Raw genomic sequence first — 115,343 nt, forward strand, 5'->3', positions numbered from 1 at the left:
CGCCCGGCTGGTTGGCCTGCAGATAGGCGACCGCCAGATTGAACGGGCCGCCCGCCCATTGCGCACCAAGGCTATAGGCGTTGTTGTCGCTGAAGCCGCCCGCCGCGTTACTGAACGCGTAGGCGCCGCCCAACGTAACGCCGTCATAGGTTGCGCTGCGCAACTTCACCGAATTGTTCATGCGCAGATCGTTGTTGAGGTTATCGTTATCGAATGGGTGATCTGCAATGTTGCCGCCGAAACCCGAACCAGTCGCGGACAGCGGTGCGACGAAATCCACCAGAAAGTCGTATTGCCGGCCCATTGTCACGCTACCCCACTGCGTACTCGCGATACCGACCCACGCCTGCCGGCCGAATTCATCCCCGCCGTTGGAGAACTTGCCACTGTCGATATTGAAACCGTTCTCGAGATCGAAGATTGCGCTCAGTCCGCCGCCCAGATCCTCGTTACCGCGCAGCCCCCAACGATCGGTACTTACGTTGCCGCTTTCCATCATCCAGTTGCTTTTTCCGCCGGTGCCCGCCTTCTGGTTGCTGATGTAGTCGAGCCCCGTATCGAGCGTGCCGTAGAGTGTCACGCTGCTTTGCGCGTGCGCTGCCGCGCAGAAGGTGCCGGCCAGCGCGACGAGAGTGGTTGCCAGTGCTTTGTTCATGTCTGATTCCGGGTAAGAGAAGGCGCCGGTCCGCGCATCGCCAGACCGACCCCGCACACCGTGCGGGTAGCCGCAATGTAGATAGCCGCAATGACACACCCGTGATCAAAACCGGTCGCTCAATGAAACGTTTTTTATCTTCATGACATGCGTACTGCGGGCAACCCATTCATCGGCTAACAGACGCTTCAACGGATAAATATCTTTTCATGCACACACCGCCGATCCGCTAAACCCGGTTGTCTATCCTTCTCATCAACCGATTCGTGAGCGCATCCAGGTTCGCGCATCGGTCTCACCCAATCTGATTTGTGAGGATTACGACATGAAAACCCTGACACTCGCCATCGCTTTCATCGGTGCCACCGCAACGGCTTCAGCCTTCGCTCAATCGACTACTGCGGCAAACCAGCAGTCCGCCGCGCCCTCTATGCAAGTGGCCGCGAATAGCACCGCGGCGGTCAACGCCGCCGGCTCGTGGGTTCCACCTTATGGCCAGCCCACCGGTGAAAAGACGCGTGCTCAGGTCTACCGGGAACTGGTGCACGCGGAGAAGGACGGACAACTCGCGTATCTGAATTCGACGATTTACGCGCACTGAGATACCTGTAGTGCACGATCAAATTTCTCGCCAACGATATCGATGAATTTTCGCACCGCGATTAAACGATCCGCCCGTTTCGCCGCCGCCGCAGTTGCCGCCGGACTGCTGTTATCCGGTTGCGCGACGGCACCTTCTAGCACTGCCGACAACTGCGTCGGGCCACCCAGTTTTTGCAACATCTATTTCGGTTCCTGAAAAAAGAGCGCGCTAACCTTACGGCTAGCGCGCTCTTTCTGCCAACAGCTTCAGCCCTAGAACGAGTGCCGCACGCCAACCCGGCCGACCACCTGCTTGCCGTCAGACGACGGATCGAAGCCTGCAATTTGCGCCACTGCGCCGCCGCTCGCCTTTTGCAGGGCGGCCAATGCATACACGGCGGTGCGTTTGGACAACTCGTATTCCGCGCTCAGATTGAGCTGCTGATACTTCGGCTCCTGACCGGTCGCGTGATTCCTGCCATCCGTGTAGGTATAGCCCGCTGCGAGATTGAGCTGACTGGTCGCCGCGAAAGTGCCGGCGAATTCGTAGTTCTGGAATTTGACATCCTGGCCCGCGTCACCCTGCTGAAAATCGACGTTGGTGAAGTTACCCATTACCTTGAACTTGCCGAGTTGATACGAAGCACCCGCGGCAAAGATGCCCTGACTGCGCGCATTGGCCAGATAGTTGCCGTACACCGCATTGGTAAATCCCGAGCCGTTCTGATAACTCTGGATCGACTCCTCGGGATCGTTCACGCGCAGATAGCCCGCGCCAATGGAGAACGGCCCGTTCGTGTACGAGGCCGCCGCGCTATAAGCCGCATTATTCGAGAACTGCCCCGCCTGACCGCCGAACGAATAGAGCGCTTCGCCGGTGAAGCCGCCGATAGTGGGACTCGTGTACTTCACGGCGTTGCTGATCGCGAAGCCGTTATCGAGGTTATCCATGTCGTTGGGGTGGGAGAAATACCAGCCGCCATAGCTATCGTTGAGCGAGAACGGTTCGATCAGGTCGACGATCGGATCCCACTGCCGCCCGAGGGTGATAGTGCCGGCCGTCTGACTGGCGATTCCCACGTAGGCATTGCGCGAGAAAGCGAGTCCGCTGCCGAGGCTGCCATTGGTCGAATTGAAACCACTTTCAAGATCGAAAATGGCGGACAGGCCACCCCCGAGATCTTCCTTGCCTCTGAGCCCCCAACGGCTGCCGGCGCTGACACCACTGGCCATTTGGTAGAGACGGTTGCCATTGACGTTGCTGGCAAAGTCGATACCCGTATCGAGAATTCCGTAGAGAGAAACGCTGCTCTGCGCATGCGCGGAGGATGCGATGCCGACGCAAAACAGTGCCCCGACCAGACGCACCAGCTTCATCTTCTGATTCATGAATCACCTTTCATTTAATTGAGGATGCCTGACAAAAGCGATCACACTACGATGTATGCGACCACGCCACGAATATATCGGGATCAGAAAGCACCACGCCTGCAAGACAGACTTTCAATTAATGCGTTGGATTTTCATGAACAGATCATTGACTCAGGCCGTAATGGCGGATCGGAGAAAACGGAAGGAATGAGTGAAAAAGAGAACAACCTGTCACCGGCATCAAACCGAAACCTGATACCCAAACCGACTGACCGTCTCAATCCTGACCTCGGGCAAATCACCCAAAAGTTTTCTCCTCAACCGGGAAACGACAAGATTGACACTCGAAGGATCGACATCCTCCTTCTCCGGCCAGGCATACCGAATAAGCTGATCCCGTGCCACGGGCGCATTCACCTGCCTGATCAGGCACTCGAGCAGCAGAAACTCCCTACGAGTAACAGCGACCCTCCGCCCCCCAAAAACGAGCTCCCGCGTAGCCGCGTCGAGAGAAGGTTCATCGGCAGCATTCAGAACCGGAGAAAACGAAGTGGGACCAGAACCGCCAAACGCCACCCGTGCCACGCCAATACGCTGCAAAGCCTGCAACCGCTCATGCATTTCAATGAATGAATAAGGTTGACAGAAACAGGCATCCGCGCCGGCGCGCAAGACCTTGGTGCGATCCTGGGCGGTAGCCGCTCCCAGCACGGCGACGATCGCCGCGCCACTGCGCGCCGCGGCAAACTCCCCAATGAACTGCAGCAAGGTGGGGTAAAAACCAACTTCCAGCACCATCAAAACGATCGTGTCGAAGGGTTCCTGAGTCGCGAGAAAGACCCCATCGCGCAGATCATCGGCACGCTGCAAACTGTGCGCGCTCTCCTGAAGCGCCTTGAAAAGCCACGCAGCTTCTGGATGAGCAGGACCCACGAAGAGAACACGCATTCACTACCCTTCAGGAACGAGAAGAAGAAACAGGACTCACGCCAACGTGCTCGACCAGCATTCGATGGATATCCGGGTGCCTGGTTGCGCATTGCCGATCTTCATGGTGAAGTCGTGCACCCGCATCACCGCGGAGACGATGCTCAGCCCCAGTCCGGAGCCGGCCAGATGCCGCGTGCTCTCGCCGCGATAGAAACGCTGCAGCACCGCATCGCGCTCGCCGGCGGCAATGCCTGGACCGTTGTCGACGATATCCACCCGCGGCCCGGCTGCCGTCTGCCGCAGTTCCATACGCACGAGGCCGCCCTCGGGCGTGAACTTGATGGCGTTGTCCACCAGATTGCTCAATGCTTCAAAGAGCAACGCGCGGTCGCCGAAAATCGAATCCACCGGCTGGACATGGACAGAAAGCCGGATCGAACGACTCTCGGCAAGCGGCTCGTAAAGTTCGCCGACCTCGGTGATCAGCGTCTCGAGTTGCGTCTCGCCAAACCCGCCGCGCCGCTGCAATGTGCCGATCTCGGAGATGCGCAGCATGGCGCGAAACCGGTCGAGCAGCGCGTCCGTTTCAGTGCGCGCGCGATCCACCAGTTTCGCGAGCGCGGCATCGTCGAGCGTTTCCGTGCGCTCCGCCGCGTGCGCAAGGAGGGTTCGCACATGCGCGAGCGGCGTGCGCAGATCATGCGCGATGCCGTCGCACGCACCCTTCACTTCGTTCATCAGACGCTCGACTTCGGCAAGCATATGATTCACCAGATGCGCAAGCATATCCACTTCGTCACGTCCGCCGATCGGCAGACGCTGCGCGAGATCACCCTGCGCGATGCGCTGCGTGACGCGCCGGATCGCTTTCAGCCGGCGCATCTGCCGCACGCTCATCGCGAGACCGCCGGCCACGCCGGCAAGCAGACAGAATACGCCGCCGCCCACCAGCGCATTGATGATGGTCTCTCGAATCCGCAGAATGTGCGTGAGGTCGCGCGCTATCACGAGCGTCGAGCCGTCCTTACGCCGCTCGGCCATGGCGCGCACCACCGGCGCCTGATCGTTGCGCCCCAGCGCAAGCGTCAGATCGAGCGTTTTGCCGCTCCGGTTAGTGGGCAACGCGGCCGGATACGCGAGCACGTCGCCGGCCAGCAGACGGCCGTCAGCGGCAAACAGACCGTAGTAATTGGTGTGCATGCGCTCATGTTCGATGCGCCGGTGAATCGCATCCGCAAGGTCCGAATCAGGCAGCGAATCGAAGTAGATCAGTTGCCAATCCATCACCACATCGGTCTCGCGCTCCATGTCGCCGGTCACGGCCCAGCCGATGAAGCCCAGCAACAGCATCACGGAAAACGAAAAGATGACTGCGTAGACGGAAAGCAGGCGAAAGGTGGTGGAGTGCCAGCGCCGCCCGAGCGCGGACTGAGCCGGGAAGGAAGTGTCCATCAAAGTGTGCTCATGCGAGGATATAGCCCGAGCCCCGCACGGTCTGGATCATCGGCGTTACGCCGGGCGGGTCGATTTTCTTGCGCAGGCGCCCCATGTGCACGTCGATCAGATTGGTGCCCGGATCGAAGTGATAGCCCCACACCGCTTCGAACAACATGGTGCGCGTGATGGTCTGCCCCGCATGGCGCATCATGAATTCGAGCACGCGGTATTCGGTGGGCAACAGGGCGATTTCCTCGCCGTCGCGCTGCACCTTGCGCGAAATCAGGTCGAGTTCGAGCGGCCCGACTCTCAATTGAGTTTCGAGTTGAGCAGTCGAAGTCTGACTGCGGCGCAGCAACACTTCGAGCCGCGCGGTCATCTCTTCGGGGTCGAAAGGCTTGGTCAGATAATCGTCGCCGCCGGCGCGCAACCCGCGCACCCGCTCGTCCACGTCGCCGAGCGCGCTCAACATCAGCACCGGCGTCTGGATGCCGATGCTGCGCATGGTGGTCAGTATCGTCAGACCATCCACGCCGGGCAGCATGCGATCGAGCGTGATCACGTCGTAGTCTTCGCTAATCGCGCGGGCCATGCCGTCCCGGCCGTTGGCCACCCAGTCCACGGTGAAGCCACGGCTTTTCAGTTCACCGACAATTTCATTCGCGGTAATTTCATCGTCTTCGATCGTCAATACTCGCGACATGATCATTGCATGCGCCGCAGCCAGCTCAAACGATGCAAGCGGCCGGCGCGACAGGTTATCAGGAGAAGGACATGATGCCATATTCGGCTTGCGCGTTCTGAGCACGGGAGAGCGGTCGACGGATGCCGGCGCATCGCCCAAATGCCTGCATGCAGGCTACGCGAGCGGGGTTAGCGGATGGATATCCGCTTCATGAAGAAAAATTTAAGTTCACCGCGAGGCCGTGAAAGTCCGGAAAACCACGCGACGATAAAACAAGTTTCATTTTCCCGACGCTTTGCCGGTAGGCCGCTTCCACTAGCCTGATGTCAGCCCGCAACTCCTCCTCGCGGGACAAATGAAACCTTCTCGTGGATAAATCGGAAATGAAACTCGCAACGAAAACCCTGCTCAGCGCCCTTCTTCTGATCGGCAGCGCATCGGCCATGGCGGCGCCGCATCTCACACCGCAGCAATGCAACGACTACCCGTTCAAACAATTGAAAGGCGAAGTGACGCACAAGCAATTGATGCGCGAGCTCGGCGAACTCGAAGCGGTCGGCTACCAACCCAGCGACGATGACGACAACTACCCGAGCGACCTGGAACAAGCTGAACACAGGCTGCAAACCGAGTATCGTGCGGACTGCATGCCTGCCGCACCGCACGTGTCGGCGAGCAATACGCAGGCGCCGGCCGGCGCTGCCCCCGCTCCGGCGGCGCATCAGCCGGCCGGTTGAGCGCGGCGCCGCAGGTGGGCCATGCACGTGGACCATGCAGGTGGACCAATCATAGGTGGACAACGCGCAGGCGGCACGCCCTCAGGCGGTCGGCGATTCGTCGAGTGGCGCGCGTTCGAGCGAAGCACGGCGTGCCCGCCGCGCCTCGCGCTTGCGATGCAGCTCCGCAAGCCGGCGCCGGCCATGCGTGAGCGACGCGACCGCATGAAACGCGACCGGCGCGAACACCAGCCCGAACACTGTGGCAGCCAGCACCCCGCCGAATACGCCCGTGCCGATTGAGCGGCGGCTTTCCGCGCCCGCGCCGCTCGACACCACCAACGGTACGACGCCGAGCAGAAACGCCGCCGAGGTCATCACGATCGGCCGGAAGCGCGCACCGGCCGCCTCGGTCACCGCGCGCGTCAACGGCAGGCCGCGTTGATACAGATCGCGGGCGAACTGCACGATCAGAATCGCGTTCTTCGCCGCGAGGCCGATCACCGTGATCATGCCGACCTTGAAGTACACGTCGTTGGGCAGGCCGCGCAACAGCACCGCGGCAACCGCGCCGATCACGCCGAGCGGCACCACCATCAGCACGGCCAACGGGATCGTCCAGCTTTCATAGAGCGCGGCGAGCGCCATGAATACCGCTAACAACGAGAGGCCGACCAACAGCGGCGTGAGTTTCGCGGCCGAGGTTTCCTCGCGTGCCGCATCGACCCAGTCGTACTGGACGCCGACCGGCAGCGCGGCGGCGAGCCGTTCCATCTCCGCCATGGCTGCGCCGGAGCTGTAACCGGTCGCCGCGTGACCGCTCACGTCGAGCGACGGATAGCCGTTGTAACGCGTCAGCATTACGGGGCCGATCGTCCACTGACGCGTCGCGATAGCCGATAGCGGCACCATGCCGCCCGTCGAGTTGGGCACCGCGAGCGCCAGCAGGTCGTCTTCGGTCATGCGCGCGGCGGCGTCGGCGGCGATCATCACGCGGCGCATGCGGCCACCCGCCGGGAAATCGTCGATGTAGGTCGAGCCAAAGGTGCTGCCGAGCACGTCCGCGATGCGATCGAACGACACGCCGAGCGCATACGCTTTTGCGCGGTCGACGATGAGTTCGACGCGCGGCGCGTCAGGCAGATCCTGAAAGTGCACCGAGGCCAGCACCGGACTCGCCTTGGTCTGCGTGAACAGTTGCTCGCGCGCGGCCTTCAGCGCGTTGAGCCCCACCCCGCCGCGATCTTCCAGTCGAAACACGAAACCGTCCGAATGCCCGACGCCCGGCACCGACGGCGGCAACTGCGCCTCGACATTGCCATCCAGAATCTGGTCGAACTTTGCGTTGAGCCGGTCGCGCAAGGCTAGCGCGTCGACATTGCGCTTGCCCCAGTCCTTCAGTTCGACAAAGCCCATCGCAACGTTCTGACCGCTGCCCGAAAAGCTCCAGCCGATCACACTCGTCACGTTGGCGATGGCGGGCTCGGCGTGCAGAATATTTTCCACGCGCTCGACCACGGCCAGCGTGCGAGCCTGCGTGGCGCCCGCGGGCAACTGCACCATCACCTGCAACTGGCCTTCGTCCTCGCTCGGCAAAAAACCGCCTGGCATTTGCCAGTAGAGCAAGCCGCACACACCCACCAGCACCGCGTAGACCGCGAGCATCGGGCCGATGCGGCGCAGCGTGCGCGCGGTCAGCCCGCGATAACCATGCGCGGCGCGATCGAAGCCGGCCGTAAAGCGGCTCGCCGCGCGCGCCGCGAAACCCAGCACACCGCGACGCGCATCGCGTTGACGCACCGATTGCGTATGCGCCTTCAGCAGGTTCGCGCAGAGTGCGGGCGTCAACGACAAGGCCATGAACGACGACACCAGCATCGACGCGATCATCGCCACCGCAAACTGCCGGTAAATGCCGCCGACGCCGCCGGGAAAAAACGCCATCGGCACGAACACCGCTGTCAATACCGCCGTCACGCCTATGATCGCGCCGCCGATCTGCGACATGGCCTTGCGCGTGGCTTCCCTTGGCGGCAAGCCCTCTTCTTCCATCACGCGATGTACGCTCTCCACCACCACGATCGCGTCGTCGACGAGAATCCCGATGGCGAGCACGAGGCCGAACAGGGTGAACACGTTGATCGACAGACCGCAGGCGTACATGGCGAGAAACGCGCCCATTAGCGTGACCGGAATCACCACGGTGGGCACCAGCGTATAGCGTAGATCGCGCAGGAACAGCCACATCACGAAGAACACCAGCACCACCGCTTCCGCGAGCGTGACCAACACCTCATGAATCGCGATCTGCACGAAATGCGCGTTGTCGAACGGGATTTCGATGGAGACGCCCGAAGGCAATCCCTTCGATAACTCGGCAAGCCGCGCGCGAATCGCGTTCGACGTTTCGAGTGCGTTGCCGCGCGGCCCGAGCTGAATCCCGACCGTCGCCGCGGCCTTTCCGTTCAGGCGCGAATAGAACGAGTAATTGTCGCGCCCGACTTCCACCCGCGCCACGTCGCGCAGGCGCACGGCCGAACCGTCCGGCCGCGCCTTCAGCACGATCTGGCCGAATTCCGCGGGCGAGATCAATTGCCCCTTCACGTTCACCGAGGCTGTGAGTTGCTGGCCCGGCACGAACGGCGCGTCGCCGAGCGTACCGGCCGTGACGGTCGCATTTTGCGCGGCAATGGCGGCGTTCACTTCGGCGGCGCCGAGCCCGTATTCACGCAGCTTCATTGGATCGAGCCAGATACGCAGCGCTTCGTCGGCATCCCACAGTTGAGCCGAGCCCACTCCGGGCGCGCGCTTCAGTTCGCGCAACACGTAGCGGCTCAGATAGTCGCTCAATTGCACGGAGTCGCGCGTGCCGTCGGTCGAGGTGAGCGCCACCAGCATCAGGAACGTGTTGGCCGCCTTGAACACGGTAATGCCCTGCTGCACGACCTGTTGCGGCAAGCGCGGTTCGACCTGCTTGAGCCGGTTCTGAATGTCGACCAGCGCGAGATCGGGATTCGTGCCGGGCGCGAAAGTCGCATCGATTTCGAGCTCGCCCAGGTTGTCACTGGTCGTTTCGTAATACAGCATATTGTCGGCGCCATCGAGACTCTCCTCGATAATGCTGCCGACGTTCGCGTCCACGACCTCAGCCGAAGCGCCCGGATAGGTGGCGGAAATCACGATGCGCGGTGGCGCAAGACGCGGATACTGCGCCACCGGCAGTTGCGGAATAGCCAGCGCGCCCGCCACGACAATGGCGAGCGCGACGATCCATGCGAATACCGGGCGGTCGATGAAGAAGAATGGCACTCAATGAACCCGTTCAGATGGTCTGGAGGCTCGGTGCGTCGACAAGGCGGGCCATGTGCAGCACGTCCGCGAGTACGCCGTCGCGTATCGCAAAAGCGCGCGAGAAGCCCTCCTCGACAAAGCCGAATTTGCGGTACAGCGCAATGGCTGGCGCGTTATCGGAAAATACCGTGAGGTCGATACGGCGCAAACCGAGCGAGCCATCCGCGCAGTCGATCAAGGCTTGCAGAAGCGACGAGCCGACACCGCGCCGATGATACGCGTCGTGCACGGCGAGCCCCATATGGGCGCAGTGCGCGCGGCTCGGCCGGTGAATCTCCAGCCCGGCATGGCCAACCACGCAGCCGTCGAGAACAGCGCACACGTTCACGCCGCTTTTGAGGCGCCGCTCGTACCACGCCGCGAGTTGTTCAGGACTGCGATAGCCGACTGACAGGGTGCCACGCCGCACACGAGGCAAGCTCATGATCTCCGCGAACGCATCCATGTCGGACGATTCGAGCGCGCGCACCATAATACATTTGTCATGCGCTCCGCCGTCCGGCAACCTTTCTTCTTTCATGGTCTTATTCCGCTGCGAAATGGGCGGCCGGTGCCGGCGACATCCACGGCGCCGGCTCACGCAACCGTGCCATGAAATAGCAATCGATCAACGCGCCGCGACGCAATACCGCACCGCGCTGATGTGCTTCGATTTCGAAGCCGAACTTGCGATACAGCGCGAGCGCCGGGTGGTTATCGGTGAAGACGTGCAGTTCGAGGCGGCGCAGACCGAGCCAGTTGTCAGCCAGGTCGATCAGTTCGGCCATCAGTACTTGACCGATGCCGCGCCGTTGCCATGCGTCGTGCACACCGATGCCGAGCGAAGCGGCATGCGCGCGGCGCCCCTTTAAAGGTGTGAGTTCCGCTTCACCGACCAGCGTGTCGCCGATTACTGCCGCGATCGCGATTTCCGGGGCCGCGAGTTTTTCGAGGTACTCGCGCGTACTGGCCACTGTCCGATATGGCATATGCGGATTGCCGTTCATCACGCCCGGCAACTGCTGCATGGCGTGAAATTGCTCCGTGTCGGCCACGCGCAAGGCACGCAGCGTCAGCCCCTCGGGCAAGCTCTCAGGTTTCGATTTTGTTATTTCTTGTTGATCCATAGGCGGCTCATAACGTCAATTCGAATGACTTCACCAGGATGCCGGGCAATTGCATGCCACCCGTGGCGCGCTCGCCCCATGTCGAGTCGCTCAATAGCAGTTCGGCCTGCGCGCCGAGTTGTTCGAGTTCGCTGCCGAGCAAACGGTACAGGCTGTCGTCGAAACGCATGGCCTCGAGTGGCGCGACGATTTCGCCGTTCTCGACCCAGAAGGTCGCAAAGCGCGTCATGCCGGTGAGGCGGCAATTCATGCGGTCCGAGAAGTTCACATACCAGAGGTTGCCGATATAGAGCCCGGTACCGAGTTTCGCCAGCACGTCTTCTTCGAGCAGATCGCCCGCTTGCATAGAGAGTGCGGCCGGTGACTCGCCGGCGAGCGCCCCATTGGGCGTCAAACCGTATTCGCGCGCGCTGCGTGCGTTGGTCAGCCGTTCGGCACTGCGGCCCGCCTGAATCAACGGGACGCTGTCGCGCAGATAGCCGTCGTCGTTGAAGCCGGGCGTGATACCGAGACTCAGATCTTCGCTGATCGTCACTCGCGGGTCGACTACGACTTCTCCCACATGCAGCTTGTACAACTCGCTGCGTGAACTGGCCTGGGCGCGTGCGGAAAAGCCGCTCCATGCGGCAACACCGAGCAGTTCGGACAACGCGGCGGGCGCCAGATAGGAACGGTAGCGTCCCGGCGCCAACGCGCGCGGCGTGCGAGCGAGCACGGCAAGGCGGCTCGCGGCCTGCTCGACTTTGCGCGAGAACACGGCGTCGCTCCAGTCGTCGCCGGCGTAGGTCGTTTTGATCGCGCGGCCGCTCGGGTCGTACAACGACCAGCTGAAATTGAAGTTGTCCACCTCATACCAGCCGCGACTGCCGCTCGTGGACGCGAAGCCGCGCACGATCGTGCCGCCCGCGTAAAAGCCCACGAAATCGAGCCCTTGCGCGGATTCGGCGACGACCCGCGCCAAACCGTCAGGGTCCGGCAGCTTGCCGGAACGCTGAGTGGTGCGCTCCCATTTCGACGTGTCGAACAGCAGATGCGGATCGTCCGCCGCGTCGCGCAGCCCTGCTCGCAAGGTGGCGAGCGCCGCGCTCACTTCGTCGAGATCCTGTTGCAGATCGCCGCATACGGTCAGCGTGGAATAAGCCTGACGCGCGCCGTCGATCAGGCGCAAGGTCAGCTTGCCTTGCGACACGCTGCCGGTTTGCCGTACCTTGCCCGAATTGAATCGAATAAAGTCGGACTGCTCACCCGCAAACGAACTGAACGTGGTTTCGCCACCTTGTTGCAGGCGCTCGATCGCATCGGCAAGCGCGGTGAAATGCCGCTGCCAATCCACCGACGTAGCGGCGCGCGAGGAGATGAACTGGCTCATCATGCGCCTCCGAAAACGTCGATATTGCTGAATACGCAGGCCGGCGACGCATGGCCCACGCGAATGATCTGCGCCGGTTCGCCCTTGCCGCACATAGGCGTGCCATACACTTCACGCGTCGCCGCGTTGCCCACCGCACTCAGGCTGCGCCAGAAATTCGCGGATATACCGCGATAATTCGGCTGTTTCACGACCTGCGTGAGTTTGCCGTTTTCGATCAGTTGGCCGAACTCGCAGCCGAACTGGAATTTGTTGCGATGATCGTCGATCGACCATGACGTGTTGGTGCGCATCAGAATGCCGTGTTCGATGTTGCCGATCATCTCTTCCAGCGAACTCTCGCCGGGCTCGATATTCAGATTCGCCATGCGGTCGATCGGCGGCCGGTTCCAGTTCGACGCGCGCGAGTTCGCCACGCCCGGCATACGTGCGCGCTGCTGCGACAACGCGCCGCCGAGCGGACGCTCCAGCACGCCGTTGCGAATCAGGTACTGTTTGCGTGCTTCGGTGCCGTCGTCGTCGAATGCGTAGGCTGCCGCTTCTTCACGCAGTTCCGGGTCGAAGGTGACGTTCAGCAACTCGGAACCGTAGCGGTACGAACCGAACATGTCCTGCTTCACGAAACTCCAACCCGCGAAATTGCGCTCGTCGCCGAGAATGCGGTCGAGTTCGAGCGGATGGCCGATCGACTCATGAATCTGCAGCATCATCTGGTCAGGCATCAGCAACAGGTCGCGCTTGCCCGCCGGGCAATTCGGCGCGGCCAGCAGTTGCAACGCCTCGTTGGCGACACGTGCGCCCGAGCCTTCGAAGTTAAAGCGCGCCAGCACTTCCATGCCGCCCTGCCCGAGCGTGCCATAGTTGCCGCCGAGCGTGCGCACCTGCGTGTCGCCGTTTGCGTGCGCGGCGACGCTCAATTGCGGCATCACGAAGCGGAACTGCTGGTCGATGCGAACGCCGTCGCCGGTCATGTAGAGCTGATCCGTGTGGATGATCTGTACCGCTGCCACGCGCTCCACGATTCTTCCGTCGAGATTGGCCGCGGCGCATTCAGCGCCCAAACGGTCGAGCCACTCGGCGCGGCTCGGCAACGCATGCTGCGCATTCGGCGACACATACTCGCCACTCGCCACCGGACGCGCGACTTCGCGATGGTCGATCAAGGACAAGGCCGCGCTCGCCTCCGCGCGAGCGGTCGCCATATCGAGCGCCGCCTGCAAACCCGCCGCCGACAGGTTCGCGGTCGCGGCATAACCCGCGCCTGCGCCCACCCAGGCAATCAGCATCGCCCCGCGATCCCGCACCGTGCGCAGCGGCTGCGCGATGTCGTTGCGAATCTCGTGATCGTCGATCTGTTCGTCGACAATGCGCAGCGACCAGAAGGCCGCGTGGCTTTTCAGCGTACGGGCGGCCTGCGCCCAACGTTCGTCAATCATGGAGTTTTCCCGTGTGCGTCTGTGCGGCGCGCGGCTCCGGCACATTGAGCGACGACGCCAGCAGCGACTGCGTATAAGGATGCGACGGTGCGTGCAACACGTCGAGCGTGTCGCCGGCTTCGACGATGCGTCCCGACTTCATCACGATCACGCGATGCGCCATGGCTCGCATCACCGCCAGATCGTGCGTAATGAACAAGTAGCTTAGCTTGTACTTTTTCTGCAGATTTGTCAGCAGATTCAGCACCTGCTTCTGAATCGAAACGTCAAGCGCGCTAGTCGGCTCGTCGAGCACCAGCAATTCCGGTTCGACCGCCAGCGCTCGCGCAATCGCAATGCGTTGCCGCTGGCCGCCGGAGAACTCGTGCGGGTAGCGCAGCATCGCATCGGCGGGCATGCCGACTTCTTCCAGCAGGCTGCCGACGCGTGCGCGCCGCGCCTTCGCGTCCACTTCCGGCCGATGCACGGCGAGGCCCTCGCCGATGATCTGCTCGACTGTCATGCGTGGCGACAGCGAGCCGAACGGGTCCTGAAACACGACTTGCATGCGCGAATACAACGCACGGCGCGAGCTTGCGGTTTTGAGCGTGGATAGCGGCATGCCGTCGATATGGATATGGCCGGCAGCCGGCTGTTGCAGGCCGAGCACGGTTGCGGCCAAGGTGGATTTACCCGAACCCGATTCACCGACAATGCCGAGCGTTTCGCCGCGCCGCACGCTCAGATCGACATCCTGCACCGCGCGGAATGTCGAGCGTCCGAACAGGGAACGCCAGCCTTTCGCCGCCGTGCGATAGTCCACGGCCAGCCCCTGCACTTCCAGCAACCGGCGCGCGCCCTGCTCGACCGGCGCCACCGCACGCTGCGGCTCGCTGTCGAGCAGGCGCCGCGTGTACGGATGCTGCGGACTCGCGAACAGCGCCTCGGTCGTATTGGTCTCCACCAGTACGCCCTTTTCCATCACCGCGACGCGTTGCGCGAAACGCTTCACCAGATTCAGGTCGTGCGTGATTAGCAGCACGGCCATGCCGCGCTCCGCCGCTTCCTGTTCCTGCAACGAAATCAACAGATCGACGATCTGCTGGCGAACGGTGACGTCGAGCGCGGTAGTGGGCTCGTCGGCGAGCAGCAAACGCGGGCGGCACGCGAGCGCCATCGCGATCATCGCGCGCTGCCGCTGGCCGCCGGACAGTTGGTGCGGAAAGCTGTCGATGCGCCGTTCCGGTTCGGGAATACCGGTGCGCCTGAGCAACTCGATGCCGCGCTCACGCGCCGCATTCGGCCGCAGGCCTTCGTGCAGGCGCAAACTCTCGGCAATCTGTTTGCCGATTGTAAAGAGCGGATTGAGCGCGGTCATCGGCTCCTGAAACACCATCGCGACGTCCGCGCCGCGCAAGCCGCGCATCTGCTGCTCGGTTTTCTGCAGCAGATCTTCACCATCGAGCAGCATGCGGCCACTCAACTCCGCGTGCTCGACGAGCCGCAAAATGGACAACGCGGTCACGCTCTTGCCCGAACCCGATTCGCCCACCAAGGCCACGCGCTCTCCGCGTGCAATGGACAGGCTGAGTTCATGCACCGCGACCTTGTCGCCGAAACGCACGGAGAAACGGTCGATTTCCAGCAATGGCCGGTTGGTCGGCGCTTGAGTGTTGGTCATCGCGGACCTCCGCCGAAAGCCGAGCCGCGCGAGCGCGTATCCAGCGCATTGCGCAATGCGTCGCCCATGAAAGTCAGCAACAGCAGCGTGATCACCAGCGCGGCAAATGCCGACATGGAGATCCACCACGCGTCGAGGTTGTTCTTGCCTTCCTGCAGCAGTTCACCGAGGCTTGGCGTTGGCGGCGGCACGCCGAGACCGAGAAAGTCGAGGCTGGTCAGCGAGAGAATCGCCGCGCTCATGCGAAACGGCAGAAAGGTGATCACCGGCGTCAGGCTGTTCGGCAATACATGGCGCCACATGATCTGCCAGTTGCTCAGGCCCATGGTGCGCGCCGCTTTCACGTAATCGAGCGAACGATTGCGCAGGAATTCCGCGCGCACGTAGTCCGATAGAACGAGCCAGCCGAACATCGACAACAGAATGAAGAGCAGCCACAACGTGGGCTCGAAGATCGACGCGAAAATGATCAGCAGGTACAGGTCCGGCATCGAACTCCAGATTTCGATCAGGCGCTGGCCGATCAGATCGGTGCGTCCGCCGTAAAAGCCCTGAATCGCGCCAGTCAACACGCCAACGACGACACCGGACACCGTGAGCGCCAGCGCCATCAGCACCGACAGACGGAAGCCGTAGAGCAGCCGCGCCAGCACGTCACGCCCGAACTGATCCGTGCCGAGCCAGTTGCTCGCGGTGGGCGGCGCCGGATACGGATGCGCGGCGAAATAGTCGATCGTGTCGTAGTGGAAATGATTCGGCGGATAGACCGCGAAGTTGCCGCTCGATTCGAGCCGCGATCGGATATACGGATCGAGATAGTTGGCACGCGCCGGAAAGTCGCCGCCGAACAACGTCTCCGGATAGTCCTTCACGATGGGAAAGTAATAGTGCCCGTCGTAACGCACGATCAACGGACGGTCGTTGGACAACACCTCGCCGAGCAGGCTGATGACGAACAACGACACGAAGATCACGAGGCTCCAGTAGCCCAGACGCTGCTGCCTGAAGCGCAGCCACGTACGCCGCCACGGAGACGGCGACGCCGCGTGCGCCGCGCCGGCCGCGTCAGCGGTCCAGGCGGTTGAATTGGATGCGGGGGTCGACGAGGACATAGCAGACGTCAGCAATAAGTTTGGTTACGAGGGCAATCAGCGTGAACAGAAAGAGCGAGCCAAGCACAACCGGATAATCACGGCGAATCACCGAGTCGTACGACAGTTGGCCCATGCCGTCGAGCGAGAACAGCGTTTCGATCAGCAGGTTGCCGTTGAGAAACGCGCCTACGAATGCCGCCGGCAAACCGGTGAGCAACGGAATTGCGGCGTTGCGCAGCACGTGTTTCCACAGCACGTCGCGCTCCGGCGCACCCTTGGCGCGTGCCGTCAATACATACTGACGGCCGATTTCCTCCAGAAAGGTGTTCTTGGTCAGAATCGTGACGATCGCGAAGTTGCCCACCACCGAGGCCGTGACCGGCAGCACGATGTGCCACAAATAGTCGAGTACTTTGCCAAATGCACTGAGATCGTTGAAGTTATCCGACGTGAGGCCACGCATCGGAAACACCTGCCAGAACGTGCCGCCACCGAAGAGCATGAGCAGCAACACGCCGAGCACGAAACCAGGAATCGCATAACCGGCGAGCACCAGCACGCTCGTGACGGTATCGAAGCGCGAGCCGTTGCGCACCGCCTTCGCGATCCCCAATGGCACGGATATCAGATACGTCAGCAGCACCGTCCATAAGCCGAGCGTGATCGAAACGGGCAACTTCGATTTGATGACGTCCCACACGCTGTCATGTTGATAGTAGGACTGGCCGAGATCGAACGTCGCGTAGCGCTTGAGCATCAACAGATAGCGTTCGAGCGGTGGCTTGTCGAAGCCGAACTGCTTCTTGATCTGCTCGATCTGCTGCGGATCGACACCCTGGCTGCCGTGATAACCGCCGCCACCCGCCCCCGCCTCTCCGCCACGGCCAGCGCCGTGGCGGAGTTGCGTCATCACCTGTTCGACCGGCCCACCCGGCACGAACTGCGTGACGACAAAAGTCAGCGTGACCACGCCGAGCAGGGTCGGCACCATCAACAGCAATCGTCTGAGAATGTAGGCAAGCATGCTGTTCCTCAGTGGGCCGCAGCCGTGGATGACCCGGCGGACTGCGCAGCCTGGGTGGTTTGAGTGACGCGTGCGCCTGGTTTTTTCGCGTACCAGTAGTCGATCACCCAGTCTTCGTATTGGTACGTTTTGGGAACGATCTTCGGAAAGCCGATCGTGGTCTTGTAGCCGATACGCGCGCCTGGCGCGTAGTACTCCGGCACGAGGTAGAACGAATAGATCAGTACGCGATCCAGCGCACGGGTCGCCGCTTGCAGGTCGTCGAGATTGGTCGCGGAAAGCGCCGAGTGAATCAGCGAGTCGACCGCTTTCGAACGAATCCCCGGATAGTTTTCCGAGCCGACCTCGGACGCGGCCGCGCTACCGAAACGGCGCGTCAGTTCAGCGCCCGGAATCGTGACCGGCGGATAGATGAAGGTGGTCATGTCGTACTCGAAATTGTCCAGCCGCTTCTGGTACAACGCGCTATCGATTTCGCGCATATGCGCCTGAATGCCGAGCATGCCGAGCGCCTGCATATACGGCAGGATAAGACGATCCATGCCGGGCTGATCGTCCATGATTTCGATCGTCATCGGCGTGCCGTTGGCGTCGCGCAATGCACCGTCGCGATAGTGCCAGCCGGCTTGCGCCAGCAGATCACGCGCCACGCGCAAATTGCCGCGCAAGGAGTTCGGCGCGATCGTGTCGGGCTGCTTGAGCATCGGACCGAACACTTCCGGCGGCACGCTGGCTCTCAATGGTTCGAGCAACGCCAGTTCCTTCGGACCGGGCATGCCGGTCGCGCCGAACGGACTTGCCGCGAAATAGCTGCTGGTGCGCCGGTATTGCCCATAGAACATCATCCGGTTCATCCAGTCGTAGTCGAATGCCATCGTCAGCGCGTGGCGCACGCGCTGATCCTGAAACATCGGCTTGCGTAGATTCATGAGCAGTCCCTGCATCTGCGCGGGACCATCGGCGAATTCGCCCTTCTTCAACAGGCCATTGTCGAAGTTCTTGCCGACGTATTTGCGGGCCCACTGCGTCGCGCTGTATTCGACGATAACGTCCGCGTCGCCCGCCTTGAAGGCTTCGAGTTGCGTGTAGTGGTCACGGTACAGATTGAACGTGATACTTGCGAAGCGATACATGCCGCGCCGCGACGGCAGATTCGCGGCCCAGTAGTCGGGGTTGCGCCGATAGGTGATCTGCTTGTCGTTCTTGCGCGACTCGATCAGATACGGACCGCTCGCGATCGGCGCCTCGTTCGCGATCTGATCGAAAGGCAAACGTGTGCCGTCCGCACGCGCGCCCCACTTCGGCGAGAAGATCGGCAAGTCGCCGGCGATCAGCGGCGCGTCGCGCTCGGCATGCCTGAATTCGAAGCGCACGGTCGCCGGGTCGACAATCACGGCGCGCTTGATCACCGAGAACTGCGCGTTGAACAAGGGCGACGCCTTGGAACTCGTCAGCATATCGAACGAGTATTTGACGTCGGCCGCGGTAATCGGATCGCCGTTCGAAAAACGCGCGGCGGGATTAATGTGGAACGTGGCCGAGCCGAGGTCCGGCGCGACTTCTACGTCGTCGGCAATGAGCGGGTATTCGGAGGCGAGTTCGTCCCAGCTGCGCTGCATCAGCGTATCGAACATCAGATGCAGAATGTCCGGCGCGGGCGCGCCGCGCACGAGAAACGGATTCAGCGAATCGTAGCTCTGCAGTTCGTCGAAGTTCTGGAAGCTGAGCTTGCCGTCGCTCGGTGCCGTGGGATCCGCATAGTCGAAGTGCGTAAAGCCGGCGGGATATTTGGGCTCGTCGTATTGCGCAATCGAGGGCCGCGCCTGCGCGCAGATTGCGCTCAATGCCAGACACGCACCGGCGCACAACGCGATCCGCGCGGCGGTGCGAAGCCGCGGCACGGACGCGGATGCTGCCGTGGGCACGGCGCGCGGCCGGCGAAACTTCACAAGTCTCATCTTCGGAATGCGTAAGGACGCGCGCCGGCTTGACGCCGGCGCGCGGTAAGTCGAATCGGCGCGAGTGACGGCCCGACGCCGTCGCTCCCATAGCTCCCCGCTAGCGCTACGCTGCTGCTTACCGCCCACTGTCGCTCGTCGTGGTGCTGAGCGAGCATTGTGCACGGGGAACACCAATGTACGTCTTTAAACGTGGTTTGCCGCTCCGGAACGGGAGACCCGAAACCGGAGCGGCCGACCCACTAGACAGACTGCGGATGAATCACAACCATCAAAGACTTCAGAAGCGGTACGACGCACCGACCTGGAAGAAGCGGCCGATATTGGTGTACAACGACTGGTCGTAGCCCGTGATATCCGGCGTGGCCTGCCATTCGACGTCGAACGGCGGCTTACGATCGAAGATGTTGTTGATGCCGCCGTAGATCGTCCAGTTCTTGAAGCCGCGATACGTAGCCATCAGGTTGAACTGGCTATACGACGCCACCGACAGCGTGCCACCGTCGCCGAACTCGGACGCCACCGCGTTCGTGTACGGGCCGGTGTACTGCCACGTCAGCGTCGTGGTCAGCTTGCGGTAATCCCAGGACAAGCTGGTATTACCCTTCCAGCGCGGATTGGACGCACCGAACGGCTGCAGCAACGCGAGGTTGTTGCCGGCGAAGTCCTGCGTGGGCGCACCCGGGCTGTTCAGCTTGAAGTGCCACACGTAGGCCCAGTCGCCTGCCAGCGTGAACGTACCGTACTTCGTGCCGACCGACTTGCGGAAGTTCATGTCGAAGCCGTCGGTGTCGAGCGAGCCGAGGTTGACGAACTGTTCCTTGATGTAGGCCACCGTGCCGTCCGGATTGCGAATCACGTTCGACGGGTTGTTTGCGTCCATCACCGCATTCGGATCGTTCGTGCCGATCACACCGTCGATGTGAATCTTGTAGAACGCCGCACCGATATCCGTCGACGAATCCGGCGAGAGCTCGAAGCCGATGTTGTAGTTCTTCGTGTGCTCAGGCTGCAGCGCCGGATTGCCGTTGACCTGTTCCGTCGTGAAGTGTTTGGTCGGCGTGCCGCTCGGATCGTTCGGGTCCACCAGGTTCTGGTGGGCCAGATACGTAGCCTGCGAGTTTTCGACCAGAGTCGGCGCGCGGAAGCCACGGCTGTACGATGCATACGTCGTGAGCATCTTGACCGGCTGGAAGCGCAACGCGAAGCTCGGCGAGAATGCACCGCCGAAGTCGCTGTAGTGGTCGTAACGGCCCGCTTGCGTGAACGTCAGGTTGTGAATGATCGGAATATCGACCTGGTAGTACACGGCGGCCACGTTGCGCTCGCCGTCGACCGTCTGCACGTTTGCCGGCGCCGTGACCCCAAGCGCGCTATACGTGCGCGAGTTGATCAGGTTGCTTTCGTGACGGAATTCCGTACCGAAACCGACTCCGACCGGGCCACCAGGCAGATTGAACAGGTTACCCGTCGAGGTTTTCGCCGTAACACTGTCGAGCTTCGAGATTGCCTGTTCGTAGTCGTTCTGGAACACGCCGTTCAAGCCGTTCGGCGTGGCCGACGGGTTCGAGAAATTGAACACGCCGTTCTGCAGAATGTTCTCGACGCCAGCCACGTTCAGCGCATTGCCGTAGGTCGTGTCGACCGTGCTCTGCGAATGGCCGTAATCCGCGGACCAATCCCAGTCGCCGAACTTGGCGGTGGTAAACGACCCCTTCACGCCGGTCATTGCACGCCAGAACGTCGACACCGTATCCGCCGAAACAGTGTTCGGGAACGTGTAATTGATCTGCGTCGGCACGCCGAACGGGTTGTACGGGTTGGTGCCCGAGACCGTGCGCGACAGCGGCAACGCCGAACCGGTAGCCGGGTTGAACGCGTTCGTCTGGCTGCTCAGCACTGCCGGACCTTCGTTCTGTACGGTTTCGTTGCGGCTCACCCACAAATCGGCGTAAGCCTGCACGTCGTCGTTGATCTTGAAGGTGCCGCGCACTTTAGCATTCAGGCGTGTGATCGCCGGCATGAGCGAGGTGGCGCTCGCCGGGTTCGATTTACACGTGGTCGCGCCGTTCGCCGACACGCTGCCCGGAGGGCAAGGGCTGAGCGCCGATTTGGTGCCGTCGGCCGAGGTCCAGTACGACTGCTGGTTCGGACCGAGCGGGCCCGCGAGACCGCCCGGGAACTGGCTGAAGTCCTGATTTGCGGTCATGTCGCGATCGGCGAGCGACGAGCCGGTGTCGCGATAGTAGCTCGCGGCGGCCGTCACGTTGAAGCGGTCGCCATTCAGATCGCCAACGCCGCCGAGCACGCTGAAGTTACCCTGCGCGTCGCCCGGATGCTGCGCCTTGCCGAGCTGGCCGTCGATCTGCAAGCCCTGAAAGTCCTTCTTCGTGATGATGTTGACCACGCCTGCAATCGCATCCGAACCATACACCGAGACCGCACCGGTCTTCACGATGTCGATGTGATCGATCATGTTGAGCGGGATCGAATTCACGTCGAAGAACGTGTCGGTGAAGTTCACCGCCTTGCCGTAATTCGCCACCCGTTGGCCGTCCACCAGCACCAGCGTGTACTTCTCGCTCAAACCGCGCAATGCAATGCCGCCACCGCCTTGCGCGGAGCTGTTCATCGTCGTTTGGCCCCAGCTGCTCCCTGAGTTCGCGGACGTGCCGCGCAGGAAGTCGGCCACGGTCGTATAACCGCTTTGCTGGATTTCCTTGGGCGTGATGGTCTGGACTTCCGTATTGCCAACCTTGTCCGACGTGCGGATCAGCGAGCCGGTCACTTCAAATTTCTTGAGTTGCTGAACCCCTTTGCCCGCCGGCGTCGCGGTGCTGCTGTCCGCGGACGGTGTGGCAGCAGCGCCCGTCGCCGGCGCGCTTTCCGTCGTTGCGCCCGCCGCTGTGCCGGTGGTGGCCGGCTGGCTTTGTGCAAACGCCGGTACGGCGATTGCGGCCGACAATGCCAGTTCAGCCCAGACTATTCTTCTAATGGCCAGCGCCAATGCCCTTTGTTTCATTTTTCCCCTTCTCGCTCGTCAGTAAGGCCACAGCAATATGTGATGAGAGGTCTTGTGAACCTCTCCACTCGATATACGGCGATCTTGCGCCGCGCTCCGTTAAAGCAACATCAAATAACTCAGTGTTGGACTACTAATTTATTGCAATCGAAACGCGCAGCGCTTTTCAAATTGTTGTCATCTCTACCGCCACGCGAGTGGATCCCGCCACTCGCCGGCCCTCAATTCCCAAATCTCGGGTACAAACTTAAGTAATGCTTACAAATACACATTGAGTGCTATTTGCAAAAGCATGACCTGCGGCACTAAAACAATCGTGGCGTCCCTACCCAAACGATCACCGCTTCTTCACGTGCGGTATTGGACCAGGAGTGCGGCACGGTAGATTCGTAATGCGCAGTGTCGCCTGCCTGCAATACGAACGTTGTGCCTTCCAACGTGAGCGAGATCTGGCCGCTCATCACATACAGAAACTCTTCCCCTGCGTGCGTCGTAACTTCCGAGGGATTTTGTCCCACCGGCATCCTGACGAGAATGACTTCCAGCTTGCTGCCAACCGACAGATTCGTGAGCCGCCCAAACAGATTGGCACTGCCGTCAAATCCGAAGTACTTCAGGTCACTGCCTCTACGCACCGACTTGTCTTCGGTCGGCGTATCGACGAAGTACTGCACCGTGACACCTAACGCTCGAGCAATACCTACTAACGATGTAATAGAAGGTGTTGCGTGACCCCGTTCCACTTGCGACAGAAAGGGCTTGGAAATGCCCGCAGTCTTTGCCACTTCATCCAGCGTGCGCTTGAGCCGTTGGCGAAGCGCGCGGATTTTGCTTCCTATAGAGATTGCAACGTGTGCCTTGTTATTGAGTGGCAAAACCATAGCAAGACAGAATCCCGTAGTCAAAAATAGTTTGATATATACAAATTATGTTTCATAGAACGCAACATCCTCCCTCGACCATTCCCGATATGCCTGCCGGGATGCCGCTATGGATAACTCGATCTCTGTGTTTTCCAGAAGACTTCCGCCTCCTCCGAATGCCTGGCGGTAGTTGCGAGTGCAACCACGCTCAGACATCGGAGACGGTCCACATTCCTTACGACGAGCGCGCTAACTCGCGCCCGCCATGAGGACACCTCGAGCGCGCCTCGTCAGATGAAACATAACGGGAACAGAGTGCTCTTATTTCGACGCCACCAGCACCCACAAACGGGCGAGGTCGGCTGAACCATCGGTGCCCTTCACGGCACGGAAGGTTTGTACCGCACGCGCTTTATCGCCGGCCACGTAGTACGCCTCACCCAGATGCAGTTGCGCCTGGTCCGGGTGGTCGATCCCACCCTTCGCGATTGCCGCGTCCATGGCAGCGAGCCCCTGTTTTGCCTGCCCGGCGAACACCTGGTTGAATGCCATGTCGACAGGCGCAATGGGATTCGCCGGATCTGCAGGTGCCTGCGCCCGTTTTGCCGCCAATGCCTGAAGGCGTTTCTCGCGATCCGCTTGTGCGTCGCGCCCCAGAACGCCCGACGCAAAGCCCTGATCGATGACCTGCTTGCCTTCAGCCGTCGTACCCGCCACGATCGCGAGCTGGGTCATTTCCATGTAATCGTCGGCGCTCGAGAGCGAGCCGGTCGCGCGGCGCAACCGGTACGTGTCGATATCGAGCTTCGACGAATAGCCCGGCTTGCTGCGAATCGCCGAGAACAGATCGTCCCAGTAGGACTGTTTCGGATGATAGGCAACCAGCTTTTCGAGCGTGCTGCGATACGTGGCATCGTCCTTCACGCGTTGCGCACACGTGCCGAGCAATTGCAGTTGTGACTCGTCAGGCACGTGACCGGCACGCACCTGCGCATCGATGCCCGGCTTGAGCAGGCTCACCACGCTCGCGCAATCGTTCGACAGGTAGTACGACTGAACCAGCAGCGTACGCATGTCGGGATCGCTGCCACCGGACTTCAGATAGCGCTGCGCGACCTTCGCCGCCTGTGCATAGTTCTTCTGCTGGAAGTAGATGCCGGCCAAAGCCGCGGACGTACGCTGCTCGTCCGCGCCGCTCAACTTCCCGGAACTCAACAACGTTTCGTAAGCCTGAGCGGCGACACCGGACTCGCCGGCCGCCGCCGCTGCCGCACCGCGCATCTGTTCGATCATGGTGCTTTCATACGGCGTCTTGCCCGGCACGGCCGCCGCCTGATCGATCTTCGCCAGCGCGTCCTTGTACTTGTGCGCGCGATACAGATCCTGCGCGGCATTCAGCGGTTTCGCCACGTCCGGCCGCAGCGTGTCGGCGGCATGAGCGGCGAGCGGCAGTACGAGAGCCGCCGCCATGACGACACGCCTGAAGCGTTGTTGAATCGTTTGCATTGCCCTTCCCTATTGCATGTACTGCTCATTACCGATCAGGCCGATTTTCGTCGCGCCCAGTCGTTGCGCGGACGCCATCACCTCCGCGACATCCTTGTACGGCACCAGCTTGTTCGGCCGCAGATGAATTTCGGCCTGAACCGGTTCAGCCGCCACTTGAGCAAGCCTGGATTCGAGCGCGGCACGATTCGGCACCGGCTGACCGTTCCACGTGGTCGTGCCGTCGAAGTCGATATCGATCTGCACCACTTCAGGTTGCGTGATCGGTGGCGGTGGATTGCCGACCGGCAGGTTCATCTTGATAGCATGCGTCTGAATCGGAATCGTGATAATCAGCATGATCAGCAACACCAGCATCACGTCGATCAGCGGTGTGGTGTTGATATCGACCATCACGTCCGGTTCACTGCCGCCGCCCGACGATACATTCATTCCCATTCTCGGCTCCTGTCGATCGGACTTAGTGCTTTAGCACTTAGTCCGATCCCATGCAAAGTTAACCACCGCGCGCTGGCGGCTCCGTGATAAACGAAACCTTCGCGATACCGGCACGCTCGCACTCGGTAATGACCCGGCCGATGAATTCATAACGCGCGCTCTGGTCGCCCCGAACATGCACTTCCGGTTGCGGCGTCATGACAGACACGGTCTTCAGGCGTGCCAGCAGCGTAGGCGCATCCACCTGCTTCTCGTTCCAGAAGAAATCGCCGTCACGGTTGACCGCAATGACGATACTCTTGGGGGTGGTCTGCAGCGGCTGGATCGTCTCCTTCGGCAATTGCACCGGCACCGTATGCGTCACGACCGGAATCGTGATCAGAAAGATGATCAGCAGAACCAGCATCACGTCGACGAGCGGCGTGGTGTTGATACTGGAGATGACCTCGTCGTTGTCGTCCTGCCCAACGCTCATTGCCATGACGGACTCCGCTTATTGAACCAGCGACGCTTCGCGAGCCGCGGCGCGCGCCGGGCGGCGGCTGCCAGCCAGCAAGACGGTATGCAGCTGCGCGCCGAATGCACGCACACGCTCCATCACCGACTTGTTGCGGCGAACCAGGAAGTTGTAGCCGAGCACGGCGGGCACGGCCACCGCGAGACCGATGGCGGTCATGATCAGCGCCTCACCCACCGGCCCCGCGACCTTGTCGATCGAAGCCTGCCCGGCAATGCCGATCGCCGTCAGCGCGTGATAAATGCCCCACACGGTGCCGAACAGGCCGACGAACGGCGCTGTCGAACCCACCGTACCGAGGAAAGCCAGACCGTCTTGCAGACGATTCGACACGTTGGTGATCGCACGCTCGACCGAGGTATCGATCCAGGTATTGCGGTCCACGGCTTCGAGCAGCGCTTCGTCGTGGTGCTCGCCAGCCTCGATAGCCGTTTCGGCGATGAAGCGGAACGGCGACGCTTCGTCGAGACGCTGCGCGCCTTCAACCAGTGACGGCGCGGTCCACAATTGCTCATCGGCGCTTTTGGCCCGGCGGTTGGCGCGGAACTGCTCGACGAACTTGGTGATCATGATGTACCAGCTACCCATTGACATGAGCACCAGCAGAATCAGCACGAAGCGAGCGACGAAGTCGCCGTTCTTCCAGAGTGCGCCGAGGCCGTATGGGTTATTGACGGTTTCGGACGTGGCCGGCGCCGGCGGCGGGACCGCTTCGTCGGCGGCCGAACTCGCGGTTTGCGGCGCGGCCGTGGCCGGCGCGGCAGCTGACGCCGAGGCGTCGCTGGCCTGTGCGTGGGCCATTTGCGGTGCAACAAAGGTATCCACCGTAGTTACGGCGATCAACATGCTTGCCGCCAGTGCGGCGAGAGTACGCTTCTTCATGCCTGCTCCAAGTTCATTAGTACAACTTCCAAACTAAGACTGATAAATCGCTACCGGTACCGAACAGCCTGTGAATTCAGTTCAGGTTAAACGAGAACGGAACTTGCACACGGACAGCCTGGCCTTGGGAAACGCACGTGAACTGCTTGACCGCGTTGAATGCAGCACGATCCAGCGAGGAGTCGTCTGCGGATTTGGCAACACGTTCATTCGTAATATGGCCCTGCGGGTCGACGACGAATTCAATGAGAACATCACCCGTTACGTTGTTTTCCTGCGCTTCCTTCGGGTAGCGAATCGACGAACGGATCTGATCCGAGTTCGGGCACACGACTCCGACTTCTGTACTCACAGGCTTGCTCGGCGCGGGCGGTGCCGGCGGTGCGGGCGGCGCCACGGCAGGTGCCGAGACAACCGGTGCGGCCTGATGCGCAATGGTCGGCTGCGGCGGCGTTTGCACCTGCACTTCGGGCGGCGGCACGAACGGCGGCGGCGGCGGCGCGAATTTCGGCGGCGGCAGTTGCACCGTAGGCAGCGGCGGCGGCGGTGGCGGCTTCACCGGCTCGATGATCTTCGTTTCGATAGGATGTTGAATGACCTGCACGACCTTGGTGGCAAGGCCATTGATCAGTGCGTAGATCAGCACGATATGCAGGAGCAGAACGACTGCGATGCCGCCAAAGCGGCGTACTGGGTTTTGCTGCTTGCGCCCAAACTCTCGCGGGCGCCCTGGCCTCTCCATATGGGCCGTTGCTGCCGGAAATTGCCCTTCGACTTTCGTACCCACCTTTACTCCTCCGGCGTGAACCGTTCATTTCTGTAACTGCAGTGCGCTTACATACCGCAAATAACATTCACTTCAATCATCCGGCGAACGACTATCCTTGGTTCGCAGTCCAAAATGGACGCAGCACTCCCCGGCCTCGATCCGACGAATCGGACGTGACTCAAGGAGGCTGCGGCCGCATGTCATGCGAGCCTGAAAGCCGATCTAAGTAGAACTACTAATAGATTAAATTTGAACCGCCAACTTCTGCCTTGCATGAACGCTGGAGACAACCTGATCGATGTGTGTCGTAACGCCTGGAACTTTTTGCGCGAACGTCACATGCGTTTCATGGGAGGCAAAGATAGCAGGACAAAAAATGTCCGGTCAAACTTTTTTTGATGGCGGCATACTTAGTTTAGAGAGATAACTCTAACTCGCCGCGAATTGGCGCCGCTTTAAAAGAATAAGTGTATGTCGAGCAGATAAGCATTCGACGTTTTATGCCCGAGAATTGGGATTTCTCTGCACTTACAACGTGCACCGATGCACTTGAATCTGCCGGCGGCATGCTCGTCGACAACGCCAGGAAGTCCACCGGGCAAGCCTTTCCGCGCGGGCGCACAGTAATTCGAGCGGATCGCGATCAGTTTGTTTGTCTGGATGGTGAGTCGCCGGGGCGAGACCGCCGCCGATGGCGAGACGATAGCAGAAGGAAAGCAGCGTTTAAAAATACTTTTAGCGCTATTTACGACACTCTAAATACGCATTCCAATTACGCCTTAACCTTAATTACAAATTAATTCCAATAAATTACATTATGCCAACAAACCGGACAATGATTGCGGGTAGGTTGAATTCGCATGGCGCGTTTCGGCACCTGGCGCCGAACGAGTTGCGCATATCAGCAACGTCTGGGGCGAGCTTGCATGAACTGCCGGAGTTCAACGAACGGAAAAAGAGAGCGGCGCAAAGTTGATTGCGCCGCTCTCTGTTGCATCAACCGTTCGTACCTTCGCCCGTTACCATGAGGTCGTCGTTCCGCGATCGCGCCAGAACGGGCCGCAACGCAGCGCCTGTATGACTCGCGGCAACGCGAGATAGTCCTTCGGGGTCCGTAGCAGCGACAATCGACCCACCGCCGACCCCACCTTCCGGACCGAGATCGATGATCCAGTCCGCCTCGGCGATCACATCGAGATCGTGCTCGATGACAACGACACTATGGCCGCCGTCCGCGAGACGATGCAGAACGCGAATCAGTTTGGCCACATCCGCCATATGCAGGCCCACGGTTGGTTCGTCCAACACATATAGGGTGTGTGGCGGCTTCTGTCCGCGCCGGGTAATGTCGTCGCGCACTTTGCTCAGTTCGGTGACGAGTTTGATGCGCTGCGCTTCGCCGCCCGACAACGTGGGCGAAGGCTGACCCAGTGTGAGATAACCGAGCCCAACGTCTTTCATCAACTGCAATGGATGTGCGATGTTCGAGATGGGCGCGAAGAACTCGACGGCTTCGTCGATTTCCATGGTCAGCACGTCACCGATATTCTTGCCGCGCCATGTGACCGCGAGCGTTTCCGGATTGAAGCGCTGCCCGTGACATACGTCGCAAGGCACCTTCACGTCGGGCAGAAAGCTCATGCCGATGGTGCGCACGCCCTGCCCCTCACAGGCCGGACAACGGCCTTCGCCGGTGTTGAACGAGAAGCGCGAGGCCGTATAGCCGCGTGCACGGGCTTCGAGCGTGCCAGCGAACAGCTTGCGGATCGCGTCCCACACGCCGATGTACGTGGCGGGACATGAACGCGGTGTCTTGCCGATCGGCGTTTGATCGACTTCCAGCACGCGGTCGATGCTCTCCCAGCCAGTGATCGCATCGCAGCCTTGCCAAGCATGCGTCACATTCAAGGGTGCGCGCGGCGCCGTGCGTGCCAGCACGCTGGAGCGCCGGTTCGCAGCGGGTTTCTCCTCGGCCGCCGCGCGCGCGCGGCGCGTGGCCGGCGACGACAGCACCGAACGTCCGACGGCATCCAGCAAATTTGTCATCAACACGTCGCGAGCAAGCGTCGACTTGCCGGAACCGCTGACGCCGGTAATCGCCACCAACCGCGAGAGCGGAATGCCGACCGTAACGTTGCGCAGGTTGTGCAGTTTGCCGCCGTGCACCGTCAGCCAGTTTTCCGGCACAGCGGCCGTGCGCTTGCCCGGCGCGACCACTTCGCGGCGCGGCTGCAACGGATGCACGATGGGGTGGGCGAGAAACTGTCCGGTCAGCGAATCAGGTTGCGCCGACAGGTCCGCCACGCTGCCCTGTGCCACCAGCGTACCGCCGCGCTTGCCCGCGCCCGGCCCGATGTCGATGATGTGATCGGCACGCCGGATGGTGTCCTCGTCATGTTCGACGACCACCAGCGTATTGCCCTTTTCACCCAGCTTGCGCAAAGCGTTCAGCAGAATCTGATTGTCACGCGGATGCAGACCGATGGTGGGTTCGTCGAGTACGTAGCACACGCCTTGCAGATTGCTGCCGAGTTGCGCGGCAAGCCGGATGCGCTGCGCCTCGCCGCCCGAGAGGCTTGGCGCGGCGCGATCGAGACTCAGATAACCGAGCCCCACTTCTTCGAGGAACTGCAGGCGGCTGCCGATTTCACTGATCACGTCGCGCGCGATTTCCGCGTCGCGGCCGGTCATTTCCAGCGTGTCGATCCACGCGCGCGTGTCGGACACGGTCCATTGCGCGACATCGACAATGGCCTGCGCGTCGAACGTGACCGCGCGCGCGGTGGGATTCAGACGCGTACCCGCGCAATCCGGACACGGTTCATCCACGAGACCTTCGGGTTCCTGCTCTTCCGAAGGCAGACTCTGTTCGCGGCCGCGATTGTCGTCGACCACGATCGTGTCGTCGTATGCCGCGCGCTGCTCACGCGTGAGCGCGAGGCCCGTGCCGACACAGGTGGTGCACCAGCCATGCTTGCTGTTGTACGAGAACATGCGCGGGTCGAGTTCCGGGTAGCTCGTACCGCACACCGGACACGCGCGCTTGGTGGACAGCACCTTCACGGCGCCAAGGCTGGCCGTGGGACGGCCGCCGCTGATCGCGTCGTGTAAACCGTCGAGCGGCGCCAGCAGATGCATCACGCCCTTGCCGACTTCCAGCGTCTGGTCGAGCGCCTGACTCAATTCGGTTTCATGGTCCGGCGAAACGACGAGGTCGGCCACCGGCAATTCGATCGTATGCTCGCGAAAACGGTCGAGCTTCGGCCACGGGTCCACCGGCACGAACTCGCCATCCACTCGCAGATGCGTATTGCCGCGCGCTTTCGCCCACTTGGCAAGATCCGTGTAGACGCCCTTGCGATTCACGACCAGCGGCGCGAGAAAGCCGACATGCTGTCCCTTGTGATCGCGCAGCAACTGCGCCGCGATCGACTCGACGCTTTGCGACGTGACCGGCGTGCCGTCGTGAATGCAATGCTGCAAACCGAGCTTCACATACAGGAGACGCAGGAAGTGCCACACCTCGGACGTGGTCGCCACGGTACTCTTGCGGCCGCCGCGCGAAAGCCGCTGCTCGATCGCGACAGTCGGTGGAATACCGTACACCGCGTCGACCTCGGGCCGCCCCGCCGGCTGCACGATGGAACGCGCGTAGGCGTTCAGCGATTCGAGGTAACGGCGCTGCCCTTCGTGGAACAGGATGTCGAACGCGAGCGTGGACTTGCCCGAACCGGATACGCCGGTAATGACGTTGAATTTGCCGTGCGGGATGTCCACGTCCAGCGCTTTCAGGTTGTGCTCGCGTGCATTGACGATGCGCACCACGTCCTCGCCTTCGATCGCCCGGCGCGCACGCGCGGCGCTCAGCGCCTTTTGCAGCGGAATGCCTTGCGACGCCGGCTCTTCCGCCGCGCTCATGGCGCGGTCGTATTGCAGCAGCGCTTCGCCCGTATGCGATTCCGCACACGCCTTGACGTCTTCCGGCGTGCCGGCGCACAGCACTCGCCCGCCGCCGTCGCCACCTTCGGGACCGAGGTCGATCAGCCAGTCGGCGGCGCGAATCACGTCGAGGTTGTGCTCGATCACGATCAGCGAATGACCGCTTGCGAGCAGTTTGCCGAACGCCTGCATGAGCTTGGCGATGTCGTCGAAATGCAGGCCGGTGGTCGGTTCGTCGAACATGAAGAGGCGTTTTGCGACCGGCTGCTTCGCGCTGCGCGCGGTTCGCGCCTGAGCCGATTCCGCGAGGAACCCGGCGAGCTTGAGCCGTTGCGCCTCACCGCCTGACAGCGTGGGCACCGGCTGGCCGAGCTTCACGTATTCGAGGCCCACGTCGACGATCGGCTGCAGCACGCGCAACACTTCGGCGTCTTTGGCAAAGAAGGTGATCGCTTCGCTCACCGTCAATTCCAGCACGTCGGCAATGCTCAGCGTGCGCGCCGGTTCGCCGCGCTCGATTTTCACTTCGAGCAGTTCCGCGCGATAACGGCGACCGTCGCAATCGGGGCAACGCAGATACACATCGCTCAGGAACTGCATTTCGATATGTTCGAAACCGGAGCCGCCGCAGGTCGGGCAGCGGCCGTCACCCGAGTTGAAGCTGAACATGCCCGGGCCGTAACCGCGTTGTTGCGCGAGCGGCGCCTTGGCGAACAGTTTGCGGATTTCGTCGAACGCGCCGACATAACTGGCCGGGTTCGAACGCGCCGTCTTGCCGATCGGCGATTGGTCGACGAACACCACGTCGGTGACCTGATCGGCACCGCTGAGGCTTCTGAATGCGCCCGGCGATTCGGTGGCGAGTCCGAAGTGCCGCGCCATGGCGGGATACAACACGTCTTGCAATAGCGTGGATTTGCCGGAACCCGACACGCCCGTCACGCAGACGAGCCGCTCCAGCGGAATCTCCACCGTGACATCGCGCAGATTGTGTTCGGTCGCGCCTTCGAGCACGATGCGCGGCGTGGCGGCATCCACCGGCCGCTGCGACCAGTGCGCCGCGTCGGCCACATGCCGGCGGCCCCCGAGGTACTCGCCGGTAAGCGTGCCGGACGAACGGATAGCCTCGGGCACGCCGTCGTAAATGATCGAACCGCCGCGCTCGCCCGGCCCAGGCCCCATGTCGATCAGACGATCCGCCGCGAGCATCACGGAGGGATCGTGTTCCACCACCACCAGCGTATTGCCCGCGTCGCGCAGGCGATGCATGGCTTCGACGATGCGGTTCAGATCGCGCGGATGCAGACCGATACTCGGCTCGTCGAGCACGAAAAGCGTCTTGGTAAGCGACGTGCCGAGCGCCGTGGTCAGGTTGATCCGCTGCACCTCGCCGCCGGACAGCGTGCGGCTTTGCCGGTCGAGCGTCAGATAACCGAGGCCCACGTCGCACAGATATTTGAGGCGCGTGCGTACCTCGGCGAGCAGCAGTTTGAGTGCGTCGTCGAGCAACGCGCTCGGCAAGCTGATTTCGTCGAAGAAGCGCCGGATGCGCTCGATCGGCATCAGCATCAGGTCATGCACGGTCAGACCCGGCAACGCTTCGAGTTGCGCGCGCGTCCAGTCGACGCCGCGCGGCAGGAAGCGCTGCGCGGCCGGCAGCACGTCGTCCGCATTCGCCTTGCTGCCGAGGCGCCACAACAGCGACTCCGTTTTCAGCCGCGCGCCGCCGCAGGTTTCGCAAGGCGTGTAGCTGCGGTACTTGGACAGCAGCACACGAATATGCATCTTGTACGCCTTCGATTCGAGATACTCGAAGAAGCGTTTGACACCGTACCAGTGGCTTTGCCACTTGCCGTTCCAGTCCGGCGACCCGTTGATGACCCAGTCGCGCTCTGCGTCCGTCAGTTCGCCCCACGGCGTGCCGCGGCGGATGTCGGCTTTCGCCGCGTAGCGCATCAGATCGTCCTGGCATTCCTTCCACGCCGGCGTTTGCATGGGCTTGATCGCGCCATCGCGCAGCGTCTTGCGCGCATCGGGAATCACGAGGCCGAGGTCGACGCCGATTACGCGGCCAAACCCACGGCAGACTTCACACGCGCCGTACGCCGAATTGAAAGAGAACAGCGCGGGCTGCGGGTCCGCATAGCGCAGATCGCTTTCGGGACTATGCAACCCGGTGGAGAAGCGCCAGATTTCCGGTTCGCTTTCCTGAGCTTCCGGTCCTTCGGACGACGCCGGCAGCACGTAAATATTGACGCGCCCGCCGCCACGTTTGAGCGAGGCCTCGATCGCCTCGACCGCGCGTTGCTTGTCCACCGAACTCAGCCGGAAACGGTCGGCCACCACGTCGAGCAGCTTGCGCTTGCCGGTCGGCGAATCGACTTCGCGCTGCGCCTGAACGCGCGTATAGCCGCTCGCCGACAGCCACTGCTCGACTTCCTGCTCGGACGCGGACTCCGGCAGTTCGACCGGGAACGTGACGACGAGCCGCGGCTCGTTCTGCGCGGTGCGCTCGAGCAACTCGGCGTAGATCGTTTCGGGCGTGTCGTGCCGCACCTGGCGGGCCGTCTGGCGGTCGAACAGTTCGGCCGCGCGCGCGTACAGCAGCTTCAGGTGATCGTTGAGCTCCGTCATGGTGCCGACGGTGGAGCGCGAACTGCGCACCGGGTTGGTCTGGTCGATCGCGATGGCGGGCGGCACGCCGTCGACACGGTCGACTTGCGGCCGGTCCATGCGGTCCAGAAACTGCCGGGCGTAGGCGCTGAATGTTTCGACGTAGCGCCGCTGCCCTTCCGCGTAAAGCGTGTCGAACACGAGGCTCGACTTGCCGGAGCCGGACGGGCCGGTCACGACCGTCATTTCGCCGGTTCGTACGTCGAGGTCGACGTTCTTGAGGTTGTGCTGGCGCGCGCCGCGAATCTTGATAATGCCGTTAGATGCCAATTTTTCGACCGCCTGAATGAGTGGGCTACCTCTCACGGACGCCTCGCGACCGCGCAAGTTCAGTGCAGCGGGGCCGGCGGAGACGCACGCGGAGGCCCAGCTTGCAACGGGATACTATACTGTATATTTATACAGTTTTCCATGACACGGTGCGGCTGCGCTCCCGAAGCGCGAGAGGCCGTAATCGACGACAAAAACCCACACCGCTCAGCCCGGCAGCAAGCGTCATGCCGATTGCATGGGAAAGATCCTGCGCCGAGTGAAGCGGCGTTGGGGCCTTACTGCAGGCGCAGGAAGATGAAGGCGTCAAGACGCTCAGTCCGCAATCGCGGCAAGCGTCAAAACGCCGAAAATCATTGACCGGAGCACCCGCGCCTAACCGAACGCGCGCTCCACACTGACCTGTGGTGTTGTCGCTAACGGTCCCACCGGAACCCCCTCCAGCGCCGCGCTTTCCCCCAGCGCATACACCACGCAGCACCTCGCCAGCACCTCGGTCGGATCGACAAGCCGCACTACCCGCCCGCCCGCGCAGGCCAGCACGGCATCGCGCAATAGCAGCGGCAACTCGGTACAGCCCAGCACGATCACCTGCACGCCTTGCGCGACCAGATCGTCCACGGCCACGGCGAGGTCGTCGCAGCATTCGCCCGAGGTAAAGCCGGCTTTCGCGCCCTTCGGCCCGTAGACGGCGTGCATCAGTCGCGCCTGAGCCTGCTCGCCGGGCGCGATCTGCACGAACCCACGTGCTTCGAGCGAGCGTTCGTAAACGCGGCTCGCGAGCGTGCCGGTGGTCGCCAGCACGCCGACTTCGCGCAGACCCGGAAAGGTCTCGTGCAGATAATCCGCGGTACAGGTCAGCATATTCACGATCGGAATGCCGAGCGAAGGCTGGATCCGCTCGACGAACGCATGCGCCGTATTGCACGGAATCGCAATCAGGTCCGCGCCCCCCTCTTCGAGCGTCTTGCAGGCGGCGTAAAGCGCGAGCGTCGGATCCTCGCCGTTGCAGAGCAACGCGGCGGTGCGATCCGGAATCTGCGGATTCTGCTCGACCATGATCTTGATGTGATCCTGATCGCATGCGGCCGGAGTGTTGCGTACCAGCTTGGCCATGAAATCGACCGTCGCCGCGGGCCCCACGCCGCCCAGCACGCCTACCTTGAAGCGCCGCTCCGGCTGCGAATATTGGGCCGCGGCGACGTAGCGCGCGTAGACCAGATTGACGTCGACGAACGGCACTTCGAGCAGCCCGAGCGCGGGCGCGACCAGCGCGATCTCAACCAGCCCGGGCAGGATGATCTCCGCGCCCTGCGCAATGAGATCCGCGCACGCCGCGCGCAACAATTCGACCGGGCGGCCAAAAAGGCGGCCATTCCTGATGCCTTCGTCGCTAAAGACTGCGCTCGTCACACAGTCGAAGCCCGCTTCGTTACGTGGATGCAGCACGTCGAACTGCGCAGCGTCGAAATAACGCTCGAAAAGGCCGTTATCGCGGATGGCGTCCGAAGTCAGCACGCCGATCCGTCGCACCGACGGAAACGCTTGCCGCACATGCGCCGTCAGCGCCGTCATGATGTTGGCGACAGGCACGGCGACATTCGCCGAGAGTTCGTCGATGAAGGTATGACTCAGGAAACACGGCAACACGATCGCTTCGACACCGCGCTTTTCAAACGCGCGTAGGGTATCGAACACATGAATCTTGAACTGGGCGCTCACTTCGCTCTGCGGGGCGGGCCCCTGCCAGGACTGCTGCTCGAGAACGAGATCGAATGGACGCGCCGCGCCGTGTCGCTGCCAGGCAGCGTTCATTCTGCACAGGACATCGGCGCTGGCGAGTTGCGCCGCACCGGTCACGACGCCCAGCGAACGATAGCGATTCATGATGACTTCCCCTGTTTTTCTTGCCATCCGCTTTGATGGTAGGCGGCTTTGGCGCCACTGAGGATGACATTATGTCGGGGGAGTATGACGTGGGGTTAACCACGAAGCGCACATTTCCTCGCGTTTCCAGGCGTCGACGGCACGGATATCCCGCTAGGCCGCTTCGACGACGCCGTGCGCCGCCACGCGCTTGTGGCGCTCCAGCGTACTGATGCACACCAGCGACACCCCGGCCAGCACGCTATAGAACACGGCCAGCGGCCACCAGGCGCCCGGATATCGATGCGCGAGCAACGTTCCGATCAGGGGCGTGAGGCCGCCGGCCAGTGCGGCGCACACCTGATACGACAGCGAAATCGCCGAATACCTGACACGCACGGCGAATGCGGTCGACATGAACCCGGCCATCACCGCATACGAGCTCGACATGCACATCACCGCCAGCGCGATGCCGATCACGATCGCCACCGGCCGCCCGGTCGAAACGAGCGCGAACATGGGATACGGCGAAAGCATCGCCAACGCCGCCGCCCCCTTCAGGAATCGTCCCGTACCGATGCGTTGGGCGAACCATCCCGAACCTAGTTGCGTGAACAACTGGATGAACGCCACGACGAACAGGCAATCGAGAATCAACGATCGATCGAGGCCGAGGGTCTGCGTCGTGTAATTGAGCATGAAGGTGTTGACGAACCACGCTCCGGCCACACCGATCACGTTCGCGCCGAGGCACAGCAAGAGCGTGCGCCACGCATCACGCACGACTTCGGCGACCGGTAGCGTGGCCACTCGCCGTTGCGCCTTCAGTGCCTTGAATTCCGGTGATTCGTCAACGCCCGCCCGGATCAGCAGGCCAACCACTAGAAGCACCGCGCTCGCGAGAAACGGCAGACGCCAGCCCCAGGTGAGGAACGCGTCCTTGTCCATGGAGGCCACCGCGCGAAACGCGAGCAGCGACAGAATCAGCCCCGCTGGGCTGCCGAGTTGCGCGAACGACGCAAAGAACGTGCGCCGTCCTTGCGGCGCGTGTTCGCTCGCCATCAGCACCGCGCCGCCCCACTCGCCGCCGATCGCGATCCCCTGCGCGACGCGCAGCAGCACGAGCAGCACGGGCGCCCACACACCGGCGCTCGCATAGGTCGGCAGGAAGCCGATGCCGACAGTACCCACGCCCATGATCGCCAGCGTCGCCACGAGCGCTTTCTTACGGCCGATGCGGTCGCCGAGGTGGCCGAACACCAGCCCGCCGAACGGTCGCGCGAAGAACCCGACCGCGAACGTGCCGAACGAAGCCAGCGTGGCGAAAAACGGATCGCTGCCGGGAAAGAACAGCTTGCCGAAGATCAGTGCGGACGCCGTGGCGTAGATATAAAAGTCGTACCACTCGATCGTGGTGCCGACAAAAGCCGCGGCTGCGGCGCGCGTGGGTTGCCGGCCTGCGGCGTGGACATCGGGCTCGCGATTCATGTCTCTGTCTCCTAGGTCTTTCTTCTGGATGGCGCGGCTTCTTCGTGCCGTCACCGCTCACTGCTGCGCTGATGCTGGGTGCCCGCCCGCTTTGAGCACGCCTGCTTCGAACAGACGCTGCTGGGTCGCGGAGTCGATACCCAATCTATCGAGCACGTCGCGCGTATCCGCACCGAGCGACGGCGGCGCACTTCGATACGTGGCCGGCGTGCGCGACAATTTGATCGGCGAAGCGGTGCCGCGATACTCGCCCATCTCGACCACCATGCCGCGATGCAAGGTATGCGGATGCCGTGCCACGACGTCGACGGTCTGCACCGGCCCGCACGGCACGCCCGCGTTGATCAGCGCCTGCGCGAGCGGCTCGCACTCGTGCGCGGCCAGCAGGCTTTCGAGCGCGGCCTTCAGCGGCTCGCGATGCGCGCAGCGGCTGCGGTTGTCGACGTAGTGCGGGTCGTCGGCGAGATCGGGTGCGCCGAGATGCGCGCACAGTTTCGCGAACTGCCGGTCGTTGCCCACCGCGAGGAAGATCGGCGCGGTCGCGGTCCGATAGCTGTCGTACGGCGTGATGTTGGGATGCGCATTGCCGCTGCGCTGCGGCGTGCGGCCCGAGCCGAAATAGTTCGGCAGATGCGGATGCAGCAGCGATACGCCGCAGTCGTATAACGCGATATCGATCGACTGGCCACGACCGCTCTGCGCGCGCTCGGCGAGTGCGAGCAGAATGCCTGCGAGCGCGTTCAGGCCGGTGACCATGTCGACCACCGGCAAGCCGACGCGTGTGGCCGGCCCGTCACGCTCGCCATTCACGCTCATCAGGCCGGTCATCGCCTGAATCGCGGCGTCGTAGCCGGGCAAACCACCGAGCGGACCGTCGGGACCGAACCCGGATACGGCGCAATGAATCAGCTTCGGGAAGCGCTCACGCAAATCGCGCTCGTAGTCCATGCCCCAGCGCGCGAGCGTGCCGGGCTTGAAATTTTCAACCAGCACGTCGGCGTCTTCGAGCAGCTTCCAGAGAATCGCGCGGCCTTCGTCGCGTGAAAGATCGACCGCGATGCCCTGCTTGTTGCGGTTCACGCCCGCGAAGTACCACGCGGTGTCGCCATAAAACGGCGGCCCCCAGCCGCGGGTTTCGTCACCGTCCGGTGGTTCGAGCTTGATCACCTGCGCGCCGTGATCGGCGAGCGCCTGCGTGCAATACGGGCCGCCGAGCACACGGCTCAGGTCGATGACTTTGATGCCCTGCAGCGCGCCTTGCTTGCCGTCGTTCACGTGTGTGGTCATTGCGCGCTCCCTGCCGGCAAGAGTTGCAGCGCCTCTTCAAGCGTCACGCTGCGGCCATTGACCAACGCATCGATCACAGCGCTTTCATCCGATGCCGAATGCAATGCCAGCGGATCCACGGGCAACAGCTTGTGCCGCACCACCAGATGAGCGAGCGCGAGACGCCGGTAATCGGGTGCGAAATGCACGCCTTCGCAAGCCATCAGCACGGCGGCGCTCGCGTGATACAACGCGGTGCCGGCCTGGCGAACCCATTCGTCGCAGCCGGAATCCGCCACCTTGGCCAGCACATCGCACGAACGCGCGAGCGTCGAGCGCAGCAACGCGAGGCTGGCCGGCGGCAAACCCGCCGTGCCGAGCAGATCCTGCAGATAGGTGCGCAACGGTTCGAGCGCGCCGTCGCGTTTCGCCGCGCGCGCGATGTCGAGTGCGACGATGTTGCTCGTGCCTTCCCAGATCGAGCCGAGATGCGCGTCGCGCACGAGCCGCGCGTCGCTCCATTCTTCGATATAGCCGGTGCCGCCGCGCACTTCCATCGCGTCGCCGGTCACGCGGCGCGCGTCGCGGCAAGCGCGGAACTTGATGAGCGGCGTAAGGATGCGTACGCATTTAGCCGCCTGCCGGTCGCCTGCGTCGGCCAGTTGCAGCAGTTGTGCAATGCGCATGAACATCGAACGCGCCTGTTCGGCGGGCAGCATCATCTTAAGCAACTGACGCTGCATCAACGGCATATCGATCAGCTTGCGGCCGAACGCTTCGCGATGGCGGGCAATGTGCAGCGCCTCCGTCAGCGCACGGCGCATCAAACCCGCGGCACGCACACCGTTAGACAAACGCGACATGTTGATCATGTCGGCCATCTGATGAAAACCGCGCCCCACTTCGCCAATCAGATAGGCCACCGCGCCGTCCAGCACGATCTCGCCGCTCGCCATCGAGCGGCTGCCGAGCTTGTCCTTCAGACGCACGATCCGGTAGCTGTTGCGCGATCCATCCGGCAGTGTCTTCGGCAAGAGGAACAGACCGAGTCCGTTGATGCCGGGCGGCGCCGTGTCCGGACGCGCGAGCACCATCGCGAGATCGGCGTCGGCGTTCGAGCAGAACCATTTGTCGCCGTAGAGGCGCCACGTTTCTTCGCCATTCGCATCGGTCCCCAGCGACGCGCGCGTGGCAATACGCGCGACGTCCGAGCCCGCCGCCTGTTCGGTCATGAACATCGCGCCCTGAAACAGCGTGTCGAAATCGCGCGAGGCGAGCATCGGCAGAAAGCGCGCGACCAGCTCTGGCGCGCCGAACTTGCGCAGCGTGCGCGTGAGCGAATCGGTCATGCTCACGGGGCAGCACAGGCCGAATTCCACCTGCACGAACAAAAAGGTCAGCGCGTACTTGACGAGCGGCGGCGGTGACATTGCGCCGTCGTGCGTCTCATGACTCATCGCGGCGAGTCCCAACTCCGCATATGCCACGCGTTCCAGCGCGACGTAATCGGGATGCTTGTCGATGCTTTGCAGCGCTTCGCCGCGCCGCGTGCGATGGTTCAATTGCGGAGGATGCTTGTCGGCGGACAGCGCCCAGGCGTCGAGTTCGTCGGAGGCGCGCTGGCCCAGCGAAACGAACTGACCCTCGAGTTCGTGAAACAGCGTGTCGCCGAGATGCAGCTTGAGCAGACGCTCGAAGTCGGGATCGCTGGTGAAGAAGTTGATGCCCCGGCTGTCGGGAATGTTGGACGAGCCGTGTGCCGGCTGCGCGTCGTCTTCGCTCATGCTTGTCTCCCATGCAGGATAGTGCTATTGAAAGGAGCATATGAGCGCCGACGATAATCGTCTAATACAACTTATGTCCGGTACGATAGACACAGCTTATCGATAAGAAACCGGGAGACAGCCATGGACCTGAAACAGTTGCGCTATTTCGTGGCGGTCGCCGAGGAGTTGCATTTCGGCCGCGCAGCCAAGCGGCTCTTCATTTCGCAGCCCGCCCTCAGCTTCGACATTCGCAAGTTCGAGGAGCAACTCGGCGTGCAGTTGCTCGCGCGCACCAACAAAACCGTGTCGCTGACCAACGCCGGGCAAGTGCTGCTCGGCGAAGCGCGCCGCCTGTTATTGCAGGCGAGCGAAGCGCAACGCATGACCGTTCGCTCGGCGCATGGCCTCGCCGGCCGCTTGCGAATCGGCTTCGTGAATTCGATGCTGTACCGCGGAATGCCGCAAGCAGTGAAACGCTTCGAGGCCGATTACCCCAGCGTCGAAATCGTATTGAAGGAGATGAACACCAGCGAGCAGGTGCACGCAATCCAGCGGATGCAGATCGACATGGGTTGCGCGCACTGGGGCAATTTCCCGTCAGATGTCACTTCCACGCCGATCTTCTCCGAGCCGTTCCTGTGCTGTCTGCCCGCCGCTCATCCGCTCGCGCGCAAACGCAAGGTCGATCTGCGCGCGCTGGCGCAGGAACCGTTCATTCTGTTTCCCCGTACCGTATCGCCGCACTATCACGACCTGATCATCGCGCAGTGCGTGGGAGCCGGATTCAGCCCGCTGATCCGCCATGAGGCGCGCTTGTGGCAAACCGTCGTGACGATGGTCGGCTTCGGCATGGGCGTTGCGCTGGTGCCGTACACGTTGCGCCAGGTGCAGGATCCGCGCGTGTGTTTTTTGCCGCTAACGGGCGAGACGCTGTCATCGCAAGTGCTTCTGTTGCGCAGAAGCGGCGACGCGGAGCCTGTCGCCGAGCGCTTTGTCGAGTATCTCAGCGATGCCGGCGGCGCGCCGGGAGCCACGCATCACTCGTCCGCTTCGCGGCGCCCTTCGTAGGCCGTTAGCAGCTTGTGGGCGACCATATCCACCGCCGGTTTGACGAGCCCGTTCTTGTCGGTCCAGACCTTGGGCGTCAAGGTGCCGCTCAGCGCGACGCTGTCCGCATCGCTCAACGCGAGCAGCGCGGTTTGCACGTCGTCGTCGAAGGCAATTACGTTGACGAAAATCGTGTCGCCGTCGTTGGTGGTCGCGCGCACCTTGCAGGTCACGAAACGCCTGCCGTTCTGCCCCGTGCGGATCTGCGCCTCGCCGTACAACCGCCCGCCCACCAGTCCATCGATCATTGCCCTGCTCCTTTTGTGCCGTACCGTGCAAAGGCAGAATCGCCCCGCACGGCGCGTATGATCCCACGAGAAGCCGCGCCGCCCGCATAAAAAGCCGCGCGATTGCGTGCGGCTCGGCGTACGGGCTGACGCCAGACGTTCAAGCCGCCGCGCGACGCGGGCTGAAGATGTCGCTCAACCACTGCGCAAACACCCGCACTCGCGACGACAACTGACGGTTCTGCGGATACAGCACGGACACCGGCATCGGCGGCGGCGGAAAGTCCGCAAGAATGATTTTCAACTGGCCCGCTTCCAGCTCCGCCGCGACCCGGTATTGCGGCACTTGCACGATACCGAGCCCGGCAAGCGCCGAGCCGGTATAGAGTTCGGTGCCGGTCACCGACACCGCCGACGGCAGCACCGTCGCCACGATTCGCCCCGCCACGTTGAATTCGAGCGGTACGGCCTTGCCCGTTGCACTCGACACATAATTGACCGCCCGATGCGCGGACAGCGCCGCCGGATCGGCCGGCTCGCCATAGGCTGCGAGATACGCCGGACTCGCGACGGTGACTTGCGCAAGTTGCGCAACGCGGCGCCCCACCAACGTCGAATCCTGCAGATTGCCTGCCCGCAGCACGCAATCCACACCCTCGCGCACCAGGTCGACGAACCGGTCATCTTCGCCGATCGTCAATTCGATCTCGGGAAAGCGCGCTAGAAACGCCGGCAGAGCGGGCACCACGAAGTGCCGCGCCAGCGTGCCCTGCAAATTCGCCCGCAGCAGTCCCTTGGGCGCGAGGTTCGAAAACGAGCCCTCCGCCTCTTCCATGTCGGCAATCAGCCGCACACAGCGGCGGTAGTGCGCCTCGCCGTCGTGCGTGAGGCGCACCGTACGCGTGGTGCGTTCGAGCAGCCGCGCGCCGAGCCGCTGCTCCATGCGCTTCATCAGGTTGGTCACGGTGGCGCGCGGAATCTGCAGATCGTCCGCGGCGCGCGTGAAGCTCTGCCGCTCGGCGATCCGCACGAAAACGCGCATTTCCTCAAAACGATCCATGTTCAGTGCCTGGTGGGCGGGCTGCGCGCCCATTGTTAAAGCAAATGGAATGATGATGGCCAGTCTAACCGGATTATCTATGGGCGAAAAGCGTCCATGATTCAGCTCATCTACTCACCGGACCAAGGGAACGCCTCATGAACAAGCCTGCCCATACTCAAGTCGCCATCGTGACCGGCGCATCGCGCGGCATCGGCGCGGCGGTCGCGCAACGTCTCGCCAAAGAAGGCTTCGCCGTCGCGGTCAATTACGCGTCCAGCTCGGCCGAAGCCGACGCACTCGTGGCGGAACTCGCGGCTGCCGGCGCGCAAGCCGTTGCGGTGAAGGCCGACGTATCGAACGCCGACGACGTGCGCCGCCTGTTCGAGATCACCGAACAGCAACTAGGCAAGGTGGACGTGCTGGTCAACAACGCCGGCGTGCTCAAGACCATGCCGCTCGCCGACACCAGCGACGCGCTCTACGACCAGACCTTCGACATCAACGTGCGCGGCACTTTCAACACGTTGCGGGAAGCCGCCGCCCGCATGAACGATGGCGGACGCATCGTCAATTTTTCGAGCACAGCACTCGCGTTGAACATGCCTGGCTACGCGATCTACAACGCGACCAAAGCGGCGGTCGAAGCCTTCACGCACGTATTCGCCAAGGAACTGCGCGGCCGCAACATCACCGTCAACGCGGTGGCGCCGGGGCCGATCGCGACGTCGCTGTTCCTCGACGGCAAGACTGAAGAGCAGATCCAGACATTCGCGAAGATGCCGCCGCTGCAACGCCTCGGTCAGCCGGACGATATTGCGTCGGTCGTGGCGTTCCTCGCCGGTCCGGATGCGGGCTGGGTGAACGGTCAGATTTTGCGAGCGAATGGCGGCATCGCCTGAAGCGTCCGGCCACTGTCACTACCGCGAACTTTTCACCGCTCCGGCCGAACTCGCGAGGCGATGTCGAACCGGAGCGCCCGCTATGCAGGCCATTTCCGAATGAGCTTGCTGACTTACACCGCCTTCGGATTACGTTCCGCGAATCCTTCCTGATGCCAGTACGGATAAGCAGGACGCACGGCGCTCGCCGCGTCGAGCCTGGCCACCTGCTCAGGCGTCAGATTCCAGCCCACCGCGCCCAGGTTCTGCCGCAATTGCTCCTCGTTGCGCGCACCGATCAGCACCGTCGACACGGTCGGCCGTTGCAGCAGCCAGTTCAACGCAATCTGCGGCACGGTCTTGCCGGTTTCGCCGGCTATCTCGTCGATCGCATCGAGCACGCGGAACAGGTACTCGTCCGGCACCGGCGGCCCCATGTCGGCGGTTTTATGCAAGCGGCTCGAATCGGGCAACGGCTGGCCGCGCTTGATCTTGCCAGTGAGACGCCCCCAGCCTAGCGGACTCCACACCACCGCGCCCACACCTTGATCGACGCCGAGCGGCATCAGTTCCCATTCATAATCACGGCCCACCAGCGAGTAGTAGGTCTGATTCGCGACGTAGCGCGGATAACCGTAGCGGTCCGCTACGTCCTGCGACTTCATCAGATGCCAGCCGGAGAAATTCGACACGCCGGTATAACGGATCTTGCCGGCACGCACCAGATCGTCGAGCGTCGAGAGCACTTCGGCGACCGGCGTTCTGGCGTCGAAGCCGTGCAACTGGAACAGGTCGATGTAATCGGTTTGCAAGCGCTTGAGCGCGGCGTCCACCGCCTGGATCAGATGGAAGCGCGAAGAGCCGACGCTGTTCGGTCCATCGTCGAAACGGAAGGTCGCCTTGGTCGAGATGATCGCTTTGTCGCGCTTGCCCTTGAGCGCTTCACCGAGCACCGATTCGGACGCGCCGCTCGAATAGATGTCCGCGGTGTCGAACATGGTGACGCCCGCATCGAAGCAGACGTCGAGCAGCCGACGCGCCTCGGCGACGTCGGTCGCGCCCCACGCCTGAAAGAATTCGCCCTTGCCGCCGAATGTGCCCGTGCCGAAACTCAGCACCGGCACCTTGAAACCGGATGCACCCAGATGTCTGTATTCCATTGATGAATCTCCGTGGCTTGACCGTCGATAAACGGACGATCAGTCTACGCGCGTCCGCGCAAACGCGCCGGGAGCCAGATCGGTGTCGCTATCGCGAGTGAGCGGCGCCCATAGCCGGTGCGCTCGACGCGGCCAGCGCGTCGCGCGCGGTCTGTATCACGCTGTCCCAATCGCCCAATGCGGGTTGCCTGAAAAGCCTCGCACCCGGATACCACGGCGTATCGGCGCGCACCAGCATCCAGCGCCAGCAGGTGTCGAAGCGGTTCAGAATCCAGACCGGCTTGCCGAGCGCGCCGGCCAGATGGGCCGTGGACGTGTCCACGGAAATCACCAGATCGAGGTTTGCGACCAATGCCGCCGTGTCGGCGAAATCGCTCAGTTCTTCCGTGTAATCGACGATGCGGCCACTCAACCCGGCGTTATCGAGTTGCTGTGCCGCCGGCCCTTTTTGCAGGCTGAAGAACCGCACGTCCGGCACATCGAGAATCGGCGCAAATCGCTCGAGCGCGATCGAGCGGCGCGCGTCGTTCTTGCGAAGCTCCGCGACATGCGGCCGGTTTCCACCTGCCCACACGAGTCCGACTTTCAGGCGGCCGTCGTCTGCCACGTGAATTCGATCGCGCCATTGGCGAGCCGCTTCGGCATCCGCGAAGAGATAAGGCGTGGCAGACGGAATGCTGTCGATATCGGTTTTGAACGCGAGCGGCAAGCTCAGCAGCGGACAGTGGCAATCGAATGCCGGCAGCGTTTGGCCGGCTTCGATCAACTGGTCCACGCCGTCGAGCGTGCACATGATGCGCATCAATTCCGGCGGCACTTCGAGCACGACCTTCGCGCCGAGCTTCGACACCAGCGCGGCATAACGGCAAAACTGCAGCGTATCGCCGAGGCCCTGCTCCGCGTGCAACAGAATCGTCTTGCCGTCGATCGAAAAGTCCCCGCGCCAAAGGGGCTGCGCAAAAGTGCGCCGGCTTGCCTTAATGCGGCTGCGCTCCCAACGCCACTCATATTTCTGCCAACCGGATTCGAATTGCCCCATTTGCAGCAGACATAACGACGCGTTCCAATGCGTCTCGACAGCCGCGGGATTCGCGGCCAGTGCGCGTTCGTAACTCGATAGCGCCTGCGCGTGCTGGTTGAGATCGATTTGTGTGAGACCCAGATTGTTCCAGGCATCGGCGAACGCCGGGGCCAATTCGAGCGCGCGACGGTAGCTTCGTTCGGCTTCCTCCGGCTGGTTCAGATCGCTGAACGCATTGCCGCGATTGCTCCACGCATCGGGATAATTCGGCTGCAATGCAAGCGCGTGATCGCAGCTCGCGAGCGCATCCGCGGGACGGCCCAGATCGCGCAGCACGCAGGCGCGGTTGTTCCAGGCCTGCGCGAAATCGGGCATCAGCGCGATCGCCCGATCAAAACTGCCGAGCGCGTCGAGCAGCCGGTTCAGGCCGGCTTGCGCGGTGCCGCGATTGTTCAGTGCGTCAGGGAATTTTGGCTGCAAGGCCAGTGCGCGATCGGCACTCAGCAGTGCTTCGTCGAAACGCTGCAAGACGTTCAACGCATAGGCGAGGTTCGAATGAATCGGCGCCTGCTTTGCGTTGACAGCAAGCGCTTTCCTGAGCAGCTCGACGCCCTCTTGCAGACGGCCCGCTTGCAGCGCCAGCGCACCCAGCAATTGCAGCGCGTCGAAATGACGGGGTTTGAGTTCGAGAATCTCGCGATAGAGTTCTTCGGCCTCGGCGAATGCGCCGTTCTGCTGGAGCCCGACGGCTTGCCGAAGCATATGGTCCAACTGTTGTGGCAGATTGGCAGGCTTGCCCATGCGGAGAGCTTTGATCGAATGCGCGTGAAAATCGGGGAAGCTTTCGGAGCGCGCGTCGCGCAAGGCCACGCGTGCAGCGAACTCCGAAAGAGCGAAGCCGATTATCGCCGAAAACAGCGCATTCGAACTGCCAAGCGTCGCGTTGCGTCACGTCACGCCGCGACGTGACGCGTTGCAAAACGCTTGCCGCTTATTGCGCGGTAGTCGACAGATGCTTGCGCTTGGCGAGATCCTGCGCCATTGCGTAGTGCTCCTGGATAGTCGGCAGCGCCTTCTTTGCCGCGTCCTTCAACTGTTCGTCGCGGCCCGAAGCGATTTCCGCCTGAAATGCGGACAGTGCTTTCTGCTCACCGGCGAGCGCGACCTGTTCGATATAGGCCTTGTCGAACTCGGCGCCACGCAGGTTATTGATGCTCGCGAGCACGGCCGCGTCGGGATCGTTCTTCGGCACATCGACCCCGCGCGGGCTGGCTGCGCGCAGCGCGTCGGAGATTTTCGCGTTGTCGGTGGAGACACGTTCGGCGAACGCCTTGACGTCGCGGTCGGTCGAGCGCGAGGTGGCGATGCGTGCGGCGTCGCGCTGCGTTGCGACGGCCTTGGTGCCGTCCGCGATGAACGTCTGATCGGCGGCATGCAGACGGCCGGCATCCGCTGCGGGCGCGCTTTGCGCATTGGCCGCAGTGGCGACGACGAGCAGACCAGCCATACAGGCGCTGCTGAGGGTGGCGAGAGGCAAGCGGATCATACGTTCTCCTTGAGGTGGAAGCGAAACAACGGCAATGCGTGTGCGCCTCGGAGGTCAAACCGGCTGCACGAACACCTTTCATCCAGCTTTCCAGCCACTGACAGCGCCACGCTTTAATCGCTGTGCATTCTAGGAGCCGCACTGCGCACCATGTGATACGACGCTGTCGCTTCTGTAACCGCAGGTAACCTTCATATGAATGACCTGGCGGGCGTGTATTGCGACCAGCGGGGTCGCGCCCCTTCGTGTTCAGGTGGTGGCTCGCCTATAGACTGCGTGTTAACCAGAGAATGCGAGGAAAACAGCGTGCAATCGCTGAATTTTCCGCGCGCCGCGCCGATAACAGAAAGGTAGGGCGCGCGCCAGGGATCGAACGTAACGGTTGTATGGCGCATCACACGCACCGCAACCCTGGAGAGATGCAATGGCAGTAGAACACCGATCGAGCGACGAACGCAGCAACCTGACGAGTTCCAACAAATTCGAGCTGCTGCTATACCGGCTGGGCTCCGTGCCCGGCAGCGACGCGCACGAGCTTTACGGCATCAACGTCTTCAAGGTGCGTGAAATCTCGACGATGCCGGCGGTCACGCCGATCGCCGGTTCGTCGCCGTTCGTAATGGGCGCGGTGGACATTCGCGGGCAGATCATCCCCGTGATCGACTTGCCACGGCTGATGGGCTGCGAGCCGACGCGCGGTCTGAACATCTTGCTGGTGACGGAATTCGCGCGCTCCACGCAGGCGTTCGCGGTCGAGGAAGTCGACGATATCGTGCGGCTGGAGTGGAACCAGGTGTTGTCCGCCGAGGGCGCGGCCGGCGGCAATCTTGTCACGAGTATTGCGCGGATCGACGGCAACACGGGTGATTCGCGGCTCGCTCAGGTAATCGATGTGGAGCAGGTATTGCGTGACGTGTTTCCGTCACAGCATCCGAGTGTCGATCCTGCTTCGGTGGGAGAGGCGTTGGGTATCCGGCGTGGGGCGAAGATTCTTGCTGCTGATGATTCCGGGTTTGCTCGCAAGCTCATCGAGCAGGCTTTGAGCGCGATTGGGGCTGACTTTGTCATGACCAAGACCGGGGAAGAAGCGTGGAATACCTTGCAGCAGGTTGCTCGGGAGTCCGCGTCTAATGGAACGCGGGTGAAGGATAGTATTGCACTGGTTTTGACCGATCTCGAGATGCCTGAGATGGACGGGTTCATGCTGACCCGGCAGATCAAGGCGGATGAACGGACTCGGGATATTCCGGTCATTATTCATTCTTCGCTTACCGGGGCCGCTAACGAGGCGCATGTGAAGAATGCCGGGGCTAACGGGTATGTGGCCAAGTTTGCCGCTGCTGAGCTGGCTAATGCGATTCGGAATGCGCTGGGGGTGGTGCCTTCGGCTGAAGGTGTTGTTTGAGTTTTCTTTTGGGTGAGGCGATGCCTGGTAAACCCTCGAACAGCCTGATCTGCAGGCCGCAAGCGCCTTGTATTACGGATGGCCTTCTGCTTCTTCGGTAACTCAGGAAAACGAGGCGTTTTTTGGGGTTCTGGTCCACTGCATTTCATAGCAGCGCAGGACGACGGGGAAGGTCGCCATCGGCATGTCCTGTTCGTGGACCGGCAGACTCAAACGATCATGCTAAAGCAAGAGCACTAGCGTTGTGATGAAATTTAACAGGACATTGGCTCACCGAAGCTGGCAATCCAACCAATGCCGGTAGATGGCTTGCGTGGCAATTGTTATTCTGCGCACTCTCACCATTTTGACATTTCCAGAAGATCCGTCAGAAATTTATTCTGCGCCTTGCGGACGTTGTAAACACATTCGCCATAGAGCGCTGGAAACATGGAACCATCTGAACTTCTCTCCCATCCCGCGCCTGCGTCGCGCTGCAATTCACAGAATTTCAGTGCATTGTCTTGTGCAGACATGTATGCGTCCAGTAGCTTCGCGTGAGAATTCGCCACTGGTATCTTCGCACGAACATTTTCATAAATCTTCTTGTTGTTCCTGGCTAAATCGGCGCTTAGATTGCCATAACATAAGGTGTCTCCGTATCCGCCGCCGAGATGTTTTAGACACTCTTGATCCGGGTTCGCCATGACCACGTTGCAAAGCCCCGCGAAGACAACGCAAAAAATAATCGCTTTGCTAATGAGAGGCATCGTAGACCCCCGACGCGAAAAGACGTGCCTCCGAATATCGCCTATGCGGCAAGCCGCGATTGTGTCCCACTCGGTAGGTACAAATGAAGTCAGACATTGCCCGGTAGTGCCCAGTGTTCACTTTCTGGATTATGCCTGTTGCGCCGTCGCCCGCGCCGCAGTTATAAACGATGCTAACGAGAGCATCATATTCAAATTGAAATAGCGGCACCATTACATCACTATTCAGTCTTCTTTCCATTCGTTCGACATCCCGCCTCTTAAAGCCCCGCGCCCGCTCCAGTGATATTGACTGTCCAACCTGGATATGGTCTGTGGGTAATATCCGGTGCCCGCACCCAACCGTTGGAATGCCGGCGTTATCCAGATACGCTTGCAAAACAAAACCCTCCGTGACGTAGTGCCCTTGAAAGTTCACGCCGTTCAGTAGCCCCGACTCCCATACAGAAATAAAGGAAAGGCCACCACTACTGACATTCCACGGCTTGGCAAATCGGTCCGTGTACACCGTAACAGAGGAATTCGGATCGGTGTTGGTTGTTGCGGTTGCCAGTGCATCAGGCATTAGTGCTCCTCCTTGTGGCCGAGGTGGATTCGTATGGATTGCGCGCTATCCGTATGATGGCGACTAGTTCGGCCCTGCGAATCCGTTACACCGTGGACGCGGTCGCCCGATGGCAAGAACACCGTGTAATACGTCTTCGGTAGCGCGCTACCAGCCGCGTCGAGTAACGAAAATTGCTCATCGTAGCGATCGGGCTGCTTGTCGGGTGTTGCACCGTTCATACCAGGGGGATTCACGCTATGCGTGAATTCTTCGGCCCGGTCATCGCACCACGACTCGCCGGCGAGGCTCGCAGTAACGTGAGGCGGAGTTGGACATTGGCACAGGACGATATCCCCGTCGAGCGCGGAATCCGGCCGCCGCTGCTCAACGTGTCGCCGACCACTGCAATGCGTCGTCTCATAGTTCGTCTACGCTTGGCGGAGTTAAATCGTGTTGGCGGGCCAATCTTTGAACAGATGCAATACCTCTTTGTTACCCTTGCTTTCCATATGCCGTCTCCCGCTTGTGATTAACAAGACCATCAAGACTCGCGGCAATGGAGCGCAGTCCCTATAAGACTGGTCCGAAAAAGGAAATGGGCATGCGCGGCGCATATCTCAATCTATTTTTTGCGCCTCGCTTCCAGGACACCACAGGACACGCTGCCACGACGTTTCATTCAACTCCCCGCCGTAGCCACTGACAGACATTTCGTCTTTTCCTGCGCCTCCGGTAAATCGTCTCTCAATTGAACCGGAGCGGTCTGATGCACCTGATGGCTTTAGACGATCAATTTTGGATCGCGGGCAATTCCACGAGAACAGTATCCCGCTGCATCCTTTCTGGCGTTTCTATGCGAAGCATCGGTCCAAGCGGCTTTGCACCGCCGGCTCATATGCGGATCCCCCGCACAGTCACGGTAATAGTGCATCTGGAATCATCAGAGTCCTCGCACCTTCACCCTCAATGACAAGGCAGTCATTCTTTCGACGGCGCTGCGCGCACCGCCGCGATCGTTCATTGCACTCCGTGCTCCTTTGAGCGGCTGAGCGTGACCGAAAAAGTCAGTCGGCTCGTTTCAATGCCCATCGTGTTCAACATCTTCGGTCTATGAAACGCCGCAAGTTTCGTGCGTTGCTCCAGCGTTCCAATGTCGAGCAACGCCAGCAATTCGGCGACCACCGCGTACAGGATGCCGACGTTGCCATCCTCGATCTTCACCGCAATACCCAGTGCGCCGCGCGCGCCCGCCCTCTCCGTCTGCGCCGATGCCCGCACACCTATCGCGTAGCTACCGTCCGCGCCAACCTTGCCGATCAGGCCGCCATCGAAGGCTTGCATCAACTGCGTGCAGAAGCGACCCTCGCCCGCGACCAACTCGGGATAGGTCGTCATCGCGCGGTAGATTCGGGCAAGCGCTTTCGTGCGCGGTGTGGCGGTCGCCTCCTTCGATACCACGTCCTGCGCAGCAGCGAGCTTCGCAAACAAACGTGCCAGGCGATCGAGCGGAAAGGCCGGTGTCGGGAGATTGCAGCCGTCCGTGGCCCATTGCACTGCAGCGTCGGGTAAATCGCATACGTCCGCGACCGTGTGTTTCACCCGCACCTGCAACGGATGCTCGGGTCGCTCGTAACCCGCTATCGCCGCGCCGATCGACTGCGCACCCGCCAGCATGCCCGCATGTTTGCCGGAGCAGTTGCTGCATACACCGCCCGGTTTGAAGTCGCGCTTGAGCCAATCGACGTACACCGCGTCGGATAGCGGTGCGTGGCCGCCGCAACGCAAGTCCGCTTCGCTCGCATGCGCCTTGGCCAGCATGTGTCGCGCGCGTTCGATGTGGCGCGGCTCGCTGCTGTGCGAGGCGCACATCAACGCGAGATCGGCTTCGTCGAAACCGAACCGTTCCAACGCGCCGGTTTCCAGCACCGCCAGCGCTTGCGCCGGCTTGGCCGCCGAACGCGCCAGCGTCACGCGCGACGGATCGCCGAATGACGCCAGCAAGCGCCCATCCGCGTCGACCACCGCGACGTGAGCCAGATGCGTGTTCTCAATCGAATCGCCGCGATAGACAGTCGCCGCAATCGGCCCGGTAGTGCGCAAGCTCATGCTCATTCTCCTCGTGATCGGTTTAATCGTTGCGGCAGCATCGAATCGTGGATGACGCGGGCGATTCAACGTTCGCCTCGCGCGCGGACCAACACAGCGTGGCAAGTCCCCGCTATTCAGCGAGCGCGCAATGTTTCTCATGCAGTATCAAGCGCATCGTGAAGATGCTCGACGAGATAGTCGATCAATGCCCTCACTTTGGGCGGCAAAAATCGGTTCGGCGGATGCAGCAGCCACACCGAGCCCACATACGCGCGCGCTTCGAGTTTCCATTCCGGCAAGACCTGTATGAGTTCGCCGCTCGACAGCGACTCCGAGACGGCAAACTCCGGTACGCATGCAATGCCGAAATCCTGCAGCGCAGCTTCAACCCGCGCGCCGGCATGATTGGCGATGTAGCGCCCCTTCACGTCGACGCTCTGCGTCTCCGTGCCGCGGCGAAGGCGCCAGCGGTTGTCGTCGGCAGTCTCGCCGAGGTAGATGCACGCGTGTTTCAGCAGGTCGCGTGGCTGCGCCGGCGTACCGCGTTCGCTCAAATACGCGGGCGACGCCACCAGCAGCCAGCGCACCGCGCCCAGTCGGCGACCCGCGAGACCCTGCGGCGGATGTTCGGTCAGGCGGATCACCAGATCGACATCGTCGGCTAGCGGGTCGATGTCCTGATCGGCGAAAAGGAGTTGCAGGTCCACCTCGTCGTAAGCGCGCAGAAAGCCTGCAACGAGCGGGTGAATCACGGACTTCGCGAACTGGGTCGGCGCGCTCAAGCTGACCCTGCCTTGCGGTTTGCCGGCCAGTTGCCCCGCCGCGTCGACCGCACCGGACGCGGCGCTCACCATGTCGCGGCAGAAACGCGCCACCTGGGCGCCCGATTCCGTGACCCGCACCGTGCGCGTGGAGCGCTCGAGCAAGCGGGTCGCCAGCGCGTCTTCGAGCCGCTTGATCTGACGGCTGACCGTGGACGGCGTACTGCCGAGTTGCCGCGCCGCCACCGAGAAATTGCCGGCATCGACGACACGCGCAAACACCGCCATATCCGGCAGCAAGGCGAAAAGCTCCGTTGGGGTCATCGTCGGGATCCGTGAGTGGGAGCGGTCTATTAATGCATTCGCGACATAAACGCTGTGCGCGATGACCCGATTATCACGCTTGACGCAAAGTTCGACAATACGGGCTCTTTAGCTCGAGGTTCGCCATGTCGAAACAGGAACGCCTGCTCATGCTGTCCGATCTGATGCTGCTCGCTGTCGCCGTGGTGTGGGGCACCAGTTACGGCGTGGTCAAGAGTGCGCTGGAGTTTTATCCGGTGCTGGGTTTGCTGGCGCTGCGCTTCGGCATCACCTTCGTGATCCTGGCGCCGGCCCTGCGCCACCTGCGCGCTGCGGACGCCCGCACGCTGCGCGGCGTGTTCATTGCCGGCGCGCTGCTGCTGGGCATCTTCCTGTGCGAAACCTTCGGGATCCTGATGACGCGCGCAGCCAACGCAGCCTTTTTGATCAGCCTATGTGTGGTGCTGACGCCGATAGTCGAATGGTTGCTGCTCAAGCGCCGGCCGAGCCGCGTCGAATGGCTGGCGGTGGCGCTCTCCCTGCTCGGCGCATGGCTGCTCGCCGGCGACGGCGCACTCAGTTTCAATCCGGGCGATGCGCTGATTCTGTTCGCCGCCCTGCTGCGCGCATTGACGGTGTGCGTGACCAAACGCGTGATGCGCGATTCGGCCCTGCCGCCTTTGTCGGTGACCGCGGTTCAGTCGGGTGTGGTGGCGTTCGGCAGCGCCGCGGCCGCCTGGCTATTCGCGCCGCAACAGTGGCAGCCGATGCCCGCGATTGCGGGGCACGCTGCTTTCTGGGGCTATGTGGGCTATCTGGTGCTCGCGTGCACGCTGTTCGCGTTCTTCGCGCAGAACTTCGCGATCAAGCGCAGCAGCCCCACACGCGTCTCGCTGCTGACGGGCAGCGAACCGGCGTTCGGGGCGCTGTTTGCGTGCCTGTGGTTGGGTGAACGAGTCTCGGTGACCGCCTGGGTAGGCGGCGCATTGATCGTCGCGGCATCGATTCTGGCGACGGTGCGATGGACCGCACTGCGCGTGAGCGCCGCGCGGGCCTGAAACAAGGGCGCGCGCGCCAAAACCCACGTGTGCCGATCAGCGCGATGCAACGCTGCCGCGCTCGCTCACCACTTCGCCTCGCTGAAACACATACTCGAGGCGTTCGCCCTGCCCGGTCAGCACGCCGATGTCCTTGAGCGGATCGCCGTCGACCACGAGGATGTCGGCAATCCCGCCCGCCTTGATGACGCCCAGCTTGCCGCTCGGATCGACGATCTCCGCAGCGATCGTCGTGGCCGAACGCAACGCTTCCAGATTGCCGAGCACGTCGGCGCGAATGCGCAACTCGTCGCTCTGAAACGTGTGCATTTCGCCGAGCAGGTCCGAACCGAATCCCATCGGCACGCCGGCATTCGCATAGATCTGCAGCGAATCGCGCCCCGCTTGCCGCACGGTTTCGATCTTGGCGATCGAGTCGGCCGGCAAGCCATAATCGGCGCCGTGTCTGGCCAGTGCATCATACGTAACCAGCGTCGGCACCACGAACGCGCCGTGTTCGCGCATCAGCTTCGCGGCGGCTTCGTCGACGAGGTTGCCGTGCTCGATGGTGCGCACGCCGCAGCGAATCGCACGCGAGATCGCGCGGCCCGTGTACGCGTGCGCCATCACGTAAGTATTGGCCGCCTCGGCCTCGGCGACGATCGCGCGAATTTCATCCTCGGAGTACTGCGTGTTGCCGATCGGATCGGTCGGCGAAGCGACGCCGCCCGAGGCCATGATCTTGATCTGCGTGGCGCCCTTCTGAATCTCTTCACGCGCGGCAAGCCGCACCGCATCCACGCCGTCGACCACGCGCGCAATCGCGCCCGCCCGAAAACAGCACGAGCAGGGTTCGAGCATGTCGCCACGCGGACGGAAATCGCCGTGTCCGCCCGTCTGCGAGAGCGCCTTGCCCGACGGGAAAATACGCGGCCCCGGCACCAGCCCGCTTTCCAGCGCCTGCGTCAAACCCCAGTCCGCGCCGCCCGCATCGCGCACGCTCGTAAAGCCGCGGCCGAGCATGGCCTTCAGAATCGGCAGCGCGCGAATCGCGGTGAGGATATTCGGCTGCGCCGCGTTCGTGCCGAGGTTCGCGCGCGAAGCCAATACGTGCACGTGACAATCGATCAGACCAGGCATCACCGTTTTGCCACGGGCATCGATAACACGCGCGTTGGGCAGATCGACGGGACGATCGGTGACTTCCACGATATGGCCGTTTTCGATTACGACATGCTGATGCTCGATCAACACGCCCTGGACCAGATCGAGTAGGTTGCCGCCGCTGATTACCGTAATGCTCATTGATATCTTCCTGACTTGATGAGGAAATGCGTCCGGCCAACCTCGGCCGGACCCGCCGCTTCAGGTGCCGGCCCGGCGCGGATCGCGCACGAAGAACGTACCCACCAGGCTGATGGTCGCGGCGATCATCACGTAGATCGCGGGCGCCATATTGCTGCCGGTCGAAGCAATCAGCCACGTGATGAAGAACGGCGCGAAGCCGCCGAAAATCGTCACGGCGAAGTTATAGGCGACGGAGAGGCCCGTCGACAGCACCTTGGTCGGAAACAGCTCGGAGAACGCAGCGAGGATCGGGCCGGTATAGGTCGCGATCAGCACGCCGAACACGCCCTGGAACACCATCAGCGAAGCGAGGCCCGGTGCCCGGTTGATATAGGCGAACATCGGCCAGGCGAGCAGCAGGATCGAGACAGCGGCGCCCGAGAGAAAACGGCGGCGGCCGAAGCGGTCAGCGAGTTTGCCGACTACCGGCGAGAAGCACATGATCATCAGGCCGCCGAGCATGCCGGCAAGAAAACCGGTGGATTGCGGCAAGTGCAGTGTACGCACCGAATAGGTCGGCATATAGAACAGCAGCACATAGGTGCAAACGGTCCACAGAATCACCATCGAAAAGCTGGCGAACGTCTCGCGCGGAAAGGTACGGAACACTTCGGCAAGCGGCGAATCGTTTTTGGCTTCTTCGGCCACCGCGCTGAACGCGGGGGTTTCGTCCATGCGGCTGCGAATGAAATAGCCGACCGGCCCGATCAGAATGCCGATCAGAAACGGCATTCTCCAGCCCCACGAATGCAGCGAGTCCGCACTCAGACTCGCCGTCACGAACGTGCCGACGGCGGCGCCCAGCAACACGGCAAAGCCGATGCTCGCCTGGATCCAGCTCGAATAGAACGCGCGCTTGTCCTGCGGCGCGTATTCCGTGAGGAACGCGGTCGCGCTGCCCATCTCGCCGCCCGCTGAAAAGCCTTGCAACAACCGCGCGACCACGATCAGCACCGGCGCCCACAAGCCGATCTGGTCATAGGTCGGCGCGAGGCCGATGAGCGCGGTGCCGCCCGCCATCAACAGAATGGTCAGCGAGAGCGCCGCCTTTCGTCCGACTTTATCCGAGTACACGCCGAGCACGATGCCGCCCACCGGACGCATGAAAAAACCCACGCCGAAGGTGGCCACGGCGAGCAGCAGCGAGGTCAGCTCATTGCCGGTCGGGAAGAACAGCTTCGCGATGATGACCGCGAAAAAGCTATAGACGGTGAAGTCGAACCACTCGAGCCCATTGCCGAGCACCGTGGCGATGATGGCGCGGCGCCGTTGCCGCGCCAGCGTATCCACGGAGAGTGGAAGGTTGGATGAAAGCGTTCCTTGCATGGTCCCTTTCCTCATCTGGCTGCCTGTCGGCGATAGTCGCATCGCGCCACGCCATGATCGAATGGCGCTTTCGCTTGCATAACCCCGATGCTAGAGAGACCTGATTTGTTTTCGAAACGAAAGATTCGCATGCATGCATGCGTGTAGCGCATGCATGCCTGTTTCAGCCCGGCGCCCTGCCCGTCTGTGCTTCGGCCTGTTCGAACACCCAGCGCGTGAAGAGGCGCGCCGCCTGGTTCTGCGAGCGGTCATTCGGCGACACGACGTAATAGCCGCCACCGTGACTCGCCGACGCCTGCGTGGCGCGCACCAGCAGTCCTTCGCTCAGGCATGCGTCGATCATGTGCCGCCAGCCGAGTACCACGCCCTCGCCGAGAATCGCCATCTGCACGAGCTGCGGATAATGATTGACGACCACCGCCTGCGGCGAAGCCGGCATCTGCACATCATTGAGACGGAACCATTCGGACCACGACATCCATTGCCGCTGGCCGTCTTCCTGCATCAACAAGGTTTCGTGCACGAGATCGGCGGGTTGCAGCACGCGGCCGGCGAGATATCCCGGCGAACATACCGGGTACACGTCCTCGTCGAACAGGCGGCGCGCGGCGAAATGCGGCTCGGCGCGCTGGCGGATGTAGTACAGGCCGACATCGAATTCCGCGGGCGATAGCGACGCGAGCCCGTCGCGCACGATCATTCTGATCTTGACGTTCGGGTGTGCCGCGCGAAACGCGCCGAGCCGCGGCGTGAGCCACAGCACCGCGACGCCGGACGAACACGCAATCGTCAATTCCAGATCGCCGTAGCGCTTCATCACATCCAGCGTGGCCTCGGAGCAATTGGCAAGCAGCCACTGCACGTGCTTCGCGTAACCTTCACCGGCGATCGTCAGACGTAGCGCGCGGTGCTCACGCACGAAGAGCGAGCGGCCGAGGAAGTCTTCAAGTTGCGCGATCTGGCGGCTGATCGCGCTCTGCGTCAGATGCAGTTCCGCGGCCGCTTTAGTGAAACTGGCATGCCGTACGGCCGATTCGAATGCGACCAGGCATTGGAGCGGAGGCAATGGGGCAATGCGCATGATGAGAGGAGCCGAGTGACGATGTCATCATCATAGCGGGTGAAGCCCCGTGCCGAATCATGCGCACGCAGGCGTCGCGCCAGCCGCCGCGAGCCGCGGCATATCCTTGCGCCGGCTGCGGCGATCAGTGGCTCGGCGCCAGTTCCTGTTCACGCTCCAGAGAGCGCGTGCGCCTGAGTTCAGGGAAAAAGCGCATCCACAGCAGAGCAACCGCGATGGTCGCCACGCCGCCAACCAGGACAGCCGGCTGCGCGCCCCACCATCCCGCCGTCACACCGGACTCGAATTCGCCCAATTGATTCGACGTCCCGATGAAAAGCGAATTGACCGCGCTGACGCGCCCCAGCATTTCGTCCGGCGTACGCAGTTGCACGAGCGACAGGCGCACTACCACGCTGATGGTGTCCGAGGCGCCCAGCACCATGAGCGCGGCGAGTGAGACGAAGAACTGATGCGATAGACCGAACACGACTGTGGCCGCGCCAAACGCGATCACGCCGCCGAACATCGCCGCGCCGGGTCGGTTGCGCAGCGGGAAATGCGCGAGCCAGATGGTGCCCGCGAGCGCGCCGATGGCCGTACCCGAGCGCAACAGCCCGAGGCCGAGCGGCCCCGTGTGCAGGATATCGCGCGCGAAGACCGGCAGCAGAGCGGTCGCGCCGCCGAACAGCACGGCAAACAGATCGAGCGACAGCGCGCCGAGAATGACCGGCTCCTTGCGAATGAAGGCAATGCCCGAAAAAACCGAGTCGAGCGTGACGGGCGCGCGGTTCGCCGGCCTGGCCCGCAGCGGAATGCCCCACACGGCCGTGGCGGCGGCGGCGAACGACAGCGTGCAGGCGAGATAGGCCGCGCCGGGGCCGATGCCGTAAAGCAGACCGCCCAGCGCCGGACCCGCGATCTGCGCGGTCTGATTCGCGGACGTAGCCCAGGCCGTCGCTTTGGGCAACTGTCCGCGCGGAACGACGCCCGGCAACAGCGAAGCCACCGCGGGCGACTCGAAGGCGCGCGCCGCGCCGACGCATGCGGCCAGCACATAGATGACCGGCGCGCTAATCCAGCCGCCGAACGTGCCGACGGCGAACAGCAATGCTGCGACGCTTTCGAGGCTCTGGCAGATGGCCGCGATCCGCCGGCGGTCGTAACGGTCGGCGACATGGCCGACGACGAGCGTCAGCACGAACATCGGCAGAAATTGCGCGAGGCCGACGAGGCCCAGTGCGAAGGCGCTATGGGTGAGCGCGTAGATGTGCCAGCCCATTGCCACGGCGAGCATCTGGAAGGACAGCGACGAGAGGATGCGGGTGCACCAGAAACGTTGAAATGCAGGCTGCTTCGGCAAACTAACGGATGAGGAACCGGATGGGTCGGCGGGCTCTGGCGGCATGAGTATCTTGGTCTTGATTGGGCTTGCTTGGGCGGCAGCCAGTTTAGAGCAAGATGATCGGTTTTGCTTTACGGCCCTGCGCGGCACGTCTTACCGTGGTTACATGACGTGGCCGATCTAGGAGAATCGGCAGCACGGGCAACGCATTGCGGCGCGGCGGCACTCCGTCTTCAGGCAAGCACGGTCGGGCGCGCCCGGGTAAACCGGGATTCCACGAACAGATAAGAGAGACCTCCGAGCGCCGCCGTCATCAGGACGCCGGTCAGTGCCGCGACCAGATAGGCGAGCCTGACATCTGTGAAGTTGTTTTGCGCGGCCAGCACGATGGCCGGATAAAAGGGCAAATGCCAGATGTACAGGCTATAGCTTGCGCGCCCCATTGCCGCAAGGGGCTTGAATTCCAGCGCACGCACGATCACTGAGCGCTGGGAGGAATGGATGACCCGGTACATCATCAACGCGAGCGAGACCGCCAGTAGGGTATAGCCAAAAGTCTGAAGCCACGCCAGCGTCTTGAATGGGACGTCTGCAAGCGCCAGGGCAAACCAGATCGATATGAAGATCACCGCGCCGAGCACCGCCGCCGCTGCTGACTGCCTGCGGCCAATGCGGGCCGGCACGAGTGCCAGCAGGCAACCTGCCGCGATCGAGTCGATCCGGCAAAGCGTGAATGTATAGATGCCGTTGTCGGATATCCCGGCGAAATGGCATATCACTCTGAAAGCTATCGCGATCAGCAACAGCGCCACCGCCGGGCGAAAGTACGAGCGACAACGGGCGACGAGAATGGGGAAGACAAGGTAGAAGTGCCACTCCACCGCCAGTGTCCAGAAATGCGCCATGGAGAAATGCTGATCGGCAAGCGCGACCCGGTCACCCAGCAGCGACTGCAGACTGGCTGTGAATGTCCATAGCAGATACTCGTTTTTCAATACCTTGCTATGCGGATCGAGCAGTAGCGCAACAAGCGTGAATATCAGCAGGCTCGCGACATAGGCCGGCAGCAACCTGATTGCGCGGCGCCGAATGAATGTCGAGTATGACGTGACCGAGTCGACTGGCCTCTTCAATAACGTGGTGGTGATCAGAAAGCCAGAGATCACGAAAAACACGTCGACGCCGATCCAGCCGGTCGACGCAATACGCACGATGGCGGGCCACGCACCGTCCAGCCCCGCGAGGCGGCTGGAAAAATAGCTCGTGTAATGAAACAGCACGACCAGCAGCATTGAAATGGCCCGAAGTCCATCGAGGCCGGCTACGTAGCGCAAAGAGCTTGCGTCTCGAATGCTGTGTGTTTCCATTCGCGCATTCTACAGATTACAGAAATACGCGGGATTGTAATATTCAGAAACGATCGTACGATTGTGCGTTGCGCAATATCGCTCAGGTCATCGAGCCCGAATCAACGTTTCTCTCATCCCGCCCCCGCGGCCAGACTTCCCTCTGCCCACTGGACCCGAAGTTCTGCACGAACTGCTCGAAACCCTGGATCGGAAGCGGCTCGCAAAAAAAGAAACCTTGATAGGCATGGCATCCTGCTACGGCAAGAAAGTCTCTCTGCGCTTCAGTCTCGACGCCCTCGGCGATCACGCCAAGATCGAAGCTGCGCGCCAGCGCCACAATGGTTCTCGCAATGTCGGCGTCATTAGGGTCTTCCAGAATATCGCGCACGAAAGAGCGGTCAATTTTCAACTGGTCCAATGGCAATCGTTTCAGGTAAGACAACGACGAGTATCCAATCCCGAAGTCATCCAGCGAGAAAGTCACGCCGCGGGCCCGCAGGGCGTCCATTTTTTCGATGATGTCCTCGACGTTTTCAACGAGAACACTTTCGGTCAGTTCCAGCTTCAACCTGTCCGCCCTCGCCCCTTTTCGATTGATGACTGCCAGCACGCTTTCCACGAAGTCCGGTTCGCGAAATTGCCGGGCGCTGACGTTCACTGCGATCGACAGATGCGCCATGGACGGCTGCGTTGCCCACAGCGCGAGTTGCGCACAGGCAGACTCCAGTACGGTTCGCCCAATCTCCAGGATGAGGCCCGTCTCCTCCGCCAGCGGAATGAACTCGCCCGGCGCTATCAGGCCGCACGCAGGATGCTCCCAACGCACGAGCGCCTCGGCACCCGCTATATAGCCGCCGTCCACGACTTGCGCCTGATAGTGGAGAACGAAACGGTTCTCCTCGATCGCGTCGCGCAGCCCTACCTCGAGCTCGGCCCGCTTCAGCACGGTGGTCTGCATTGCGGGATCGAAGAAGCACATGGCGTTGCGGCCACGCTCCTTGGATTTATACATGGCCAGATCGGCCTGTTTGAACAGTTCGTCGGTGGAGGTCTGCTCGCCGTTGAAGACGGTGACGCCGATGCTCGCGGTACTGCGGAACTGAACGCCATTGAGCTGATACGTTCTGCCCAGCACGGCGAGAATCTTTTCGCCTACCGCTTCGGTTTCCGCAGTGGCGGCCGCCTTGTCCAGACTCAGATTGCCGAGCACCACAACGAACTCGTCACCGCCCACCCGCGCGACGGTGTCTCCCTTGTTGACGCTGCTGGACAGCCGATACGCAACATGCCGCAGGAGCAGATCGCCTTTGTCATGTCCGAGCGTATCGTTCAACGTCTTGAAGTGATCGAGATCGATGAACATCAGCGCGCCGCACACGTTGTTCTCGCGGCTCGCCAACATCGACTCTCTCAGGCGGTCCAGGAGCAGCGCGCGATTGGGCAGGCGGGTCAGCGTGTCGTAGAAGGCCAGCTCCCGGATCTTCTCCTCGGACTTCTTGCGCTCGGTGATATCGCGCCCGCTCGTGCGAAAACCGACGAAGTCTCCTCTCGCATTGCTGATCGGAACCCATGACACTGAAAGCCAGAGTAGCGAGCCATCCTTGCGCACGCAACGAAACTCGAGATCGTCGCCGCGAAAGCCCTGAAGCCCTTTCTGAAACTCCGGCGCAACGCGCGCTATGTCGTCCGGATGGATCAGCGTGCGCGCGAAGTTAGGCATGGCCATGCATTCGTCGACTGTGTAGCCTGTGTAATGATCGACGGACGGATTGATCCAGCGCGGTTTCCCGTCCGGTCCCCACCAGATCTCCAGGTTCACCGTGCAGTCGGCAATCGCACGAAACTTTTCTTCGCTTTCGCGCAGCTCCCGCGTCATGGCCGAAGCCAGCCGGATAGCGCGCTCCCGCCCTGTCACCATGAGCCACGTCAGAAGGGCCAGCAACAGGCTCAAGCCAATGCCGGCGCCCGCAATCAGCATCTCGGCGTTGCTCCCTAGCCGGGAGCGAAATTCGTCGGAGGCGTTCATCGACAGTGTCCAGTCGCGCCCGTCCACGACCAGGTATTCGTTGGCCGAAATCAGCGCCGGCGCATGCCGGCTGCTCGCTGCCGAGGTGCGATACAGAAGCGCTGCGTCCGATGGCGCTACGCCGTCGTAGACGGCCAGCGAGACGCCGGCCGGCTGTTCGCCATAGAGGCTCGCCATCACATCGTGCATATGGAACGATGCATAGACCCAACCCGTAATGTGGGCCCGGCGCTGCGCGGCGTTCTCCTGCGTTTCGCCGGCGGCGTAGATCGGCAGGTACATGATGAACCCCGGCCGCCGGTCCGAATCCATGTCGACCGACAGATGCACCGTTCCCGAAAGCGCCGCCATGCCGGAGTCGCGCGCCCGCTCCATGGCGGCGCGCCGCACCGGATCGTTCCACGCGTCGAAGCCGGGCGAACTGCGTGCGAGGCCGACATAGGGCTCGCGCTGAACGACCGGCGCATAGTCCTCGCGCTGCCCCGCGGGCTCGATCGTATAGCCGGCGATGCCTTCCTCGCGCATTCTCGCCACGTGGCTCGCCTTGCGCGCCGCAGGCACCCATTCGACGACGCCGACGGCATGGACGCCGGAAAAATTCGCGTCCAGATTCAGCGCGCCGACATAGCGCCGGAACCTGTCGCGGTCGATCATTCCGTTCGCGGCGAACAGACTCTGCACACCTCGCAACATGAGCTCGTAGGTCGCCATGCGCTGTTCGACGCGGCTAACGGCATCGCCCAGAGTGTAATCAAACTGCGTGCGCAGTTCTTTGCTGGTCGCTTGCCGCTCGTGGTTCCATACCATCCACGTGACGCACAGCGACGCGCTCAACACGAGCAGCGGCAACAGGACGGTGCGCAGCCGGATCACGGCGTCGCCTTGAAGTTCACCATGGCATCGGCCAGTTCCGGCCTGAAGTACTTCTCAAAGATGCGGCGCACCGTCCCGTCCGCGCGCATTTCGTCCACCAACGTCCGCCACTTCCTGCGTTCGGCTTCCGGGAGCGATTTCTTCGACATGATCAGTCCGTGCGGCACGGAGGGATCGTTGAATTCGATGATCGTCGTCACGTCGCGGATCTTCTTCTCTTCCAGCGCGGGATAGTCGAATGGCTCGATAATCATGCCCTGGATATGCCGAAGAATGAGCGCCTGATAGAGCGGTTCGAGTCCCCCTGCCTGGCTTACCCGGTTTTCCGAAGTCAGTTTGTCGACCAGTTCATTGGCGGAATCGCTGTAGCGAAAACTGCGAATCACACCGAGTTGGGCGTGATCATCGCGCTGGAACTCCGCGACGTCATGAATACCCGCGTCTTTGCGCACGAGCAGATAGTATTTGTTGCTGAAGTACCATGCGAACGAAGCATATTGGTTGCGTTCGTCATTCGCGATGCCGGAGAGACTGAAATCGAGCGCGCCCGACTCGATCAGCTTCCAGATACGCGCGCGCGACATCAGATTGACCTTGATCTGACAGCCGCTACGCCGGATCAACTCATCGGCGAAATCCTTGTCGATACCGCTATCGGTATCGAGCGAATAAAGCAGGCCGTGGTCGTGCAATCCGAGCGTGAATGGCCGGGAACAATCCGGCCCCGCCGCAAAAACGTTGCCCACGCAACATGTCGCCAATAACACACCGCCAAGCCAGTTCCGAATCACAGCGCCTCCGTAGCGGAATGTCGCATCATTTAGTTCTTGTCAATCCCCCGGGCCCGACGGTATGTCCTTGCCGCCGTTTCCTCGGGAAATCTGGTCTAGTCGCGCATTTTAGGATGCTTCTCAGCGGCAATGGGTCGTCGATGCGCAACGAGCGTTCAATTTTTGCTTTCGCAAAACCTCTGTACGCTCTAACGGCAACCATTTGTCGTTCTTGAGGACGAGCCGTCGCTTTTTCACGCTCGTGTCCGGCACCGCATTTAGCGAAGCGTCGACAAAATGCGCCCCTTCGCACGAGGTACAGAGACTTCACGCGAGTGGGTGAACGCATTGCCAAACTTCAACGGCAAGGTTGCATGACGCTGCGCCATCTATTGGCGCCGCATGACGGGCCGCAAACGCAAAACCCCGTAAGCACGTGAACTTACGGGGTTTTTGATTAGGCTTCCTGGCACAGAGAGCGGGTTTCGCCGCCAGACAGGCTATTACCCGATCGACGAAAAACAAAATAGCTATTATCTATCAATGATTTATTGACAGCACGCCCCACGCGGGCGTGGGTGATGCCGGTCGGCGAGCGCAACCCACATCGTCGCTTACTCCGGCAACGCGCTCAACCGGAAGAAGCGCAGCACGTCTTCGTCAGGTTGGCCGAACCAGGCTGTGTACATTGTCCGAAAATCCGCTGATGCGAATGTCTCGCTGAGTGTGCGATCAACCAGCAGTCGCAAATCGTCGTCTCCCCGCGGCATGCCGATGGCGACAGGGAGATAGGTGAACTGGCGAGTGAGGACGCTCAACTCCTTCGCCGAGGAACTGCTCTTTGCCCGCGCCAACAGGAGCGCCCGCTCTGCAAAGAACACATTGGCTTTGCGGTCGAGCACCTGTTGCACGCCCGCGTCGACACCCGCGACCGGCCTGACCGTTGCCGTGATATCGAACGACTGGAGCTTTCCTGCCACCCACCGCTCGGTGGGCGAACCCGCCACCACGGCAATGGTTTGTTGTGACAGGACTTGAGCCGGCGAGGCACGCCAGAACGGGCGGTTCGGCGTCTGGTTGCCGCTAAGTATTTCCCTCAGCCCAAGGGACGCGTCCGTTCGAAGAATCGCCCCGACGCCGCCGGGATAGACGGGAATCGAGAACGAAATCTCCTTTCTTGCAGTCAGCGTGTCGGCGTCGCCGCACAGCAAATCGATTCGCCCCTCCTGCACGGCGCGAAAGCGGTCGTTGACCGGCACCGGCACCCACTGCACCGCCAGTGCGGAAAGCCCAAGCGCGCCTTTGACATGGTCGGCGATCTTCTGGCATAGCGCCACGGCGTAGCCGGACGCATGACCCGCTTCGTCCTGATAGGCGAATGGCTGCGCATCACTCACATAGCCAAGATTGATTTTGCCCGACTGTTTGATTCGCGCGAGACTGCCCGCCGACGCATTCGTCACAACCACACCGGCGGCATGCGCCCGATGCGGCGTGAAAGCGGCCGCCATCCCGATCGCGATCACCAGCGCGGCTGTCCCCGCCGCCGCCGCGGCAGCCCGCGCAGCTCCGCGCGTGGCAGAGAAGCGCGGCGCGATAAACCCAAAGATCACGTAACCGATCGCCATCACCAGCATGCCGCCGAGCACGGCGTCCTTGCCCGCCGCATAAAGCGCGTAGACGGAGTAAAGCATGGCCACGACAGTCACAATCGCATTGCGCCGGTATACGGCAGGCTCCGTTCCGGCATTGCGCATCATCACGAACAGCGCCGACAGCGAAACGATATACGGCACCACATTCGTCACCACCGCGAGGTTGACGAGCGCCTCGAATTGTTCACTCAGGTTCGGCGAAATCGTGGACAACGCCATGAGCGACTGGACCGCGCCCATGATGATCATGCCGACGACCGGTGCGCCCATGCGGTTCGCCTTGCCGAACACGGCTGGGAACATGCGGCTGTCGGCCGCGTCTTTTGCCGTCTGCGCGAGCGTGAACTGCCAGCCCAACAGGGAGCCCACACACGCCATTGCCGCGAGCGCCATCACGATGTTACCCACCAGCGGGGTGAACATCCGCGCATACGCGAGACCGAACGGACCGGTCGACTTCGCCAGATCGGCGTTGGGCACGATGCCCTGGATTACGGCTGTGGACAGGATGTATATGACGGCCGCGCCCAGCGTTCCGAACAGGCTGGCCAACGGCACGTCGCGCTTCGGATTCTCCACGGCAGACGAGTTCTGTACCGCCGACTCCATGCCGAGGAACGCCCATAACGTGAGCGAAATGCTCGAACCCATGCCCTCCACGAGCCGCATTCCCTTCGGGTTCCACGAATCCATGAATGTGCCGCCGTGGAACCAGAACCAGCCCCCAATGGAGATGAATCCAACCGGCAGGATGACGCCCCACACGGTTACCGAACCGATCTGCCCGGTCAGTTTCGGACCGCCGAAGTTCGCCACGGTCGTGAGCCACAGCAATCCGATCACGCCCATGCATGTGGCGATCGGAGAGGCCGTCAGGCCGGGAAAGAACGCCGCGAGATAGCCCAGCGCCGAACTCGCGACCGCTACGTTCGCGATGGCGACCGACACAAAGTAAAGGAAGAACACCTGGAAGTAGCCCGACTTGCCGTAGGCGTCCTCCGCGTAGGCAGCCATGCCGCCGGCCCGCTGGTTGAGAATACCCGCCTGTGCGAAGCCATAGGCAATCGCCATCGAACCCACCGCCGTCACCACCCACGACAGCAACGAAATCGCTCCGACTTTGGCCATGTTGGCCGGCAGCATGATGATGCCTGAGCCCATCATGTTAACGGTCACGATGAACGTCAACTGCATGACGTTCATTTTCTTTTTCGCTTCAGCCATGGCACCCACTCCTCAATAGGTTCCGCGCCGACTACTCGCGGACCACATAGGTGTAAAACCGGATCCGTCCGTTTTCTCTTTCCTGGTACACGCCCTGCACCTCGTAGTTAAAGCCCGGGAACCGGTTGAACGATTCCTGAAATGCGAGGAAGTAATCGAGCATGGGCGCAGCACGTTCATCCCAGCGTTCGCCGGGCACCACGACGCCGATTCCGGGCGGGTAGATCAGCGCCAGCGTGGCGGAAATGCGGTTCCTCACACTATCGAGCGGTACGTAATCCACTTCATTGGCGACCAGGGCGTCGTAGGCCTCTTCCGCCGACATCGCAAGCTCCGGGAAACTGGACGCACGAAAGCACAGCCTCTGCAGATTCCTGACGTTCGCTTCGCGGTAGAAGTTGTGCATTTCGTCGCAGACCTGACGCAGCGTATAGCCGGCATAGCGCTCGTGGTGTACGGCATACAGACTCGGCAGAACCTCTGCCAGCGACGCATCGCGGTCCCACAAGCTCTTGAATCTGACCAGTCTCGCAAGCAGCGTATTCAGCTTGCTTTCGTCCTCGGCCGGCGTCATCAGGAAGAGGATGCTGTTGAGATCGCACTTCTCCGGGACCACGCCCTCTTCTCTCAGATAGTTTGCAACTACCGTTGCGGGCACACCAAAGTCGAGATACTCGCCGGTCTTCCTATTGATGCCTGGGGTGAGCAGGGTCAGCTTGTTGGGATCGACCATCGTGTAGCCTTCGGCATACCCTTCGTAGCCGTGCCAGCTCGCGTCGGGGTTGAACGTCCAGCACTGCTGCTCGCGCTTGATGACATCGGTCGGTAGGTCCTCCCACGCGACGTCCGTCAGATCCGCCGTAAACCGGGAATCCTTGACGCTCACCACATCGGGCACGAACGGGTCGAAGAACCATTGCTCCAGTGGCGTATCGCCTGTCGACGCATAGTGACGCGAGAACTCCCGGAATTTCTTGCGAGTCTCGATACCGAGTTCGATGCACCCGTCCCACAGCACTTCACCCGCCTTACCTTCGTGAATCTTCGCGTTGACGTCGATCGACGCAAATAGCGGATAAAACGGAGAGGTGGAAGCGTGAATCAGGAACGATTCATTGAATCGCTTATGCTCGATAAAACGCTTCTGACCACGAATGTGCTCGTCACGTTTATGGATCTGGGAGGCTTGCGAAAAACCCGCGCCTTGTTTGTGGACCGATTGCGTGGAGAAAAGCCCCGGCATGTCCGGCGTCAGACCTTTCAGGCGCATCGGGCTATGATCTTCGAAGAGCGGGTGAAACGCGTTATAGCCGATCCACGCCTCGTCCCACAGCACATACTCGCAGAGGTGCCCGATCTTCTCCATGACTTTGCGCACGTTGTAGATCGTGCCGTCGTAAGTGGCGAGTTGAATACAGGCAAGGCGGAACGGCCTCTCCAACTTGCTGCGCTCCGGGTCTTTCACGAGGGGATTCGCACGAATCTGCTCGCGCAGCCAGCTTTCCCCCCAGGCGTCCCAGTCCACCGCACCGATCATCCCGAATGAATTGCGAGCCGTGGGCAAGAAGATCGGGATGGCACCTGCCTGAACCAGGGCGCCCTGGTGTAGCGATTTGTGGTTGTTGCGATCGAACAGCACCAGGTCGCCGCGTTTGAGCACGGCACCTGTCACGACCTTGTTCGACGTGCTCGTCCCGTTAAGAACAAAATACGTCTGGTCCGCGCCAAATATTGCAGCGGCGTGGCGTTGCGCTTCAGCCGCCGCACCTTCATGAATCAACAGATCGCCAAGGTCCACGTCGGCGTTGCACAAGTCGTTGCGAAAAATGCTCTCGCCGAAATGCTTGAAGAACAGCTGTCCTGCAGGCGACTTTCGATAGAACTGTCCGCCTTGATGCCCCGGGCAATCGAATGCGATATTGGCTTCGGCGTCGTAGGCCACCAGCCCACCGAAAAAAGGCGGAAGAAGGCTCATCCCGTACTTGACCAGGCTTGCTATCACCTGTTTCGCGTAAAAGCCCGGCGACTGTTGCCCGAGATAGATATAACCCGTCACTTCGCCAAGCGCACCCGTCACCGCAAGGTTGGATATGCGGTGCGAGTCCGCAAGCGCCCAAAGCGGGGTTAGAAAACCCTGCGCACGAATCAATAGCGCCATCTTGCGGGCGTGCTCGAGGTTCTCGCCGTCCACCAGTGCGATGTACGCCCCGACCCCCGCATCTTCATGAATGTCGCGAATGAAGTTGTTCCTGACTTCAATCTGAAACCCCTCCGCCGCGATCAGATCGAGCAAGGCCTTGGTCTGTTCGTTGGTGTGATCGACGATCGCGACCACTTTTAACAGCCGATTGAATGGGACCGGAATGACAGGCGCCTTAACGGAGCGAGGAATCATCGCCAGTCTCCATAATTATGTGGGCCACGCCAGTGACGCCGCTCACCGCAGCAGGATCGAAGCACACGTATCGCATGCTCGTATCCGGCTCCGGAACCTCGAAGCAAACTCACACCGAGGAACATCTGAGCATGCCCTTATGGAAGCACAGGCAGCAGGAACCCGTAATCGGACCTTGGTCTTACGGGTATGCCGACACTATCGGATAACTATGCATCGAGTGGAATCGCCATTGCATGACGAGGTCAAACATCATTCCTGCTGTTCGAAGCGGTCATGGATTTCATTCCGCACAACCGCAATTGCCGTGTCTAATTCGAAAAGACATGGCGTCTGGATATTGCGCCGCTCAAGTCGTCAGAAGGCGCGGGCATATAGGACCTTAGGCCGATAGTAATCCGCTGCTTGCGATGGTGTACTGACAATGCGGGCATCTCTCGGGACTCGCATCTGAAAACCAGAATCTGTGCCACCCATCATATTGGAAAAGGAGCGGCCATGACCCAGTGGAGTGCGCGACTCTCTTATGGGATGTGCATGGGGTTCCTCGTTGTGCTGACACTTGGTTCCAGCAGTGCGCCTGCCCAGACTCCCAATCCTTCGAACGATGCCGCCGGACAAGCCCAAGCGCAGCAGCCGACATTCAAGCCGGAGGAGATCGAGGCGCTAGTCGCACCGATCGCACTCTATCCGGACTCCGTCCTGTCACAGGTATTGATGGCCTCGACCTATCCGCTGGAGATCGTGCATGCCGCGCGTTGGGTCAAGGCCAATCCAAAGCTCAAGGGTGATGAGGCCGTGAAGGCCGTGCAGGATCAGCCGTGGGACGTCAGTGTGAAATCGCTCGTTGCGTTTCCGCAAGTGCTCGAACCGATGAACGACAAGCTCGACTGGACACAGAAGCTCGGCGATGCGTTTCTTGCGCAGGAAAAGGACGTTCTCGATGCAGTGCAGCGGCTACGTGCGCGAGCGCAGAAATCGGGCAACCTCAAGTCCAATGAGCAACAGAAAGTGATGACGGAACCGGCCCCGGCTGGCGGCCAAACCACGCAGACCATCGTGCGTATCGAACCGGCGAATCCCGAGGTGATCTACGTGCCGGCCTACAACCCGACAGTCGTGTACGGCACCTGGGCGGCTCCGGCCTATCCTCCGTATTACTGGCCACCTGCTCCGGCTTACTATCCCGGCGCCGCGCTTGCCACCGGCTTCGCCTGGGGCGTGGGCCTCGCGGCTGCCGGCGCAATCTTCGGCAACTGCAACTGGGGCGGCGGAGACGTCAATATCAATGTCAACAAGGCCGCCAATATCGATCGCAACTTCGACCGCAGCAAGGCTCAGGGCGGCAAGTGGCAGCATGATGCGGGCCATCGCCAGGGCGTCGCCTATCGCGACAACGCGTCCCGTGAGAAGTACGGGAAGAACGTCTCGGGTGCCGACGCGCGCGGCGACTTCCGCGGCCGTACCGGAGGCGCGGCTGACCGCACCGCCGGATCCGACAGGGCGGGCGCGGGCAACCGCGCAGGAGGCGCGAACAACGCCGGCGGCGGTAACCGCGGCGGTGGGACGAATAATGCCGGCGCGGGTAATCGCGGCGGCGTAGCGAACAATGCCGGTGGGGGCAACCGTGGCGGCGCAGCGAATAATGCCGGCGCGGGTAACCGCAGCGGTGGAGCGAACAATGCGGGCGTGGGTGACCATCGCGGTGGGGCAAATAATGCCGGCGTCAGCAACCGCGCCGGCGGGGCGAATGTTGGCGGCTCGATCAATCGTGCGGACGTTTCCGACCGGGCCAGTGCGGGAGGCGGTCGGGCCGCCACCGGCGGCGCAGGCGGCGGTCGAGACAACGCCTTCCAGGGTGTGGGCGGTGGCGGCGCCTCGCAGCAAGACTTCAACCGGGGGCGCGCAAGTGCGCAGTCTTCGAGCTTTAGTCGACAGGGTGGCGGAGCGCGGGCTGGCGGTGGCGGTGGCGGACGTGGCAGGCGCTAAGGAGACAAAAGCATGAAGTCACCACTACGATTCCTCGCGGCCCGGCTTGGCGCAATCGGCAGCGCAGTTATCGTTGCGCTGACACTATGCCTAGCGGCACCTCAGGCGGCATACGCGCAGAAGGACTTCAAATCCGCTGAAGATGCAATGACTGCATTTGGCGATGCGATTGCCAACGACGACGAAGCGGCCTTGAAGTCGTTGCTTGGCAATGACTTTCGGGAGCTCATTCCTCCTGTGGGCGCCGAGTTGCGAACCCGCTTCCTGACAGCCTGGAAAACGTCACATGCGATTCAGGCATCGGGCAGCGAACGTGCAGACATCAAGGTAGGCAATGACGGCTGGACCCTGCCCATTCCTCTCGTGAAATCGCCGCAGGGCTGGCATTTCGACACGCACGCCGGCGTGGAGGAAATGCGCTTGCGCCGCATTGGCCGAAACGAGCTTGCCGTCATTCAGACCATGCTGGCGATCTACGATGCGCAACGCGAATACGCCAGCACGGACCATGACGGCAGTGGCGTGCTTGTTTACGCCAGGAAACTATCGAGTTCGCCCGGCAAGCGCGACGGCCTGTACTGGCCTACTGGCCCCGACGAAAAACCGAGCCCTCTTGGCGAAGCCTTTATCACGGCCGGCACGCGCAACCCATCGCAAGCGGGCTACTACGGCTATCACTACAAGCTGCTGACCTCGCAAGGCCCTCACGCCCCGGGCGGAGCGTATGACTATGTTGTGAACGGTAAGCTTTTCGGCGGTTTTGCCGTGATCGCCTGGCCCGTTCGTTACGGAGAAACCGGCATCAAGAGCTTCATGGTCAGTCACGACGGGCAAGTCTACGAACGAGACCTTGGACCTGATAGCGCGGCCAAGGCCGCCGCAACCAAGTCGTTCGATCCCGCTCCCGGATGGACCAAGGAGCAACCTTGATACGCATTCTGCTCGCCGCCGGGTGCTGCGCCCTCATCAGCCTGTCGGCCTGCACGTATTACGCAGTACCGGTCGCCGGAACAGTGGTGACGACGCCTGCGAATTACGATCGATCATTTGCCGCTGCCGCAGGGGCAATGCGCGACGAGGGACTGGCGCTCACCGTCGAGGATCCGGCCAACGGCATCGTCGTCGGGAGACTCGGCGGCAGCACCGTCACGACTCGCGTGCAACGGCAGTCCGACGGTAGTGTGCAGGTGCGCTTCGACTCTAGCGATACGCACGATCAGACGCTGTTGCCACGCATCTCGCGCAGCTACGATCGTCGTATGGGACGCTGACCCGGGGTCGATGCAACGAGATGCGAGAGAGAGCGCCCTAACCCGCGGCTATCGCAGCGTGGCGCGAGGCTGATCATGCGTTGTGGCGCTTGGACTGCATCAGTTACGGAGAAGCGCGAAGACTTACCTTCGTTAGAAGCATTACCCGCCCGCGTGACGGGCGAGGAAGTCCGACATGGCCTGGAACCGTCGATACAGCCTGATCAGCCACGTCAGGTCGTCGCTATGGATCGTACCCATTCTCGCCGTGATGGCCGCGATCGCTCTTAACAGGGCCATCGACAGAATCGGCTACTGGATGTCTCAACGCAGCGGCTTCGATCTGCAACACGGACTGCTTGCCGTGAGCGTCGAGGAAGCTCACGCAATACTCGATCGCATCTTTACGTTAAACCTCTCCTGCCTGGTGTTTACATTCGGCTCCCTGCTCGTTGCCATCCAGGTTGCGGGTGGCCAATATACTCCGCGCATCATTGCGACTACGCTACTGCGCGAAAACGTGATCCGGTGGATCGTTGGGCTCTTCGTCTTTTCCTTGCTCTGGACTCATCGGACCATGGCAGAACTTGGACAACCCTCGGCGGTCCCTCAGTTGCAAGTGTCCATTGCAACGGTGATTGGGCTCGGCTCACTCGTCGCATTCATCGTGCTGATCGACTATTCCGCAAGACTGCTGCGGCCCGTCAGTCTCGTGGGTCGTGTCGCCGAGCAGGGGTTTGCGGTCATCGAGGTCATCTACCCTCACCCCGCGTCGGAAGAATCGGCTCGCCGGCGCTTCACTACTGAACTGGCATGGACGTCACGCTCGCGCGCATCCGGGACCAACGGCCGGGCGGAGCCGGGCACGCCGGGGGCGCCCGATCGCATCGTGTATCACACCGGCGGATCCGGGGTGGTGCTGGCGGTCAACCTGCGCGGACTTTCTCGCGAGGCGCAGCGAGCCGGCTGCATCATCGAATTCGCCGCGCAGGTCGGTGATTTTCTCGCCACGGACGAACCGCTCTTCTATTTGACCGGCAGCAGCGATACGATCAGCGACCGCCTGTTGCAAAACCTGGTCGCGCTCGGCTCCGAACGCACGATGGAGCAGGATCCCATGTTCTCGTTCCGCATTGAAGTCGATATTGCCTTGAAGGCCCTATCGCCAGCCATCAACGATCCGACCACCGCGGTGCTCGCCATCGACCAGTTGCATCGGCTGCTTCGCCTGGTCGGGCAACGGTCCCTTGCCAACAGCACACTCAGCGACGACAGTGGACGGCCGCGCGTCATTTTTCGCACGCCTGACTGGGAAGACTTCGTTCATGTCACCTTTCGGGAAATACGGCATTACGGTGCGGGCAGTCTGCAGATCGAGCGGCGCCTGCGGGCCATGATCGTCAACCTGACGAACACGCTGCCTGAGTTCCGCCACCCGGCGTTGCTCCGGGAGCTTGAATTGCTCGACGCCACCATCGTGCGCCATCATCACTTCGCGGCCGACATTGAACTCGCCCGCGTCGCCGACCCGCAGGGGCTCGGCGGGGCCCTGGACGTGAACGCGCAGAACGGCGGCGCGGGCGAAACGAAATCATCCACTGCCACGCGGGGAAAAAGAGCATCCTGGCAGGGACATTGGCGAACGCATCCGAGTACTTTGCGTTCGTCACGAAAGCACAGGAAATCCTGACCGTCATGGCGATGATTGCCGGGTATAGGGGCTCCGATCGAAACGGTTGCCAGTTCGAGCATCCCTTCCCTAGCGATCCCTGTCCTCCCAGTCCACCCACTCTACCGGATGGCTCGCGAGGTAGCTGCTGACGGCGGAACCGGTTGTCGGAAAGAACGCCGTTTCGCCAAGCCGTGCAAAGAGCCCGAATCGCTTTAGCTTGTCTTTGACGGGGTCCTTCAACTCGGCGAGACACAACTCAATGCCCGCCGCGTGCAATGTCTCATCCAGATCGGCCAGCATATCGGCGGAAGTGACATCTACGCTCGTAACAGGTTCCGCCGCCACCACCAGCCAGCGCACCGGCGTAGGCGATGTCGCCACCGCATCCAGCACCCGGTCACAGAACAACTCGGCGTTTGCGAAGAATAAGGGCGCGTCCCAACGAAACAGGACTAGCCCGGGAATGCGATGAGCGTCGCGATAGCGCGTAATGTCGTGGTAGCCCTTCAGACCATCGACACGCCCCAGAATCGCCGAATACGGCCGCCACGCATCCCACAGGAACTCGATGACGGCAATCACGATAGCGAGGCCAATGCCCTGAATCGCACCCAGCAGAAACACGCCGACGGTACATACGATGGATAGCCAGAACTCCCAGCGCTGGATGCGATAAATGCGCCGCAGGTCGGCGGCTTCGATCAGGCCAAGCGCCGATGCGATCACCACCGCAGCCAGCGCGCTGGTGGGCAAATTCCGCAGCATGTCGGGCGCCACCATCAGCAGCAAGGCAACCGCGAGCGCGCCGACCACGGCGGTCAACTGGGTCTTCGCACCGGCGGCCTCCGCCACGGGAGTGCGTGACGAGCTACTGCTGATCGGAAAGCCCTGAAACAGGCCGGCGGCGAGGTTGGCGACGCCGAGTCCCACCATCTCCTGATTCGGATCGACATAGACACCCGTGCGCGCCGAATAGACACGCGAAAGCACGCTAGTGTCGGCAAAAGACACCAGGGCAACGGCGCAGCCGCCGATCAGGACGGGCACCATGTCCGCGGTGGCGATCCATGGAATGGAGAACGCAGGCAAGCCCTGCGGCAGCGAGCCGAGAACCGCAACACCTGCGCGTGCCGCAAGGTCGAGCGCACCAGCTATAACAGTGGCTCCCACCACGGCGATCAGGACGCCCGGGATCCGCCTGCTGCCCTTGAGCAGCAGGATGACGGCCAGTGTGCCTGCACCGACCATGAATGTGGTCCAGTTAGTCTGACCGTCCATCACTGCGATGACAAGGGCTCGCACGTTTCGCAACGGCCCTTCGCTCGGAATCGAGCAACCGAACACTTTGGGTAACTGGCTGATCAGGACCGTCAGCGCGATGCCATTCATGTACCCGTAGCGGATCGGCTTCGACAGGAGTTCGGTGATGAAACCCATGCGCGCCAGACCGGCCAGGATGCACACCGTCCCCGACACGATCGCCATCATGCCCGCCAGTGCTACTGCGCGAATTGGGTCGCCCGCCGATAGGGGCACGACGACGGCCAGAATGACTGCGGCCAGCGACGAATCCGGCCCCAGCACCAGAATCCGACTGGGTCCGAATAACGCGTAAGCAAGCAGCGCAATGATAGAAGCGTAGAGGCCGTGGATTCCGGGTAAGCCCGACGCAACCGCATAGGCGATGCCCACCGGCACCAGCATCGTGGTCAGCACCAGCCCAGCTGCAATGTCGTGAGGTAACCACACGATCTGGTAGGTCCGAAGCGTACGGATGCCGGGCAGCCAGCGCAACACGCCGGCCTGATCGGCGGCCTTCGCCCGGGGCCCAATCCGGCCCGGTTCCGGCGTGGGAGTTGAAAAATCCGGCTTGTTCATTGGATCGTGGACGCCTGGTGGACAGCACACCGTTCCACCACGGCGACCAGGCCTCGGGCGGCGGCTTCTGCTATTCGCCTTGAATCCATCACACGCTCCTGAACTCCAATGCGGAGCAACTACCGCTCTCGCGCATTTCCGCTTGCCTCTCGATTTTCCACGAGGGCTCGGGAAGCGAGAAACCGCCGCACCCTACGCGCGTGAACGCTTCATCATGAGGTCAGAACCCGACAGCTGTGCTCGGTGACCGACGTCTGAAAGATACGCCTCACTCCGACCGGTCTTTCATGACCTGCACATTGATTTTCCGATTGTTCCAGAACATGTCGTGAACTCTGGGCTGCAGGCGACGCAACACCTCCGGACTCGTACCTTCGAAGCTGACCACCACCGCCGGCCGCGAGCCTTCCCCTGGAACGTGGGCGATACTGTCGAAAGGCGGAAAACCGTACTTCACAAGAAACGCCTTGATGTCATCTTCGCTGACATGCTCGTCGATATTGCCAATAAATAAATCAGCCATAACGCTCTCCTATTCACTGTCCATGATGCTTGAGCCGCCGTCAACGTGAAGGGTCTGCCCCGAAAGACGACATGCAAGCGGTATCGCGTTTCACATGTGCAGCCCACGTTCATCGTGCCCACGAGTTCCTCAACGGGCGCACACTGCGTTTCATTGCGCAGCACGTCATAGCGCTCCTGCCACTTGCGGCGGCGCACTTCGCCCTGTCTTCCATTCGTCGATCGTGTCGGCAACCGAGATGCCACGTTGGAGGTAGCCCACCAGGTTCTCAACACCCGCCGCACGCAGAATATCCCGCACCTCCGCATGAGCGGAGACCAGCCGCAACGTTATTCCGGCCGTCTTCAGCGCTTCATGCAGCTTGGCCAACATGCGCGCACCCGCGAGGTCAACAGCGGGAGAAGTCGACAGATCGCAGATAACCAGTTTGAGCGATCCGTCGCCAGTCCGGATCTTGTCCCATACGGCAGCGCGCACATGCTCGACATTGAAGTAGAGCAGCGACGCCTCGACGCGGAATACCAGTACGCCTGGCGCCGCTTCGTTGTCCGGGTGGCGTTCGGCGTCGGAGTAGATCCGGGTGCCAGGAATCTTGCCCAGAAATGCCACGTGTGGATGTGCGGCGCGCCTTATAAGCAATAGCATTGAAACCAGCACTGCCACGATCACGCCTTTCAGGATGCCTAGCAGAAGCACGGCGGCGAACGCTACCATCGAGACGAAAAATTCAAACCGGCTTACCCGCCAAACGTGACGCATCTCGTCGATATCGACCAGCCCTTTCACCGCAACCAGCACGATCGCGGCCAGAACCACACTTGGCAGATTTTTCAGCATTCCGGTCAGGAACAACAGACACAGCCCGATAGTCACGGAAGCGAAGACCAACGCGAGCGGTGTCTTGGCGCCGGCCTTGTCGTTGACCGATGACTGCGACAAACCACCCGCGACTGGATAGGCCTGAAACAGTCCCGCTGCCAGATTGGCCGCGCCGAGTCCGAGTAGCTCCTGGTGTGGATTGATCTCGTAACCGTTCGCCTGGGCCAGCGCCCGCGCGGCAGAAACACTTTCGACGTACGACAGCAGCATGCACGCGAACGCTAACGAAATCGCACCGTCCACATCGCGGACGCGCAGGCCAGGCCAGCGAAACTCGGGTAGACCTTGCGGCAACGCGCCGACAGTCTTGAAGCCAAGGCCAATCAGCGGTGTCACAGATAACACAATGATCGAGATCACCACCACGAACAATGCGACTGGTCGACCGGGCAGGAACTTCTCCCCCAGTAGCAGCACGACGATCGCCGCAACACCAAATCCGAGCACGGCGAGATTGGTACTGGGAAGTTGACCGGCGAGCGTGACGACGCGATCGAAAAATTGCTCGCCACCGCCCTTCACCCCAAACAACTTTGGTAGCTGAGTCAAAGCAATAGTCAAGGCGGCGCCCGCCTTGAACCCGAGCAGGATCGTCTCGCTAATGAAATTGACCAGCGAACTCAGCCGCAGAATCCACCCCACGAAGCACATTGCGGCGACCAGCAGCGCAGTCAAGGCGGCAATGGCGGCGAATCGTGCCGGATCCCCTCCAGCCATCTCCGAGACTGTCACACCGACCAGCATCGAAATCGCCGAAGTCGGGCCAATCGCGAGCTGGCGGGAAGACCCGAACAACGCATAGGCGAGTCCCCCAACCAGATAACAATAGATGCCGTACTCTGGTGGCAATCCAGCGAGCGTGGCATAGGCGAGCGACACGGGAATCGCGTAGGCCGCCAGGGTGGCTCCTGCAATGGCATCGTGCGTGAGCCACTTCGGCTGATAAGACAATAGCCACGTTAGGGGAGGAAACATGGCCCGCCATCCCGAAGGCACAACTCGCGTTACATCGCTAACAGGACGAGGATCCTCGGTCATACGGTCGTCTCCTCTCCTCAAGGCTGTTCCAGTGTTCTGTCGGCGTGAAGACGACACCTTCGGTCTGCACCGACGTGCACGTCCCCGCACTATTCTGTGAGCGTAATGCCCAATCATGAAGAGGGGCATCGGACCTTGGTCCTAGATTCGATTCATCCAGATCCCGCAGGTCAACGGTTCACAGAATCAGCACGACTGAAAAACACCGACCACTTCATGAATACGGTTGGCTTTTGCATAAAGAATATCTCCAGCGAGGAAGCCGGGAATTCCAGGCTCAAGCGCGCCGGAAACTTTGAATCTCTGCACCGGCGTCTGTTCAGCAATAAGACCAAAGTCTGATTCCCCTATTTTTCCGCTGTGACATCATGCATTCAGGAAAGAACTGGAAATCGTCACAACGGGTAACGCATTTGCTGAGCATTCACCTCGGAACCGAAACGGAGGACGATAATGAACCGAAGGAACTTTGTATTGAATACCGCAGCAGCCACTGCCGCCGCGGGCCTCGCGTTCGCGGGCTGCACCACCACAGGAGGCAGCGGCAAGAGTCCCGAAACGGACGCGTCGAAGCGTCAGGCGCTCGACGCGAGCGTCGACGGAACGATGTCGCGGCTTTACGCAACAGTGGGGGGAGCACGCGAACTCGCATCCAAGGCGCAAGGCATCCTCACTTTCCCGGCAGTCAAGAAAGTGGCCTTTATCGCGGGTGCCGAGTATGGTGAAGGCGCATTGCGCGTAGGCGGCGCGACGGTCGGCTATTACAGCACGACGGCTGCTTCTTTCGGCTTCCAGGCCGGCGCCGAATCAACCGCGGTCATCTTCCTCTTTATGACGAAGGACTCGCTCGCCAAATTCACCAGCTCGGCCGGTTGGTCGGTCGGCGGCGACGTGGCGGTCTCCTTGCTAAAGGTGGGTGCGAACGGGTCCATCGACACGACATCCGCATCCGCCCAGGTTGTCGCCATAGTCCTGACCAATACCGGCCTGATGGCGGATGCGTCGCTCGCTGGAACCAAAGTGACCAAGCTCAACCTCTGAAACCGAGGTGTAGCCAAACCCGCGTCCCGGAGACTGCCTGACCAGCAGTCGTAACCGGACGCCTCGCAAAACTATCCGCTCAAAGCGGCTCGAAGCGGGTTGCTGCAGTGCCCTCTTTCCATGAGTTCACCGCATAGTCTGACACTCACTGTTTCCGTATCTTCCACGGCCCAGCACCTTCTTTGCAAACGACAGGCGTCCAAGTCTGCGTCTGTCCTTTCGCAATGGCGACAAGCGTCGCCGTTCTGCATGTTTTGGCACCGTCTTTCACCGTATCGCGTGGCGTGACGGTCCCGTGAATCGACACCGAGTTGCCGGTGCCACTGTTGCTCCAGTTCAGCGACTCTCCATCCTTATTGCGCTCCAGCGCAATTTGCGCCGCGTCGTTGAGCGCCTTTCTGTCTGCGTCCTTCATATAGCTAACCGGTGTGTCTTTCAAAAAATTCAAATTGGCGGCGAAGGCGACGCCTGTTCCGGCAACGAGGACGACACTCGTCAAACACCGTATGAGGCTGCGCGCGGAAAGCAAGGATTGAGCTGGCATTGAAGCACCTATAAGGTAGATGAATTCTGAAACGGGCGGCACCCGGCGATCGCCTCACATCCACCGACATTGCACCGTGATCGTTAGCATGTCTGCTCTATGGCTGAATCATCGTGCCAACTGCCGCCGCAATATCACGACTCACCACAGCAAGCGCCCGGTCATAGGCCGTGGTCATCGCCTCAAAACCTGCGCCGGACACTGGCTCGCGAACAATAGATCGCCCTGAACGAACAGGCTGCTTCCCCGGAGCACGGATGGTCCATTGCACGTCCACAATGACGTCCTGGCCGGGTTCCGCGTCGAAACGCATGACATCCAGTCTCACGTACCATGTGGCCAGCGGATCGGTCGTACCCGCGAACACCGTCACCTGCTGTGAATTCAGCAGCGTACCCAGATCCGCCGCAACGACCCGCGCGATATTGCCTTTCAGAGGCTGCGCCCATCGCGCGAATTCGTTGATGGCGACTTCGTTGCCGGCCGCCCGGGTCACGATTTGCGGACGGTCCACCAGATCCGGCACGGTAACCGGCCCTACCGCCAGAGGGATCGCGTGAGGCGTCGCCAATGTCGCGAGAGTCGCATCCGGGCTCAGCGTGTAGAACCTGGCGGGTGACGACTTGCATCCCCCCAGCCCCGCGGCGACCAGTCCAACCACGAGGCATGACACGATATAGCGGATCGAATGCGCGGCGCAGCGGTGCAAAACAGCGCTGAATGACGCGGCAAACGGCGCCACGCCTGCGCCAGGCGCATTCCCACGCCTTCCTTGAATCTGTCGACGAACTCCCCCGCCGTTTGGTCCCGCGATGAATACGACAGGAAGACGGCATCCGCTCATTGGCGTGCCGTTTCCGTGCCGAGCCACGTGCCTTGCGCTCCCGTCACGACGCCGATATCGAGTCATGGCTGCCCTCCGGGCTTTCCGCGAACCAATGCTTCGGGATGCTGCGAAAGATAGTCCGCAAGCGTACGGAGTGCCGCGGAGGTACGGGTCAACTCTCTAAGAGTCTCTTCTGTCGTCTGCTGCAAGGACGAATCGGGTTGCAGCGCGGTATTCGCCGAATTAAGCACTGTTTGCGCGGAAGCCAATGTGTCGTGAGCGCGTGGAATGACATCCGCGTCGAGTTTCGAGAGCATCGAGTTCGTGGTTTGCAGCGTCGTACGGGCGTCGTTTCCGATTGCCTCGAACGGAATGCTATTGAGCTTCGTCAGCAAGCGCGTAACCGAATCCTGCAGCGATTGCAGCGTGCGCGGCACAGCCGGCAACTCAGGTGGTGACCTGTTCCAGTCGATCTTGGCCTTCGGGGCGTCAGGAAAATAATCCAGCGCAAGATAGAGTTGACCGGTCAGCGGATTGCCGCTCTTTAGCTGGAAGCGAAAGCCATTTTCGACCAGGTAATTGGCGATTCCTTTTGGATCCTCGCTGATGCGGCCGCCGGCTCGCCCCGTCTGATAGCGTGAGGTAAAGCGCTCGGGATAGATCTGGATCTCGACCGGAATGCTGAAGCGCCGGCGTTCCGGGTCGAATCGCGTATAGATCTGTGTCACTTCGCCGATCACTACGCCGCGAAAATCCACGGGTGCGCCAACCGTCAGACCGCGCACGGAATCGGTGAAGTTCACCACATACCTGTCGACAATGCGGTCGTGCTGCTTCATCGCATCGGCGCGAGTCGAATACAGTTCGAATTGCGCATTGGCCACCGCCGCGACCTCCTCCACCGAATCCGCGGGAGACTCGAATGCCACACCGCCGATGATGATCGAAACGATCGATTGCGTCTCGATCCGCAGACCGTTCGTATCGAATGCCATATCGACTCCACTGGCGTGCCAGAAGCGCGTATCGCTTTTCACGAACCGATCATAAGGGGCATTCACGAATACCTTGAGCGTGACACCTTTACCATCCGGGTCCAACTGATAGGAGGCAATCTGTCCAACCTGAAGCCTGCGGAAATAGACCGGCGAGCCGACATCCAGCGAGCCGAGTCCCGTGCTCTTCAACGTGAATTCGCGCCCGGGAATGTCACTGGCAAATACAGGGGGCACCTCCAGCCCGACAAAGTCATGACGGGCTTTCACGGCATTGCCGACATCCACGTCGATGTAAGACCCGGACAAAAGTGTGCCGAGTCCGGACACCGTGCCGCCGGAGATGCGCGGACGCACCACCCAGAAGCGCGTATTGTCGACAAGCATATTCGCCACATCGCGCACCACTTCGGCTTTCGCGACGACGTGTTTGTGATCCGTTGAGAGCGTCACCGCTTCGACGACCCCGATATCGACGTCTTTGAACTTGAGCTTGGTCTTACCCGCTTCCAGCCCCTCGCCCGTCTTGAAGCTGATGGTTATCTTTTCTCCACGTTCCAGCACGGCCTTCGTGGCGAGCCATCCGCCAACCAGCAGCGCCACGATAGGCACCAGCCACACTAGCTGCATGCGCCAGCGCGAGCGCGGGACCACGTCGGCCTCAACCAGATCAGGTGTATCGGGTTTTTCGCTAGGCGTGGTCATGATCCCGCTCCACAGCGTCCCAGATCAAACGCGGATCGAAAGACATCGCCGCCAACAGTGTCAGCACCACCACCGCGCCGAACGCAATAGCCGCGGGACCTGCGTTGATAGTCGCAAGTGCCTTGAATTGGACCAAGGCTACCAGCATCGTGATGACATATATGTCGAGCATCGACCAGCGTCCGACCAGCTCGATTACGCGGTAGATTTGCGTACGCTGTTCAGGCAGCCATTGCGAATGAAGCTGTGTCGAGATCGTCAAATAGGCCAACCCAAGAACTTTGAGCATCGGCACAGCAATGCTTGCGATAAAGACGAGAACGGCAAGCGGCCACGACCCCGATACCCAGAGATAGACCACGCCGCTCAGGATCGTGTCTTTCTGTGCGCCGAACAGCGAACTCGTGTCCATTACGGGTAGAACGTTCGCCGGGATATAGAGCACGGTGGCTGCGAGGAGATACGCCCACGTGCGCGACAGGCTGGCCGGTTTGCGCACGTGCAGCGACGCTCCGCAACGCGGGCAATGCCGCGCAACGGAACCCTTCGGCGAGCCCACCAGCAGACCGCAATCGTGACAGAGCGTAAGTCCGCATGCTGCCCCTGTCAGCGCACCATTCGCGGGAATGCGCCGCGGCAGGCGTAAGCTCCTATCGTTGTTTCGTGCAGCGGCAATACGCGACCACACCTCTTGCGGATCGAATGATGCCGCGGCGGCCGCCAGTATGATCATGAGCGCAATGAAGGACCACAGCGCCGTGCCGGGCACGACCTTCGCGATATGCGCCAGCTTGACGAGCGCAACCAGTAGGCCAAGGATCAGCACCTCGGTCATTCCCCACGGGCGAGCCAGTTGAAACAGCCGGAATGCGCCTACCGGACCCCAAGGCTTGCGCCTGAAATGCAAAGGCAGCAGCAGCCACAGCATCGTCACGGTCTGCACCACCGGCATGAAAATCGTCGTGAGGCCCACCAGCGCCGCAAGCGGCCACATGCCATCCAGGTACAAGACCCGCACGGATCCGGCTAGCGTCGTTTGAACGAGAGTGCCGCTCACCGACAGACCCACGATCGGAAACGCATTGGAGATGACGAGCAACACCACGGACGCCGTCGTAAACGCCAAAGCGTATTCGGGACCATTGGAGCGGCCTCGACGCAGCTCCGCGTGGCAGCGGTGACAGCGCAACGTGCTGCCAGGTTGCACCTGGCTTCCACGCTGCAGCAAATCGCAGTCGTGGCAAGCGATGATATCTGCGTCGATCATCGCCGCTCCTGTGCGATTGCCCCATCAGCCGGAGCGATCTGCTGCGCAACCGGCTCAGTGCTCGCGGAGGAGGCCGGAACCGGCGCGGCCGACGGCGCCGACGCTGGATTCGACATCTTTTCAGCTTCCAGAACCCAACCGCCCCCGAGGGCTTTATACAGACTGACGTACGAGGTGAGCACGGCGCCCTGTGTTTGCGTGTAACCCAGCTGTGCGTTAAAGAGACTGCGTTCGGCATCGAGCACTTCGATGTAGCTCGTATAACCGCCCTCATAGCGCAAGCGTGCCAGCCGCGCGTAAGTACGCAGCGCTTCCACCTGATTCCCCTGCGACCCGAGTTGCTCATGCGTTTTCTGCACGGAAATAAGCGCGTCTTCAACTTCCTGGAACGCGACCTGGATCGTTTTTTCGTATGCGAACAGCGCTTCCTGTTGACGAGCCTCAGCCTGGCGCACCTGTCCTGAGATGTTGCCTGCCGTGAAGATCGGCTGCGTCAATGAACCCGCGAAAGACCACACTCGGGCGGGCCCGGTGAAGAGGCTCGAAAACTGCGTACTGAGCGAGCCGAATAGCCCCGTCAGCGATATCGACGGGAAATAGAGCGCGCGCGCGGCGCCGATCAATGCATTCTGCGAGACGAGCGTTTGCTCCGCCTGCAAAAGATCCGGGCGACGCTCCAGCAGTTCTGAAGGCAGGCCCGCTGGAATCTGCGGCGTCCCCAACGCCGAGAGTTCTCGTCCTCGCAGAATCTGGCCGGGATTCCTGCCGATCAACACGGATAGCGCGTTCTCCTGCTGGGCAATTTGCGTTTCGATTTGCGGAATGGTCGCTTGCGCCGACTCGTATTCCGACTGACTTTGGGCGAGCTCCATTTGCGAAACCTCTCCCCCCTGGAATCGGGCAGTGAATACACGTACCGATTCCGCCCGGCTGACTGCCGTGTCTTTCGCAATTTCCAATTGCCGATCGAGACTGCGCAAGTTGACATACGACGACGCAACGGAAGCCACCAAAGCGAGGATGATCGCGCGGTGGCCCTCCTCACTTGCCAGCAGGTTTGCCCGCGCAGCCTCGGTTTGCCGCCGATACTTGCCGAACAGATCGATCTCCCAGGCCACCGACACCGTCGCGTCGAACTGGTTATAAACGGGACTCACGTTTGCCGGGAACGGTACACCCGCGCTTTGCGACGCACGCTGACGCGAGGCGTCGGCGCCCGCACCCACCTGCGGGAAAAGTGCGGACCGGGTTGTCACGAACTGGCCGCGAAACTCCTCGACCCTGGCGGCCGCCACCCTCACGTCCCGGTTTTCGCTCAGCGCCGTTGCAATGAGCTGGTTCAGCACCGGATCCAGAAACTGCTCCCACCAGACCGTGTTCGCGACGTCGACCGAACTGTCCTGCGCGAAGCGGAAAGTCGCAGGCACATCGATTTTCGGCCGCACATAGTCGGGGCCGAGCAGGCAGCCACTCAAAGGAAGGAGAATGAGCGAGGCCAGGACGCGCATAAGAGCCAGGCGTTCCATGTCAGTCGCCCTCGCGCGGTGCCGACGGTGCCGGGTGCGTCGAGCCAGAACCTGGCGTCGCATCCGGCGGCGTGGCGGGGTTCACCTTGCCGCTCCCCTGGTCTGGCGTCTGCTTACCGCCGCTTGACCGTGAGGACATCGACTCGAGCAGGTAATAGAACATTGGAATGAAGAACACGGCGAGCACCGTCGCGCCGAGCATCCCTCCAATCACCCCCGTACCGATGGAGTGCCGGCTATTCGCCGATGCGCCGCGTGCGATTGCAAGCGGCACGCACCCCAGAATGAACGCCAGCGAGGTCATCACGATCGGGCGCAGCCGTTCCTCGGCCGCTGTCATCGTAGCGTCGAGAACCGATGCGCCAGTGCCACGATTCAATACCGCGAACTCGAAGATAAGAATGGCGTTCTTGGCGGCCAACGCGACGAGCATCGTCAACCCGATCTGGAAGTACACGTCGTTGGTCAACCCGCGCAACAGAATAGCGAGTAGTGCTCCGAAGAGAGCGAACGGCACCGCCATCAGCACCCCGATCGGCAACGTCCACTTTTCATACTGTGCCGCAAGGATCAAAAACACCATCACGAGGCCGAATACGAACACGAGGCCGGATGTGCCGCCAGATTGACGCTCCTCATAGGCCTCACCGCTCCACGCGACGTCGAAGCCTTGCGGCATTTGCGAGGCGAGGTCTTCCAGCGCGGCGATGACCTGGCCCGAGCTAAAACCCGGAGCCGCATTTGCCGTGATCTTGATGGCGGGAAAGTTGTTGAAGCGCGTGACGAGATCCGGGCCGGTCACATATTGATAACTCGCCACCGACTTGATCGGCACCATCGTACCGCTGCGGCTGCGCGCAAATATCTGATCGAGGTCCTCAGGCTTAAGGCGGTACGAAGGCTCCGCCTGCAGGATGACTTGCCAGAGCCGGCTGGACCGGTTGAACTGCGACACGTACAGTGATCCAAACATTGTTTGCATCGCGCTATACACGTCCTCGACCGGGACACCGAGCGTTTCCGACTTGTCACGATCAACCTTCACCAACAATTGCCTCGACGACGCATTGAATGTCGAGGTCACGCCCGTCAGTTCCTGTCGCTGCTTTGCCTTCTGGACGAACTGGTCCGCCACCTCCGCCAGTTGGGCGACGGTTGCATCCCCTTTACTCTGGATCCACACTTCTGTGCCGCCTGTCGTACCCAACCCCGGGATCGACGGCGGGTTGACCGGAATGACGACGCCCTCCTTTACCGTCGAAAATCCGCGATAGGCGTCCACCAGGACCGCTTGTGCGTTCTGCGTCTTTCTGTTCTCCGAGGAATAGCGCTCCTCAAAGCTCTTGAACCCGACAAAGAACGCGCTCGCGTTATTCTTGTTCTGGTTATCCAGCAGACTGTAACCATCCACCACTGTAATGCTGCCCACTGCCCCCTGTTTCTTGAAGTAATCCGTCACCTGCTGCGAAACTTCACCGGTGCGATCGAGACTCGCGGAGTCAGGCATGATGACCGCGCCGAGCAGATAGCCCTGGTCTTCCGGCGGCAAAAATGCCCCAGGGATAGACCTCATCATGACAACAGCCAGCGCGATCATGCCGGCGAAAAGCACCAGTCCGATCACAAAGCGCTTGATCAGCAGTCTCACCGCTCTCGAATATCCAGCCGTCATTCGCGAGAAAGCGTTGTCGAACCAGCGGAAAAAGCCCTTCTTCTCACCGTGCGAACTCTTCAGCAGCAAAGCGGCAAGCGCTGGCGAAAGCGTCAGCGCCACAATACCGGAGATGACCACCGATATAGCGATCGTGATGGCGAACTGTTTGTACATCTGCCCGGTGATGCCACCGAGAAACGCCACCGGCACGAAGACCGCGCACAGCACCAATACAATCGCAATGACCGGCCCCGCCACTTCGTCCATTGCTTTCTTCGCAGCATCTTTCGGGGTTAGCTTATACACCGTCATATTGCGCTCGACGTTTTCGATCACAACGATCGCATCGTCCACGACAATCCCGATCGCCAGAACCATTCCGAACAGCGTGAGCATATTGATCGAGAAACCCAGCGGCAGCATGAACATACATGTGCCCACGATCGAGACCGGGACCGCCACAATAGGGATCAACGTTGCGCGCAGACTTTGCAGGAAAACAAAGACAACGATCACCACCAATATCAATGCTTCAAAGAAGGTGTGGATGACATCTGAGATGGATGCGCGGGTGAATTCCGTCGTGTCCATCGCAATCTCATAGCTCAACCCTTCGGGAAACGACTTCTTCAGCTCCAGAAGCGTCGCCCGCACCTGCTTCGACACCTCGAGTGCATTCGCGCCCGGCTGCTGATAGACAGCAATGACCGTCGCGGGCTTTCCCTGGAAACGACTGCGAATCGAATAGTCTTTTTGTCCGAGATCCGCGCGTCCAATGTCCTTGAGCCGAACAATCGCAGCTCCCCCGCTTGCCGCGCGCACAATGATATTTTCGAACTCGGCGGGCTCCGCGAGGCGGCCGGTCGTAGTGACGGCAAAAGACTGCTCGACAGGCCGCCCGGTGGGTGATTGTCCAATGCTGCCCACCGCGAATTGCTGGTTCTGGTTCGCCACGACTCGCTGAACGTCAGCCGCGGTAACGCCCAACTGCGCCATCCGATCCGGTTTGAGCCAGATACGCATCGCGTAGTCCGGATTACCGAAGATACTCGACTGATTCGCGCCCGGAATACGTTTGATGGCATCGAGCACATAGATGTTGGCAAAGTTCGCGATATAGACCGAATCGTAACGTTCGCTCGGCGAATAGATCGCAATCACCATCATGAAAGCGGACGACTTCTTCTGTACCTGAATGCCCTGCGCCTGGACCGACTGCGGCAATTGCGGAAGGGCGAGGTTCACGCGGTTCTGAACGTCGACCTGAGCAAGCTCCGGGTTGGTGCCGATCTGAAAATAGGCATTGATCGTCAGGTTTCCCGTCGATGAACTGGACGAGTTCATGTAGATCATATTGTCTGCGCCATTCACTTGCTGCTCGATTGGAGCGGCGACATTGTTCGCCACCACTTCGGCGTTGGCCCCCGGATAGGTCGCAGAAATCGTGATTTGCGGAGGCGTGATGTCAGGATACTGGGCGACCGGAAGCGCCAGCATCGCCAATGCTCCGCCGAGCGTAATAACGATGGAGATAACCGACGCGAATATCGGACGATCGATGCAGAAGTGCGAGACATTCATGTCGTTCATCCATTCACTGGGTGGCGCTGCTTGCGGGTCCGCCCGGCCCAGCATTTCGCCCTTCGGCAACGGGTTCAGCAGCAGGGCTTGCCGCCGTACCAGAAGCCGGCGCCGCTGCACTACCTGCTGCCGGTGCCCCTTTGACGATATTGAGCGGCCTATCGGCAATGACGCGCAACGCGCCGTCGACCACAATGCGTTCGCCGACCTTCAGCCCGTCAGAGACGAACCAGTCGTCACCGTGCCAATCCCCCACCTCGACCACGCGCTGGTGAGCCTTCGAATCGTTATCGACCACCCACACGAAATGGCTCTTGGCGCCCTGCAATACTGCGCGCTGAGGCACGAGCATCGCATTGGGCCGCGTCGCGCCGGACACCCGCGCTTTGACAAACTGGCCGGGGCGTAAAGTCCCCTTCGGATTCTCGAATACCGCTCTCACAAGAAAAGTCCCCGTTTCAGTGTTAAAGGCGGGGTTGGCAAAATCTATGTGGCCTTTCTCGGAGAACAAGCTTCCGTCCGCCAGAATCAGCGTGACGACAAACTCGCTGTTGGGTGGAAACTTCAACCGCCCTGCGGCAATTTCGTCCCGATATCTCAACATCTCGTTTTCCGAAATGCTGAAGTTGACCCACATTGGGTCAAGTTGATATACATAGGTCAGAAGACCGCTGGACGTCGCTGTCACGTAGCTTCCGTCCTGCTGCCGCGCAAAGCTGGACAGACCTGTCAGCGGGGATTTAATGGTCGTGTACCCCAGATTGAGCTGGGCCGTCTGAACCTCTCCCTGTGCCGCTATCACCGCTGCGGCGCTTTGCTTTTCATTTCCTATCGCGTCGTCCAGATCCTTCTTGCTCAACGCGTTCTGTTCCGCAAGCGGGACCACCCGCCCGAGATTCGCTTTCGCGACCTGGTATCGCGCCTGCTGTTGGGCCAGTTGTCCTTTCGCTGTTTGGAGCGCGGCCTCGAATGGCTTTTGGTCCATGAGGAACATAGTCTGGCCTGCTTTGACAACTTGGCCCTCTACGTACATGCGTTTCTCCAGAAAGCCGTCAACGCGCGCACGGATCTCCACTTCGCGTGAACTTTGGGTCTGGGCCGTGAATTCGAAGTCGACCGGAGTATCCTGCTGGGCCACCGACATCACAGTCACTTCAGGCGGGCGTGCAGCCGGAGTCGCCGCCTGCTTCTTGCAGCCGGGCAATAGCGTGAGTGCCGCAAGGAAAAGCAGCGGCAAGCCGAGGTATGCCAAACTGGGCCGGCGATATGCCACGCCACGATCGTCGAGTCGTGACGCCGTCGCATCGATGCCGGTATTGCGGATGAAATGCGCTACAGCCCGCATTTCCCTGCTGTTGAAAAACCGGACTAGTGCGCCACGGGAGTGGCACAGCTTGCTATACGGGCCAATGAGAAGCGAAGCCGTTTTCATGGCACTGTCCCTGATCAGGAGGGTGTGCAGTTGCCAAACAACACGATTGCATCGCTACTATTGGCGAGCATCAATGTCATTGATCCGTCAGTCGAGTCGAGGATCAGGGTCCATGCGTATCCCATCTCGGTGCCCTCCATGACTACCTGCTCGGGTTCTTTATTGACTACGAGCATAGGCGTGGTGTGAACGGGTCCAATCACCTCTTTCTTTTTAAAGTCCAGAGTTAGAAATCGGGGAGCGCCAATGTCATCGGGCAAGGAACGCTTGCACTCCAGGCCGGGATCGCACGCATGAGCTTCGACGGTCGCGCAAACCAGCTTCTTGCTGCCATTGAAATCGTCGGCGTAAACATTGAGCGCACAAAACGCGAACGAGATCGCGACGACCGTAGACTCGAGTTTCATTACGTGTCTCCTTCAATAGCGCCCCTGACTGCCGCACGACGTCACTCCCGCGTCCACAGCGGAAGCCAACAGGCATCGCAACGTATGCTTCGACGCAATTCAGTTTGCTTGACGACCCTGCACGAGACAATCGGACCTTAGTCTCATATACAGCGACGAATCAGCAATCTCCGCTATTGCTCGGGTCGATGCCTAACGCCTGCTCGACGGCTTTGATCAAGGCTGACCCGTTGAACGGTTTGCGCAGATATGCAGTCGCGCCAGACGCCATGGCTCGTTCCCGCACAGTGATATCGTCATGAGCGGTGATGATGATGACTGGGAGATCGCGCGGAGCAAGTTGCCGCTGGACCTCTAGCCCATTGATGCCTGGCATCTGGAGGTCCAGAATGACGCAGTCCGGAGAAAACGAAGGAACAGCCGATAGCGCGTTGAGAAAAGCTTCCCCACTGACAAACGTTTCCGCCCCGATTCCCGCGGAGAGCAACAAACGTTTGATGGAGCGACAGACCGACTCGTCGTCATCCACCACCGCGACTATTCGACTGGACTTGACCATTGTATGGACGCAATCGCGCAAGTGCTCCTGTGAGAAGATCCCAGCAGGTTCATCCTAAAGACAGATGAGCGATCGTGGTATAGGACTTTGGTCCACTAGAAAACTTGCACAAGAAGTAATCAAGTGAAGTGCGCGCCGAAGGAGCCGGTCAAGCAGAAGGTGATTGATCATCGGCCGCGTGCACACCGGCCTTATCCGCGAGGCGAATGAGTTCGACGATTGATCTCGCCCTCATCTTCTCCATCACACGCCCGCGGTGAATCTTGATTGTTTTCTCTGCGGCTCCTAAATCACTTGCGACCTGCTTATTCAAACGCCCAGTCAGAACAAGGGCCATGACCTCGCGTTCGCGACGCGTGAGTTGATTGACACGCCCCAATAGCTCCGCATGTTCCCGCTCTACTTCAAACTCTTTGCAGGCAGATTGCAGAGCTCGATCGACAGCGGCAATCAGCACCGATTCCCGAACCGGTTTAATCAGAAAGTCTAGTGCGCCTGCCTTCATCGCGTCGACACTCGATTCGACATCGCCACGTCCGGTAAGAAATACGATGGGAACGCGTCCATTCAACCGATGTTGTACGTCGAGCCCCGTCATTCCTGGCATCTGCAGATCGAGTAGAAGGCACGCAGGAGAACTCGAAAGATCCACTCGATCGAAAAATACCTCGGCACTGTCGAAGGAATGCACACAATAGCCGGCGGCGCGAAGCAGGCGCGAGATCGCGCAACGCACCTGCTCATCGTCGTCGACAAGGAATACTCGACTGTTAGGCTGACTCATGGTCATTTGCTCCAGCAATTCCGCCGTATGTCTGACGCGGCGGGAATGTAATATGGAAGCACGCACCCGGGCCGTCGTTCTTCTCAGCCCACATGCAGCCACCGTGAGCGTTGACTATCGTGCGGCTGATGGATAAGCCCAAACCCAATCCCTGCGGCTTTGTGGTGTAAAAAGGCAGGAACACCTTGTCGATGTGATCCGCCGGCAATCCGTTACCGTGGTCTTTCACAGTAATGTGCGCACCGCCGTCAACAGCCCGGTGCACCGCCAATTCGACGAGACGTTCCGCCGGCGCGCGTCCCTGCACGGCATCGAAACCATTCAGTAGCAGGTTAAGTAGGACTTGCTGCAATTGAACCCGGTCGCCGCGTACCATGGTCAATGCATCTTCGACATAAAAGGTCACATGTACGCCGCGAACCATTGCGTCGCTACGCACCAGCGCGGCCACATCCGCGACCACCGTCCCCAGGTCCAACGGTTTCATCTCGATGTTGCCATTCCTCACCAGCGTGCGGATTCTCTGGATGACTTCACTGGCTCGACAGTCATCAGCAACAATATCTTGTAGCGCTTCCCGAAGTTCTGCGTTCTTGCTTGCGCCCAGGTTCACCAACCTTTGCGCAGCCTCCGCGTTACTGAGGATCGCTGTCAACGGTTGATTCAACTCGTGGGCAAGGGACCCGGCAAGTTCACCTAGCGACGAAACCCGGGCTAGATGCGCAAGTTCGTTCCGACTCAGTTCGAGCTCGCTGCAATCACTGCGGTCGGATATAGCGACTATCTGCGCCTCTTGACTATGCGCCTTGACCCGAACGATCCTGATTTCCGCTGGGAAATCCCCGCCCCTGCGGCGACTTGCTACCAGTTGACGTACCAGAACTCTTTCCGGGCGTTCGCCAGATGTGGACAGATGGTCAACGGCACGGTGCCCTTCGCAATCAACAGCAGGTGGAAAAAGCACCTCAATTGATGCGCCCATCATCTCGTCCTGGCTACGCCCAAACAATTCAACGGCGCCGCCATTGGCGAACGTGATGAGATTTTCCGCGTCCACTGTCAGGATGGGAACAGGCACCAACTCGAGCGCATCTCGCAAAGACATATTTTCATCAAGCATCTGAAGCGCCGGGCGACGCGGCACACGAAACCACGAAAATGGCGAGATGATTTGCTGTGGCGAGCTTGCCTTCGTGTCCGTCGATCCGGATGCGTATAGGCTCTCTCCTGCCGGGTGCGCAACATGCGCTAAAGCAGACGTCAGGCTGTCTTGCGGCAACAGAACGCAGGCCCGATCAGCCGAAAATTGCATCTCCATCGAACAGCCAGTTTCAACGCCAGTGCGACTAGCAGCAGGAAGCCTGCGAGGGGAGTATAGAGCCGTCAAATTTCCAGCAAGGCGAAGGGCAAACGCCTTCACCTGCCCAATTCGATTCGTCATCGATGTCTCCGCGCCATGTATAGCTCGTTTTTCGGGTCGTTGCGACTGGTCCGCTCGCCTGACATATCTTCCGAATCGCGCGGGCCAATCCATATTGCAACTTAGAACTGCCGACCCTGTGAACTCACTCTAGCGCATTTCCTCCCTTATTTTTTGACTTATATCATCGGTTTTCGGTCAACCTTACTGTTTTATTTTTTTACCTAACTAAGTCTACCTCGCAGCCATCGTTATTTAATTAAGAAAAACTAACATAAATATAATTTAGCGAATTGAAGCTAGAATTTTTGAATAGGTATTTACACCACTTTCCCATTTTATTTGGAAAAAAGTGCGGCTACGAGTTTAGCTTCTTGCCGCCACATGGCGCTTAAGAGCGAGATGAAAAGCGCGCCTGCTTAATTATTAAAAAACCTCGGGCACGTATCGAAACGGGTATGCAGGATCGACATAGCCCTTTGGCTTCTGGCGCGCCGGCAGCGCAATCCGCTTGCGCGGCAATTCTTTGTATGGAACCGAGTTCAGGAGATGACTAATGATATTCAGACGGGCGCGCTTCTTATGGTCGGAAGGCACGACGAACCAGGGTGAGCCTTCAGTGTCCGTTGCTGCAAACATCTCGTCGCGCGCCCGAGAGTAGTCATACCAGCGGCTGTATGACTCGAGATCCATTGAAGAGAGCTTCCATATTTTTCGTTCGTCATTGATGCGCGATTCCAGCCTGCGAGTCTGCTCTTTTTCACTCACTTCCAGCCAATACTTCAAAAGAATAATGCCTGAACCCACGATCGCTTTTTCAACGAGCGGAATTGCTTTCAGGAACGCTTGCGCCTGTTCCTCCGTGCAAAACTTCATCACGCGCTCTACTCCCGCACGGTTATACCAGCTTCGATCAAAGAGTACGATTTCACCCGCCGCGGGCAAATAGGGAAGATATCGCTGCACGTACATTTGGGTCTTCTCGCGATCAGTGGGTGCCGGCAACGCAACGACACGGAAGATCCGTGGGCTGACGCGTTCCGTAATGGCTTTGATCGCGCCCCCTTTGCCCGCACCGTCTCTCCCTTCAAATACGACGCAAATCTTCGCCCCGGTCGCGACAGCCCACTCCTGAAGCTTCACCAGTTCAACGTGCAATCGAGCGAGCTCTTTCATGTAAGTCTTGTTGTCGATCTGTCCCAACCTGGCAGCATCCGCGTTTTCCCTTCTTTCAAGCGTTTTAGACATTGCTCCCCCTTGAAACGCGCAAAATTAATGGCATCACCTCACTATCGTCCGCATATCACGGTGCGGCAATAGGACTTTCGGCCCATTCACATCTGCATGGCGACGTCGCACATCCAATGCCTCCATTTCGGCCCACGCAAGTCTACGTTCTGCGAAAAGCTCACCTTAGATCCGTGCTTAATTTCGTCGGGAAGATTGACCAGCCTCAACAACTTCACCCAACTGTGGACTACGGTTGAAAGAGGACAACGGTAGAAGATCAATGAAGAATATGAAGGTCAGACGGCTTCTGGACCCGATAGATCGAACCTCTGAAATATTGTTCGGCATTATCATGGCCGTTACTATCGTCGGCACAGTCTCGCTCGCCTCGCCTGAAGGCCAGCAGGCGCGTGCCGCGACAAGGGCTGCGCTAGGCTGCAATCTCGCATGGGGTCTGGTCGACGCAGTCATGTACCTGCTCAGGATCGTAACCGAACGAACCCACAATCGAGTCGTCGCGTCGCAGATCGCTTTAGCCGACTCTGAAACGGGGTTCAACCTGGTCAGAGATTCTCTACCCGGTTATGTTGCCGCGATCAGCGGACCAGAGGAAATTGCGGGCATGCGGCACCGCCTGCTTGCTTTGGATCTTAAGAGGCACCCCCTTCTTCGCACGGAGGACTTCGCGGCGGCCGTTGGGATTTTTCTGCTTGTCGTTATCGCGACCTTTCCTGTCGCGCTTCCTTTTCTAGTCACGCAAGATATTCACGTTGCCTTGACTTCATCCCGCTGTGTTGCGGTGGCGATGCTATTTGCGGTGGGCGCGACACTCGGACGGTATGCCGGCGTTGGAAGACCCGCTTTCACAGGCGCATTGATGGCGATACTCGGCGTCGTACTCATTATGATCGTCATGGCGCTTGGCGGATGACCTGGCGACTGCCGACTACGTTCCACAACGGCCCCGGTCTATCGCGAGATGTGTGCGCATGCTGAACCGTTGACCCGATCTTCACCACGAACCGCCCAGCGACGCGCTTGCCGCCTGGGCGATGACGGACACGAATGTTTCAATGAAATCGAGGCTGGAACGAAGCGAGCGATATCCGTCAGAAGGCGATGCCGCCTGTGATCATGAGCCCACTGGTCCAGATAAACTGTGTCTCAATCCTCACGGGCCCCAGCTTATATCCGATGGCCGGGATGATACCAGGAGCGAATCCCCCGACATTGAGCGGCAACTTGTCTTTGTATTGCCCCGTGTAACCGTGAACGACACCACCCACCAACTTCGCATAAAACCCGGTGTCGGCAATGTTCCAGAGATATCCGCCATAAACCGTCTGTGAGAACTGTCCAAATGAATTTAGAAATACCCCGCCTCCGATCAACCACCCGTCGTTTCGTCGCCACTCTGCGGCGACCAAAGGCGAGTATGGTATGTGATCTGGGTCATAGTGGTAGTGTATGTTGTACAGATTGGTTTGCAGTGTGATTTCATCTCCGCATGCAAAACCCGCTGCAACAGTCTGAGTGACGAAAACGAGAGCGATTGCACAAAGTTCCCGATTTAATCGACGGTCACCACTCACGTCGCCCCTCCAGTGGACACCGGCCCAAACGATGAAGGCCGCGCCTTGCAACACACATTGCAAGGAGTACATCAGCCTCCGCAGCGCTGGACGCGGAAATTCTGCCCTAGATGCCCAGCGGCGGAAAACGACCGCCGACGATAATTAGTACCGGTGTACCTGCTCGTTGCGCGTCAATTTCACGCTACATCACAGGCGAAATATTGGATATAGGACTTTGGTCTCCCGTGTGATCTCTGCCATTGGGCATGAGGCGCGTACACGACTGAAAGTATTCACGGCATCCTTTAGATGAGAAACGCCGCCCGGTCCGCCGATGCAATTCACAACGAGCGTGACCAGCGGTTTCCACTAAAGTGCCCTGATTGCAGGGTCAATATGCAATCCAGCCGGCAGTAACTCGTGACGAGAATACCGAACTACTGCAAAAGCACGCTGCTCCGGTTTGATGCCGGGAATTCGAGCGAAGTTGAATTCAATATCGTGGCTACCCCGCGAGCCCGCTGGTTGGACCACGTTCATCAGATCGATGCGCAGCCGTTTCTTCGTCAGGTAAATATGTGTAGAAGACTCTGACAGCACTTCGCAGACACGTTCTAATTCGAGTTCGATGACTTCGGTAGGCGCCTTGAGTGCCGCAAGTTTGTCAGCATTGTCTTCTATCGCCGCGTGCAGGCGGGCCAACTCCTCCGTGCTGGACTCGTCGCCGCCCCCAGCCACAGAGCGCATACCCGCGCCTTGCGTCTGAAACAGAGCGAAGCGCTCCTCGATAAGTTCGTGTCCACGAGACAGCAGATCGCGGCGGTCTGCCGCGAGCTTCGCCAATCCTTCCAAGGCCAACTGATCGACAAGACGGTTTCCAATTTCCTGATGCAGCTCGCTCTCTGTGGCGGCGCATATTCGGACCCGATAGTCGCCGAAGCAGATCGTGGTTTGCGCAACGTCACGACGAATCGTGTCGCCCTCCATCGCAACGCCGAGCACATGGCGTTCAGTCATGGCCATCCCGAGTACAGCATAGGCTTCCTCTGATTCAGGATGCAGGTCGAAATATTCACGCAACGCCTCTGAGCGGCCGAATGCCGTGGTCAAGTCTTCGGGCGTTGCAAAGAAAGCGCGCAGATGGGGATCGGACGACCACGTGTTGATACTTGCCTGACGCGCTGCCGGCAACGAAGCGAGCATAGCCGCTTCGAAACGAAGATAAGCAGCAACGGCGGGCGCAAGGCGTGTACGGTAACGCTTTGCCATGCGCAAGCGGGGGATCATCGTGAGAATACGCTCGATCGTTGCGTCGATCCGCTCTTCTTGCTCAGGCGTTCCGCGTGGTTCGTCGCGATGCCATAGCCTGCTGAGTATGCTCATTGCCGAGCCTCCTGAAAAAAGCTCTCACTCACGCTGAGGGATATTCTGCGGACTGGCAGTCTTGACCACGTAGACCAGTTGCAGCGGTGCGATGCAGGCGGATTCCTGATTACCGGTGAAATTATGCTTTCCACTGTGCAATCCAGAACGCCTGCCTTCACCACCGTTATCATCGGCAGGTCACGACCCCACGTAATGATCCAGATCAAGCTCGGCAACAGCTGCTTTAATGGGCGCAAAAGCGGCAGGTGAATCGAATGCCACATGAGACGCACCGTCAAGGTATTGTCGTGGCGCGAGAACCTCTCGCTTCATCCCAATCCAACCGTGACCTCACGCCCCCTATTGCGCCCTCTAGCCTTCGACTATTGCCTCGATCCTTCCTTCACGGATCGCATGAACGAATTGCCGGTAGTCGCGCCGGTTCTGTGAGCTATATTCCGCCGCGAACTCGGTGATCGCATCGTCAAACGTCTGGCCCGAACCCATGTACCCGGCGATCATCGCGGCGTCGCCCGAGCGCGCGTGAGCACGCGCGAGCGCGTGCGAGCACATGCGCGCGTATTGCCGGAGCATGCCGGCGTCCAGCCCCTCGATCATGACGGACATTTTCATGTCGCGAAGCTGACGGACATAAAAGTCGCGCCCATTCTGACCGCGGCTCCACCCGAGAAACACGTCGCTGGCAGCCTGCATGATGCGATGACCGGCAATGACCCGCTGCCCATGGTTGGGATGCAGGCTCTTCCCTGCATAGGGTTCGAGCACGGACATTTTGGCTTCCTTGACTTGCAGGAACAGCGGATCGTTGTCCGACGCCATGAACAACCCCACTCCGCAGATCGTGCCGACGCTGCCCACGCCCACCACCTTGAGCGCCAGATCAACGAAGTGGAACCTGTCGAACAGTACCCGCACATGTTCGGCGAGGCTCTCGCGATACGAGGCAATGGCCTCCGCATAGCCCGACTGAAGCCCGGGGGCGACGTCCTCAGTGGGATGAAAGATGAGCGGCGGCTCGTCCTTGATGCGGGGATGCCCGTCTGCTTCCGTGACCAACTTCGGATAGAGATGGTCAGGCACGGTCTTGCGGCGTTCCATTTCGATGCGCTGCGCGATGCGCTTGCGCGCTGCCTCGACAATGGCGGGATCGCCCGTCCGATCCTGGTACTTTTGCAGATCGATGCGGTCGTACCAGACGTCGAGCGCGCGCATGGATGCGAAGTCGTGCATGCGTTCGCGATATTCGCGCACGAGATCCGTGCTGATGCGTGTCGTGTCGCTGTAGGGCAACTCAAGATGCTGCGCCGCGATCACGACACTGGCTGCGAGCCGCTTCAAATCCCACTCGAAGGGCGCGGGCAAGGTCTCATCCAGATCGTTGATATCGAAAATGATGTTGCGCTCAGGCGTTGCGAATCCGCCGAAGTTCATCAGGTGTGCGTCGCCACACGCCTGCACGCGTAACCCGCTGGTTGCCGTCGTGGCCAGGTCCGCAGCCATCAAGGCCGCCGCGCCGCGATAGAACGCGAATGGAGACGCAGACATACGACCGAACCGGATCGGCACCAAACTAGGCAGGCGCCCCTCATTGGATTCGTTGAGAAGCTCAAGGATATCCCGCCGACCATCGGGCTGCTTCCAGCCTCCCTGTGACGTCCGCGGCACCGAATCGCGCATGAGTCGACCTTCCGCCGCCCTCTCATCAGGTGTGCGGTACTGAACGTCTTTAGCATTCGATCTGCTTGCCGCCTTGCGTGAAACAGCCTTGTCCATGATATCCCCTGCCTGATTTGCTCTTGCCTCGTTATTCCCGTGTCATCGGTCGGTCCCTCTGACACAACCTTTACGCCGCCATTTGTCTTTCGCCCTTCACTCCGTAACTTCAACGATCCTGGATGGCTCAGTGCACGATGCCCCGTGGCGCGTCCGGCGCAGCGTGCTTACCGTCCCGCGCGCACCAGGCGGCAAGCGCCTGCTCGAGGTTGAGAAACATCCGCTCGCGTCCCAGCGTCTTGCCGAGCGGCGCGTTCTGCACTACGGCAAAAACCTCGGGACTGAGGCCGACGAGCCATATGGACACTCCGTTTTCGCGGTAATGCTTCTCTGCTTCAGTCAGCATCTTCAGCGCCGTGTACTCCAGATCGAATACCGACCTCATATCCAGCGCTATCACCTGAGGATGCGCGCGCTCGACGAGCGGGGTGATCTTGTGACCAATGTTCGAAGCGTTGACGAAGAAGATGCGTCCCTCGGGCCGCAGAAGCAGGAGTCCCGGGACATGTTCATCGTCGGGGTGCTGCTCGGATATCGGGCGGAATACGTTGGTGCCGCGCTTGCGACGCAACTCATACACAGGCGGATCAGACACCTGATAGGCGAGCGCCGCGAGCGATACGAGAATGGCGATCAGAATACCGTTCAACGTACCCAGCAAGACGACGCCTGCGAGCGCCACGAGCGCCCAGATGAACTCGGTCCGCCTGACTGCCAGAATGGCGCGGAAATCCGCCGGCTTGAGCAAGCCGATCGAATAGACGATCACCACGGCCGCGAGTGTCGCATGCGGCATGAGACCGATCAGCGGCGCGAGCAGCAGCATCGTGCCCAGGGTGACGGCAGCCGTGACCAGTTCTGCCAGTTGCGTGCGCGCACCCACGAGGCGATTGACCGCCGTCTGGGTGGTCCCGCCGCCCGCAGGCATCGAACCCACCAGTGCGCCTGCGGCATTACCGAGGCCTGTCGCCAACAATTCCCGATTTGGCAGCGGCGCGGGCTCTCCGCTCTGCACAAACGCTCGCCCTGAAGCAATGGTTTCGGTAAAGCTCATCAGTGCAATGCCCGCGGCAGCAGGCCACAGTTGCTCGATCAGCGAGAAGTCCGGAATCACGAGCGACGGCAGCCCGGTCGGAATGTGGCCGACGACGCCAACCCCGTATTTCTGCAGTCCAAGCAGGCCAACACCGGCGATCCCGCACGCTACCGCAATGAGCGGCGCCGGTGACTTCGGATAGAGATGCTCGAGTGCGACGAGGATCGCAATCGTCACGACGCCGACAATGACGGTCGCCACCGATGCGTGAGGAAGCCCTGCGAAGAGCGCATACACGTTGTGAAAGAACGAACCCTTCACGACGTGAAGGCCAATTAGTTTAGGCAATTGATCGAGCACAATGACGATTGCGATGCCGCCCTTGAACCCCGTGAGCACCGGCTCGGAAATAAAGTTCGCGACGAACCCGAGCCGGAGCAGCCCCGCGAGAACAAGGACGATACCGACAAGCAGCGTGAGCGTAGCGGTTGCAATGGCCAGTTGCGCCACCCCGCCGCCTGGCGCCACCTGACCGAGCGCGGTAGCGGTCAGAATGGCCAGCGTTGCGCTCGTACTAACGCTGAGTGGCCTCGACGTGCCCAACAGAGCGTAGATCACCATGGGCACAAGTGCCGTATAGAGTCCGATCTGCACAGGAAGGCCCGCAACCGTCGCATACGCCATCGCCTTCGGCAATACAACAGCCGACGCCGTGACACCCGCAATGACGTCCGGTTTGATCCAGGACTTCTGATAGCCGTGTACCCATTCGAGCACGGGCAGATGGAAACCGGAACCGTGGTGCGGCAAGGACCGATTGCGCATAAAGGTGCTCCCTCATGGCGCGAAGCATTAACGGCAGGCACAGACGTCGCCCGCTGTTTCTATAGCGGATAGCCGATAGGGAATTCCCTTCTCCGCTTCTCCACAACGCGGGACCCGAGCGGCCAGCCTCGATCTTCAAGCCTACCGCTTACGCGGTGCGATTCGCATCGGACCAAGGTCTTAGAAGGTCGGGTATGCGCCGCCTCCAGGCCTCTACAACGCCGCTACGATGTGGCTACGCGGCTATGCCGCGATCCGCGCGCAGCAGTCGCCGCACCTGCAGATCCGCTCCGTTGAATACGACCATGGTCTGATTGCGCATGAGGGGCGTGAAAAGCAATGATGAACGCGATCCGGCCACCTCTGCGCTGGAGCGAAACTGCACGCGTCATCTGACACGCCGGACCAGACATGGTCGCCACCGTCCCATCTCCGATATGGCGCAGAGACGTGAGCACCCGTTTGTATCGGCGAAGGCTCGAGTAAGGAGTTGCCGTGAATAACTTAACGAAGTGCTGTATTTGCGCTGCGTTGGCCGGCGCGGTGTCATTCGAAGGCGTGGTGGAGGCGAAGCCCATCGCGTATCCGTCGAAGGGACAAAGCCAGCAAATGCAGCAGCAGGACGACGCCGCGTGTTACTCGTGGGCGAAGAGCAATACGGGTGTGGACCCGGCTGCCGTCGCCAATGCCCCCCCTCCGCCTTCGGGTCCCGCGGTGGGCGGTGGCGAGCGCGTTCAAGGTGCGGCGCGTGGCGCAGCCGGTGGCGCAGTGGTCGGCGCGATAGCGGGCGATGCGGGCAAAGGCGCGGCGATCGGCGCGACGGCAGGCACGATGGTCGGAGGCTCGCGAGCACGCCAGAACCGGCGGGCTGCCGGGGCTGCCGCCCAGTCACAGACTCAAGGCGCGATGGATACGTTCAATCGTGCCTGGGGCGCGTGTATGGAAGGCCGTGGGTACACCATCAAGTGAGCAATTCCCACCGGTGAAGCCACACATGTCCTGATGACGGCATCCCACTACCGCGCCCGCAAAAAAAAGACCGGGTGTCCAAGGAGAGCATCATGAACAGCAAGAAACTCATCATCGTAGCGACGCTCGCGGCCCTGGCACAGGCGGGATTCGCGCAAACAGAACCCAAAGTGGGCGTGACAAGTGCGCCCGGCAAGGTCTCCGTCACTGGGACGATCAAAACAACGTCGACGGTGGTCGGCATAGAGCCGGAAACCCGCACGGTCTGGTTAAAGGATGCGAAAGGCAAAGTCGTGCAACTCGTAGTGGGCGAGGAAGCGCATAATTTCGGCCAACTCAAGCTCGGCGACAGTGTTACAGCGGAATACTCTCAGGCATTAACCGTCACGCTGAAGAAAGGCAGTGCGCCACTCTCCGCCAATGAGAGTCAGAACATTACGCGCGCACCACTCGGTGCGAAGCCTGGTGGAACGGCAAGTCGCGAGGTGACGGTCATGGCGAACGTCACTGCCGTCAATCATCAAACTGGCGCGGTAACCCTGCGAGGACCGCAAGGCAATTCACTGGACCTGATCGTGCAGGACCCCGAGCAGCTCAAATTGATCAAGAAAGGCGATCAGGTGCAAGTGGTGTACAACGAGGCCGTTGCCATTTCTGTGGAGCCCGCAGTGGTCAAGTGATTGTCGGGATTCGGCCGCGACCCCGGCACCCCACGGTTGACCACGACCCGCGGACCTTCCCCTCCCTCCCCGCCCACCACGCGGTGCTCCCGTACTCGTGGAAGCTGCGCTACTCGAAAGCAAGCATGGTGGATTCTTCCGCGGCCTTGTTGCGGTCCACGTCGGCGAGCGCCAGAAGAAATCGGCATGGCGATTTTATCGTCCGGTATCTGGCTATCAACGGGCGTCGGACCAAAGTCTTATTGTGTGCGTTGCCTTTCACGCTCACATTGGTCGAAACGCAATCGTACCCAGATCAGGCTTGCCTGATTCGAAGACGACACGCGAACGATGCGTACCCATTCGCATGGCGCTTTCGCCGTCGCCCCTTCTATTGTCCCACCCAGCATGTTGCCGAGTGGCATGTCGGCCGTGCTTGTCGCCGGGTTGATGGTTGGCGTTGCGATAAGGATTCCTCACCCTCGAACATGGGGAGACACATGATGACCAAGGAAAAGACCGCATTCGGCGTTCACTCCGAAGTAGGCAGGTTGCGTAAAGTGATGGTTTGCTCTCCCGGGCTCGCGCATCAGCGACTCACACCCAGCAACTGCGACGAACTACTTTTCGACGACGTCATGTGGGTCAGCCAGGCCAAACGCGACCACTTCGACTTTGTCACGAAGATGCGCGAGCGCGGCGTCGATGTCGTCGAGATGCACAACATGTTGACAGAGACAGTGCACAACCCGGAAGCACTGAGCTGGATACTCGACCGCAAGATTCGCACGGACACGGTGGGCGTCAGCCTCGCACAGGAAGTGCGTCATTGGATCGAAGGGCTCGAACCGCGCCACATCGCGGAGTTCCTGATAGGCGGCGTGGTGGCCGAGGACGTGCCTGACACCGAGCACAGTGGCATTCTGAAGATGTACAGGCAATATCTGGGCTATTCGAGCTTCGTTCTGCCGCCTCTGCCGAACACTCTCTTCACGCGCGATACGACATGCTGGATCTACGGCGGCGTTTCGCTCAATCCCATGCATTGGCCTGCCCGTCGCCAGGAGACGCTGCTCACTTCCGCCATCTACAAGTTCCATCCTGACTTCGCCTCAGGAGACTTCCAGATATGGTATGGCGATCCCGATAAGGATCACGGGTCGGCCACGCTTGAAGGTGGCGACGTCATGCCGATCGGGAACCGTGCGGTTCTGGTCGGCATGGGCGAACGCACGACAAGGCAGGCTATCGGCGAACTGGCCCAGTCGCTTTTCAGTAAGGGCGTGGTCGACCGGGTCGTCGTTGCGGGCCTGCCAAAGTCACGCGCCGCGATGCACCTCGATACGGTGTTCAGCTTTTGCGACCGCGATCTCGTCACGATCTTCCCGGAAGTAGTCAACCAGATCGTTGCCTTCTCGGTACGCGCGGACGAATCGAGCACATCCGGGCTCACTATTCGCCGCGAAGAAAAGCCGTTCGTCGACGTAGTGGCGGAAGCGCTCGGCCTGCCTTGTTTGCGCGTGGTCGAGACCGGTGGAAACAGTTTTGCCGCGGAACGAGAACAGTGGGATGACGGCAATAATGTGGTCTGCATCGAGCCTGGCGTGGTGGTGGGGTACGACCGCAACACCTACACGAATACGCTCCTACGTAAAGCCGGCGTAGAAGTCATCACGATTGCGGCCAGTGAGTTGGGGCGCGGCCGGGGCGGCGGTCATTGCATGACATGCCCGATCAGCAGGGATGCGGTCGATTTTTGAATGGCACCCCAATGCCCGCCAGTCAATCCGACTACCTCCCGCCGAACTCATCTCTGACGGAGAAGCGACATGGCCTTTAATCTGCGAAACAGAAGTCTTCTTAGCCTCGTGCATCACACCAGCAGGGAGTTGCGGTATCTGATCGACCTCTCCAGAGACCTCAAGCGCGCGAAATACACGGGGACGGAACAACAGCATCTGAAAGGCGTCAACATCGCGCTGATCTTCGAAAAGAGCTCGACGCGCACTCGTTGCGCGTTCGAAGTCGCCGCCTATGATCAAGGTGCCAACGTCACTTATATTGATCCGAGTTCGTCGCAGATCGGGCATAAGGAAAGCATGAAGGACACTGCCCGGGTACTCGGGCGCATGTACGACGCTATCGAATATCGCGGCTTCAAACAGGAAATCGTCGACGAACTCGAGCAATATGCCGGCGTACCCGTGTTCAACGGTCTGACAGACGAGTATCACCCCACACAGATGCTGGCCGATGTGCTGACGATGAGGGAGAATACGGACAAGCCGCTCCCCGCCATCAGTTACGCGTACCTGGGGGACGCTCGCAATAATATGGGCAACTCGTTGCTCCTCATCGGCGCGAAGCTCGGCATGGACGTAAGGATCGGCGCGCCGAAAGCGCTTTGGCCACATGAGGATCACGTCGCAATGTGCCAGCAGTTTGCCGCGGAAACAGGAGCACGTCTAACGTTGACCGAAGATCCGAAGGTTGCTGTCAAGGGTGTCGATTTTGTGCATACCGACGTGTGGGTGTCGATGGGCGAACCCGTTGAAGCCTGGAAAGAGCGCATCCAGATGCTCCTGCCCTACCAGGTCAATATGGACATGATGAAAGCCTCCGGAAATCCTCAAGTCCGGTTCATGCATTGTCTTCCTGCGTTTCATAACAGTGAAACAAAGGTCGGCAAGCAGATCGCTGCCCAATATCCGAATCTCGCGAACGGCATCGAAGTCACGGAAGAGGTCTTCGAATCGCCGTTGAACATCGCATTCGAACAGGCAGAGAACCGGATGCATACGATTAAAGCTATTCTGGTCTCGACACTCGCGGACCTCTGATCCGGCGGGACTGAATTTCATCAACGGTCATGTCCAGGCAGGGACCGTCACTCGGGAGCGCATCATGCGGATAGTCGTTGCATTAGGTGGGAATGCGCTACTGCGCCGTGGCGAGCCTATGACCGCCGAAAATCAGCGAGCCAACGTACGAATTGCAGCCGAACAGATTGCCCAAATCGTACCGGACAACGAAATCGTCATCGCGCATGGCAATGGTCCTCAGGTCGGCCTGCTCGCGCTGCAAGGCGCGGCCTATAAAGATGTGGAGACATATCCGCTAGACGTTCTCGGCGCGCAAACCGAGGGCATGATCGGCTATATGATCGAACAGGAACTGGGCAATCTGCTGCCCTATGAAGTGCCTTTCGCCACGCTCCTGACGCAAGTCGAAGTCGATGCGGCCGATCCCGCATTTCAACATCCCACCAAACCCATCGGCCCCGTCTACACACAGGAAGAGGCCACACGTCTCGCCGCAGCGCGAAACTGGACGATCGCCCCTGACGGCGACAAGTTTCGCCGTGTGGTCGCAAGCCCGCGCCCCAAGCATATATTCGAAATACGGCCGATCAAATGGCTGTTGCAGCATGGCACGATCGTCATCTGTGCGGGTGGCGGGGGCATTCCCACCGTGTATGACGAGCACCACAAGCTGTCCGGGGTCGAGGCTGTCATCGACAAGGATCTGTGTTCAGCATTGCTCGCACAGGAACTCGACGCCGACATGTTGATCATTGCGACCGACGTCAACGCGGCCTACGTGGATTGGGACAAGCCAACCAGAAAAGCGATCTCGGTCGCCCATCCCGATGCGCTGGAAGAGCTGGGTTTCGCGGCGGGATCGATGGGTCCGAAGGTCATGGCTGCAATCGAGTTTGCCCGAAATACCGGCAAGGATGCAGTGATCGGCGCGCTGCCCGATATCGTTGCCATCACCGAACGCCGCGCGGGAACACGCATCAGTACTGGTGAGCGCGGAATTCAGTATTCCAGCTAGGCCGTAAAGGAAGGCGCACGATGGAACACCCGGCTCAATCGACCCGGCCGCCGGAATCCGGACGTCAGATGGTCCGACCCGCGGTCGACCTTGCCCGAATCGTGCTGGCTGTCAGCGCGCTTTTTCTGCTGGTCGGCGGTAGTCTGTACATCGTGCATCCCTTCGTGCCCGCCCTGATGTGGGCTACGACGATCGTCGTGACGACCTGGCCGCTCATGCTGAAGATCCAGCGGTACCTGCGCGGAAGCCGGGGGTTGGCCGTGACAGTGCTGCTGCTGCTCGAGATCGTCGTTATCTGCATACCGGCATACGGCGCTGTCTCCACGCTTGCCGACCATGCAGCAGACATCATGGCCTTTGTCAAAGCGCTGCCCAACTATGCGCTTCCGTCCCCGCCCCACTGGCTCGCCAGCCTGCCGCTGACAGGGAGTCTTGTGCGCGAGTGGCAATCGCTATCCGACGCGGGCCCCGGCGGCATGCTCGCAAAATTGCAGCCTTATGCGGCTGTCGCCGCCAGGTGGATGGTGATTCAAGTGGGCCTCGTTGGCTCGTTTGCCGTGCAACTGATCCTGCTGATCATCATTTGCGGACTGCTCTTTGCCAAAGGCGAATCGGCGGTGCAGCTCGTGACGGGCCTGGCCTTGCGTGTCTCGCCGGAAAACGGCGCCAACATCGTTCATCTCACGGGCCAGTCGATCCGCGCAATCGCCCTGGGTGTCGTGGTCACGGCAGTCGTTCAGGCTTCGCTCGGCGCGGCCGGCATCTGGATCGCGGGCATTCCGTTTGCCGGCGTGCTGAGCGCCCTACTGCTCCTGATGTGCCTCGTGCAGATCGGACCGCTTCTGCCGATGCTCGGCTGCGTCGCCTATCTGTTCATGCATGACGCTCGATTGCCGGCTATTTTGCTGCTCGTCTGGACCATTGGCGTTTCAGTGCTCGACAACATTCTGCGCCCCATCCTGATTCGCCGCGCAATAGCACTGCCAATGGTGCTTATCCTCACTGGTGTAATAGGCGGTCTGCTCGCCTTGGGACCGGTGGGCCTGTTCATCGGCCCGGTCATCCTCGCAGTGACTTATCATCTGCTCATAGCGTGGATCGAGGCTCCCCGAACTTTCGCCGCAGAGAATCCGGATGTCCAACCTCAGCCCCCTCAGCCAGTTGACAGTACGACGCACCCCGTTGCGGACGGGTGAGATGCGAGCGCCTCGTTCAGTCAGGCTGGACTGAGGCAATGCTCTCATTCTCGAGGAAATCTGCTCCGGTGAGCCGGATGCGTTCTCCACAACGCGGCCGCATTGCCCGGCTCACAGCCTCCCGTATCTTTACCTGGCCAAGCGCGAACGCCAGCAGCGTCTGCCTGTTCGAATGGTCGGCCGCGCCGAGCACTTCGCACGCCGTGTCGCGATCGAGAGAGAATGCACAATAGCCCCAGCCCAAAGCGTGTGCCGAAAAGCAAAGCGTATTTTCGTCGCTAAAGAGCGGGGAGCTGATCTGAATGATTGTCGTATCCATTGCGTTCATGATGGCACCGCCTTTGACGGTTGGATCACGCCATGATGTTGAGGCCCCCGTCGATATACAACGTTTCGCCGGATAGCCGCCGCGCGTACGGCGTCGCAAGAAATGCACAGGTGTAGCCCACATCCATGATGTCGACCACCTCGCCCAGAGGCGCACGCTGCACTGCCTCGTTCAACATGAGTTCGAAATCCTTGAGCCCGGACGCAGCGCGCGTTTTGAGAGGGCCGGGAGAGATAGTGTGTACGCGGATGCCCTTCGGCCCGAGTTCGTGCGCCAGATAACGCGTACAGGCTTCGAGGGCGGCTTTCACGGGACCCATCACGCTGTAGTTCGGCACCACTTTATTCGCACCGTAATAGCTCATCGTCAACAACGTACCGCCTTCTTTCATTAGCGGCGCGGCGAGGCGCGCCATTCGTACGAACGAATGGCAGGATATATCCATGGCGCTTAGAAAGCCCTCACACGAAGAATTCAACAACCCGCCATGCAGATCCGCCTTTGGCGCCCATGCGATGGCGTGCACGACAATGTCGAGTTGCCCCCACAGTTCGTCGATTTTCCCGAAGACTGCTTCGAGCTCGCCCTCCCGCGTCACGTCTAGCGGCATGAAGATCTGCGCATCGAGCGATTTGGCGAGCGGCTCCACGTAAGGCTTCGTCTTTTCATTCGCGTAAGTGATCGCAAGGCTGGCCCCAAGCTCGTGAAAAGCCTTCGCGCATCCATACGCAATCGAGTGTTCGTTAGCGATACCCGTGACTAGCGCTTTCGCATCTTTCAGGATCAAACGCGGTTGCTCGATCGGCATGATAAAACTCCTGGATAGGGCTCTTGGGTGCTGGCAAGCGTGACACTTCGCGTCGTGGAACTATGCTCATGATTTCAACGCGTGGACAGCCGCCTGCGTGTGACGGGCAATCATGAGTTCCTCGTTTGTGGCAACAACCCAAACCGCCACCTTGCTCGACGGAAGGCTGATCAGCGGACCGCCCCTCTGATTCGCCACGTTATCGAGCTCGGCTCCCAGCCACGCCGCGTCCATCACAACACGCTCGCGAATCGTGGCCGCGTGCTCGCCGATTCCGGCAGTAAACACCAGCCCGTCGATGCCCTTCATCGCCGCAGCAAGGCTGCCGATTTCGCGCGCAATCCGGTAGACGTACACATCCAGCGCAAAACGGGCGCGCGGCTCAGCGCTATTCAGCAACACACGCATGTCGCTCGACACGGCCGACATGCCGAGTAAGCCTGACTGTTTGTAGATCAGATCCTCGATGGCCCGCGCATCCATCTTCAGTTCATCGAGCAGATAGAGAATCACGCCCGGGTCGAGGCTTCCGCAACGCGTTCCCATCGGCAGGCCGTCTACCGCCGTGAATCCCATCGTACTGGCTACGCTCTTGCCACCAACCATCGCACACAGGCTTGCGCCATTGCCGAGATGCGCGACGATGGTCCGGCCAGCCGCAGCCGCCGGCGAAATCTCCGGCAACACGCTTGCGATGTATTCGTACGACAGCCCGTGAAATCCATACCGCCGCACGCCCCGCTCCGTAATGGCCACAGGCAGCGCGTAGGCGCGCGAAGTCTCGCTCTGCGTGTGGTGAAATGCCGTGTCGAAGCACGCAACCTGCGTAACGTCCGGACGCAACTGCGAGATGATCCGGATAGGCTTCAAGTTATGCGGTTGATGCAGCGGCGCAAGTGGAGCGAGCTTCTCGAGTTCGTCGACAATAGCCGGTGTCGCCACAACGGCATCGGAAAATCGCTGGCCGCCATGCACGACCCGATGACCGACCGCCGTCAGGCGATGCCCGTCGCCATGGCTGCGCAGAAACGCGGAGAGATACTCAATCGCGCCCAGATGGCCGAGTTCGTAGCCCGCACCCCATTCCTTGCTACCGGCTTCACCATGCCGATCCGTCGCGCTGAAACGCGGGACCGTGTACAGCGCTTCGATCTGGCCGCGCAAAACGAGGTCGAGGTCGGTCGTTCCCGCATCGAATGCGGAGAATTTCAGGCTTGAAGAGCCGGCATTCAATACGAGGATCACGTCGGCCATGGCGTCACCCGACAATCTTGCCGGCCTCACGCCGGGCCTTGGCGACAAGCGCCGCGACCGCGCACGAGGCAAGACGTGTCGTCACGGAGTCCGCGCGACTCGTCAGAATGATCGGCACGCGCGCGCCAAGCACAATACCCGCTGCATCCGCGCCGGCAAGAAAGGACAGGCTTTTGGCGAGCATGTTTCCCGCCTCCAGGTCCGGCACCATCAGCAGGTTGGCGCGTCCGGCAACCGGTGAGTCGATCTGCTTGATTCGTGCAGCTTCGAGGTTGATTGCATTGTCGAGCGCGAGCGGACCGTCAACCAGTGCGCCAGTAATTTGCTGGCGATCCACCATTTTGCAAAGTGCGGCGGCTTCGACAGTGGACGGCACTTTCGGATTGACGGTCTCGGTCGCGGACAGAATCGCCGCACGCACTTCCGGAAACTGCAACGCGTGTCCCAGATCGATCGCGTTCTGCAGGATGTCGACCTTCTCTTCGAGCGACGGCGTGATATTCACCGCGGCGTCGGTAATGATCAGCGCTTCGTCATATTGCGGCACGTCCATGATGAAACAATGACTGATGCGCCGCGCCGTTCGCAGTCCGGTATCCCGCTTAACGACTTCCGCCATCAACTCGTCCGTGTGCAGACTGCCTTTCATCAGTGCCTCGGCCTTGCCTTCGCGCACGAGCTGAACCGCCGCGGCAGCCGCCGCGTGGCTAAACGGCGCATCGATGATCGGATAGGCGGATATATCAATGCCATGCTCAGCGGCAAGCGACTCGATGCGTGCGCGTGGCCCGACGAGCAACGGCGCAATCAGGCCCATCTTTGCTGCCTCGACGGCTCCTTCGAGTGAACTGCGATCGCATGGATGCACGACGGCTGTCGGCAAAGCCGGCAAATTTTTGCAGTACTCGATCAGACGCTGATACTTCGCATGCTGGGCTTCCATCGGCTTTCCTATCGTCGGTTCTGCTGTGGCGTGCGGGCTCATCGGCGCACCCGGTCGGGCACCGCAACCGGACGCTTGCGTTCGGGGCGCGGCATGAGTACCGAGCGGATGCGTTCGAGGGCCGACCGTTGCGCGTCGGTAGGCGCTGAATTCAGTACGCGCTCGTCCGCGACGAGTTTGTCGATCAACTCTAGAAAGCGGCTTCTGTCCTCGTCATGTGCGAGTAGAGTCGGCAGCGTGGCGATCGCCTGATCGGGTTCGTAGCTGGCGATAATTTCCTGCTCGCCCCGAATGCGCCGCCACTGGTCGGCAGCAATGTCGGGAAGATAGTCAGCGTAGCTCTCAGCCAATTCCTTGCGCATCTCCAGGCGGGCCAGCGGTAAGGGCTCACCCTTGCGCGCAAGAAGAAAAGCCGCGCGGGCCAGCGCCTCGGTGTAGCCACCCTCCCCGATCGCCTGAAGCGCTGTGCGCACAAACGGCAGATCACGAGGATCGGGCGGGACCGAATCCGTGCGGTTCGCATGCGGATTGCGGTCGGCGAGATAGATCGAGTAGAGATTCGCGTAGATGCCGAAAAACGTTGCCTCGGTCGCGGCATCGCGCATTGCCCGGTAATAGTCGAGCGAGGCGCTCACGATGTCGGACCCGGTTTTCTCGGCCTGATGCCACGGGTTTTCTGGATCAACCGGTTGGCGGTTTTCCTTGACCGCCTTGGCGGCAGGATGCAGCCAGCCGAGCCAGGGGTTCATGTCGGACAGTGCCCAACGCTGGAAACGAAGCGGATGAAACTCGCGCAGCATGCGGGCCGTCGTCTCGTTGCTCAAAGACTGCACGATGGGTTGGGTGAAGAGTTCGTACGCCCGCTGATTGAAGTCTGACAGAGCGGCAACCGCTTCGAACGGTTTCTCGTCCACGCGCTCGAAACGGTTGAAATGCGCGGCGATCTCTTCGAGCCGATGTTCGCTGAATTCGACTTCGTATCCGGTTTCCCCCGAATCGCTCTTTACTTCCTTGATCGACATGCCGTATAGGCCCGGCGGGAACGTCTCGATCGTTTCCAGAACGGAAACGATCTGCGTATGTTCCTTTCTTGCGACTTTGCCGGATACAAAGATGCCGAGGTGACCGATGTCCTGATGCATGAGACCAACGATCACCTGCCCGCGCGACTTGATTTCTTCCGTACTCTTATAAATATCGGCGACCCAATTGAACGCCTGTTGAGGTGGCGTGATGTTGTCGCCCATCGAAGCGAACAGAATGATCGGCGAGCGGATCTCGCGCAAATCGAATGGCTTCCCGCCACTGCTGCTCACTTCGCCAGACCACAGCTTGTTGCCGACGAAGAGATTGCGCGTGATCCACTCAATTTCCTCGCGATTCATCAGGTAGTAGCTGCCCCACCAGCGCTCGAACTCCAGAAAACGAGGCGGCTCCGTATCGATGTTCGAGAACAGATGGTAATACTTGTCCCATAGCGAATTGGCGGGGTTCAGGTTTTCGAAGTTCTGGACCAGATGGGCTCCGTCGAACTTGCCGTCGCCGAGATCCGCCGCATACGACGCGAGCCACGAACCGCCGAGGATCCCGCCCGCGTACCGCATTGGATTGTCGCTCTCACCTTCGCTCCACGCGCCGCTCCAGTACGACATCGGCGCCCCGTTGATAACGACGGGTCCGGTTTCGTCGGGATCGGAACTGGCCAGCATCATCGCGGCCCAGCCGCCCTGGCAGTTGCCGATGATAGCCGGCTTCGGGCCTGATGGATGCCGCGCACGCACCTTCCTCACGAACTGCTGCTCTGCCGTGCAGACATCGAGCAGTGTCTGACCAGGTTCGGGATCACGAAAGAACACCACGAAATACACAGGATGTCCCGCGCGAAGCGCCACCCCGGCTTGCGAATCGTCCTTGAAGCCACCGATGCCCGGGCCATGTCCCGCGCGGGGATCGATGATGAGATAAGGGCGCTTGTTCGCGTCCACCACCACGCCTTCCGGCGGGCGAAGCTGGAGTAGCGCATAGTTCACGGGCCGCTCGAATTGCCGCCCGTCGAGAATGACGTCGTAGTCGAAATGCAGCACGGGGGTCGGCCCTTGCGCGCTTCGCTCCACGAACTCGGTGCCGCGCTCGACCAGAACGTCCCAAAACAGCAACGAGCGCTGCGCAACGTCGATCGCGTACTGCCATGCCTGCAATGGGTCGAATGGCGCAGCCACTGTATGTGCGGCATGCTTGACGGCACGATCGCCGTTAAACGCATCGCGCACACGTTGAGTCAACCGTTCCTGTGCGCCGTGTGTGCGCTTCTGCAACACGCGAGTAATCTTCGTGGCGATATCCTGACTGCGGGACAACTGTGCTCCTGCATCCATTGCGCAACCCTCGGAAAGGAACAAGAAATGATCACCAGCGGGAGACGGCAGCCACGTTCTTCATACCTGCACGCACGCTTTGAGTAGCGTAGCGTCCAGCATGCAACGTTCGCTAGACGGGGTGCGCGCAGCGCACCAGCCCGACCCGAAATCGTTTCATGGTATGGCCCGTGGCTATCGCATGAAATCGGACCAAAGTCTTATTCCTGTGTCATCAGGCGACCGGTACGCTGCGTACATCGTGCCCTCTTCTACACTTTAAATTTTGCGGCCAGCCAGGTTGCCTATGGCCGCCTGCCCAAGCCGACCATGAGGCATCGTCCATGCCGTTGGGCTCTCATGCGCACTGCCGCAGCCGGATTTCTGTTTCCGGTCGGCGTGGCGTGTGCTCAAGAACTCGAACCGCGCACCTATTCTCCGTCTCCAGTCGGCACGCATTTTCTGGTCTCATCCTGGTCGCATCTGTCTGGCGACGTCCTGACGGATTCGTCCTTACCCATCTCGGGGGTACGTGCACAGTTCAATCTGTGGTCACTCGCCTATGTGTCGACGTTTGGCTTTCTCGGGCACACGGCATCGCTGGGGATAGCGCTGCCGTTCGCGCGCGGGAACGTCAGCGGAGATGTTCTCGATTCGGCAACAGAAGTCCATCGTTCTGGCCTGGGCGATATGCGGCTGCGCTTCGCCTTCAATCTGTTCGGCAATCCGCCGTTGCCTCCGGATGCGTTTGCCGCGCATGAATCCGCAACCGCGGTCGGGACCAGCTTGACGATCATCGCGCCCACGGGACAATACGTTGGGTCACGATTAGTCAACATCGGAACCAACCGATGGTCATTCAAGCCGGAGTTCGGCGTGTCGCAGACTCTTGGCAAGTGGTTCGTCGATGGGTCTGCGGGGGTATGGTTCTTTACGAGCAACAATGAGTTCTTTAACGGTGCGCAGCGAACTCAGGCCCCACTGATGACTTTTCAATTGCACGGCGGCTACACGTTCCGCCCCGGGTTCTGGCTTGCCGGCGACCTCGGATACACCAGTGGCGGCCGGACCTCGACCAACGACGTGGAAGCGGAAGATCGACAGGCCAACGTGCGATACGGTGTGACGGTGTCCGCACCGATTGCGCGCGGATGGTCCACCAAGCTCGCGTTATCGCATGGTCTTGTGACCCGTGCAGGTGGCGACTTTACGTCCGTTACCCTGACGCTGCAGTATCGATGGTTCGACCGATAACTCCATCTCGCCACTGCAGCCACGTTTGCTTCCGCTCGCAAGGCCGAAAAAAACGTGGCTTCAGATA

At 60.8% G+C, this 115,343-nt stretch carries 88 protein-coding genes (1 of these 88 cut by a window edge); 19 read left to right on the forward strand and 69 right to left on the reverse strand.

Annotated features, from left to right (window positions below; all coding sequences use genetic code 11):
- Positions 1-655: the 5' portion of a porin gene (locus P0D68_RS14305; RefSeq protein ID WP_408186129.1), read on the reverse strand. 524 nt of this gene lie to the left of the window's left edge; the window shows 655 of its 1,179 coding nt (coding positions 1-655); the start codon lies at positions 653-655; the stop codon falls past the left edge of the window.
- A 325-nt stretch (positions 656-980) separates the two neighbouring features.
- On the opposite strand from P0D68_RS14305, the gene P0D68_RS14310 reads away from it, so the two are divergent.
- Positions 981-1,256 (forward strand): DUF4148 domain-containing protein, encoded by a 276-nt coding sequence (locus P0D68_RS14310; protein WP_408186130.1) that lies wholly within the window; start codon positions 981-983, stop codon positions 1,254-1,256.
- Here the strand turns inward: P0D68_RS14310 and P0D68_RS14315 are convergent.
- The 5 genes from P0D68_RS14315 to P0D68_RS14335 form a co-directional block, all read right to left on the reverse strand.
- A complete protein-coding gene (locus P0D68_RS14315) occupies positions 1,244-1,438 on the reverse strand; it encodes a hypothetical protein (RefSeq protein ID WP_408296801.1) in 195 nt (64 codons plus the stop codon). The two genes, P0D68_RS14310 and P0D68_RS14315, sit on opposite strands and share 13 nt — an antisense overlap.
- Before the next feature lie 72 nt (positions 1,439-1,510).
- A complete protein-coding gene (locus P0D68_RS14320) occupies positions 1,511-2,626 on the reverse strand; it encodes a porin (RefSeq protein ID WP_091795288.1) in 1,116 nt (371 codons plus the stop codon).
- Between the two features lie 222 nt (positions 2,627-2,848).
- Positions 2,849-3,556 (reverse strand): response regulator transcription factor, encoded by a 708-nt coding sequence (locus tag P0D68_RS14325; RefSeq protein ID WP_091795291.1) that lies wholly within the window; start codon positions 3,554-3,556, stop codon positions 2,849-2,851.
- A 36-nt stretch (positions 3,557-3,592) separates the two neighbouring features.
- Positions 3,593-4,990: a HAMP domain-containing sensor histidine kinase gene (locus P0D68_RS14330; protein WP_408296796.1), complete on the reverse strand. Its 1,398-nt coding sequence runs from the start codon at positions 4,988-4,990 to the stop codon at positions 3,593-3,595.
- Positions 4,991-5,000: 10 nt separating this feature from the next.
- On the reverse strand, positions 5,001-5,678 hold the full coding sequence (locus P0D68_RS14335) for a response regulator transcription factor (protein WP_091800641.1): 678 nt from the start codon (positions 5,676-5,678) through the stop codon (positions 5,001-5,003).
- Positions 5,679-6,043: 365 nt separating this feature from the next.
- Here P0D68_RS14335 and P0D68_RS14340 point away from each other — a divergent pair, with 365 nt between their 5' ends.
- Positions 6,044-6,397: a DUF4148 domain-containing protein gene (locus P0D68_RS14340; RefSeq protein WP_408296793.1), complete on the forward strand. Its 354-nt coding sequence runs from the start codon at positions 6,044-6,046 to the stop codon at positions 6,395-6,397.
- 81 nt (positions 6,398-6,478) lie between these two features.
- Here P0D68_RS14340 and P0D68_RS14345 read toward each other — a convergent pair whose 3' ends face one another.
- The 21 genes from P0D68_RS14345 to P0D68_RS14445 all read right to left on the reverse strand — a co-directional run bounded on the left by P0D68_RS14345 (position 6,479) and on the right by P0D68_RS14445 (position 40,657).
- Positions 6,479-9,685, reverse strand: a complete 3,207-nt coding sequence (locus P0D68_RS14345; protein ID WP_408296790.1) for a multidrug efflux RND transporter permease subunit — start codon at positions 9,683-9,685, stop codon at positions 6,479-6,481.
- Between the two features lie 13 nt (positions 9,686-9,698).
- Positions 9,699-10,247, reverse strand: coding sequence for a GNAT family N-acetyltransferase (locus P0D68_RS14350; RefSeq protein WP_408296787.1), 549 nt, complete (start codon positions 10,245-10,247; stop codon positions 9,699-9,701).
- A 4-nt stretch (positions 10,248-10,251) separates the two neighbouring features.
- Entirely contained in the window at positions 10,252-10,833 is a 582-nt protein-coding gene (locus tag P0D68_RS14355; RefSeq protein ID WP_408296784.1) for a GNAT family N-acetyltransferase, read from the reverse strand.
- 7 nt (positions 10,834-10,840) lie between these two features.
- Positions 10,841-12,202 carry a TldD/PmbA family protein gene (locus P0D68_RS14360; protein ID WP_408297008.1) on the reverse strand — a complete coding sequence of 454 codons (1,362 nt, stop codon included), beginning with the start codon at positions 12,200-12,202 and terminating at the stop codon, positions 10,841-10,843.
- Positions 12,202-13,638, reverse strand: coding sequence for a TldD/PmbA family protein (locus P0D68_RS14365; protein ID WP_408296781.1), 1,437 nt, complete (start codon positions 13,636-13,638; stop codon positions 12,202-12,204). The genes P0D68_RS14360 and P0D68_RS14365 overlap by 1 nt, the downstream gene beginning before the upstream one ends.
- A complete protein-coding gene (locus P0D68_RS14370; protein WP_408296778.1) occupies positions 13,631-15,298 on the reverse strand; it encodes an ABC transporter ATP-binding protein in 1,668 nt (555 codons plus the stop codon). Before P0D68_RS14370 ends, P0D68_RS14365 begins: the two co-directional genes overlap by 8 nt.
- Positions 15,295-16,410: an ABC transporter permease gene (locus P0D68_RS14375; RefSeq protein WP_408296775.1), complete on the reverse strand. Its 1,116-nt coding sequence runs from the start codon at positions 16,408-16,410 to the stop codon at positions 15,295-15,297. Before P0D68_RS14375 ends, P0D68_RS14370 begins: the two co-directional genes overlap by 4 nt.
- A complete protein-coding gene (locus tag P0D68_RS14380) occupies positions 16,364-17,416 on the reverse strand; it encodes a microcin C ABC transporter permease YejB (protein ID WP_091795321.1) in 1,053 nt (350 codons plus the stop codon). The genes P0D68_RS14375 and P0D68_RS14380 overlap by 47 nt, the downstream gene beginning before the upstream one ends.
- Before the next feature lie 8 nt (positions 17,417-17,424).
- Positions 17,425-19,374, reverse strand: a complete 1,950-nt coding sequence (locus P0D68_RS14385; protein WP_408296772.1) for an extracellular solute-binding protein — start codon at positions 19,372-19,374, stop codon at positions 17,425-17,427.
- Positions 19,375-19,654: 280 nt separating this feature from the next.
- Positions 19,655-22,396, reverse strand: coding sequence for a TonB-dependent receptor plug domain-containing protein (locus P0D68_RS14390; RefSeq protein WP_408296769.1), 2,742 nt, complete (start codon positions 22,394-22,396; stop codon positions 19,655-19,657).
- A gap of 305 nt (positions 22,397-22,701) precedes the next feature.
- Positions 22,702-23,277, reverse strand: a complete 576-nt coding sequence (locus tag P0D68_RS14395; protein ID WP_091795326.1) for a helix-turn-helix domain-containing protein — start codon at positions 23,275-23,277, stop codon at positions 22,702-22,704.
- A gap of 303 nt (positions 23,278-23,580) precedes the next feature.
- Positions 23,581-24,765 carry a tetratricopeptide repeat protein gene (locus P0D68_RS14400; RefSeq protein ID WP_408296765.1) on the reverse strand — a complete coding sequence of 395 codons (1,185 nt, stop codon included), beginning with the start codon at positions 24,763-24,765 and terminating at the stop codon, positions 23,581-23,583.
- A gap of 9 nt (positions 24,766-24,774) precedes the next feature.
- Entirely contained in the window at positions 24,775-25,203 is a 429-nt protein-coding gene (locus tag P0D68_RS14405; protein WP_011487696.1) for an ExbD/TolR family protein, read from the reverse strand.
- 58 nt (positions 25,204-25,261) lie between these two features.
- Positions 25,262-25,684 (reverse strand): ExbD/TolR family protein, encoded by a 423-nt coding sequence (locus tag P0D68_RS14410; protein ID WP_012432473.1) that lies wholly within the window; start codon positions 25,682-25,684, stop codon positions 25,262-25,264.
- Positions 25,685-25,696: 12 nt separating this feature from the next.
- Positions 25,697-26,602, reverse strand: a complete 906-nt coding sequence (locus P0D68_RS14415) for a MotA/TolQ/ExbB proton channel family protein (protein ID WP_091795332.1) — start codon at positions 26,600-26,602, stop codon at positions 25,697-25,699.
- A gap of 76 nt (positions 26,603-26,678) precedes the next feature.
- A complete protein-coding gene (locus P0D68_RS14420) occupies positions 26,679-27,389 on the reverse strand; it encodes an energy transducer TonB (protein ID WP_408186142.1) in 711 nt (236 codons plus the stop codon).
- Positions 27,390-28,367: 978 nt separating this feature from the next.
- Positions 28,368-34,253, reverse strand: coding sequence for an excinuclease ABC subunit UvrA (uvrA, locus tag P0D68_RS14425; protein ID WP_408296761.1), 5,886 nt, complete (start codon positions 34,251-34,253; stop codon positions 28,368-28,370).
- Between the two features lie 375 nt (positions 34,254-34,628).
- The gene (cuyB, locus tag P0D68_RS14430) at positions 34,629-36,140 is read right to left on the reverse strand and encodes a cysteate racemase (protein ID WP_408296758.1); all 1,512 of its coding nucleotides are present in this window, start codon (positions 36,138-36,140) and stop codon (positions 34,629-34,631) included.
- Between the two features lie 153 nt (positions 36,141-36,293).
- Positions 36,294-37,607 (reverse strand): MFS transporter, encoded by a 1,314-nt coding sequence (locus tag P0D68_RS14435; RefSeq protein ID WP_408296755.1) that lies wholly within the window; start codon positions 37,605-37,607, stop codon positions 36,294-36,296.
- Positions 37,608-37,664: 57 nt separating this feature from the next.
- Complete coding sequence (locus P0D68_RS14440) at positions 37,665-38,894, reverse strand: CaiB/BaiF CoA transferase family protein (RefSeq protein WP_408296752.1); 1,230 nt, start codon at positions 38,892-38,894, stop codon at positions 37,665-37,667.
- On the reverse strand, positions 38,891-40,657 hold the full coding sequence (locus tag P0D68_RS14445) for an acyl-CoA dehydrogenase family protein (protein WP_408296749.1): 1,767 nt from the start codon (positions 40,655-40,657) through the stop codon (positions 38,891-38,893). Before P0D68_RS14445 ends, P0D68_RS14440 begins: the two co-directional genes overlap by 4 nt.
- 123 nt (positions 40,658-40,780) lie before the next feature.
- Between P0D68_RS14445 and P0D68_RS14450 the strand changes: the two genes are divergently transcribed.
- Positions 40,781-41,707, forward strand: a complete 927-nt coding sequence (locus P0D68_RS14450) for a LysR family transcriptional regulator (protein ID WP_408296746.1) — start codon at positions 40,781-40,783, stop codon at positions 41,705-41,707.
- On the opposite strand, the gene P0D68_RS14455 is transcribed toward P0D68_RS14450, so the two are convergent.
- Positions 41,677-41,994: a single-stranded DNA-binding protein gene (locus P0D68_RS14455; RefSeq protein WP_091795362.1), complete on the reverse strand. Its 318-nt coding sequence runs from the start codon at positions 41,992-41,994 to the stop codon at positions 41,677-41,679. The two genes, P0D68_RS14450 and P0D68_RS14455, sit on opposite strands and share 31 nt — an antisense overlap.
- A gap of 139 nt (positions 41,995-42,133) precedes the next feature.
- Positions 42,134-43,033 carry a LysR family transcriptional regulator gene (locus P0D68_RS14460; protein ID WP_091795365.1) on the reverse strand — a complete coding sequence of 300 codons (900 nt, stop codon included), beginning with the start codon at positions 43,031-43,033 and terminating at the stop codon, positions 42,134-42,136.
- 137 nt (positions 43,034-43,170) lie between these two features.
- Between P0D68_RS14460 and P0D68_RS14465 the strand changes: the two genes are divergently transcribed.
- Positions 43,171-43,914 (forward strand): SDR family oxidoreductase, encoded by a 744-nt coding sequence (locus P0D68_RS14465; RefSeq protein WP_091795368.1) that lies wholly within the window; start codon positions 43,171-43,173, stop codon positions 43,912-43,914.
- 113 nt (positions 43,915-44,027) lie between these two features.
- Here P0D68_RS14465 and P0D68_RS14470 read toward each other — a convergent pair whose 3' ends face one another.
- The 3 genes from P0D68_RS14470 to P0D68_RS14480 all read right to left on the reverse strand — a co-directional run bounded on the left by P0D68_RS14470 (position 44,028) and on the right by P0D68_RS14480 (position 47,620).
- Positions 44,028-45,053 (reverse strand): aldo/keto reductase, encoded by a 1,026-nt coding sequence (locus P0D68_RS14470; RefSeq protein ID WP_408296741.1) that lies wholly within the window; start codon positions 45,051-45,053, stop codon positions 44,028-44,030.
- 88 nt (positions 45,054-45,141) lie between these two features.
- Positions 45,142-46,875, reverse strand: a complete 1,734-nt coding sequence (locus P0D68_RS14475) for a tetratricopeptide repeat protein (protein WP_408296738.1) — start codon at positions 46,873-46,875, stop codon at positions 45,142-45,144.
- Positions 46,876-47,065: 190 nt separating this feature from the next.
- A complete protein-coding gene (locus tag P0D68_RS14480; protein ID WP_408296735.1) occupies positions 47,066-47,620 on the reverse strand; it encodes a DUF4142 domain-containing protein in 555 nt (184 codons plus the stop codon).
- A gap of 424 nt (positions 47,621-48,044) precedes the next feature.
- On the opposite strand from P0D68_RS14480, the gene P0D68_RS14485 reads away from it, so the two are divergent.
- On the forward strand, positions 48,045-49,025 hold the full coding sequence (locus tag P0D68_RS14485) for a chemotaxis protein (RefSeq protein WP_408296732.1): 981 nt from the start codon (positions 48,045-48,047) through the stop codon (positions 49,023-49,025).
- Positions 49,026-49,363: 338 nt separating this feature from the next.
- On the opposite strand, the gene P0D68_RS14490 is transcribed toward P0D68_RS14485, so the two are convergent.
- The 4 genes from P0D68_RS14490 to P0D68_RS14505 form a co-directional block, all read right to left on the reverse strand.
- Positions 49,364-49,711: a hypothetical protein gene (locus tag P0D68_RS14490; protein ID WP_286161957.1), complete on the reverse strand. Its 348-nt coding sequence runs from the start codon at positions 49,709-49,711 to the stop codon at positions 49,364-49,366.
- A gap of 49 nt (positions 49,712-49,760) precedes the next feature.
- Positions 49,761-50,339: a lysozyme gene (locus P0D68_RS14495; RefSeq protein ID WP_408296729.1), complete on the reverse strand. Its 579-nt coding sequence runs from the start codon at positions 50,337-50,339 to the stop codon at positions 49,761-49,763.
- Positions 50,340-51,338: 999 nt separating this feature from the next.
- Complete coding sequence (locus P0D68_RS14500; RefSeq protein WP_408296726.1) at positions 51,339-52,433, reverse strand: asparaginase; 1,095 nt, start codon at positions 52,431-52,433, stop codon at positions 51,339-51,341.
- Positions 52,434-52,564: 131 nt separating this feature from the next.
- Positions 52,565-53,494 carry a LysR family transcriptional regulator gene (locus P0D68_RS14505; RefSeq protein WP_408296723.1) on the reverse strand — a complete coding sequence of 310 codons (930 nt, stop codon included), beginning with the start codon at positions 53,492-53,494 and terminating at the stop codon, positions 52,565-52,567.
- 125 nt (positions 53,495-53,619) lie between these two features.
- Between P0D68_RS14505 and P0D68_RS14510 the strand changes: the two genes are divergently transcribed.
- Entirely contained in the window at positions 53,620-54,531 is a 912-nt protein-coding gene (locus P0D68_RS14510) for a DMT family transporter (RefSeq protein WP_408296720.1), read from the forward strand.
- A gap of 36 nt (positions 54,532-54,567) precedes the next feature.
- Here P0D68_RS14510 and P0D68_RS14515 read toward each other — a convergent pair whose 3' ends face one another.
- The 9 genes from P0D68_RS14515 to speC form a co-directional block, all read right to left on the reverse strand.
- Positions 54,568-55,815, reverse strand: coding sequence for a metal-dependent hydrolase family protein (locus P0D68_RS14515; protein WP_408296717.1), 1,248 nt, complete (start codon positions 55,813-55,815; stop codon positions 54,568-54,570).
- Positions 55,816-55,875: 60 nt separating this feature from the next.
- On the reverse strand, positions 55,876-57,183 hold the full coding sequence (locus P0D68_RS14520; protein ID WP_091795397.1) for an MFS transporter: 1,308 nt from the start codon (positions 57,181-57,183) through the stop codon (positions 55,876-55,878).
- A gap of 163 nt (positions 57,184-57,346) precedes the next feature.
- Positions 57,347-58,264 (reverse strand): LysR substrate-binding domain-containing protein, encoded by a 918-nt coding sequence (locus P0D68_RS14525; RefSeq protein WP_408185248.1) that lies wholly within the window; start codon positions 58,262-58,264, stop codon positions 57,347-57,349.
- Between the two features lie 124 nt (positions 58,265-58,388).
- Complete coding sequence (locus tag P0D68_RS14530; RefSeq protein WP_091795401.1) at positions 58,389-59,651, reverse strand: MFS transporter; 1,263 nt, start codon at positions 59,649-59,651, stop codon at positions 58,389-58,391.
- A 170-nt stretch (positions 59,652-59,821) separates the two neighbouring features.
- Positions 59,822-60,955, reverse strand: a complete 1,134-nt coding sequence (locus tag P0D68_RS14535; protein WP_408296712.1) for an acyltransferase family protein — start codon at positions 60,953-60,955, stop codon at positions 59,822-59,824.
- Between the two features lie 82 nt (positions 60,956-61,037).
- Positions 61,038-63,836, reverse strand: a complete 2,799-nt coding sequence (locus P0D68_RS14540; protein ID WP_408296709.1) for a bifunctional diguanylate cyclase/phosphodiesterase — start codon at positions 63,834-63,836, stop codon at positions 61,038-61,040.
- Positions 63,833-64,627: a substrate-binding periplasmic protein gene (locus tag P0D68_RS14545; RefSeq protein ID WP_408185251.1), complete on the reverse strand. Its 795-nt coding sequence runs from the start codon at positions 64,625-64,627 to the stop codon at positions 63,833-63,835. Before P0D68_RS14545 ends, P0D68_RS14540 begins: the two co-directional genes overlap by 4 nt.
- A gap of 593 nt (positions 64,628-65,220) precedes the next feature.
- Entirely contained in the window at positions 65,221-67,485 is a 2,265-nt protein-coding gene (gene potE, locus P0D68_RS14550) for a putrescine-ornithine antiporter (protein WP_408296706.1), read from the reverse strand.
- 31 nt (positions 67,486-67,516) lie between these two features.
- Positions 67,517-69,880, reverse strand: a complete 2,364-nt coding sequence (gene speC, locus P0D68_RS14555; protein WP_408296703.1) for an ornithine decarboxylase — start codon at positions 69,878-69,880, stop codon at positions 67,517-67,519.
- Between the two features lie 498 nt (positions 69,881-70,378).
- On the opposite strand from speC, the gene P0D68_RS14560 reads away from it, so the two are divergent.
- The 4 genes from P0D68_RS14560 (at position 70,379) to P0D68_RS14575 (ending at position 74,809) form a co-directional block, all read left to right on the forward strand.
- Complete coding sequence (locus tag P0D68_RS14560; protein WP_408296700.1) at positions 70,379-71,869, forward strand: DUF3300 domain-containing protein; 1,491 nt, start codon at positions 70,379-70,381, stop codon at positions 71,867-71,869.
- A 12-nt stretch (positions 71,870-71,881) separates the two neighbouring features.
- The gene (locus P0D68_RS14565) at positions 71,882-72,799 is read left to right on the forward strand and encodes a DUF2950 domain-containing protein (protein ID WP_091795419.1); all 918 of its coding nucleotides are present in this window, start codon (positions 71,882-71,884) and stop codon (positions 72,797-72,799) included.
- Positions 72,796-73,140: a hypothetical protein gene (locus P0D68_RS14570; RefSeq protein ID WP_408296697.1), complete on the forward strand. Its 345-nt coding sequence runs from the start codon at positions 72,796-72,798 to the stop codon at positions 73,138-73,140. The genes P0D68_RS14565 and P0D68_RS14570 overlap by 4 nt, the downstream gene beginning before the upstream one ends.
- A 175-nt stretch (positions 73,141-73,315) precedes the next feature.
- Positions 73,316-74,809 (forward strand): DUF2254 domain-containing protein, encoded by a 1,494-nt coding sequence (locus P0D68_RS14575; protein WP_408296694.1) that lies wholly within the window; start codon positions 73,316-73,318, stop codon positions 74,807-74,809.
- A gap of 69 nt (positions 74,810-74,878) precedes the next feature.
- Here P0D68_RS14575 and P0D68_RS14580 read toward each other — a convergent pair whose 3' ends face one another.
- The 3 genes from P0D68_RS14580 to P0D68_RS14590 form a co-directional block, all read right to left on the reverse strand.
- A complete protein-coding gene (locus P0D68_RS14580; RefSeq protein WP_408296691.1) occupies positions 74,879-76,669 on the reverse strand; it encodes a SulP family inorganic anion transporter in 1,791 nt (596 codons plus the stop codon).
- Positions 76,670-76,937: 268 nt separating this feature from the next.
- The gene (locus tag P0D68_RS14585) at positions 76,938-77,192 is read right to left on the reverse strand and encodes an RNA recognition motif domain-containing protein (RefSeq protein ID WP_091795429.1); all 255 of its coding nucleotides are present in this window, start codon (positions 77,190-77,192) and stop codon (positions 76,938-76,940) included.
- Positions 77,193-77,357: 165 nt separating this feature from the next.
- Positions 77,358-79,109, reverse strand: a complete 1,752-nt coding sequence (locus P0D68_RS14590) for a SulP family inorganic anion transporter (protein WP_408296688.1) — start codon at positions 79,107-79,109, stop codon at positions 77,358-77,360.
- A gap of 453 nt (positions 79,110-79,562) precedes the next feature.
- Here P0D68_RS14590 and P0D68_RS14595 point away from each other — a divergent pair, with 453 nt between their 5' ends.
- Positions 79,563-80,150 carry a BPSL1445 family SYLF domain-containing lipoprotein gene (locus P0D68_RS14595; protein WP_091795433.1) on the forward strand — a complete coding sequence of 196 codons (588 nt, stop codon included), beginning with the start codon at positions 79,563-79,565 and terminating at the stop codon, positions 80,148-80,150.
- Positions 80,151-80,295: 145 nt separating this feature from the next.
- On the opposite strand, the gene P0D68_RS14600 is transcribed toward P0D68_RS14595, so the two are convergent.
- From P0D68_RS14600 to ppk2, 12 genes are all read right to left on the reverse strand, one after another.
- On the reverse strand, positions 80,296-80,694 hold the full coding sequence (locus tag P0D68_RS14600; RefSeq protein WP_408296685.1) for a hypothetical protein: 399 nt from the start codon (positions 80,692-80,694) through the stop codon (positions 80,296-80,298).
- Between the two features lie 97 nt (positions 80,695-80,791).
- Positions 80,792-81,436 (reverse strand): PqiC family protein, encoded by a 645-nt coding sequence (locus tag P0D68_RS14605; protein ID WP_286161958.1) that lies wholly within the window; start codon positions 81,434-81,436, stop codon positions 80,792-80,794.
- A 164-nt stretch (positions 81,437-81,600) separates the two neighbouring features.
- Positions 81,601-83,220, reverse strand: coding sequence for a PqiB family protein (locus tag P0D68_RS14610; RefSeq protein WP_091795441.1), 1,620 nt, complete (start codon positions 83,218-83,220; stop codon positions 81,601-81,603).
- Positions 83,207-84,487, reverse strand: a complete 1,281-nt coding sequence (locus P0D68_RS14615; protein WP_408296681.1) for a paraquat-inducible protein A — start codon at positions 84,485-84,487, stop codon at positions 83,207-83,209. Before P0D68_RS14615 ends, P0D68_RS14610 begins: the two co-directional genes overlap by 14 nt.
- Positions 84,484-86,013 (reverse strand): efflux transporter outer membrane subunit, encoded by a 1,530-nt coding sequence (locus P0D68_RS14620; protein WP_408296678.1) that lies wholly within the window; start codon positions 86,011-86,013, stop codon positions 84,484-84,486. Before P0D68_RS14620 ends, P0D68_RS14615 begins: the two co-directional genes overlap by 4 nt.
- A gap of 1 nt (position 86,014) precedes the next feature.
- The gene (locus tag P0D68_RS14625) at positions 86,015-89,248 is read right to left on the reverse strand and encodes an efflux RND transporter permease subunit (protein WP_408297006.1); all 3,234 of its coding nucleotides are present in this window, start codon (positions 89,246-89,248) and stop codon (positions 86,015-86,017) included.
- 13 nt (positions 89,249-89,261) lie between these two features.
- Positions 89,262-90,680: an efflux RND transporter periplasmic adaptor subunit gene (locus tag P0D68_RS14630; RefSeq protein WP_408296675.1), complete on the reverse strand. Its 1,419-nt coding sequence runs from the start codon at positions 90,678-90,680 to the stop codon at positions 89,262-89,264.
- 14 nt (positions 90,681-90,694) lie between these two features.
- Positions 90,695-91,087, reverse strand: coding sequence for a hypothetical protein (locus P0D68_RS14635; protein ID WP_091795450.1), 393 nt, complete (start codon positions 91,085-91,087; stop codon positions 90,695-90,697).
- A 160-nt stretch (positions 91,088-91,247) separates the two neighbouring features.
- Positions 91,248-91,646, reverse strand: coding sequence for a response regulator transcription factor (locus P0D68_RS14640; protein WP_408296671.1), 399 nt, complete (start codon positions 91,644-91,646; stop codon positions 91,248-91,250).
- Positions 91,647-91,794: 148 nt separating this feature from the next.
- Complete coding sequence (locus P0D68_RS14645; protein ID WP_408296668.1) at positions 91,795-92,430, reverse strand: response regulator transcription factor; 636 nt, start codon at positions 92,428-92,430, stop codon at positions 91,795-91,797.
- The gene (locus P0D68_RS14650; RefSeq protein WP_408296665.1) at positions 92,417-93,871 is read right to left on the reverse strand and encodes a two-component system sensor histidine kinase NtrB; all 1,455 of its coding nucleotides are present in this window, start codon (positions 93,869-93,871) and stop codon (positions 92,417-92,419) included. The genes P0D68_RS14645 and P0D68_RS14650 overlap by 14 nt, the downstream gene beginning before the upstream one ends.
- Positions 93,872-94,276: 405 nt before the next feature.
- A complete protein-coding gene (ppk2, locus tag P0D68_RS14655) occupies positions 94,277-95,098 on the reverse strand; it encodes a polyphosphate kinase 2 (protein WP_408185270.1) in 822 nt (273 codons plus the stop codon).
- A gap of 262 nt (positions 95,099-95,360) precedes the next feature.
- On the opposite strand from ppk2, the gene P0D68_RS14660 reads away from it, so the two are divergent.
- Positions 95,361-96,011 (forward strand): hypothetical protein, encoded by a 651-nt coding sequence (locus tag P0D68_RS14660; RefSeq protein ID WP_408296662.1) that lies wholly within the window; start codon positions 95,361-95,363, stop codon positions 96,009-96,011.
- Between the two features lie 178 nt (positions 96,012-96,189).
- On the opposite strand, the gene P0D68_RS14665 is transcribed toward P0D68_RS14660, so the two are convergent.
- The 4 genes from P0D68_RS14665 to P0D68_RS14680 form a co-directional block, all read right to left on the reverse strand.
- Positions 96,190-96,744, reverse strand: a complete 555-nt coding sequence (locus tag P0D68_RS14665) for a sn-glycerol-3-phosphate transporter (protein ID WP_408296659.1) — start codon at positions 96,742-96,744, stop codon at positions 96,190-96,192.
- A 279-nt stretch (positions 96,745-97,023) separates the two neighbouring features.
- Complete coding sequence (locus tag P0D68_RS14670; RefSeq protein ID WP_408296656.1) at positions 97,024-98,037, reverse strand: hypothetical protein; 1,014 nt, start codon at positions 98,035-98,037, stop codon at positions 97,024-97,026.
- Between the two features lie 354 nt (positions 98,038-98,391).
- Positions 98,392-99,813: a DUF2252 domain-containing protein gene (locus P0D68_RS14675; protein ID WP_408296653.1), complete on the reverse strand. Its 1,422-nt coding sequence runs from the start codon at positions 99,811-99,813 to the stop codon at positions 98,392-98,394.
- Positions 99,814-99,940: 127 nt separating this feature from the next.
- The gene (locus tag P0D68_RS14680) at positions 99,941-101,674 is read right to left on the reverse strand and encodes a SulP family inorganic anion transporter (RefSeq protein WP_408468584.1); all 1,734 of its coding nucleotides are present in this window, start codon (positions 101,672-101,674) and stop codon (positions 99,941-99,943) included.
- Between the two features lie 519 nt (positions 101,675-102,193).
- On the opposite strand from P0D68_RS14680, the gene P0D68_RS14685 reads away from it, so the two are divergent.
- The 6 genes from P0D68_RS14685 (at position 102,194) to ydiK (ending at position 108,335) form a co-directional block, all read left to right on the forward strand.
- Positions 102,194-102,643 (forward strand): glycine zipper family protein, encoded by a 450-nt coding sequence (locus P0D68_RS14685; RefSeq protein WP_408185313.1) that lies wholly within the window; start codon positions 102,194-102,196, stop codon positions 102,641-102,643.
- A 92-nt stretch (positions 102,644-102,735) separates the two neighbouring features.
- Positions 102,736-103,323, forward strand: a complete 588-nt coding sequence (locus P0D68_RS14690) for a hypothetical protein (protein ID WP_408185276.1) — start codon at positions 102,736-102,738, stop codon at positions 103,321-103,323.
- A 482-nt stretch (positions 103,324-103,805) separates the two neighbouring features.
- Entirely contained in the window at positions 103,806-105,062 is a 1,257-nt protein-coding gene (gene arcA / locus P0D68_RS14695) for an arginine deiminase (RefSeq protein ID WP_408297004.1), read from the forward strand.
- 69 nt (positions 105,063-105,131) lie between these two features.
- Entirely contained in the window at positions 105,132-106,142 is a 1,011-nt protein-coding gene (locus P0D68_RS14700) for an ornithine carbamoyltransferase (protein ID WP_408185277.1), read from the forward strand.
- Positions 106,143-106,206: 64 nt separating this feature from the next.
- The gene (gene arcC / locus P0D68_RS14705) at positions 106,207-107,139 is read left to right on the forward strand and encodes a carbamate kinase (protein ID WP_408296646.1); all 933 of its coding nucleotides are present in this window, start codon (positions 106,207-106,209) and stop codon (positions 107,137-107,139) included.
- A 20-nt stretch (positions 107,140-107,159) separates the two neighbouring features.
- On the forward strand, positions 107,160-108,335 hold the full coding sequence (ydiK, locus tag P0D68_RS14710) for an AI-2E family transporter YdiK (RefSeq protein WP_408185278.1): 1,176 nt from the start codon (positions 107,160-107,162) through the stop codon (positions 108,333-108,335).
- A gap of 16 nt (positions 108,336-108,351) precedes the next feature.
- Here ydiK and P0D68_RS14715 read toward each other — a convergent pair whose 3' ends face one another.
- From P0D68_RS14715 to P0D68_RS14735, 5 genes are all read right to left on the reverse strand, one after another.
- Positions 108,352-108,663 carry a hypothetical protein gene (locus tag P0D68_RS14715; protein WP_408296643.1) on the reverse strand — a complete coding sequence of 104 codons (312 nt, stop codon included), beginning with the start codon at positions 108,661-108,663 and terminating at the stop codon, positions 108,352-108,354.
- Positions 108,664-108,688: 25 nt separating this feature from the next.
- Positions 108,689-109,471, reverse strand: a complete 783-nt coding sequence (gene fabI, locus P0D68_RS14720; RefSeq protein ID WP_408296640.1) for an enoyl-ACP reductase FabI — start codon at positions 109,469-109,471, stop codon at positions 108,689-108,691.
- Between the two features lie 66 nt (positions 109,472-109,537).
- Complete coding sequence (locus P0D68_RS14725; protein WP_408296637.1) at positions 109,538-110,725, reverse strand: acetate/propionate family kinase; 1,188 nt, start codon at positions 110,723-110,725, stop codon at positions 109,538-109,540.
- 4 nt (positions 110,726-110,729) lie between these two features.
- Complete coding sequence (locus tag P0D68_RS14730) at positions 110,730-111,668, reverse strand: phosphate acetyltransferase (protein ID WP_408296634.1); 939 nt, start codon at positions 111,666-111,668, stop codon at positions 110,730-110,732.
- Between the two features lie 38 nt (positions 111,669-111,706).
- On the reverse strand, positions 111,707-114,043 hold the full coding sequence (locus P0D68_RS14735) for a DUF3141 domain-containing protein (protein ID WP_408296631.1): 2,337 nt from the start codon (positions 114,041-114,043) through the stop codon (positions 111,707-111,709).
- A gap of 339 nt (positions 114,044-114,382) precedes the next feature.
- On the opposite strand from P0D68_RS14735, the gene P0D68_RS14740 reads away from it, so the two are divergent.
- Positions 114,383-115,276 carry a transporter gene (locus P0D68_RS14740; RefSeq protein ID WP_408185283.1) on the forward strand — a complete coding sequence of 298 codons (894 nt, stop codon included), beginning with the start codon at positions 114,383-114,385 and terminating at the stop codon, positions 115,274-115,276.
- Positions 115,277-115,343 lie beyond the last annotated feature (67 nt).

It is taken from the genome of Paraburkholderia sp. RL17-380-BIE-A (genome assembly GCF_046028085.1).
In the GTDB taxonomy this organism is placed as follows: domain Bacteria; phylum Pseudomonadota; class Gammaproteobacteria; order Burkholderiales; family Burkholderiaceae; genus Paraburkholderia.

Excerpts from the sequence above, each read along its gene's own strand:
- P0D68_RS14310 (WP_408186130.1), top strand. The coding sequence starts at position 981 with ATGAAAACCCTGACACTCGCCATCGCTTTCATCGGTGCCACCGCAACG.
- P0D68_RS14315 (WP_408296801.1), bottom strand. The coding sequence starts at position 1,438 with ATGTTGCAAAAACTGGGTGGCCCGACGCAGTTGTCGGCAGTGCTAGAA.
- P0D68_RS14320 (WP_091795288.1), bottom strand. The coding sequence starts at position 2,626 with ATGAATCAGAAGATGAAGCTGGTGCGTCTGGTCGGGGCACTGTTTTGC.
- P0D68_RS14325 (WP_091795291.1), bottom strand. The coding sequence starts at position 3,556 with ATGCGTGTTCTCTTCGTGGGTCCTGCTCATCCAGAAGCTGCGTGGCTT.
- P0D68_RS14330 (WP_408296796.1), bottom strand. The coding sequence starts at position 4,990 with ATGGACACTTCCTTCCCGGCTCAGTCCGCGCTCGGGCGGCGCTGGCAC.
- P0D68_RS14335 (WP_091800641.1), bottom strand. The coding sequence starts at position 5,678 with ATGTCGCGAGTATTGACGATCGAAGACGATGAAATTACCGCGAATGAA.
- P0D68_RS14340 (WP_408296793.1), top strand. The coding sequence starts at position 6,044 with ATGAAACTCGCAACGAAAACCCTGCTCAGCGCCCTTCTTCTGATCGGC.
- P0D68_RS14350 (WP_408296787.1), bottom strand. The coding sequence starts at position 10,247 with ATGAAAGAAGAAAGGTTGCCGGACGGCGGAGCGCATGACAAATGTATT.
- P0D68_RS14355 (WP_408296784.1), bottom strand. The coding sequence starts at position 10,833 with ATGGATCAACAAGAAATAACAAAATCGAAACCTGAGAGCTTGCCCGAG.
- P0D68_RS14360 (WP_408297008.1), bottom strand. The coding sequence starts at position 12,202 with ATGAGCCAGTTCATCTCCTCGCGCGCCGCTACGTCGGTGGATTGGCAG.
- P0D68_RS14365 (WP_408296781.1), bottom strand. The coding sequence starts at position 13,638 with ATGATTGACGAACGTTGGGCGCAGGCCGCCCGTACGCTGAAAAGCCAC.
- P0D68_RS14370 (WP_408296778.1), bottom strand. The coding sequence starts at position 15,298 with ATGACCAACACTCAAGCGCCGACCAACCGGCCATTGCTGGAAATCGAC.
- P0D68_RS14375 (WP_408296775.1), bottom strand. The coding sequence starts at position 16,410 with ATGTCCTCGTCGACCCCCGCATCCAATTCAACCGCCTGGACCGCTGAC.
- P0D68_RS14380 (WP_091795321.1), bottom strand. The coding sequence starts at position 17,416 with ATGCTTGCCTACATTCTCAGACGATTGCTGTTGATGGTGCCGACCCTG.
- P0D68_RS14385 (WP_408296772.1), bottom strand. The coding sequence starts at position 19,374 with ATGAGACTTGTGAAGTTTCGCCGGCCGCGCGCCGTGCCCACGGCAGCA.
- P0D68_RS14390 (WP_408296769.1), bottom strand. The coding sequence starts at position 22,396 with ATGAAACAAAGGGCATTGGCGCTGGCCATTAGAAGAATAGTCTGGGCT.
- P0D68_RS14395 (WP_091795326.1), bottom strand. The coding sequence starts at position 23,277 with ATGGTTTTGCCACTCAATAACAAGGCACACGTTGCAATCTCTATAGGA.
- P0D68_RS14400 (WP_408296765.1), bottom strand. The coding sequence starts at position 24,765 with ATGCAAACGATTCAACAACGCTTCAGGCGTGTCGTCATGGCGGCGGCT.
- P0D68_RS14405 (WP_011487696.1), bottom strand. The coding sequence starts at position 25,203 with ATGGGAATGAATGTATCGTCGGGCGGCGGCAGTGAACCGGACGTGATG.
- P0D68_RS14410 (WP_012432473.1), bottom strand. The coding sequence starts at position 25,684 with ATGGCAATGAGCGTTGGGCAGGACGACAACGACGAGGTCATCTCCAGT.
- P0D68_RS14415 (WP_091795332.1), bottom strand. The coding sequence starts at position 26,602 with ATGAAGAAGCGTACTCTCGCCGCACTGGCGGCAAGCATGTTGATCGCC.
- cuyB (WP_408296758.1), bottom strand. The coding sequence starts at position 36,140 with ATGAATCGCTATCGTTCGCTGGGCGTCGTGACCGGTGCGGCGCAACTC.
- P0D68_RS14435 (WP_408296755.1), bottom strand. The coding sequence starts at position 37,607 with ATGAATCGCGAGCCCGATGTCCACGCCGCAGGCCGGCAACCCACGCGC.
- P0D68_RS14440 (WP_408296752.1), bottom strand. The coding sequence starts at position 38,894 with ATGACCACACACGTGAACGACGGCAAGCAAGGCGCGCTGCAGGGCATC.
- P0D68_RS14445 (WP_408296749.1), bottom strand. The coding sequence starts at position 40,657 with ATGAGCGAAGACGACGCGCAGCCGGCACACGGCTCGTCCAACATTCCC.
- P0D68_RS14450 (WP_408296746.1), top strand. The coding sequence starts at position 40,781 with ATGGACCTGAAACAGTTGCGCTATTTCGTGGCGGTCGCCGAGGAGTTG.
- P0D68_RS14455 (WP_091795362.1), bottom strand. The coding sequence starts at position 41,994 with ATGATCGATGGACTGGTGGGCGGGCGGTTGTACGGCGAGGCGCAGATC.
- P0D68_RS14460 (WP_091795365.1), bottom strand. The coding sequence starts at position 43,033 with ATGGATCGTTTTGAGGAAATGCGCGTTTTCGTGCGGATCGCCGAGCGG.
- P0D68_RS14465 (WP_091795368.1), top strand. The coding sequence starts at position 43,171 with ATGAACAAGCCTGCCCATACTCAAGTCGCCATCGTGACCGGCGCATCG.
- P0D68_RS14470 (WP_408296741.1), bottom strand. The coding sequence starts at position 45,053 with ATGGAATACAGACATCTGGGTGCATCCGGTTTCAAGGTGCCGGTGCTG.
- P0D68_RS14475 (WP_408296738.1), bottom strand. The coding sequence starts at position 46,875 with ATGGGCAAGCCTGCCAATCTGCCACAACAGTTGGACCATATGCTTCGG.
- P0D68_RS14480 (WP_408296735.1), bottom strand. The coding sequence starts at position 47,620 with ATGATCCGCTTGCCTCTCGCCACCCTCAGCAGCGCCTGTATGGCTGGT.
- P0D68_RS14485 (WP_408296732.1), top strand. The coding sequence starts at position 48,045 with ATGGCAGTAGAACACCGATCGAGCGACGAACGCAGCAACCTGACGAGT.
- P0D68_RS14490 (WP_286161957.1), bottom strand. The coding sequence starts at position 49,711 with ATGGCGAACCCGGATCAAGAGTGTCTAAAACATCTCGGCGGCGGATAC.
- P0D68_RS14495 (WP_408296729.1), bottom strand. The coding sequence starts at position 50,339 with ATGCCTGATGCACTGGCAACCGCAACAACCAACACCGATCCGAATTCC.
- P0D68_RS14500 (WP_408296726.1), bottom strand. The coding sequence starts at position 52,433 with ATGAGCATGAGCTTGCGCACTACCGGGCCGATTGCGGCGACTGTCTAT.
- P0D68_RS14505 (WP_408296723.1), bottom strand. The coding sequence starts at position 53,494 with ATGACCCCAACGGAGCTTTTCGCCTTGCTGCCGGATATGGCGGTGTTT.
- P0D68_RS14510 (WP_408296720.1), top strand. The coding sequence starts at position 53,620 with ATGTCGAAACAGGAACGCCTGCTCATGCTGTCCGATCTGATGCTGCTC.
- P0D68_RS14515 (WP_408296717.1), bottom strand. The coding sequence starts at position 55,815 with ATGAGCATTACGGTAATCAGCGGCGGCAACCTACTCGATCTGGTCCAG.
- P0D68_RS14520 (WP_091795397.1), bottom strand. The coding sequence starts at position 57,183 with ATGCAAGGAACGCTTTCATCCAACCTTCCACTCTCCGTGGATACGCTG.
- P0D68_RS14525 (WP_408185248.1), bottom strand. The coding sequence starts at position 58,264 with ATGCGCATTGCCCCATTGCCTCCGCTCCAATGCCTGGTCGCATTCGAA.
- P0D68_RS14530 (WP_091795401.1), bottom strand. The coding sequence starts at position 59,651 with ATGCCGCCAGAGCCCGCCGACCCATCCGGTTCCTCATCCGTTAGTTTG.
- P0D68_RS14535 (WP_408296712.1), bottom strand. The coding sequence starts at position 60,955 with ATGGAAACACACAGCATTCGAGACGCAAGCTCTTTGCGCTACGTAGCC.
- potE (WP_408296706.1), bottom strand. The coding sequence starts at position 67,485 with ATGGCTGAAGCGAAAAAGAAAATGAACGTCATGCAGTTGACGTTCATC.
- speC (WP_408296703.1), bottom strand. The coding sequence starts at position 69,880 with ATGATTCCTCGCTCCGTTAAGGCGCCTGTCATTCCGGTCCCATTCAAT.
- P0D68_RS14560 (WP_408296700.1), top strand. The coding sequence starts at position 70,379 with ATGACCCAGTGGAGTGCGCGACTCTCTTATGGGATGTGCATGGGGTTC.
- P0D68_RS14565 (WP_091795419.1), top strand. The coding sequence starts at position 71,882 with ATGAAGTCACCACTACGATTCCTCGCGGCCCGGCTTGGCGCAATCGGC.
- P0D68_RS14575 (WP_408296694.1), top strand. The coding sequence starts at position 73,316 with ATGGCCTGGAACCGTCGATACAGCCTGATCAGCCACGTCAGGTCGTCG.
- P0D68_RS14580 (WP_408296691.1), bottom strand. The coding sequence starts at position 76,669 with ATGAACAAGCCGGATTTTTCAACTCCCACGCCGGAACCGGGCCGGATT.
- P0D68_RS14585 (WP_091795429.1), bottom strand. The coding sequence starts at position 77,192 with ATGGCTGATTTATTTATTGGCAATATCGACGAGCATGTCAGCGAAGAT.
- P0D68_RS14590 (WP_408296688.1), bottom strand. The coding sequence starts at position 79,109 with ATGACCGAGGATCCTCGTCCTGTTAGCGATGTAACGCGAGTTGTGCCT.
- P0D68_RS14595 (WP_091795433.1), top strand. The coding sequence starts at position 79,563 with ATGAACCGAAGGAACTTTGTATTGAATACCGCAGCAGCCACTGCCGCC.
- P0D68_RS14600 (WP_408296685.1), bottom strand. The coding sequence starts at position 80,694 with ATGCCAGCTCAATCCTTGCTTTCCGCGCGCAGCCTCATACGGTGTTTG.
- P0D68_RS14610 (WP_091795441.1), bottom strand. The coding sequence starts at position 83,220 with ATGACCACGCCTAGCGAAAAACCCGATACACCTGATCTGGTTGAGGCC.
- P0D68_RS14615 (WP_408296681.1), bottom strand. The coding sequence starts at position 84,487 with ATGATCGACGCAGATATCATCGCTTGCCACGACTGCGATTTGCTGCAG.
- P0D68_RS14620 (WP_408296678.1), bottom strand. The coding sequence starts at position 86,013 with ATGGAACGCCTGGCTCTTATGCGCGTCCTGGCCTCGCTCATTCTCCTT.
- P0D68_RS14625 (WP_408297006.1), bottom strand. The coding sequence starts at position 89,248 with ATGAATGTCTCGCACTTCTGCATCGATCGTCCGATATTCGCGTCGGTT.
- P0D68_RS14630 (WP_408296675.1), bottom strand. The coding sequence starts at position 90,680 with ATGAAAACGGCTTCGCTTCTCATTGGCCCGTATAGCAAGCTGTGCCAC.
- P0D68_RS14635 (WP_091795450.1), bottom strand. The coding sequence starts at position 91,087 with ATGAAACTCGAGTCTACGGTCGTCGCGATCTCGTTCGCGTTTTGTGCG.
- P0D68_RS14640 (WP_408296671.1), bottom strand. The coding sequence starts at position 91,646 with ATGGTCAAGTCCAGTCGAATAGTCGCGGTGGTGGATGACGACGAGTCG.
- P0D68_RS14645 (WP_408296668.1), bottom strand. The coding sequence starts at position 92,430 with ATGAGTCAGCCTAACAGTCGAGTATTCCTTGTCGACGACGATGAGCAG.
- P0D68_RS14650 (WP_408296665.1), bottom strand. The coding sequence starts at position 93,871 with ATGACGAATCGAATTGGGCAGGTGAAGGCGTTTGCCCTTCGCCTTGCT.
- ppk2 (WP_408185270.1), bottom strand. The coding sequence starts at position 95,098 with ATGTCTAAAACGCTTGAAAGAAGGGAAAACGCGGATGCTGCCAGGTTG.
- P0D68_RS14660 (WP_408296662.1), top strand. The coding sequence starts at position 95,361 with ATGAAGAATATGAAGGTCAGACGGCTTCTGGACCCGATAGATCGAACC.
- P0D68_RS14665 (WP_408296659.1), bottom strand. The coding sequence starts at position 96,744 with ATGTACTCCTTGCAATGTGTGTTGCAAGGCGCGGCCTTCATCGTTTGG.
- P0D68_RS14670 (WP_408296656.1), bottom strand. The coding sequence starts at position 98,037 with ATGAGCATACTCAGCAGGCTATGGCATCGCGACGAACCACGCGGAACG.
- P0D68_RS14675 (WP_408296653.1), bottom strand. The coding sequence starts at position 99,813 with ATGGACAAGGCTGTTTCACGCAAGGCGGCAAGCAGATCGAATGCTAAA.
- P0D68_RS14680 (WP_408468584.1), bottom strand. The coding sequence starts at position 101,674 with ATGCGCAATCGGTCCTTGCCGCACCACGGTTCCGGTTTCCATCTGCCC.
- P0D68_RS14690 (WP_408185276.1), top strand. The coding sequence starts at position 102,736 with ATGAACAGCAAGAAACTCATCATCGTAGCGACGCTCGCGGCCCTGGCA.
- arcA (WP_408297004.1), top strand. The coding sequence starts at position 103,806 with ATGACCAAGGAAAAGACCGCATTCGGCGTTCACTCCGAAGTAGGCAGG.
- P0D68_RS14700 (WP_408185277.1), top strand. The coding sequence starts at position 105,132 with ATGGCCTTTAATCTGCGAAACAGAAGTCTTCTTAGCCTCGTGCATCAC.
- arcC (WP_408296646.1), top strand. The coding sequence starts at position 106,207 with ATGCGGATAGTCGTTGCATTAGGTGGGAATGCGCTACTGCGCCGTGGC.
- ydiK (WP_408185278.1), top strand. The coding sequence starts at position 107,160 with ATGGAACACCCGGCTCAATCGACCCGGCCGCCGGAATCCGGACGTCAG.
- P0D68_RS14715 (WP_408296643.1), bottom strand. The coding sequence starts at position 108,663 with ATGAACGCAATGGATACGACAATCATTCAGATCAGCTCCCCGCTCTTT.
- fabI (WP_408296640.1), bottom strand. The coding sequence starts at position 109,471 with ATGCCGATCGAGCAACCGCGTTTGATCCTGAAAGATGCGAAAGCGCTA.
- P0D68_RS14725 (WP_408296637.1), bottom strand. The coding sequence starts at position 110,725 with ATGGCCGACGTGATCCTCGTATTGAATGCCGGCTCTTCAAGCCTGAAA.
- P0D68_RS14730 (WP_408296634.1), bottom strand. The coding sequence starts at position 111,668 with ATGGAAGCCCAGCATGCGAAGTATCAGCGTCTGATCGAGTACTGCAAA.
- P0D68_RS14735 (WP_408296631.1), bottom strand. The coding sequence starts at position 114,043 with ATGGATGCAGGAGCACAGTTGTCCCGCAGTCAGGATATCGCCACGAAG.
- P0D68_RS14740 (WP_408185283.1), top strand. The coding sequence starts at position 114,383 with ATGCGCACTGCCGCAGCCGGATTTCTGTTTCCGGTCGGCGTGGCGTGT.